Here is a 115343-nt window from a genome sequence, read left to right as displayed (position 1 = left end):
GATCAGGCGCTGCGTAGGATGCAGTGTGTGAATGGTCCTGTTCCACGTTGCGAAAACAGACGACGAATAACCGACGTAGACAAAAGAAGGTGGCACGTTATGGGAGTTGTGAGGAAGGCGTTGATCTTGAGTGTGCTTGCGGTCGTTACGGTTGGCTGGCTTGGCGCACAACAGGCTGTCTGGGAGCCATCGTCTGGACACACGCAACTGCCGATATGGCCGAAGACCCCGCCTGACGGGAGACTGATGACGGGACCGGAGGACGTGCAGAGCGCAGGACCAGATTCGTTGGTAGCGGGTAAGCCGTGGCTTGCGGTGGAGAGGGTTTCGCAACCCACGATGACCGTTTATTCGCCGACGGGAAAGAACACCGGCGCTGCTGTCATCGTGTTTCCTGGAGGGGGATACGAGATTCTCGCCATCGACCTCGAAGGGACAGAGGTTTGTGACTGGCTCGTCTCGAAGGGCATCACCTGCGTGCTGCTGAAGTATCGCGTTCCCGCGCCGAGATCGGCTCCAAGCTGGGGTGCTTACCCGCAGTCTTCGATGGCTCTGGAAGATGCACAGAGGACGATTGGGCTGGTTCGTCTCCATGCCGCCGAGTGGCACATCGACGCGCATAAGGTGGGCGTGCTGGGGTTCTCTGCAGGCGGTCACCTTGTGGCGGCGACCAGTGTTCACTTTGACAGACGCCTCTATCCCGAAGTCGACGCTGCCGATAAACAGAGTTGTCGTCCGGACTTCGCGGTGGCTCTCTATCCCGGTCACCTTTCGGTGAAAAAAGGCTCGCTGGAGTTGAACCCGGATATCGCGGCCCACATCACCGCTCAAACGCCTCCTACGTTTCTGCTTCAAAATGAAAACGATAAGGTCGACAGCGTATGGGACTCCCTGACGTATTACGTAGGACTCAAGAAGGCTGGTGTGCCAGTCGAGTTTCATTCGTATGCCGAAGGCGGCCATGCCTTCGGGCTGCGCAGAACGAAGTATCCTGCAACCGCATGGCCGCAACTTGTAGAGACGTGGCTGCGAACGATTGGAATGATTCCTGATTAGGACCGATCGCTCGGGTAGAGGTTAGGTGGTCAGGTCGTGGACTGGCGCTGCGGGGGCGTTAGTTTTGACCGACTCGATACCTGCCTCGCGCGCGGCGATGGAGGAGTAGGTTTCGCTGGTGCCGATGACCTGGTGGTTGGCGGCTTTGAGGTTGAACATAGGCTGGCCGTTCCTGGCGTCTTTGCGCTCGTAGTGATCGTCGATGGGGGCGTTCTTCTTGACCGACTCGATGCGTTTTTCGGCGGAGGACTTGCCGACGTACATCTCGCTGGAGAGGATGATCTGGCCGTTGGCGGCCTTGAGGTGGAAGTAGAACTCACCGTCTTTTGCCTTCTTGATCTCGAACGTGCCTGCCATGGATTCTCCTTGTGGGGGAAGCGGTTGGGGTGTTTTGCGAGGGGCCGGATTTTTGCTGATTCGGATTGTAGCTCGTGTTCGCGAGGCGGTTGAGAATTAATTGGAGAGGGCTGGCGGGTGAATGGGGGCGCTGATAGTCTTTCGTGCATGATGAATCAGCGAGTTGGAGTGACGGCGGTTTTTGGATTGGTTTTTGCAACCATGAGTGCGGCTTGGGCGCAAGATTTGCTGCCTGCGGCTACGGCGACGGGGATCGATGCGGCTGCGGCTGAGGTGCTGAAGTCTACTGGGGTTCCGAGCGCTTCGGTGGCGGTGGTGCAGGGTGGGAAGATCGCCTACGTGAAGGCTTATGGGAAGGCGCGGTTGGAGCCGCTGATGCTGGCGGAGCCGGGGATGCAGTACTCGATCGGGTCGGTGAGCAAGCAGTTTACGGCGACGATTATTTTGCTGCTGGTGCAGGATGGCAAGGTGAAGCTGGACGATCCGGTGGGGAAGTATCTGCCGGAGTTGACGCGGGCGAATGAAGTGACGGTGCGGCAGGTGTTGTCGATGACCTCGGGGTACCAGGACTTCTGGCCGGAGGACTATGTGATGACGTCGATGATGCAGTCGGCGACTCCACAACACATTCTGGATGTGTGGGCGAAGAAGCCGCTGGACTTCGAGCCGGGGACGAAGTGGCAGTACTCCAATACCAACTATGTGATTGCGGGGCGGATCGCAGAGGTGGTTGCTGGGAAGCCGTTGATTGATCAGTTGCAGGAGCGGATCTTTCGTCCGCTGAAGATGACTGGGGTCTTTAATTCTGATGCCAGCAGGCTGCCCGCGAATGATCCGACTGGTTATTACCAACATGCACTGGGGCCGCTGCGGCCGGCTCCGCAAGAGGGTGCGGGGTGGATGTTTGCGGCGGGAGAGTTGGCGATGCCGGCGAGCGATCTGGCGTTGTGGAATATCAGTTTGATGAATCGGACACTGCTTGCGCCGGCTTCTTATGACGAGATGTTTACTGAGGTGAAGCTGAAGGATGGCAGCGGCACGCACTATGGGCTGGGCGTGCAGGTGGGTGAGCGCGATGGGCATCGGGTGATCTCGCATAGCGGCGAGGTGTCGGGGTTTGTGTCGCAGAACACGGTGTTTCCTGACAATAAGGTTGCGGTGACGGTGCTGACGAATGAAGATGCTTCGAGCGCTGCGGCTGCGTTGGCGCGGAAGATCGCTCCGCTGGTGCTGGGAGCGGTTCCGAAGACTGCGGATGGGGCTGCAACGGCTGAGAGACGTGCGCTTGATATCTTCGCCGGGTTGCAGGAGGGGAAGCTGGATCGCTCGCAGCTGACGGCGTATTGCGATGCTTACTTTACCGAGGAGGCGGTGCAGGATTTTGCAAGTAGTCTGAAGCCGCTCGGCGCGCCGACCAGCTTCAAGCAGATGGACGAGGAGTTGCGCGGCGGGATGACGTTTCGGGTCTTTGATGTGAGCTTTCCGGACAAAAAGCTGCGGGTGACAGTCTATGAAGAGCCGGATGGGAAGCTGGAGCAGTACCTGGTGATTCCTTCGGGGAGCTAGAGTGTTTGGGGTGGGAGGCTGCCCTCCAAAACGAAAGGCGGACCTCAGCGGCTAAAGCCGCAATACAATTAAAGCCTTTGCGGCACGGCTGAAGCCATGCCCTTAAGCAAAACGGACTTTTACAGCAGCCACTGTATCGAGCGGTGGAGGCAGAACAGATGGTCGCCGCGTGAGAAGCAAAGGTTTGCTGCGTGACAAACAAAAAAGATGTGCCGTCGACGCCGATGGGCCGGTATCCGTTGAGTGACGCGGCGCAATAAAGGATAATGGTGCGTGGTGATGAGGCGTATGGTTTGACGCAGGGCTTTCGTCGTCCCTCTTTGTTTTATTTGCCCTTTGCGGCTTTCTCCCTTGAGTCAATATTCAGGACGGTGGATCAGACATGGAACTGTGGACAGAGTACGAAGGAAGAACGATCGATGGGGCGTTCCCTCTCACAAAACTGATACGGCCGGAGGGCAGAAGCGCCTTTTTTTCGACATCAAACGGCGTGGGCGGCCCGACGGTGATACGGCTGATCGAATCGCACTTTGATGATGAAGAGATTCTGGGGCGGTGGCGCGGGATTCAGGCGTTGAATCATCCCAATCTGGTAAAGCTGATTCAGTTTGGCCGGGTGACACTGGATGAGACGTCGCTGGTTTATGCGGTGATGGAGCCGGTGGACGCCAACATGGGCGAGATTGTGTCGGAACGGCGCATGACGGTGCAGGAGACAAAGCAGGTGGCGACGAGTCTTGCGTCGGCGCTGGACGCGCTGCATACGAACGGCTTTGTGCATGAGCATATTGAGCCGGCGAATGTGCTGGCGGTGGGCGAGTCGATCAAGCTGCGGAGCGATTGCATCCGTGAAACTCCTGAAGGGCGGGAGGGCAGCGAGCTGAGGCGCAAGGACGCGCACGATTTCGCGGTGGTGCTGCTGCAGGCGTTGACGCAGAAGAAGACGCTGGAAGAGGCGAAGCGGGAGCTGCCGCCAGATCCTCCGCTGGATCCGATTATTCGTAAGGGGATCAGCGGGGAGTGGGGGATTCCGGAGATGGTTGCGGCGTTGCGGCCGGACACGGAGATTCGGGTGGAGGCTCGTCCTGTTGCGGTGAGCCAGCCTCGAGCGGAGAAGGTAGTCGAGACGCCGCCAGTGGAGCTGCCGACTTATCCGACAAATCGCGTGCGGGTTGCGGAGGAGAAGACGGGCGGGATTGAAGGCCGGCGGCTGCTGATTGGCGGGGGAGCGATGGTGCTGTTGCTGCTGATCGCGTTGTTCCTGCATGGGCGGTGGTCGAAGTCCGCTGGAGCGGTGCAGGCGAATGCGGTGGTGCCTGCAGTGGGGACCGAGGCGAACGATGCGGCTCCTGTGCCGGCCTTGGAGGCTCCTGCTGCTGTTTCTGCTCCTGCTCCTGCCGCTGCTGCGCCGGAGGCTTCGGTGCCTGCGCCGGCTGCTGGTGGTACGGGTCAGTGGCGGGTGGTGGCGTTTACGTATAACCGCGAGGCTCAGGCTCAACAGAAGGTGGAGAGTCTTAGGGTGGTGCATCCAGATCTGCGGCCAGAGGTGTTTACGCCGAGCGGGCGGGCACCGTACCTTGTGGTGGTTGGTGGGACGATGAGCAAGGATGAGGCGTTTGCGTTCGTCAGGAAGGGACGCGCAGAGGGGCTGCCTCACGACAGCTACGCTCAGAACTATCGCCGGTAGCGGCGCCTTGTCCTGCCGGACGGGCCCACTACGCGTGGGGCGGTCACTTCGTGACTTGTATACCTTGTTTTGGCAGATCGGTGGAGTTGGTCCTCCCGCTGGTCGGAAGGGGCATTCCCCCAGCGCTAAAGCCGCGTTGCTGTGGTTAAACTTGCGGCGGGACTAAAGTCCCGCCCTTTCAAGATAGGATTTGATCAGGGTTCCCTAGTGTTTTTCTATTTGGGCGAGGAAGTCGATGAGGTATTGCTTCCAGACGGCGGCTTGTGTGTGGGTGCCGTGGCCACGAGTGGCATCGGAGATGGGGATGAGTATGAACTTTGCATTGGGCATCTTCTTGACCATCTCTTGGGCGATGCCTAGCTCGGGTGGGTTGATGAAGTCGTCGGCGGAGTTGATCCAGAGGACGGGCGCGGTGATGGCGGAGAGCTTCGGCTCGGGGTTGTAGTTGCGTGAGGCGTTGACGTAGTAGAGGAAGTTGTTGGCGTCGGTGCGGGCGATGCTGGCGGTAAGGACGCGGTCGATGTAGGCTTCGGCCTGCTGGCGGGTGGGGTAGTTTTTCTGCATCTGGAGCGGGGCGCTGCCGGCGATGAGGATGAGGTCGTTGGCTCCGCGAAGGCCTTCGACGGGCTCGGTGGTGTACTCACCATTGTTCCAGGCGGGGTCGTGCTTGATGGACTCCATGGCCATGTAGCGCCACATGCGATTGCGGCCGGCGAGTTCGGCGGGCAGGCAGGCGAAGGGGGCGAGGGCGTCAGCGAAGTTGGGGAAGGTCTCGCCCCAGACGAAGGACTGCATGCAGCCCATGGAGGTGCCGAGGATGAGGCGGAGATGGTCGACGTGGAGGCCTTCGAGGAGCATGGTGTGCTGGGAGGCGACCATGTCGTCATAGTCGTACTGGGGGAAGTGCATGTGGAGGCCGTCGGAGGGCTTGGAGGATTCGCCGTGGCCGATGTCGTCGGGGAGGATGAGGAAGTATTTTGTGATGTCGAAGGGCTGGCCGGGGCCGAAGAGAACATCGGAGAAGGCGGGGTTGAGGAGAGAGTGGGCGTCGCCGCCGGTGCCGTGGAGCAGGAGGATGGCGTTGTCGGTGTGGCCGTCGGCGCCACGGTGGGGCTCGCCGAGGGTGAGGTAGTGGAGCTTGAGTTCGAGGAGAGTTTCGTTGGTGCCGAAGCGGAAGTCTTTGATGGTGTAGGTGCCGTCCTGGGTGGGCCACTTGGTGGGGATAGTCTGGGCGGAGGCTACGACGGAGAAGAGCGCGAAGAAGGTGAGGCTGGGAACGCGGGTGAGGAACCTGATCATCGGGAGCTCCGGCGGCGATGGTTTGTGTGCTGGATTCAAGATATATCGGATATCACGATTGAGTGCTTCTAGTTGTTCATGTTCTGCTTGGCGCGCTGGAAGGCGAAGTTGCTGACGTGAACCCAGCCGCGGAAGGGTAGGTTGACGTCGGCGATGGCGAGCAGGACGAGGGTGATGAGGAGAGTGAAGCAGAAGACCTGGAGCGCGTGAAGGGCTCGATTGGCTGAGCCGAAGAGGGAGGCCGAGAGAATGGTGACGAGTCCACCGGCGAGGAGAACTCCCCAGAAGATGGTGGGAAGGCGATAGGCGCTTTGGATGAGGCGTGTGCGGCGGTGTTCGGTGAGGGCGCTTAGTTCGCTGAGGGCGTGATCCTCGGCGAGGAGTTCGGAGGGGGAGGCGGCTTTGACGGACATGAGGGTCTTCCACATATCGCGATTGATGAGGTTGCTCTCTTCGGGGAGGCGGCTGTTATGCATCTCGGGCCAGTCCTCGTTGATGACCGCGTCGACGTAGGCGCGGGCCTGTTGTTCGAGGAGTATGCGCTGCGGCGTCGGAAGACCTTCTGCGAGTTGATAGATGTTGCGCACGGCGTTGGCTTCGAGGTCGGTGTTGATATTTGCTTCGCCGAAGTTGGTCCAGACGGTGTAAAGCATGAAGCCAAGAATGACCGCGTAGGTGGTGCCGAGGATGCCGAGCTGCCAGCCGATGAGGTCGTTGTGTACCGTGCGGCGTTCGCGTGGCCAGACGCGGTTGAGAAGCGCCAGGAAGAGCATGGAACAGGTCATGGTGACGATGAGGATGACGATGTTTTGGGTGAGGGTCAGCATGAAGGGCAAGCATCTCCGCGTGATGGATTCCAAGCTTATCCCAGCCTGCTTGCTGGCTACAGCAAAAAAGCGCCGCTCTTGATGAAGGGCGGCGCTTTGAGTTGTTTCGTCTTGTGGGGATTATTCGGTGGAGTCTTTTTCTTTCTTTTCGGCTGGGATGGGTTCTGATTTGGCGAGTGGTTTGGTGATGTCGTCGAGGTAGGCGGGGGTGCCTTCGGCGCGAACTAGACGAGGGTAGCGCTCGCCGTCGTGGTAGTCGATGTCGGCGGTGGTGACGAAGGTGTCGCTTTGGAGGATGAAGTGGAGGGGCTCGGAGGTTCCCTTAGACTGCTTGATTGCGGTCTTGAGGGCATCGGAGGAGAAGACGTTGCCGTTGACGGCGATGATCTTTTGTCCGGGGAAGAGCTTTGCCTTGTCGGCGGGGCCGTTCCAGCGGACGTCGGAGATGAGACCTTCTTTATTGAGGCGGAGGCCGAGGGAGTACCAGGCGTTGGTGCCAATGCCGTAGCGAGCGTAGGTCTCGGCGACTGTGCGTTCTGATTTGGAGGGCTCGTCGGTGTAGACGAGCTTGTAGCCGCCGCGTTCGATGCCGGCGAGGTCGGCGCGGGGGTTGAGGTTGTCGATCCGCTCGTGGAGGAAGGTGGCCCAGTCGTACTTGTAGACCTGGTTGAGGTCGGCGATGAGCTCGTCGCGGTTGTAGGTGACGATGAGGGGGCCGGTGTTGCCGCCTTTGCCGAGGAAGATGTGGAGGAAGTCGGTGAGGGACTTTTTGTTATCGGTCTTCTGGCGGATGAGGGTGTCGGCGTCGAGCCAGAAGAGCTCTCCCTCTTGGTAGTAGTCCTGGCCGCGCTTCCAGTTGGACCAGGCGGGGTTGCCGCCGCGGAGGATGCTGGCGGCGATGGCGGTGTCTTCGGTAGAGCGCCACTCGCGGCCAGGCTTGTAGTCGAGGTCGGCTGCGGAGAGGGCGAGCAGGTCGCGGTACTGCTCCTGTGACTTGAGGCCGGAGCGGGCGGCGAGGACGTTGCCGAGATAGTGGGTCATGCCTTCGTAGACCCAGAGGAGCGAACCCTGCTGCATCTTTTCGAAGTCGTCCTGATAGAGGTTGAAGGGGCGGCGGTACTTACCGTTCCAGGAGTGGGTGAACTCGTGGGAGAGGAGGTCGGATTCGGCGAGTTGGTGCGAGGGGTCGGAGAAGCCTTTTTCGCCTACGCCGTTGTCGGAGGATTGACCGTGCTCGAGACCTTCGCCGCCGGCTACGTCAGAGAGGGTGAGGAGGAAGTGGTAGACGTTGTAGTGGCGGGAGTCGTAGGCGGCGCCGGTCTCGCGGACGAGGTTGTTGAGTTCGGCGAGGAGCGCGGGGCGGAGCTTGGAGTCTTCGGGGGAGTCGGAGACTACGTCGATGTAGTGCTTCGGCGTGACCTCGGGGGCGAGGGCGAACTCGTGGAAGTACTGGCCGGTGATAACGGGTGAGTCTTCGAGTTGCTCGACGGTGGTGGGGGCGTAGTGGGTGAGGCCGCCTTTGGGGTTTTGTGGATCATAACCGTCGGTGGGTGTGAGGGCGGTACCGATGCCCCAACCTGCCGGGACTTTGACGGACGGCTGAATGGCGATCTCTTTTACAGGAGTCTTCGCGGGGTAGAGCAGTAGCTTCTCCCATTCAAGGACGGCCAGCTTGTCGCTGACGCGGGCGGTGACGATGCAGTCGAGGTGAGCGTGCAGGGTGGTGACGCCAGCGGGGACGGTGACGTGGAACTCGTAGAGGTCTTCGTCGTCGCGGCGCCAAGGGAGGACCTTGCCGTCGGCGGTGAAGACGACTCCGGTGATTTGATCGACTGGGCCGGTGGGGCGGTGGTTGCCGGGGATCCACTTGGGAGTGGTGAGAGAGACGGGGCCGGGCTGGACGGGGATGTCGACTTTGGCGTGGTAGATCTTGCGGGGAGCTTCGGAGAGGTCGGCGGTGATCTGGATGGGCTGCTGGGCTTGCAGGAGGCCAGGGGTTGCGAGGGTGAGCAGAGCTAGAGGCAGGAGGGTGTGGCGGATGATCATGAGCGGGAAGTTCCTCTCGAAGTGAGGCGAAGATTTTAGATATTAGAAGAATAGACGATGTAGAGGTTGGAGAAGACGCGAAAAGCGGTGGGCTGCGGTTGGTATGTCTCTGATGCGGTCGCGGAGGCTGCGAACTGGGGTTGGAGCTGGTGGCGGAGAGGAGATTGGCGGGAGCGGTCGGGCTAGCGCCCGATGCCCACACATCAAGGTCGATGTGTGGGGCACCCGCGGGCTGTTTATTGGCCCTCAGAGACGCTTCTAATAAGTTAGCGCCCGAAGGCTGTGGATTGGCGAAAGATAGAAGCAAAGAGCGAAATGCGGGGGTTTCTCCACTCCGCCGCACGATGAGACTCCGCGGCTCCGGTCGAAATGACAATTTGGAGAGGAGTTTTGAGACATTCTCTCCGAGTGCTCTCCGGCTTAAGGTTTGTGGTTCGATGTTCAGGAGTTGAGTGCGGATTCGATGGCGGCGACAATGGCCGGATCGTCGGGCAGGACTTCGGGAGAGAAGCGGGCGGCGACGTTGCCGTTGCGGTCGACGAGGAACTTTTCGAAGTTCCAGAGGATGCCGGGTTCGGGGTTGGTGGTGGTTTTGTGCTGTTGGAGAAAGCCGTTTAGGTTTTCGCGGAAGGCTTCGCGGCCGGGGCTGGTGGCCTTTGGCTGGGCGGCGATGAGGGATTGGTACAGAGGGTGAGTGTCAGGGCCAGTGACGGTGATCTTGGAGAACATGGGGAAGTCGACGCCGAAGGTGGAACGGCAGAAGGTCTGGATGTCCTCGTTGGAACCTGGCTCCTGAGCACCGAAGTCGTTGGCCGGGAAGCCGCAGACGACGAGGCCGGAGCCTTTGAAGCGGGCGTAGATCTTTTCGAGGGCGTCGTACTGGGGGGTGAGACCGCACTTGGAGGCGACGTTGACGATGAGGAGGACTTTGCCGTGATAGTCGGCGAGGGAGGTGCCTTCGCCGGTGATTTTGTGGACGGGGATGTCGTAGAGGGCAGCGGGGGACATGGATTCTCCTGAGAGCTTTAGTGAGTTGATTATAGGTGCGCTGTGTCCTGCCGGACGGGCCCACTGCGCGTGGCGCGGTCACTTCGTGACTTGTATACCTTGTTTTGGCGGGATCAACTGCGCGTGGCCTTCCGCTGGTCGGCACGGACTTTGGCTGTGGGAGGCGGAATAGAAAGCGCGGTCTTTATGCGATCTTTACGACTTTTTCGAGGGAGTGAAGGTTAAATAAAGAGATTGAGTGAGTTGAGTTGACAGAGGCGGTACGATCTAAATCGTATGTCACTTACAGATTCGATTATTGGACGACCGCTTGCTACGAGTGAGGAGCGGGCAGAGCACATTGGTGTTGCTGCCGGAATTCCTATCTTTGGCCTGGATGGGCTGACGAGCGCGGCGTACGGGCCTGAGGCGGCGATGACGCTGCTGATTCCGCTGGGGATCGGCGGCGTGGAGTATGGCTGGCGGATTATCGGGGCGATCCTGATCCTGCTGGCGATTGTGTACTTCAGCTATCGGCAGACGATTGCGGCGTATCCGGGTGGCGGTGGGAGCTATACGGTGGCGTCGGAGAACCTGGGGGAGAAGCCCGGGCTGCTGGCAGCGGCGGCGCTGATGATCGACTACATTTTGACGGCGGCGGTGGGAATCTCGGCGGGTGTGACGGCGCTGACGTCGTCGGTGCAGGGTACGCGATTCGCCGGGCTGCAAAGCCACACGCTGCTGATCTGCCTGATAATCCTTGTGATTCTCGCGCTGGTGAACATGCGTGGCGTGAAGGATACGGGAACGGCATTTATGCTGCCTACGTTCCTTTTTGTCAGTACGCTGCTGGCACTGATTGTGGTCGGAATGTGGAAGACGATTCACGCGGGAGGGCATCCGATGCCGATGGCTCCGATTCCTGCTGCGCTGCCGGCCAGCGTTGGGACGCTGGGAATGTGGATGCTGTTGAAGTCGTTTGCAAGCGGATGCGCGGCGATGACCGGGGTAGAGGCGGTGTCGAACGGCGTGATGGCGTTTGGCGAGCCGAGAGTGCAGCGGGCGCAGCGGACGCTAACGGTGATCATTGGGATATTGATGGTTCTGTTGTTCGGGATTGCTTACCTGGCGAAGACGTATCGGGTGATGCCGATGGACCCGGATGCGGCGCATTTTCAAAGTTTGCTGAGCTTGCTGGTTACTGCGGTGTTTGGGCGGGGATGGTTTTATTTTCTGACGATGGGCAGCGTGTTGGTGGCTCTGGCGTTGAGTGCTAATACGGCGTTCGCGGATTTTCCGCGGCTGACCAGGGCGATTGCGATGCATGATTATCTGCCGCATGTGTTTATTCTGCGCGGGCGGCGACTGCTGTATTCGCATGGGATCTATGCGCTGACCGGGTTCACGGCGGTGATCCTGATTCTGTTTGGCGGTGTGACGGACCGGCTGATTCCGCTGTATGCGATTGGAGCGTTTCTTGCGTTCACGCTGTCGCAGGCGGGAATGGTGGTGCATTGGAAGAAGGGCGAGGCGCATCCGGGACGCGTTTGGCACATGTTTGTGAATGGCATTGGCGCGGTGGCGACGGGGATTACAACAGTCGTCGTGCTGGTGGCGAAGTTTCGGGCGGGCGCATGGGTGACGGCGCTGCTGGTGCCGGTGTTGATCGGGATCATGTGGGTGGTGAAGCGGCATTACTCGCGGGTGCGGCGGGAGATGTCGGATATGACGCCGTTGAACCTGGTGAATCTGCAGGAGCCGATTGTGGTGATACCGATGGCGCGTTGGGACCGGATTACGGAGAAGGCGATGCGGTTCGGGCTGTTGCTGTCGAAGGAGATCAAGGTGGTGCATGTGCACTCGGACGACGAGGAGGGCAGCCTGGATGAGATATGGGATGAGCATGTGATGGCGCCGATCAAGCGGGAGGGGCTGCAGGAGCCGGAGCTGGTGACGATTCCTTCGAACTACCGGTTCGTGATTACTCCGCTGATGGATTACATTCTGAAGCTCGAGGAGGAGAATCCCGGGCGGAAGGTGGCGGTGCTGCTGCCGGAGCTGGTGGTGCGGCACTGGTGGGAGAATGCGCTGCATAATCAGCGGGTGCAGTTGCTGAAGCTGCTGCTGCTGGTGAAGGGGAATCAGCGGATTGTGGTGGTTAATATTCCGTGGTACCTGTGAGGGTGTTTTACTGGGGTTTTTGGGAAAAACGGGGTTTTGGACGTGGTGTTTGATGGTGTAGTTGTGGTGAGATGCGTGGTTGAAGGTGGTGTTTCGCCGCGTGTTTTTCCGTGATGGAAGATACGCCAGCTTTTTGGGATTTATTTTGTATGAAGGCCGCCCCTTGCGAGGCGGCTTTTGTTTTCCGGGTTATGCGGGGATCAGGGCGGTGGGGGACTTGCGCCAGGTGGGGCTGAGGTCGCGGAGGCGGGCTACGGCGGCGGGGATCAGGGTAAGGGCCAGGTCGATCTCTTCGGCGGTGGTGAGGCGGGAGAGGGAGAAGCGGATGCTGGCCCGGGCGCGGGCGGGAGAGAGGCCCATGGCGGTGAGGACGTGGGAGGGTTCGGTGGCGCCGGACTGGCAGGCGGAGCCTCCGCTGACGGAGAGACCCTTGAGGTCGAGGGCGATGACGAGGGCTTCGGCTTCGATGTGGTCGAAGTAGAGGCTGGTGGTGTTGGAGACGCGAGGTGCTCCGGCTCCGTTGACGCCGCACTCTTCTACCTGAGAGAGGATGCGTTGCTCGAGGCGGTCGCGGAGGGCTGTGAGTTGGGTGGGGCTGTCGGCTCGGTCGAGGAGAGCGGTCGGGCTTGCGCCCGATGCCCACACATCAGAGTCGATGTATGGGGCACCCGGTTCTGGGGCGGGAGCGGAACCTGGGGAAGGCGGTAACCCACCCTTCGCAAAGGGCGCGAAGGATGGGGCACCCGGTTCTGTCGTGGGACCGGAACTTTGGGCAGGGACACCCGGATTTGTGATGATGCTCGGATGCTTGCTGGTACTCGGATTTATGATGGTGCTCGGATTTTCGGCCGGATTGGTGGCGGGGGTTTCTGCGAGCCATTGCTGGGCTAGTTCGGCGGCTTTGCCGAGGGCGACGATGCCGGCTACGTTTTCGGTTCCGGCGCGACGCTGGCGCTCGTGCGAGCCGCCGTGGAACATCGGGGCGAGGCGGACGTTGCGTCGCACGAAGAGGGCGCCGATGCCTTTGGGGGCGTAGATCTTGTGGCCGGAGAGGGTGAGGAGGTCGACGTCCTTGAGCGGGCCTTTGGGGCTGAGGTCGAGGGGGAGCCGGCCTACGACCTGGACGGCGTCGGTGTGGAAGAGAGCGCCGGCGGCGTGGGCGATGGCGGCCAGCGTGGCGATGGGCTGGATGACACCGGTCTCGTTGTTGGCGAACATGACGCTGACGAGCTTTGTGTTGGGGCGGATGGCGGCCAGGAGTGCAGCGGGTTCGATGAGGCCTTGCGGGGTGCTGGGCAAAAAAGTGACTTCTACATTCTTCGCGGTGAGGGATTGGGCGGCGCGGAGGATGGCATCGTGCTCGATGCTGGTGGTAATGAGGTGGGCGGGTTCGCCGGTGAGCTTGGGGCTTCCGAGGGTACCGAAGAGGGCGAGGTTGTCGCTCTCGGTGCCGCCAGAGGTGAAGACGATCTCGGAGGTGCGGCAGTGGAGGAGGCGGGCGATGCTGTCGCGGGCGTGATCGACGGCGGCGCGGGCGAACTGGCCCTGTTGATGGATGGAGCTGGCGTTGCCGTAGTGCTCGAGAAAGAAGGGGCGCATGGCCTCGAAGACCTCGGGGAGCAGAGGCGTGGTGGCATTGGCGTCTAGATAGATTCGGCGCATGATCTTATTTTACTGCGGGGTGGCCCGTGGACTGTTTTGCGGGGAAAGATGGAGCGCGAGGCGCGGCGGTGACGTGTGTTCCCCGGATGGAAATCGTTCGGGTGTAGAAGGGATCTGCTGTCAAAATGGGAGTTGCAAGCGAAGGAGGAGGGGCTATGGCACAGTTTGATTTGGTGGCGCTTTGGGAGGCACACTGCCGCTGCGAGTTCGAGTTGCGAGATGCGACTGCGACGATGGCGACGATGGTCTCCGAGCCTTACGTCAACCACATTCCGACCATGACGGGCGGGGTGGGTCACGATCAGCTCAAACGCTTTTACGCGTACCACTTCATTCCCGAGAATCCGCCTGACTTTCGTCTGACGCCGGTCAGCCGGACGGTTGGGAGGGACACGGTCGTAGATGAATTTATTGTTCACTTCACGCACACCACGACGATGGATTGGATGCTCCCAGGCGTTGCTCCTACCGGGCGCGTGGTGGAGGTTCCGACGGTGGCGATCGTCAAGTTCGAGGGCGATAAGTTGGTGCACGAGCATATTTATTGGGATCAGGCTTCGGTGCTGGTCCAGATTGGGCTGCTCGAGCCGCGTGGACTGCCTGTGGCTGGGGTGGAGACGGCGTACAAGGTCCTGGATAAGTTTTTGCCGAGCAACGGCCTGATGGAGCGCTGGCGGGAAAGCGAAGGGAAGCCACTCTGATGGCTAGTCTGCGGCGGGGTTCGGGAGTTGACGTGGTGAAGGAGTCGGTCTGGGATTATCCGCGGCCGCCGCGGCTGGAGAGGACAGAACGTCATCTGCGGGTGGTGCATGAGGGAGTTATGGTGGCGGAGACGAGGCGCGGGATGCGAATTCTTGAGACGAGCCATCCGTTCTCGTTCAACCCTTTTGCTCCGTGGCCGTTTGAAGATGACAACAACGTGGCCTCGGCGGGACCTGCCTTTGTGCAACTGGTGCAGTGGGCGCGTTCGAACTGGGACTAGGTGGGTCGGTACCTGGAAGGGACTAGTCCTGGGGCTGGTTTTCCGGGGAGATGAAGGAGCGCAGGAGCACGGGTGAGAAGGTGACGAGGAATGCTACGGCGAGAACCGTGGCTAGGGTTGCCGGTGTGTAGGAGATGGTGAATATCGACCAGGAGACAAGGATCCAGAAGGCCATGTTGGCGGAGGCGGCGAGGTAGACCCAGTCGGAGAAGCGATGTTGGTCCTGGAAGAAGCTCATGTTTCGCAGAGGTGGAGTGGGGCTTTTGTTGAAGGAGACGGCGCGGAGAAGGACGACTGGTGACAGGTTTACGAGAAGGACGAGTGCTGTCCATGCGACGGGAGCATAGGTCTGTGGATAGTGCGGGACCAGACGCCAGGTGATGAGAAGAGTGACGAGGATGTTTGCGGTGGCACCTGCGTTGACGAGTGCGGGAAAGTGAGCCATGTCGGCGAGGCGATCCATCCGGTCGATTGGTTTGTCGGTACTTTTGATGATGTGCACAGAACCTCCATCGCACGGGTGCATGGCACAAAGCTTCGACTGGCCGCGCGTGGATGCAGTTTACAGTTGAAGTTGAGAACGAGCGATGGACAGAAGAGAGATTTCAGAGGGAGGTACGGAGGCCGAGGTGACTCGGAAGGAGTCGGTCTGGGACTATCCGCGACCACCTCGGCTGGAAGCGACTGCGCGTCATCTGCGGGTGGTGCATGAGGGAGTTGTGGTGGCGGAGACCAGGCGCGGGATGCGGATTCTTGAGACGAGCCATCCGCCGGTGTACTACTTTCCGCCGGAAGACGTGGCGATGCAACTGCTGCGGGCGAGTGGGCGGCGGGGGAGTTTTTGCGAGTTCAAGGGCGTGGCTGGTTATTGGGATCTCGTGGTGAAGGAGGGGGCATCGCTCTTTGTCGGGGTGGCGTGGAGCTATGCGAATCCGTCAAAGAGCTACTCGGGGTTGAAGGACTATCTGGCGTTCTATGCGAACAGGGTGGACGAGTGCTGGGTGGATGAAGAGCGAGTGGTGGCGCAGCCTGGCGACTTCTATGGCGGGTGGATCAGTTCGCATGTGACGGGGCCGTTCAAGGGTGCGCCGGGAACCTTGGGTTGGTAGGTGCCGGGCGAGTTCGTTGATGACTTGTCTTCGTTGATGACTCGTTACTGACAGATCTTGAACTCGTCACTTCGTTTGCTGAGAGATTTTGACGGCTGTGCGGGTTGCTTTCTGGGGATGTTTGATTGGATAGTAATGAGCTATGGAAGAGCGCGAACGGCGAGTTGTTTTGGAGCAGTTGAGTTCGAGTGAAGTGAGGCTGTTGAAGTTGGTGAGTGGACTGACGGAGGCGCAGTGGAGCTTCAGGGAGTCGCCTGAGCGGTGGTCGATTGCGGATAATATCGAGCACCTGATTGTGTTTGAGGGATTTATACGGTCGGCGATTGCGAAGACTCTGGAAGCGGTGGCGGAGCCTGAGAAGAAGGCCGAGGTGGGCGCCAAGGAGCCGCTTGTTCTTGGACTGGCAGCTGGCAGAAGTAACAAGCTGATTGCCCGGGAGGTTGTTCGTCCGACGGGAAGGTGGACTGACAAAGCTGAACTGGTTCTTGAGTTACAAAAGACCAGGGCGATTACTGTTGCGTTTGCGGAGGAGACGGCGGCTGATCTGCGCGATCATTTCTTTCCGCATATTTCGTTTGGGGATCTGGATTGCTATCAGTGGCTGGTGGTGTTGAGCCAGCATAGCCTGCGGCATGCGTTTCAGATTGAGGAGATCAAGGCTGATGCGGCGTTTCCTGCTTCGGCGGATTGAGCGATTGCGGTGAGCTTCGTTGTGTTTGTTTGTTGGGGTGAGGGAGAGGAGAACAAATGCGGGGGTCTCTCCACTGCGGCGGCAAAAGCGCCGCCTCCGGTCGAGATGACAATTCATAGGTCCTAATAGGGTGTTATAGGAGCTTAGTAGGTGGGGCGCTTGAAGCTTTGCAGGTGGGCGATGGCTTCTTGTGCGCGGGTGCGGAGTTGGACTAGTTCTGCAGGGGATTTTTTGCGGAGGGTGGTGTAGGGCATCTGCAGGCGAAAGTTTTTGGAGAGGGTGGACTGGTTGCGCTCGAGGAAGGTCCAGTAGAGAGAAGTGAAGGGGCATGAGCCTTCGCCGGTGGATTTCTTTGGGTCGTACTGGCAGTGGCCGCAGAAGTTTGACATGCGATTGATGTAGGCGGCGCCGGAGACGTAGGGCTTGGTGGCGGTGAGGCCGCCGTCGGCGTAGGTGGCCATGCCAAGGACGTTGGGTTCGACGACCCAGTCGTAGGCGTCGATGTAGGCGAACCAGAACCAGTCGGTGAGTTCGCGGGGGGAGAAGCCGCAGAGGGTGGCGAGATTGGAGAGGACCATGAGGCGGGTGATGTGGTGGGACCAGCCTTCGGCGATGACCTGCGCGACGACGGTGTCCATGCAGTGGAGGCCGGATTTGACGCCCCAGTAGACGGCGGGCAGAGGGAGCGAGGCGTGAAGGGCGGAGGGTGTGGCTCCGGCGTAGGGGTCGGGTGGGGCGGCGGGTTTGTAGGCTTTGGCTGCGGCGGGGGTCTGGTTGGGTGAGGTCTCTTGTGGGCGTGGGCGTGATTCTTGCGGGATGTGATCAGCTATGAGGCGGTAGCCGTCGGTCTGTTCGTGGAGGTGGCGCATGAACTCTCGCCAGCCGAGGAGTTGGCGGATGAAGCCTTCGGCGGAGGCGAGGGGGACGGCTTCGGTGGCGGCACGGTCGGCTACGTCGCGGATGAGATCGAGGGCGAGGAGGCGGCCGAGGTTGAGCAGGACGGAGGTTTTGGAGTGGAAGAGCTGGAGGTGGTCGTCGCGCATGGCGTCTTCAAAGCGGCCGAAGTTGGGGAGGAGATGGTCGAGGAAGAAGCGCCAGAAGAGATCGCAGTCGGATTGGGTGCAGGGGAGATCGAAGTCTTCGGTGGTGCCGAAGTGATGGCTGTAGGTGGACTCGACGAGGGCGATGACCTCTTCGGTGATCGCGTCTGGGGCGAAGGTGGGAGGGGTTGGGATGGGGACTTCATTTTTGTAGGGGCTGCGGTTGGCGGAGTCGTACGAGAACTGGCCGCCGATTGGCTTGGCGTTTTGCATGAGGATGCCGGTTTGCTGGCGCATGCGGCGGTAGAAGCGGTCCATTACATAGGATTTGCCGTGCTGGTAAGGGCCGTAGGTGTTGAGGAAATCTTTGGTGGTGGAGGCCCAGGTGGTGTCTTCGACTAATTGGAGTTGGAGACCGCTTTTCGTTGCGGTGGCGAGGTCGAGGCGTAGTTCGCGTTCGGCGGGTGTCATGCAGGTGAAGGCGGGGAGATGGTGTTTGCGTTGGAGTTCGAGCAAGGCCTGGCCGTGGCTGTGGGGCGAGAAGTGGTAGAGGACGGAGACGCCCTTGGCTTGCTGCTCGAGCGCGAAGTGGCGCATGTTGGAGATGAGGACAACGAGTTTTTTCTTGTGGTAGGGGCGGCGGAGGGCCTTGGCGGTGGATTCGACGATGACGATACCGGTGTCGGCAGGGGGTTGGGCTGTGAGTGGGCCGGTGCGGTCGGTGTAGCGATCGTAGGGGATGTAGATCCAGCGGCGATTCTTGATGTCGGCGGGGGTGGGCTGCGTAGAGTCGATCTGCTGCTGGAAGGCGGGCATGACGTCTAGGGTAGTTTGCGGAGGCGGGTCAGGCGCTTGAGTTGTTTTTGGATTTTGATGGGCTGGAAGTTCGGCGGCTGTGGTTCTGCGTGGTGGAGCGGCCGTCGAGGGAGCGCGGGGTGACCAACGGGCTGACAAACGATCGTTGAAATCTGGTAGGCTTAGCGCGGTTCTGCGACTTTCGGTCGCGGCATAACGAAAGAGACTGGAGAAGGATGATGATGAAGCGGATGGTTGTGGCGTTGGCGCTGGCTGGTTGTTGTGTGACGGGATTGCAGGCGCAGATGGATGCGAAGGGGCCGAAGATTGCGGCGGGAACGATGGTTGAACCGGCGAAGAGCTTCGATGGGATGCTGAGTGATTTTGAGAAGGAGTTTGTGCCGTTGGCCGAGGCGATGCCGGCGGAGAAGTACGACTTTGCTCCGAGTGCTGCGATCTTTGTGGCGGGGCAGGGCAGCGAGTATGCGACGGTGAGCACGTTTCGGCAGATGGTGCTGCATGTGGCGTCGGCGAACTACTACTACGGCAGCATGGTGGGCGGGATGAAGGCGGATGTGGATGTGAAGGCGCTGGCCGATATCAAGAACAAGGATGCGGCGGTGACGGCGTTGAAGGCTTCGTTCGTGTTTGCGCATAAGGCGTTTGCGACGTTGACGGCGCAGAACGCGTTTGAGAGCGTGAAGGGGACCAATACGCGGGCGAGCCTGGCGGGGGGACTGGTGGCGCATGCGTCGGACCACTATGGACAGCTGGTGGAGTATCTGCGGATGAATGGGATTGTGCCGCCGGCCAGCAGGAAGTAGGGCCAACGCCACCGACGATGCGGTGGGATGTTGCGGGAGTAGTGAACAGGGCAGCCTTCGCGGGCTGCTCTTGTTTTTTTGCGCGGGGGCTGGGATTGGGGATGTCGTGGGTGATATCAAATTGCTGTAAAACGGGGCTTTTGCGGAGAAACTAAAGAAAAGCTGCATCTGAGCCGATGTTTTCTTCGTTAGCTCAAGTACAACCTTCCGGATTGTTAGGGGGAGAAGACCCCAAACATGACCCGTCCGCCAGGTGGAAGCATTGGAAATATTTGTATCTCCCAAACTGCTTATGGTGTGCAAAGTAAGGGGGACCGGCAATGCTTTTTTTGACGCAAAGTGGTTACGGATCGAAGCATCGGGGGCGAAGAACGTTTCCTGAGTTTCAGATTGTCTTACAGCCGATTGTGGACCTGGAGACCGAGACGGTCTATGCGTATGAGGCTCTCTGCCGCGGTTTGCATGGAGAGAATTATGCAGCGCTAATCAAAGATTTTGAACCCTCTCGGATTTCTGCGTTCGACAAGCTGGCTATGGCGAAGTCGATGCGTCTGGCTGCAGTGATGCGATTGGAGCAGAGCGGCACCAAGCTTGCCATCAATCTGGGGCCTTTGATGGAGCTGCGGGGTAAGGACGCTTACTATGTGATTCGGCTGGCGAAGCACTACGGGCTGCGAACGGAGTCTCTGGTGCTGGAGTTGTCGGAGGGCGTGCGGCTGGATGGCAACGAACTGGCACGGATCGTCGATCTGCATCGCAAGGCTGGGGTGGTGATTGCGATCGACGACTTTGGGGCAGGATATGCGGGGTTGAGTGTTTTGGCGCGATGCGCTTCGGATGTGGTGAAGATCGACCGAGAGCTGATTAAGGGGATTGCGACGAATCGCGCGAAGAAGACGATTGTTGAGGCGTTCAGCAAGGTGTGCCGCAAGCTGGGGGTGAAGCTGATCGTAGAGGGCGTCGAAACGGTAGAGGAGTATCTGACGCTGCGAGGGTTTGGGATTCGCTACATGCAGGGATTTTTGTTTGCGCGTCCTGTGGGATGCGAGATTCCGCAGGTGCGGTATCCGCGGAGCGAGCCGAAACTCTTTTCGCGGATTACACGGGATGAGGTGGAGTGGCTTCGCAATGCGATTCGACAGTGAGGGACCAGGGCTTAGGATTGCATGTTGTCTGATGGTGGAAAGATGGTGAAAGCAGGTTCCCTTCGGGAAGGACAAGAAGGACAGGCAACGGCAAACGCAGATTCCCTTCGGGAATGACAACAAGAAGGACAGGCAACGGCAAGAACAAGTGCAAGGGCAAGTGCAACGGCAAGAATAAGTGCAAGGGCAAGAACAAGTGCAACGCAAAGCAGATTCCCTTCGGGAATGACAACTAAAAGGACAGGCAACGGCAAGAACAAATGTGGTGTTGCTTTAGAGTTAGGGCCTGGACGATTGAGGTGGATTTACTCGCCGAGCATGATGCGTTGGATGTGGTGGGCGCGGCCGGTGGCTCCGTCGCATTGGATGAGGGCGGCGCACATCTTTGGGTTGCCCTTGGCGGGTTCGAATTTTCCGGGCATGCCGGTGAGGAAGCGGGCGAGGACGAGCTCTTTTTCTACGCCGATGACGGAGTCGTAGGGGCCGGACATGCCGACATCAGTCTGGTAGGCGGTGCCGTTGGGGAGGATGCGCTCGTCGGCGGTGGGGATGTGGGTGTGGGTGCCGAGGAGGGCGGTGATGCGGCCGTCTAAGTACCAGCCGAGGGCTACTTTTTCACTGGTGGCTTCGCCGTGGAGGTCGAGGAGGATGACTTTGGCGGTGATCTTGCTGAGGAGCTCGTCGGCTTTGCGGAAGGGGTCGTCGCAGGAGGACATGAAGACGCGGCACTGAAGGTTCATGACGGCGTAGGTCTGGCCGGTGGGGAGCTCGCCCTGGTAGACGCCGAAGCCTGGGGTGCCGACGGCGTAGTTGGCGGGGCGGAGGACGCGGCGGCCGCGGACGTGGGAGTCGGCGGGGACGGTCATGTACTCGAAGATCTCGCGCTTGTCCCAGATGTGGTTACCGGTGGTGATGACGTGGGCGCCGAGGTCGAAGAGCTCTTCTGCGATGGAGGGGGTGATGCCGAAGCCGCCGGCGGCGTTCTCTCCATTGATGACGAGGAGGTCGACGGCGTTGGTTTCGAGGACGTGGGGGAGGTGTTCGCGGACGATGTGGCGGCCGGCGGAGCCGAAGACGTCGCCGACAAAAAGGATGTTCACTGAAGAAGTTTACATGGTGGTGGGTGGAGAATCTTTCACGGATGGGGGATGAGTCGGCGAATCCTCGGCTGGGTGTGGTAGCTTTTTTGAATGGCACAGAGCGGGCGGTTTCAGTTGAGCGTGCGAATTTTGGCGGTGCTGGCGAGCGAGCCGGGAGCAATGCATACCTCGTCGGCGATTGCAGAGGAGCTGAAAGAGAGCGCCGTGATGGTGCGGAGATCTTTTCTGCTGCTGCATAAGGCGGGATTGATTGAACAGAAGAAGGGTCCGCATGGGGGTGCGAAGCTGAAGCTTCCGGCGAAGCAGATCGGGCTTGGGGACGTGTTTGAGGCGTCGGCGGGGGATTGGCTAAGCATCGAGGATAAGGCCGTGAGCGCGTGGATCAAGAAGGTGCGCGGGGATGCGGTGACGGCGATGAATGAACACTCGCTTGCTGGAGTGGTGAAGAGGATGAAGAAGAAGTAATTGGACGAATTGGTTTTTGTGGTTTGGCCTCGGTGAACAACCGGGGCTTTGCTGCGTTTGGGTGTTGCTTAGGTGCATTGGCGGGTTGGCGGGGTCAGTATTTTGGCGGGAGGCCGGTTCCTCTGATGATGGCGCGATAGCGTTCGTCGGAGTGGAGGAAGTCGTAGGCGGGGTCTTGCTGGATTGAGAGCAGAAGCGGAGAATGTTCGCGATAGCCTGCTTCGAGCAGCGAGAGAGCTTTTTCTTTTTGCCGGAGTTGCGCGTATTGCAGCGCCAGATCGACAGGCGACACGTATTGCTTCGTGGCTTTCTGTTTGAGGTCGTTGAGCCGCCAGAGGAGTAGGGCAGGGTATCCGCCCTGCTGGAATGTCCGGTGGATGATCGCGGCAGTATCCTTGTCGCCTGAGAGGAGCGTGGCCTTCTCCCATTCCTGTGCGGCTTGCTTCAGATCGCCTTTGCGGCGATAGATCTCACACAGCATCCAATGTAGACCATTGTCCCCGGGCTGGGACTCGAGGCGTTGAAGAACATCGTTGATCGCGGCGTCGTACAGTCGTGCCTCGCTGTAGGTGTACGCCAAGCCATAGGGGCGTTCAAACGGATCTAGTTCCATTGCCTTTTTCTCCAACTGAATCGCTTCTTCGTTGCGATTGAGAGTGACGTACATCTTGGAGCGGAAGTGGTAGGCCTCGGCGTAGCGGGGATTGAGATCAGCCGCGCGGACGAGCTCCGGATCGGCCTGCACCCAATCCCAAGGACTGATAAAGAGCATGGCTCCAAGTACGAGGTGGGCCTCGGGAAGTGAGTCGTCGAGAGCCACCGCTTTGCGTGCGGCTTCCAGCCCTGCAACTGTTTCTCTGGGATCGATCTCGCCGGCCAGGGTGCCTTGGCCGTAGTACATCGCAAGACCAGCCCAGCCGAGGGCGTAGTCGGGCTGGATCCCGGTGGCTTTCCTGAAGTATGGACCTGCCTGCTCGTTCATGCCCTTGAACCAGAGATATCGTCCGCGCAGGAACGCGTCATGGGCCTCGGGGCTGATGTAGCGTTGCGGCGATGGTTGAGGGACGGCACTATTGAGCTTCTTCGCGATGGTCTGTGCCGCTTCATTGGGGAGCGCGACGATGTCGTTTACGTTGCGGTCGTAGCTTTCGGCCCAGAGATGTGTGTCGCTGGGGGCCTGGATCAGCTGGATAGTCATGTGCACTTTGTCGCCGGTGCGGGCGATGGAGCCTTCAAGGATGCCGTCTACCCCGAGTTCGCGGGCAATCTCGGGGAGGGGGCGGTGGGCGCCTTTGTATTGCATGGCAGAGGTTCGGGAGACGACGCGGAGGGTTGAGTTCTTGGCGAGCATGGTGGTGATCTCGTCGGTCATGCCGTCGGCGAAGTAGTTCTGTGTGGGGTCGCCGGAGAGGTTGTCGAGCGGGAGGACGGCGAGGGAGGTGATTTTGGATGCGGCGTTCGTGAGGGGGCGGCTTCGCAGAGTGCGTGCGCCGAGAACGATTGCGAGGATGAGAAGAGCGAGGGCTGATGCGAAGAGCCAGAGGCGACGATGAGAGCTGCGGGGTGGGTAGGCTTCGGGCTGGTCTGGAGGTTCCGGGTTGCCGCGGTGTGGTTGTGCGAGGTGGGGTGGGGGATCCTGCAGGGCGACTGCGTTGGGCGCCGCAGGAGGCGGATTGGTGTCGCCAACTCTCCGGTTTCTATTTGCGAGAGATTGTTGGCTCTGATCCCCGGTTGAAGGCGGAGGAGGTTCTGCGGGCAGCACGGGGATCGGTCCGATGAAGCGATAGCCCTGTTTGGGCAGGGTATCGACGAACTTGGGATTCGAGGCAGAGTCGTTTAAGACCGAGCGAATCTGACGGATGCAGAAGTTGAGGCTCTGGTCGAGATCGACGTAGACGTCGTCTCCCCAGACGTAGTCGCTGAGCTCTTCGCGGGTGACGATGTTGGGAGCGCGCGCGATTAGGAGTTCGAAGACGCGGAAGGGTTGAGGCTGAAGTTTGAGCGGTACTCCGTTTTGCGACAGCACGCCGCGTTTAGGGTCGAGTTCATAGTCCCCAAAGCGGATCGCGGAGTTGAGCTTTCGCGGCAAAGCCTCAGACATTGGAAGACGATTATAGTTTGCTGCCTGAATGCTGCTGGTGAATGAGGTGCTCCTGCGATGCGGGGATGTTGCAACCTGCTGGATGCAGATGGTTTGCGCTTCCTCATTGGGGATGAGGAAGTCCTCAGAACAACTCATGATCGATTTGTCGCGGCAGGTGCTAGGTTCTGTGCGTCGGCAAGAGTCGGCGCCAAAGGAGAAGTGTTATGAGAGGGAGATTCAGCATATTGACTGTGGCTCTTGGAGTCGTCGCTTTGGGAGGTGTCTTTGCACCGGTTGCGAGGGCCGGATGCGGTGCTTATCCGGGAGTTCAGACGAGGGGTAGTGTAAAACCCATGGCCTTTGTGCTTGGTTCGGGCTTGACGGGCGCGGACTGGGACTTTGGCCATGAAGGGGCTTCGATTGTAGGACTGTGGCGGTTCAAGTTTCTCTCGGAGGGCAACCTGACGTCGGCTGGAATCCCTGACGGCGCGGTGCTAGACCAGGGATACTCGGCCTGGCACAGCGACGGGACCGAGATTATGAACTCGGGCCGTGATCCTCTGACGGGCAGTTTTTGCCTGGGCGCGTGGAAGCAGACGGGACGATCCAGCTTCAAACTTAGCCACTACGCTATGAACTGGAGCGGCCTGACTGTGGATGCGAAGGGGAATGTAATTTTGGATCCGAAGACCAAGCAGCCACTGAACGTTCTTATTGGGCCTTCAAACATCAGCGAAAATGTCACTGTCGATGGAGACAGGGACAGCTTCCAGGGGACATTCACCATTGAGAACTACGATCCACTGGGCAAGGTACTGATTCGTCTGACGGGGAAGGTCACAGCGGTGCGGCTCACGGCGGATAGCCCTGGGTTCGTGCAGTAGAAGCGTGCAGTAGATGAGACTGATGGCCTGGAAGATCGGGAGTCTTCCGGGCCATCGTTTCGACGCGTGGGTTTGCGACGATCAGGGTTTGGGGCGGAGTTGCTGGAGGAGAGCCTCGGCGGTGGGTTGGGTGTTGAGGATGTCGGCGGGGGTGAGCCAGGCGCGGCGAAGCTGGGTGATGCCGTAACGCATCTGGTCGAGCTCTTCGGTGGCGTGGGCGTCGGTGTTGATGACGATCTTGCAGTTGTGTTTTTTCGCGAGGCGGAGGTGGAGATCGTTGAGGTCGGCGCGGGCTGGGCTGGCGTTGTGCTCGACGGCTACGCCTTTTTGTGCGGCGGATTTTAAGATTGCGTCGATGTTGATGGCGTAGGCTTCGCGGCCGAGGACCTTGCGGCCGGTGGGATGGCCGAGGATGCGGACGTGCGGGTTCTCGAGGGCGCGGAGGACGCGCGCGGTCATCTCTTCGGATGGTTGGTTGAAGTGGGAGTGGACGCTGGCTACGACGATGTCCATCTGGGCGAGGGTCCCGTCGTCGAGGTCGAGGGCGCCGTCGGCGAGGATGTCGACTTCGATGCCGGGGAGAATGCGGAAGGTGAGGGGGAGACTTTTGCTGGGGTTGGAGAAATGCGGGGGTCTCTCCACTCCGCTGCGCTCCGGTCGAGATGACGGATCTTTTTGAGTGGTCAAAGAGTTCTCGGGTTTGGGTCGAGATGACGGATCTTTTTGAGTGGTCAAGGAGTTCTCGGGTTTGGGTCGAGATGACGGACCTTTGAGACGAGAGAAGAGATCCTTCAGGGTCGATTTTGAGGGCGGCGTATCACGTTGAAGGGCTTCGGAGAGTTCGAGGAGGTCTTGCTGGAGTTCGGCGTCGACTTCGCGGATGCGTTTGATGTGGGCGAGGGCCCTCGTGTCGTCGAGGCCGTTGGTCATAGCGAGGTTTTTGCTGTGGTCGGTGATGGCGATGTAGGCGAGGCCTCGGGCGAGGGCGGCTTCGGCCATCTGGCGGATGGTGTCGCGGCCGTCGGTGGCTTCGGTGTGCATGTGCAGGTCGCCGCGGATGTCGGCCAGCGTGATGAGCTGGGGGAGGGTGTGGGTTGCGGCGGCTTCGAGTTCGCCTCCGTTTTCGCGGAGTTCGGGTGGGATGTAGTCGAGGTCAAGGGCGTTGTAGATGTCGGCTTCGGATTCAGAGGCGATGATCTTGTTGTCTTCCAATCGGAGGAGGGCGTATTCGCTGAGGGTCAGGCCGCGTTTGATGGCGCGCTGGCGGAGGGCTACGTTGTGCATCTTGCTGCCGGTGAAGTATTGGAGGGCGGCTCCGTAGCTGGCGCGGGGGAGGAGGCGGACGTCGACCTGGAGGTTGTTGCGGAGGGTAAAGCTGACTTTGTTTTGACCTTTGGCGATGAGCTTGTCGATGAGGGGTAGATTGGCGACGTGCTCGACGGCTGCAGCCACGACGTCGGGTTCGCAGGCGGGGCCGGTGGCTAGGAGATCGAGGTCGCCTACGGTCTCGCGACCGCGGCGGAGGGATCCGGCGGGGATGATCTCGTCGATGCCCGGGAAGGCGCGGATGAGGTTGATGATGGTGTCGGCGTGTTGCTGGGCCTTATCGATGCGGAAGCGGCTGGAGTTCTTGCGATGGTCTTCGATGCCTTTGAGGAGCTTGGTGACGAACTTCTCGCCCATGCGGGGGAGCTTGGTGAGTTGGCCGGCTTTGGCGGCGGCTTCGAGGCCGTCGATGTCGCAGACCTGGCAGAAGGACCAGACGAGCGCTACTGTTTTGGGGCCCATGCCGGGTAGGCGAAGTAGGTCGAGCATGGTGGGTTTGTACTTTTGCAGAAGCTCTTCGCGGAGGGGCATGGTGCCGGTGGTGAGAAGGGCCTGGATGTTGGCGAGCATGCCTTTGCCGATGCCGGAGATGGCGAGGAGTTGCTTGGGATCGTCGGCGATGGTCGATAGCTGGGTGGTTTGCTGCTCTACGGCTTCGGCGGCGCGGCGGTAGGAGCGGATGCGGAAGGGGTCGGCGGAGTCGATCTCGAGGAGGGAGGCGGTTTCGTCGAGGAGGCGTGCGATCGAGATATTGTCCATGGGAAGGCGTCAGAGGCGGGTGCGGCCACTGATGTCAGTATGCAACAAATTGTGAGGGGCTTACAGGGATCGAGCAGGGCTGATCGTACGAGCCGCTGCACCGACCTGAGGGAAAGTTAACGCTACTGACTTTGACTCGCTTGATTTTGACTCGCTTCTTTGAGACGAGCTACTTGATCGGCCTGAGGTCCTTTGGTGCCCTGGATGATGTCGAACTCAACCTCATCCCCTTCTTTGAGGCTCTTGTAGCCCTCGCGCTGGATGGAGCTGTAGTGGACGAAGACGTCGGCTCCATCATCGCGACCCAGGAAGCCGTAGCCTTTTGCGTTATTAAACCATTTCACTGTGCCCTTATATTGTGCCACTGGAGCGACTCCCTTTCTTTGGTTCTGTCACTATGGTGAGCCGCGAGGAGAAAGCGTTTCAACGGCGGCGCCCCATCTGGAAGATGTGACGCAAAGAGGGAAGAAGGAGTTTTCTCAAGGGGTGATTGCGAGCAGGGTTTTTGCGGATGCAGGCGTGTTTGGCTATGAACTTGCACCCTATATGGAGGTGTGGCAAGTGATTGGGTGCATGTGGTTTTTGATGGGATGGGAAGGAGTTGAAAAAAACTTTAAGGAAGCGAGCGTCATTTTTGACAGAGGCTTGACAGGACACTTTACCTGCGAAGTGGATTAGAGCCGGCCAGCGCGACGAGCTGAGTCGTAGAGCATGAGACCGATGAGAGTTTTTCCGTCGTGGATCTTGTTGTCGGCGATGAGAGCGAGGGCTTCGGAGAGGGGGAGGCGAAAGACTTCGATGTTCTCGTCGAGTTCGGGGGCGGAGGCGCCTTCACGGAGGTCGCGTGCGAGGTAGATCTGCATCCACTCGCCGAGGAAGCCTGGGCTGGCGAAGTATTTGGTGAGGAGGGTCCAGCGTTTGGCGCGATAGCCGGTCTCTTCGATCATCTCGCGTTTGGCGGCGGCGAGGATGGCTTCTCCGGGTTCAACGCGACCGGCGGGAAGTTCGATGAGGAGCTGGCCGGCGGCGTGGCGATACTGGCGTTCGAGGATGATGTCAGGGTCGGCGGGATTTTTGGACTCGTCTACGGCGAGGATGACGACGGAGCCGTTGTGGCGGATGACGTCGCGGGTGTTGAGGTGTCCGCCTGGCTCCTGGACCTTGTCGGTGAAGACGGAGAAGACTTTGCCTTTGTAGGAGAGTTTGGAGGAGATGAGCTTTGATTTGGCAGATTTTGATGCGGGTTTGATGGTGGTTGCGGTTGGTGGTTTGGGAGTCTCGGACTGGAGGGCGCTTGGCTTGGTTATCTGCTTTCTTTTTGCGGCCATGAGGCTAAAGTATCATCCTGCATCTAGACTTGGGTGACGGGCATCCAACGGAATGCGCGGAAAAATTTGCTGTGGGATTGCGTGTTGCCCTAGGGAACGAGTCTGAGGACAGGTCTGCATGAGCGTTGAGTGTTTTCCGATCACGGTGCTGCCGCATGTGTCGCAGATCTACCGCGACTATCTTGCGATGGCGGAAAGCGCCGGGGACTCTGCGGTTCGGCGGTGGTATGGGGCGGAGCCATTTGCGGGGAGGTGGATCGGAAGAGGAGAGCCGGTGAAGGATGCCGGAGCGTTGGCGGACCTGTTGGAGAAGCAGGCGGTTGAGTTTGGTGCGGGGGACGCCGCGAAGGCCAACATTGCGAAGTTGCGCGCGGGGGCGCGGGCCGTGGTGACGGGGCAGCAGGTGGTGCTATTTGGGGGGCCGCTGCTGACGATTTTGAAGGCAGCTACGGCAGTGGCGCGGGCGAAAGAGGCCACTAAGGCAACGGGCGTTGAACATGTGCCGGTGTTCTGGATGGCGACGGAGGATCATGATCTGGAAGAGGTGGATCAGGTTTCGCTGCTGACGAAGACGTCGGTGCAGACGCTGCGCGCCGGGCTGAAGGTGACGAGGGCGGTGCCGGTGGGTGGTGTGGTTCCGGCGCCGGAGTTGGAGGCGATACTGGAGCGGGCGAGTGAACTGCTGGAGTTCGCTCAGGTGAGCGAGTGGCTGCGGGAGTGTTATGGGCCTGAGGGCGGGAGGTGGCCTTCGCTGGCGCTGGCCTTCGGGCGATTGATGGCGAAGATCTTTGCGGAGCAGGGGCTGGTGGTGATGGATGCGGCTTCGCGAGAGTTTCATGCGCTGGGGGCTGGCACGCTGCGATATGCGATTGAACATGCGGCGGAGTTGCAGGATGCTTTGATTGCTCGGGGTAAGGAGCTGGTGGCGCGCGGGTATCATGCGCAGGTGCTGGTGGCCGAGGGCGGGTCGATGTTGTTTCTGCTCGATGAGGCGACGGGAGAGCGGGTGGCTCTGCGGCGTAATGTGTCCGTTGATGGGGAGGCTCAGTGGAAGGCGGGTGGGCGGAGTTATTCGACAGCGGAGTTGATTGCGATTCTGGAGGCGGCGCCGGAGAGGTTGAGTCCGAATGCTTTGCTGCGGCCGGTGTTTCAGGATACGTTGCTGCCGACGGCGGCTTATGTGGGCGGGCCGGCTGAGATCGCTTACTTTGCTCAGAGCGCGGTTTTGTATGAGGCGATATTGGGACGGATTACGCCGGTGCTGCCGCGGTTGAGCGCGACGCTGCTGGAGCCGGCGATTGCGACGGTGATGGATAAGGATGAGGTGCAGTTGCCGGATGCGATGACGACGGCGGAGGTGTTGGCGCAGAGGTTGGGTGCGCGGGCGATGCCGATTGAGGGGAAGCGCAAGCTTGCGGCTGTGGGGAATGCGGTGGAGACGGAGTTGAGCGCGCTGACCACATATCTTGCGGGGATGGATGAGTCGCTGGGGCGGTCGGCGGACGTGTCGGGTTCGAAGATGCGGTATCAGATGAATCGGCTGCGAAGGATGGCGGCTACGTTTGAGCTGCAGAAGGAGGCGAGTCTGCGGAAGCATGCGGAGGCGATTGTGCTGAATGTGTTTCCTGGTGGGCATCCTCAGGAGCGCGTGGTGGCGGGAGTGTGGTTTATGGCTCGGTATGGGGATGGGTTGGTGGAGAAGCTGATTGGAGTGGCGGGGAATCAGTGTCCGGGGCATGTGGTGGTGCGGCTGTGAAGTTTGAAGGGCTGTTTGCTCAGGATGGGATCTGCAAAGCGGTTCGCGCGTGGCGCGAATACCCCACCCTATGCGATAAAACCGCAAAGGATGGGGCACCCACATCTTGAAGCTGGTTTGGTTGGGGGGGCGGTTTTAGAATGGGTGGGTGAGGTGTTGCGATGGGATTGAGTGATCAGCCGTTTGAGGTGATGTGTCCGGATTGTGGGGGAATGCTGAAGGTGGATCCGGTGACGCGGGCGGTGATTGCGCATACGTCTGCTCCGAAGAAGAAGATGTTTGAGGACTTTGGCGAGGCGGCGAAGGCGCTGCGTGAGGCGGATGCTCGGAGGGACTCGATCTTTCAGCAGAGTGTGGATGCGCAGAAGAACAAGGATGATGTGATGGCGAAGAAGTTTGCCGAGGCGGTGAAGAAGGCGAAGGAGACCCCGCTGACGGATCGGCCGCTGCGGGATTTTGATTTGGATTAATCGTTTGTGTTGGAGTAATCCTGAGGCTCGATATGAGATACCAGGCTGGACTCGCTCTCGCATTTTTATTTCTGGCAAGCTCTGGGTCCGTGATGCTTGCGCAGACTGCTCCTCAGGTCTCGCAAACTCCCTCGATCAGTACGCATTCGAGTCTGGTAGTGGTGCCGGCGCTGGTTCGGAGTAAGTCGGGGAGTCTGGTTTACACGCTCACGGCTGACGACTTTTCACTAATGGACGATGGTGTTCCGCAGAAACTGACCTTGGAGCAGGATACTGGTGGCGAACCACTAGCTCTTGTCGTGGTGATCGAAGTTGGCGGGGCGGGCGCTCGCGAGTTCAACAAGTACAGTTCTATTGCTCCTCCGCTGGCGCCGATGCTTGCGTCGATTGTTGGCAATGTGCCGCACAAAGTTGCTGTGGTTACGTTTGATAGCACGCCTGCGTTGCTTCAGGGTTTTACGTCCGATACGGCTGCTGCTGCGGATGCGATTCAGACGCTGATGCCGGGCTGTACTCGGCAGCATCATCTAATGAACTGCGCCTCGCCACTTGCTATTCACGACGTCGGTCTGGGGGATAACGGAGCTGCGATTCTCGACACACTCGGCTTCTCTGTCGATCTGCTTCGGGATCAGCCGCGCCAGTATCGGCGTGCAATTCTGCTGATTAGCGAGACGCTTGATCGTGGCAGCCACTTAAAGATGGAAGAGGCGTTGCGCGCTGTGAGTGATACGAACACTACGATTTACAGCATTGGCTATTCGACGGGAAAATCGGAGGCGGCTCACTATGCGGCGCGCGAGTTGCCGACGCAGCCTGGTGCTTTGTGGATGGAGAATCATCATCCGAATCCGCAGAACGGATGCATGGGAAAAGATCCTGATCCTGACCCTGATGCTACTCATAACAAGGCTATTCAAGCTTATGACTGCCTGACTCAGCTTGCGCCGCCGCTGGCGCTTGCGAAGATGGCTGCGATTGAAGCTACGGACGGTCTGAAGCGGAATGTTCCGGAGACGGTTGCACGTCTTACCGGTGGAGAGTACTTCAAGCTCACCGACATGAAGAGTCTGGAACGTAGTCTGGCTGCGATCTCGAATCACATCCCGAATCGGTATGTGCTTAGCTTTCAGCCGCAATCTCCTTCGCCTGGTCTCCACTTGATCAGCCTGCATTTGCAGAACTACTCGAAGCTGCAGGTTACGGCGAGGAGCAGCTATTGGGCAGATGTCGAAACTACTCCGGCCAATTAGGAAGTGCGCAGGAGAGACGGTAGACTGAAGAAATGCCACCAATCTTGAATGCGCAGGGTTTGACTAAGGCCTTTGGCGCTACGCCTTTGTTTCGTGAGATCAGTTTTACTGTTTCGGATGGAGATCGCATTGGGCTGATTGGGCCGAATGGTGCGGGGAAGTCTACGCTGCTGAAGGTGCTGGCGGGCGATGAAGACGCCGATGCCGGGGATGTCGCGGTGCGGAAGCGGGCTCGCGTTGGGTACGTGGCGCAGGAGTCGGTGTTTGCGCCGGGGGTGACGGTGCGTGAGGTGCTGGAGGCTGCGCTGGTGCGGGCGAAGGTGTCCGACGGGGAGCATGAGGGACGGCTGCGGGAGACCTCGGGGCGGACGGGATTTCCGGATCTGACGGCGGAGGCAGCGCGACTGAGCGGTGGGTGGCGGAAGCGGCTGGCGATCGCGGAGGCGGTGGTGACGCATCCGGATGTGTTGCTGCTGGATGAGCCGACGAACCATCTGGATTTAGCCGGGATTGCGTGGCTGGAGGAGCTGCTGAATGAGGGTAGTTTTGCTTGTGTGCTTATCAGCCATGATCGTTATTTTCTTGAGAATGTTGCGACAGAGATAGTCGAGCTGAACCGCGTGTATGCCGAGGGCCTACTGCGGGTGAAGGGGACTTACTCGAAGTTTATTGAGGGCAAGCAGGCGTATATGGAGGCGCAGAGCAAGCTGCAGGATGCGCTGAAGAATCGCGTGAAGATTGAGGTGGACTGGCTGCGGCGCGGGCCGAAGGCGAGGAGCACGAAGGCGAAGGCGCGGATAGATAACGCGCAGGATCTGATTGGGCAGTTGAAGGAGGTTAACTCGCGGGTGCAGACGTCGAGCGCGGGGATTGATTTTTCTGCGACGGATCGGCAGACGAAGCGGCTGGTGGAGTTGGAAGATGTGAGCGTGGTGCTGGGGGACCGGAAGATCGTTGAGGGGTTGAACTTTCTGGTGACCTCTGGGATGCGCGTGGGGTTGGTGGGGCCGAATGGGAGCGGAAAGACCACGCTGCTGCGGCTTTTGACTGGCGAGTTGGAGGCTTCGAAGGGGACGATCAAGAAGGCGGCTTCGTTGAAGATTGTCTACTTCAGCCAGATGCGCGAGCTGGAGGAGGGAGTGACGCTGCGCCGGGCGCTGGCTCCGGATTCGGACTCGGTGGTGTATCAGGGGCGCGTGGTGCATGTGGCCAGTTATGCTACGAAGTTTTTGTTCACCAGCGAACAACTCAATCAGCCTGTCGAAAGGCTGAGTGGAGGCGAACGAGCGCGGGTGCTGATTGCGAAGCTGATGCTGGAGCCTGCGGATCTGCTGCTGCTGGACGAGCCGACGAACGATCTGGATATTGCGACGCTGGAGATTCTGGAGGAGAGTCTGCTTGAGTACACGGGGGCGCTGGTATTAGTGACCCATGATCGTTACATGTTGGATCGAGTGTCGACGATTGTGTTGGGCCTGGATGGGAGGAGTGGTTCGGAGATGTTCGCGGACTACTCGCAGTGGGAGCAGTGGCGGGGTGTGAAGGTGGAGGAGGCGATTGCGCCGGGGGTTGCGGTTTCGCCTGCTGCTCCTGCTAGTGCTTCGAATGGAGCTTCGAATTCGGGTGGGAAGAAGAAGCTTTCTTATCTGGAGGCTCGGGAATATTCGGGGATCGAGGCTGCGGTGGAGGCGGCGGAAGATCGTCTGCAGAAGGCACGGGAGATGATTGAGGATCCGGCGGTGGCGGTGGACGCGGGGCGGCTAACGGCGGCGCTTGAGGAGATGGAGGCGGCGCAGGAGGAGGCGGACGGGCTGTATGCGCGGTGGGCCGAGTTGACGGAAAAGGTTGGGTAGGTTCTTCGTTGTTGCGGGTAGTGGACGAGAGCGGTTCGCGCGTGGCGCGAATAACCCACCCTATGCGATGAGACTGCAAAGGATGGGGCACCCAGCTCCAGAACGGATTTGCTGTTGGTGTGGAGGAAAGGCAACCGCAGATTCCTTCGGAATGACAAACAAAAAGTATGACAAAGAAAGGACCCGGCAGACTCTACGCCAACTGCCACTTGGCTCTAATGTTGCGTTAAGACGCGGCGGTTGGTTTCGGATTGGACTTTGTCGAGGTCCTGGTGGAGGAGTTGATTGTGCTCGACCATGAGTTCGCCGCCGACGTATACGCTGTCGATGTCGCGCTCTGAGGCGATGAGGACGAGGTTCGCGTAAGGGTCTTCGAGTGATACGCCGAGACGTTTTGGATTGATGAGGAGGAAGTCGGCGAATTTGCCGGGTTCGAGGGAGCCTAATTTTTCTTTGACGTTGAGGACGTCTGCGGAGCCCATGGTGTGCAGCCAGAGGACCTGGTAGGGACTCATGACGGTGGCGTCTTCGTACTTGTCGTGGATGGCGTAGAGGCCGGTGCGCATGTTTTCGAAGGGGTCGGCGAGGTCGGCGCTGGCTTCGCCGTCGACACCCATCCCAACGCGAATGCCCATCTTGAGGTACTTCGGTATGTCGGCGACGCCTGAGGCGAGGCGGCCGTTCGAGAGCGGGTTCCACGACATGGAGGCTCCGGCTTTGGTGGTCTCCTGGAGGATGAAGTCGTCGGAGTGGATGAAGTGGCCGAAGATGAGTTGGTTGGTGAGCAGGCCGCTGTCCATGATCCAGCGAAACTTGGATCGCTGTTCGCCCTGATCGTCGGGCGCTTCAATGTAGTGGGTCTGGTTGCCGAGGCGGAACTCCTTCATCATGGCTGCTTCCATCACGGCTTGCTGATAAGTGTTGTTGAAGGCGGTCATGCCGCTGATCATGACGCTGAGGAAGTGTGGGTTGGGTGGTTGGGCAGCGGTCCAGTCCAGGAAAGTCTTGAGGCGCGTGCGGGCCTGGTCGATGGTGATGGCGGGAGACATGCGGTCGGGACCGTAGCTGTGCACGAAGCGGATGCCGGACTCGGCTGCGCCGCGAAACTGGGCTTCTTCGAACTGATTGTTCAACTCGGCGGTCTTGGCTCGACCGCCGTAGGTGAAGTTGTAGGCGGTGGTGATGCCGTGCTCGAGGTGGTCGAGCGAGCCGAGGAGAGCGAACCAGTACATGTCTTCGGGTGAGGCTTTGGCGGCATGGATTCCGTAGAGATCGTCGATCCAGCCGGGGAGAGTTTTGTCGGCGGCGAGGCCGCGATAGGCTGCCTGCCAGAGATGGCTGTGTGCGGAGATGAAGCCGGGGATCATGAGGTCGCCGTGGGCGTCGATGACTTTGTCGGCGTGGAGGCTGGCGGGCGGCTCGCCAGCGGCGACGGCGAGGATGGTGCCGTCTGGTGCGATCGAGAGATAGCCGTTGATGGGCTCGCGCTGATTGGCGGCCATGGTCATGATGCGCGCGTTGCGGATGATGAGTTTGGGATTGGCGGCGAAGGCGGGGTAGGTTATGAGCGCGAGGAAGAGGAGGAATACTCGGCGGATGAGGCTTGAAAGATGGCTGGGCATGCGTTGTGTTTAGCGTGGATGTGTTTTCAAGTCAATTGGAAAGTGCGCGGTTCGCTTGAGTGTTGCTGGGTTGGCGGCGTTTCGCGATATGCTGCTGGGACTATGAAAAAACTTTTTTGCGGGTTGGTTGCGGGTTTTGCGGCTTCGCTAAGCGTGGCGCAGGATACAGGGGCGACGAAGCATGTGGTGGTGCTGCATGCGGCGCGAATGCTGGATGTTGCAGCGGGTAAGATCGCTTTGCCCAGGTCGTGTGTGAACGCTATCAGCGTCAAGACTCCTCCAACAATAGAGGCTGTAACGTAGGCCGCTAGGGTGGGAGTGAGTTTCCGCATGTCGATTTTGCGCTTAGAGGCCGGTGATGTTGAAGCCGCAGTCGACGAAGGTGATTTCGCCGGTGATGCCGCTGGCGAGGTCGCTCGATAGGAAGAGGGCTGTGTTGCCGACTTCTAAAGCGTCGACGTTGCGATGGAGTGGGGCGCGCTGCTCGACTGCGGTGAGGATGGTTGTGAAGTCGCTGATGCCGCGCGCGGCGAGGGTCTTGATGGGGCCGGCGGAGATGGCGTTGACTCGAATCTTCTTCGCGCCGAGATCTGAGGCGAGGTAGCGGACGGCGGATTCGAGTCCGGCTTTGGCGACGCCCATAATGTTGTAGTTGGGGAAGACTTTTTCGGCGCCGTAGTAGGTAAGGGTGAGGATGGAGCTTCCTTCGGCCATGAGAGGCTCGGCTGCGCGAGCGAGGGCGATGAGGGAGTACACGCTGATGTCGTGAGCGATGCGGAAGTCTTCGCGCGGAGTTCGCAGGACATTGTTTATTTTCATGTTGGGTGCGAATCCAATGGAGTGAATGAGAATGTCGAGCTTGCCATAGACGGTTTTGAACTGCTCGAAGACGGCGTCAATTTCTGCGTCGCTGGAGACGTCGCAGCGGAAGGTCTTGGCGCCGGGGAGATCGGCGGCTAACTCTTCCGCCTCGCGCTGGAGACGCTCGCTTTGATAACAGATGGCGAGGGTGGCGCCGGCTTCGGCGAGCTTCTGGGCGATGGCCCACGCGATGCTGCGTTTGTTGGCGAGGCCGAAGACGACGGCTACTTTGCCTTTGAGGTCAATCATGATGCGTGGTGATCCTTTCAAGACGGCTTGGGCGGGTGGGGCGTGGCCCAACAGAAAGGATAGCAGGGTGAGGGCGGTACGAGATGAGTGGGAGTTCTTCTATAGTGGAGGCGCTGGTTGAGGAGGATATTTGATGTCGGAGTTTTCGCGTAGAAGGTTTTTGCAGACGGGGAGTGGGTTGGCTATGGCGGCGGCTTTGCCCGGTACAGTGATGCTGGGGCAAGAGCAGGCGGCGCCGGTGGCGAGTGGGGACCGGGTGAGATTTGCGAGCATCGGGGTGGGGATCCAGGGATCTCAGTTGCTCAGGAACGCTGTGAGTCTGCCACAGGCGCAGTGTGTTGCGGCGTGCGATCTGTATGACGGGCGGCATACGCTGGCGAAGGAGATTGCGGGCGCGAATATCAAGACGACGCGGCGGTATCAGGAGATTCTGGAGGATAAGGATATCGAAGCGGTGATTGTTGCGGTGCCGGATCACTGGCATAAGCAGATCACGGTGGATGCGATTCGCGCGGGGAAGGATGTGCACTGCGAGAAGCCGATGTCGCACACCATCGCCGAGGGGGAGGAGATGGTGGCGGCGGTGAAGGGAAGCAAGAACTTTGTGCAGGTGGGGTCGCAGAGGGTGAGCTCGAAGGTGTTTGCGAAGGCGAAGGAGTTGTACGACTCGGGCGCGATTGGAGAGGTACACCAGGTGGAGCTGCAGCTGGGGAGGAACTCACCGGGTGGGGCTTGGGTGTATCCTCCGCCGCTGGATCTTTCGCCCGAGACGCTGGACTGGGCGACGTGGCAGGGGACTGCGCCGAAGAAGACGTTCGATCCGATTGCGTTTGCGCGGTGGCGTGCGTTCCATGAGTACGGCACGGGAATGGCTGGCGACTTGATGGTGCATCTGTTGAGTGGGATGCAATTTGTAACCGGGATCAATGCGACTCCGGATAGGGCTTACTCGATTGGGGGGATCTATCGCTGGAAGGATGGGCGGAATATGCCGGACCTGATGGTGACTGAGTTTGAGTATGGCAATGTAGCTGTGACGGTGCGGCTGACGCTGGGGACGGAGACGCCTGAGGTGACGCGGGTGATGGGGCCGAAGGGCGTGATTGAGATTTCGAATACCAATACTGTGACGTTGATTCCTCAGTTGGGGGTAGATCGATCGCCGGCTTATGGGATCAATGGGTTTCCGGCGGCGATGCATGCGCAGTATGAGAAGCAGTGGCATGCGGAGCACGATGCTTTTCTAGCGGAGCATCCGTTGGACGACACGATGATGTGGAAGGGGCCTTCATGGGATGAGCTGCGACCGCACCTGGCAACGTTCTTCGATGCGGTGAGATCGCGGAAGCCGGTGGCGGAGGATGTGGTGTTTGGGCACCATGCGGCAGCGGCTTGCCAAATGGCGAACGCTTCTTACTTTGAGAAGAAGGTGATTACGAAGAAGATTTAGGAAGAAGGCTTAGGCGGTGAGCCAGTCGTACTGAGCGTCTGTGAGGGGGACGACGGAGAGGCGGAACTGGCGGAAGAGGATGGAATCTTTGAAGACGGCGGCGGTGCGCATCTCGTCGAGCGGCTTCTCGGTTTTGAGGCGCTTAACGGGCTTGATGCGGACCTGCGGGTTTTTGGGGTCGGCGGCATCGACGGAGACTACCTTGGCTGTGCCGACGGCTGCTTTGCCGACGACGGAGTGATAGATGACGAGTTTTTCGCCGGGCTTCATGCCTCGAAGATTGAGGAGGGCCTGGTTGTTGGAGATGCCGTCCCAGGTGGTCTCGCCGTCGCGCTCGAGGTCTTCGAAGGAGTATTTGGTGGGTTCGGTTTTTAGCAGGTAGGGCATCGTTTTTCTCCGTTTGCAGGATAAAGCAAAGTTAGCTTAGCCGCCGAGGTCGACTAGATTGACTTTGGTGACGGGTTGGCCGAGGAAGTTGGAGCCGAGGCGCTGGAACTTTTCTATGGAGTCGGTGGCGTAGAAGGTGCAGCTTGGTTGGGTGGTGGGGGTGAGGTTGGGGAAGTGGTTGGCGACGAGGGCGGCGGTGGCCCGGGCGGTGGCGTCGGCGGAGTCGATGACGGTGAGGGGGTGGCCGATGGAGTCGAGGGTGCGGTGGATGGCGGGCTCGATGAGAGGGTAGTGGGTGCAGCCGAGGAGGAGGGTTTGGGTGGCTGGCGCGGCGGCGAGGGCTTCGGTGAGGTAGATTTTCAGGACTTCGTCGGTGACGGGGTGGTTGGTCCAGCCCTCTTCGACGAGCGGGACTAGGAGTGGGCAGGCTTTTTCGCTCGCCTCAAGGCCGAGGGCGTTGAGAGCGTGGGTGTAGGCGTGGGATTGGACTGTGGCTTGAGTGGCGAGGACGAGGACGTTGTTTGGACCGTCGGGAGTATTGGACCCCGGGGAGCTCGAGGTTGCGAGGGCGGCCTGGGCTCCGGGTTCGACTACGCCGATGACGGGGATGGGCAGGGCTTGCTGGATGTCCGGAAGGGCCAGGGCGGTGGCGGTGTTGCAGGCGATGACGAGGAGGTCGGCACCTTGATCGTGGAGGAACTTTGCGCTGGAGACGGCATAGCGGGCGACGGTTTCGCGGGACTTGGAGCCGTAGGGGAGACGTGCGGTGTCGCCGAGGAATAGGTAGTGGGCGTGGGGGATGAGCGGAAGGAGGGCGCGGAGGACGGTGAGGCCGCCGAAGCCTGAGTCGAAGACGCCGATGGTGAGGGATTTTGCGGGGTTTGGATTGGCTGCGGGGCTGTCGGTCATGAGTGTTTTGTTATTGCTGCTGAAGCTCTTGTTATTGTTGAACATTTTTTTGCGGAAAGGTTCTGAAGGTTGTAAATGCTTAGTGACCTTCGGGATCCTTCGCTACGCTTAGGATGACGGCAACACAAAGCAAGGACGTGGGGTGAGCTATCTATGCTGAAGGCTCTTTTGTATGTTAGGCTGTTTTTCTTTTAAGGCTGAGGGGTTTCGGTGGGTGGGGCCGGGTGGGAGGTGGTGTCGACCGCGGGGTAGGTGCGGAGGAGGTCGGCGTGGCCGGCGAGGGTGTCGTGGGGCTGGCCGTCGACCAGGAAGCGGACGCCGGTGATCTGGGGGAGCGCGGTGTGGAGGGTGCCGACGATCGATTGCACGGTGAGAGCCTCGACCTGGATGCCAGAGGGGTGATTGTCTACGAAGGAGCCGTGGAGGTTGACGATGGCTTGCTGGTTGGCTTGGGAGAGGTCGGCTAAAGGCCGATGCGGGGTCTTGGTCTGGTTTGTCTGGGTTATCTCGGGGGGAGTCAGGAGGAAGACATCGTCGACGGCGGGGCCGGCTTGGAGTGGATGTTTGGAGGTGGGGAGGGCGTAGGTTGCGAGGAGGTGCTCGAGGAGGGTGCGGGCGCGTAGGGTTGGTGCCTGGGGCAGGGCGAAGGATTCGGTGGTGGGGGTGATGGAGGCGTCGGTGTCGCTGGCGAGATAGAGGGTGATGTCTTCGGTGCTGGTGGCGGTGGGGGCGGCGATGGGGGTGGCGTCGTTGAGGGCGGCGAGGCGCTTGTGGGCCTGCTGGCAGCCGCGGAGGAGAAAGGCCGACATGAGGAGGATGCCGCCCAAGAGGCTCCAGAAGAGGATGCGCTGGTAGCGGGGGATCATCGGGCAGCTCCGGCGGCGGGGTTCTGGTTCCTGCGCCAGGTGGTGAGGCCGGTGGCGATGGCCTGGGCGATCTGCTGCTGGTAGTTGGCGTCGCTGACAGGGGTGGGGTCACCGTCGGTTGGGGTAAGAGGCGCGATCTCTATGGCGACGGCGGGGCAGGTTAGGTTATCAAGGGGGCGGAGGGAGGCGCGGGTGAGCAGGACGGGCAGGCGGGAGTGAAGGAGGGCGAGGCCGAGGGAGTTGGCGAGGGCGAGGCTCTGGGGGATGGAGGCGGATTGCGCGGTGTCCCAGGGGATGGCGTGGTGTGTTTCGGTGTCGGCGTCGTCGGGCGGCGGGACGTCGGAGGTGATGATGTGGACGCCGTTGCCGCTGGCGGTGGCGTGGAGGACGAGGCAGGCGGTGGGGTGCGAGTGGTTGGCGATCTCGGCGCGCTGGTCGGTGGTGAAGGGGACGGTGGGGTCGGTGTCGCGAGTGGCGATGACGGAGAAGCCGCTGGTGGAGAGGAGTGCGCGGAGGCGAGTTGCGAAGGCGAGGGTGAGGGATTTTTCAGGGAGGTTGTCGGTGAGCCGGGCGCCGGAGTCGGTGCCGCCGTGGGCGGGGTCGAGAAAGATGGTGGTGCGGGGGATGGGTTGCGGGGTTTGCGCGGTTAGGGGGGCGAGGCTCGCGAGGAGGACTAGGGCTAGGCGCGCGGCGAATTGCTTTAGGGGGTAAGTCAAAGGGTTTGAGTGGTCGCGGGTTTGATTGTAAATGGGTTTCGCGACCACTCGGGTTGGTGAAGTTTAGTCGAGGGCGTAGATGGCTAGGCCGCTTAGAAGTTTGGGGTAGAAGTCGGTTGATTTCTGGGGCATGACGTCGCCGGAGAGAGAGATGTCGCGGAGCTGGTCTAGGGTGATGGGTTTGATGAGGAAGGCTATGTCGGCTTCGCCGCTGGCGACCAGGGCGGTGGCTTCGGCGGGCTCTCGAATGTAGCGGACGTTGCCGAGGCGGGTGATGGTGTCCTGGTCGAGGCCGAGGAGCTTGTCGAGGATGATGCTGTGGAGTTGGACGACGTCGAGCTGGGCCTGGCGGGGAGAGATGCCTTTGAGGGCCGCTGCGATGACGTCGGGCTTTGGGGTGAGGAGGTAGTTGCCGTCGCCGGTGGCGGCCAGGAAGGCGGTGCCGGGGGTGGCGTTGAGTGCGGCGAGGTCGGGTGTGGTTAGCTCTTTGATGTTGAAGAAGGCGCTGGCTTTGGTGATGAAGTCGGGTGAGCTGAAGCTGGGCAGGCCGTGGACGACGCGGTGGGTGGGCAGGATGGTGATGCCGGGGGCGTCCATGTTGACGAAGGTCATCATCATGGCGGCTTCGGGGAAGGCCGGGGTGGGGAGGGTGGAGCGGGTGTCGCCGTCGGCGATGACGGAGGGGGAGCTGTCTTCGTCGCCGGGGATGGCCTGCTTGAAAGGGAGTTTGAGTTGGGCTGAGCGCTCCTTTGCGTAGGCGACGGAGGTCTCGTAGCGGTGGTGGCCGTCGGCGATGATGAGCTTCTTGTCGGCCATGGCGGTGAGGAGGAGATTGATGATGTGGGGATCGGTGATCTTCCAGAGGCGATGGACGACGTTGTACTCGTCGGTGATGGCGAGGTCAGCTGGTGCGGTGTCGGGGCCGATCTTGCCGCTGAAGTCTTTGCCGGGGCCGCTGGCGCCGAAGATGAGCTTTTCGGCGGTGAAGGCTGGGTCGGAGTAGAGCATGTAGATCTGCTCGCAGTAGGCGCGGGTGGCTTTGAAGAGGGCGAGGCGGTCGGACTTGTGCTTGGGGAAGGTCTGCTCGTGGCGGTAGACGACCTTGTCGGCGTAGTCGTAGAGGTGGCCGAGGGCGATGAAGCCGCGGCGTTCGCGGGTCTCCGTTTGTCCAGCCGCGGCGCCGGTACCAGGAACTTCATAAGTCTGGGAGTAGCCGTAGACGGCTGGCTCGGCCTCTTCGGCGAGGACACGATCGCGGCGCCACTCGCGGAGGGTCTCGGCGGCGCGGGTGTAGACGTTGTGGGCCTGTTCGCCGTAGGGGAGGAAGTCCTGCGGGTCGGTGTCGCCGGGCTCGTGTTTGCCGAGGATGATGCGGATGAGGTTGTAGGGGCTGGCTTCGTAGTAGAGCTGCTGCATGGCTGGGGTGATCTTGTCGTAGGGCTGGGTGACGACGTCTTCCATGTTGACGCGGGCGGGGTCGTAACGGAGGGCGCGGAAGGGGTAAAGACGGGCCATGCTTTGAAGGTTCTCCAGAGTTGGATTCTGTGGTGATTGTACGGGTTGGGACGTGAAGAGAGGGTAAGAAGGGGTGAGAGGAATCCGGAGGTGTATGGAGAACGTTGAGGAGACAGCAACTGCGCGCAGGCCAAGATGAATTGATGACAAATGGGGTTGACAGGGGGTCTATTATCTTCAGAACGCAGCATCTGATGGACTTGGCGGGCTGTGGGTTGAGTGATTGGTAGAGGCTCCACAGATGTGCGACTGGTGAGTGGTCGCGAGGACTACATAGGTGCCGAGATGGAGATCAATAGACGGGACGGGGTAGTTGTTGGAGACGGGCGAAGAGAGTGTGGGGCGGCTCGCCTGAGAGGGCGTTGGGCCGGGTGGAGGCTTGGGGTGTTGCTGGGTCTGTGTTTGGGGTTGTGGGGTGGGGCGGAAGGTGGAGTTTGCCTCGCGCAGGAGCAGGAGAATCCGCTGGATGTGGTCCATACGCCTGCACCGCCTGCGCCGCCGAAGACGCCTGAGGAGAAGAAGCCGGTGATCGAAGGGGCGGCAAATGCGGCTGCGCTGGGAACTTCGCGACGGGATGCGCGGATTCGAGTGGATGTGAACCTCGTGCTGATTCCGGCGACGGTGACCGATCCAATGAATCGGCTAGTGACAGGGTTGGAACGGGAGAACTTCGAGGTCTTCGACAACAATATCGGACAGGTGATCAAGAGCTTCTCGACACAGGATGCGCCGGTGACGATTGGGATCATCTTCGATTTGAGCGGGAGCATGTCGTCGAAGTTTGCGCGTGCGCGGAAGGCGTTGAGTGAGTTTTTGAGGACATCAAACCCGCAGGATGAGTTCTTTGTCGTCGGGTTCAACGATCGGCCCGCGGTGATTGTGGATTACACGTCCGATGTGGATGACGTGGAGGCGCGGATGGTGATGCTGAAGCCGGAGAATCGGACTGCGCTGATCGATGCGATCTATCTTGGCGTGGATAAGTTGAAGCAGGCGAAGTATGAACGGAAGGCGCTGCTAATAATCTCGGATGGAGGGGATAATCGCAGCCGTTATACGGAGGGCGAGCTGCGGCGCGTGGTGCGGGAGAGCGATGTGCAGATCTACTCGATCGGGATCTTCGATCAATATGCGCCGACGACCGAGGAGCAGTTGGGGCCGGTACTGCTGACCGATATCTGCGATATGACCGGGGGACGGATGTTCCGGGTCTCGGAGCTGGGGGACTTGGGCGATATTGCTTCGCGGATCAGCGCAGAGCTGAGAAATGAATATGTGATCGGGTATAGGCCTTCAGAGGTGAAGCAGGATGGGAACTGGCGTAAATTGAAGATACGACTCGTTCCGCCGCCAGGGCTTCCGAACCTGACGGTACATAATCGCCAGGGGTACTATGCACCTTCGCAGTAAGTGTTTTCAGCCGGGGATGGCCGCTGCAGGATGGTTGATGCTGATGGCCGGTGGGGCGGCCGGATTGGCCCAGCAACCTGCATCTCCGCAGGTAACCGCGAAACAACAACCCGCTTCGCAACAACCTTCGCTAACGGTGGATCGCGATCCTGTGGCTTCGCCTGATCCTGATCCGCCTGCACAGAGCCAGACCGGCGCTCCGCAAGGTGTAGGTAGTAATGCGATTGCGCGCGAGAACGGCAAGTACACGCTGCGGCAGGATGCTTACGAGGTGCGGCTGAATGCGACGGTGCTCGATGGAAGTGGCCGGTCGGTTCAGACGCTGGATAAAGATGCATTTCATGTCTATGAAGATGGAGTTCCACAGACGATCAACTCGTTTCGGCATGAGGACCTGCCAGTGTCGCTGGGGCTGCTAATCGACAGCTCGGGGTCGATGTATGACAAGCGTCAGGCGGTGGATAAGGCGTCGCTGGATTTTGTGAAGTTGTCGAATCCCGAGGATGAAGAGTTCCTAGTGGACTTCTCGTGGGAGGCGTTCATCGACCAGGACTTTACGAATAATATCGACAAGCTGCAGCAGGGGCTGGGATATATCAAGTCGAGTGGTGGAACGGCGATCTACGATGCTCTGGTGGCATCGGCGGATTATCTGGCGAAGAACGCGAAGCATCCGAAGCAGGTGCTGCTGGTGATTACCGATGGCGAAGACAATGCTTCGAGCGCGACGCTGGAGCAGACGATTCGCAGGATTCAGGATCTCGACGGGCCGGTGATCTATTGTGTGGGACTGCTGTTTGGCGAGGATACGGATAAGCGTGAGTCGCGACATGCGCGGAGGGTATTGGAGACACTGGCGGAGCAGACGGGGGGGGCGGCTTACTTTCCTAAGTCGGTGAATCAAGTAGACGAGATTGCTGCAGAGGTGGCGCAGGATATTCGCACGCAGTACACGATCTCGTATCACTCTACGAAGTCGCCGACGCTTGGCGGCTATCGCGAGGTGCATGTGGAGGCCAAGTCCAAGAGCTTTGGCCGGCTGTCGGTGCGGACGCGGACGGGGTATTATCCGAGGGTGGTGGCGGAGGCGGGCAAAGGTGGGAGCGCCGGCTTTAGTGATCCCGGAAAGAAGAACTGAGGCGTAGGATCGCTGATGGAGTTGCGGGCGATTGCCTCGGGACACCTCTGTCTGTCAGTAGGATGGAAGCTGACGATTGATTTTGTTTATGAAGGATTGGGTTGATGAAGGTTGTTGAGAGCATCTTGGAGTTAGTGGGGCAGACGCCTATGGTTCGTCTGCGCCGGCTTGAACAGGGAAGTGGTAGTGGAAATTGCGGAGAGATTTGGGCGAAGCTCGAGTACTTGAATCCGGGGGGAAGTATTAAGGACAGGGCGGCACTTGGGATTGTGCTGGACGCTGAGCGGCGGGGTGTGTTGCAGCCTGGCGGGACGATTGTGGAGGCGACTGCCGGGAATACAGGCGTCGGGTTGGCGTTGATCGGCGTCAATCGCGGATACAAGGTGATGCTTTATGTGCCGGAGCAGTTTGCTGAGGAGAAGTGCAAGCTGATGCGCGGGTTGGGTGCGACGGTGGAGCGAACGCCTGAGACCGAGGGAATGGCGGGGGCGATTCGACGGGCGTTGCAGTTCGAGAGAGAGACGCCGGGGGCATTTGCTGCGCTGCAGTTTGAGAATCCGGCGAACCCCGACTTTCATGAAGAGACGACGGCGGCGGAGATCTGGGAGCAGATGGAAGGGCGCGTGGATGCGTGGGTCTCGGGGGTGGGATCGGCGGGTACGTTTACTGGGGTGGCTCGGTTCTTCAAGAAGAAGCGTGCGGAGATTTTGACCGTAGCGGTGGAGCCGCAGGGGAGTGTGCTGGAGGGCGGCGAGCCGGGGCCGCATAAGGTTGAAGGGATTGGGGTTTCGTTTATTCCTGCGACGTTTGACCGCTCCGTGTGCGATCGCGTGATGATGGTGATGGACGAGCCGGCGTTGAAGATGGTGAGACGACTGGCTGCGGAAGAGGGTGTGTTCGCGGGGTCCAGCGCGGGGGCGATGCTGTGCGCAGCGGTGGATGTGGCGCGGGAGCTTGGAGCGGGGAAGAGAGTGGTTACTGTGATTCCGGATTCGGCGGAGAGGTATCTGTCGAAGGCGCTGCTGGATTAATTTTCAAACTGGAATAAATTGTGATGATTGGGGTTACAAATGACAGAAGCGAAGAAGAGAGCTGGGTTTGCAACGCGAGCGATTCACGACGGGCAGGCTCCTGATGAGGTGACGGGCGCGGTGAATGTGCCGATCTATTTGACCTCGACGTATCAGCAGGAGGAGATCGGTAAGAACAAGGGGCATGAGTATGCTCGGCTGACGAACCCGACGCGGGATGCGTTGGAGGAGAGCCTGTGCTCGCTCGAAGGCGGTACGAGCGCTCATGTGTTCGGCAGTGGGATGGCGGCGATTACTGCGCTGTGCACGATGATGAAGTCTGGCGACCACGTAGTCTGCTCGGACAATGTGTACGGTGGGACAGGGAGGTTGTTCGACAAGGTGCTGACGAACTATGGGCTGACGTTTACTTATGTCGACACGAGCGTGGCCGAAAATGTTGCCGCTGCGATTACTCCGGCGACGAAGCTGGTGCATATCGAGACGCCGACGAATCCGATGATGTCATTGACGGATATTGGTGCGGTGGCGAGGATCTGCCATGCGAAGGGCGTGGAGTTGAGTGTGGACAATACGTTTCTGTCGCCCTATCTGCAGCAGCCGATCGCATTGGGCGCCGACATTGTGATGCACTCGACGACGAAGTTTTTGAATGGCCACTCGGATGGGCTGGGGGGCGTGTTGATCTGCACCAAGCCGGAGCATGCGGAGACATTTCGGTTTGTGCAAAAGTGCACGGGCGGGATACTGTCGCCGTTTGAGAGCTATCTGCTGCTGCGCGGGGTAAAGACGCTGGCGGTGCGGATGAAGCAACATGATGCAAATGGCCGCGTGGTTGCTGATTTTTTGAAGGGGCATGCCAAGGTGCAGCAGGTGTTTTATCCCGGGTTGGTGGAGCATCCGCAGCATGAACTGGCGAAGCGGCAACAGCATGGGTTCGGGTCTATGATCTCGATGGAACTGGGGTCTCTGGAGAAGGCGAATAGGTTTGCGAAGGCGCTGCGGCTTGGTTTACTGGCAGAGTCGCTTGGAGGAGTGGAGACGCTGATCTGTCATCCGGCGACGATGACGCATGCTGCGGTGGGGGCTGAGGGGCGGGCGAGGCTGGGCATTACGGATGGATTGATGCGGGTGTCGGTGGGGATCGAGGATGTGGAGGATATTGTCGCGGATCTGGGGCAGGCGCTGGATAAGATCTGAAAGACTGTGTCCTGCCGGACGGGCCCACTGCGCGTGGGGCGGTCACTTCGTGACGCGTATACTGCTTCGCGTGGCGCTCCCGTTGGTCGCGAAAGAAGATGATTACGACCAACGGGAGGGCCCATGTCGCTTAGTCTGCCTGGACCGGTATACAAGTCACGAAGTGACCGCCCCACGCGCAGTGGGCCCGTCCGGCAGGACATTCATGCGCAAGCCAGAGTATGCATGAATGTGATAGATGTATTAGCGTAGGTTATAACGCGTTGGAGGGTTCATGTTTGGGTTGACCGATGAGCAGAAGCAGTTGCAGAGTGCAGTTCGAGCCTTTGCTGAGGGAGAAGTTGCGCCGCATGTCTCGGAGTGGGACGAGAAGAGCGAGTTTCCGCACGAGGTGGTGAAGAAGCTTGGAGAGATGGGTTTGTTAGGCGTGATCTTTCCTGAGTCGCTGGGTGGAGCAGGCATGGGCTACGTGGAGTATGTGCTGGCGATTGAGGAGCTCTCGCGGGTGGACGGGAGTGTCGGAATTATCGTCGCGGCGCATAATTCGTTGTGCACGAATCACATCATGCTGGGTGGAAACGAGGAGCAGAGGAAGCGGTGGATTCCGAAGCTGGCGAGCGGGCAGTGGCTTGGTGCATGGGGTTTGACGGAGCCGGGATCGGGTTCGGATGCGGGTGGGGCGCGCACTACGGCGGTGAAGCAGGGCGACAAGTGGGTGTTGAATGGGAGTAAGACGTTCATCACCAATGGAACCTATGCAAACTGCGCTGTGGTGCTGGCGGTAACGGATAAGGAGAAGGGAACGCGTGGCGGAATCTCGGCGTTTGTGGTGGAGCGGGGTACGAAGGGATTTCGGTCGGGGCGCAAGGAGAACAAGCTGGGGCTGCGTGCGAGCGATACGGCAGAGTTGATCTTTGAGGACTGCGAGGTTCCAGCGGAGAACCTGGTTGGGAAAGAGGGCGACGGTTTCAAAGATGCGATGCGCGTGCTGGATGGCGGCAGAATCTCGATTGCGGCGCTGAGCCTGGGAATGGCACGTGGTGCGCTCGATGCGGCAATGAAGTATGCGCAGGAGCGGCGACAGTTTGGGAAGGCGATCAGCGAGTTTCAGGCGATCCAGTTCAAGCTGGCCGATATGGCGACGGAGTTGGATGCGGCGTGGTTGTTGACGATGCGCGCGGCGCAGATGAAGGACGCAGGCAAAAAGGTGACGCTGGAGTCTGCGATGGCGAAGCTGTATGCGAGTGAGGCGGCTTGCAGGATCTGCGACGAGGGTGTGCAGATTCATGGAGGATATGGGTTCATCAAGGACTATCCGGCAGAGAAGTTTTATCGAGATGTGAGGCTGTGTCCCATTGGTGAGGGAACGAGCGAGATTCAGCGGATGGTGATTGCACGCGAGCTGCTTGGGAAGAGTCCCAGCCGTGGCTAGCGGTAGTTACTGCGGTTAGATCTGAAGTCTTAGCTTCCATCTTGTTAGAAGGTCAGCCAGTGCCAGGATCAATGCTGTAAAGATCAGACATCTCAGTACGCCTGCGAAGCCGTAGTTGGCGTGCTCGGTAAAGTATGTGAAGCCAGCCGCCGATGCGATGAAGAAATAAAGGTCAGGGAGCAGGTAGGTGAGAAGCGTGTTCTCGCCGGCAGGGCGCGTGAATGCAGCCCAGCGCACTGCGCGCCGGACATCGCAGACCCAGTAGAGCGGCGTGAATAGCAGGACGCTGCAACCGATGCTGTAGAGGCACCATGTTGGCGTGGCGCGGATCTTCGAGATGCCCAAGGGAGTCAAAAGCCATCCGCATAGGAGCGTGATGCTGCCGAAAGAGATGGCGGCGATCAATTTTTGTCGAAGTGTGGTCGGGTAGAGGCCGCGGCTATCCACAAAGATGCCCGAGGTGACGACGCCTGCCAATGCGATTGATGCCATGGCTCCGTTGCCGAATGGCCAGACGTAGAGGGGAATATGGCCCGGGAATGGAATCCACTTTGCGGTTGATGCAACGCAGAGAGCCGTCATAGCGATAAACCATACGAGAGATGCCCGGCGCCATCGACGCGTTGCGATGTACAGAATTGAGACGGCGAGGTAGGTGTATCCGAGCAATCCCAGGATCTCTGGATAAGAGGTGCTGATCCATGCGGCGTGTCCGTCGAGCGTCGTTCTGCGGAAGATAGCGAACATTACGATCATCAAAGCCAGACCGGAAAACCGCAGAGTGCGAAATAGCGTTTTGTGGTGGTCGGAGCGGCTGTATACGTTCCAATAAAGGATGGCACCGAGCAGCGCGAGGATGGTCCACAGCATTGGATCGATCCCCATCAGCGAACGGCTACCAAGCTCTGCGTTTGCAAGAATCAGGCCGAGGACGATCAAGGCGATGGTCCGCAGGATCACATGAAGCCAGAGAGCAGGCAGCGATGGGTTTTTACGGATGCGGTGTTCGAGGGCAATAGGGATTGTCGTCCCAAGGATGAATAGGAAAGCTGGGAACACCATATCGACGTAGGTCATGGCGTCGACCTTTGCGGGGGCGTGATAGTTCCACCAGGGAAGACCTTTGACTTCGGCCAACTCGTTGACAAAGATCATGAGAGTCATCGTGAGTCCGCGAAAGATGTCGATGGATGCGACGCGGCTGGCGCGGGCTGAACTAGTCACGCCCGTCACAGGCAGCTGTATTGTGGAGTTCATTTGGACTCCGTTGCCGTGGCGGGATGATGCTGAAGACCGGTATCGATCGAATCTAAGAGGGCGTTGGCAGAATCGCCGGAGTACTCCCAGAACATGATGCCGGCTAGTTTGTGGTCAACCACATACTCACATTTCTTCTTTAGCGATTCAGGGTCTTCATAGGATATGAAGGTCTGCGTGTCCGGATTGTATAGAGTGGGGGCAGAAGCTTGCGCATCCCAGTATCGAATGTAGCCGCTGCTCTGCAAGCTGGTTAGAGAACTGTACGGGCGATAGGTGTCGGGCGCTTCCTTGCCCGGCTGAAAGAGTCCGTGATTTTGATCGGGAACCTGAGTCCAGCTCTTTCCATAGAAGGGCACGCCAAGCACTAGTTTTTTCGCGGGTACGCCGGCACTCTCATACTCGTGAATTGTACGGTCGGCGGAGATTTTTTTTGGATCGACTGGATTGGTGAAGAGCGGTGCATGGTGTCCGGTGGTCTTATCCCAACTCGGAACGTAGTAGTCGTAGGACATCAGGTTGACGGTGTCCACGTACTTTTGCACCTTAGACATTTTGGTATATTCGAGGAACTCTGTGGACGCCCCGGTTGCGATAGATGTTACGAGGTGACGATGAAGTTTCTTCTCTTCGTGATTGAATCGTGCCCGTAGCTCTTTGAGCAGAAGGGTGTAGTTTTGCTTGTCCTCGGGGCGAAACCGATGATTGTCACCGGTCATTCCGGGATACTCCCAGTCGACATCGAGGCCATCCAGTTTGTATTTTTCTATGAATTGGACGGTGCTTTCAATGAAGATCTTTCTGCGTTGCCTCGTGAGAGCCATATCGGAGAAGTTGCCCGACCATGTCCATCCGCCAACAGAAACCAATACGGTAAGAGACGGGTTGGCGTGCTTGAGAGCATTGAGCGCAGCAAAGTTTTCCGCGTCGTGCGGGAAGCCTTCGACGATTTTTCCATTCTGGAGATCGGCGAAGGCGTAGTTGATCCGCGTCAATTTTTCTGCCGATACTTCTCCCGGCGCGATGGTTCTGTCTTTTGGAAAAATATATGCGATGATCTCCTGCTTTTGTGTGGGAGAAGCTGCAGCGTGAGAAGTGACAGAAGCGCACATAAACAGCGCGAGGATAAATAATCCGTGCGAGAGAGTATGACTCATTCGGAGTTTCGAAAAACTGTAGTGGCCCTTAATGAATTTATCCCAGACTACTGACCAGTTATGAGCTGAACTGACGACGATGTACATATTTTGCAATGAGTATTTGTCTGATTAGACAGCCAAATAAAAGGGGCGGCGAAGTTCTTTCGCTGCCCCTTTTATGAAATCGCCACCTCGAGACCTTAGAAGACGAACTTCAGAGCGAGTTGGATATTACGTGGTTCGTTGACTGTGTTGGAGATCTGTCCAATCGAGTTCCCCAGAACAGTGGCGGTGTTGCTCGGCGGAGAGAGGCTCACCATGTTGAAGGCATTCAGGAAGTCGCTGCGGAACTCGAGGTGGCTTCCTTCAGTGATTGCAAAGTCTTTCGAGAGAGACAGGTCAACCTGTTGGTAACTCGGTGCGCGTTCCGTTCCAACGGCTGCGTTGCCGAAGCTGAACGCGCTCTCTGCACTGTAGGCACAGATCCCGTTGTCTGTGTCGTTTGGACAGGTGATGGCCGAAGGATCCGTTCCAAACCAATTATGCGAAGTTCTTCCAACTACCTTTAGAGGGCGAAGGTGATTGGCACGAGAGGCCCGAGCATTGACCTGAGTGGAGTATTCGGAGTCCGAGTTGATGGTGATGGGGAAGCCGGTATGGAAGCTCATAATAGTGCTGAACTTCCAGCCTCCGATGGCTTCGTCTACAAAGCGGTTGATGCTACTTGCAAACTGGCGTCCACGACCGAAGGGCAACTCGTAGTAGCCGGAGACGGAGATGTTGTGACGGGAATCGAAGAACTCCGGACCATAGTCGGCGCGTCCGTTGTATGCATCCTGCCAGTAGGCACTCTGTGAATCGCCAGCGCCGCCGCTAGCACCGTAGTAACCGAGGTTATTGCTCAATCCCTTGCTATAGGTCCAGTTGGCGAGGAACTCGAGGCCGTGGCTAAGGCGACGTCGTCCGGTTACCTGTAATGAGTTGTAATTCATGACAGCTTCGGACTCTGTGTAGCTGATATTTGTAATCTGGCTGAGTGCCGGGTTGAGCAGTGACAACGTCGTGATTGGTAAAGCGCAGGAAAAGCAGGCGCGCTGGTTGCCTTCCCGCGGGTCTACCAGATGGTTACCATTTTGCCCGAGATAAGCAACAGTGAGCGAGGTGAAGTTATCCAGTTGATACTCCGAGGTGAGGTTGAACTGCTGGATGAGAGCTGGCTTCAGATTTGGTTGCCATGCGCGAACGTTGCCGGCATAAACAGATGGATTAGCTGGCCGATAGAATCCCTGGGTGATAGACAGTGGACCTCCGTTGGCGCAGGGAAGACCGACCGTGCATGACGCATCGACGAAGAAAGGCGGATTGAGAGTCAAGCGAAGATTTGCTCCTGTTCCTTCGAGGAAGTTCGTGATGCCGTATCCACCGCGAAGAACAAATTTCTCGTGGAGCGCCTCAGGCGACCAGGCGAAGCCGAGCCTTGGCATGAACCCTGCCCAATAAGCGTTGTAGAGAGCGCGAGGCGCACCATTGACGCCAGCATTTGTGATTGCGCCAGTCGTGAGGCTAATGTTTGCCTGCTTGTTGTTGACTTCGGTGTAGGGCTGATCGTACTCCCAGCGGAGACCAAGGTTGATGGTCAGGTTGGAGCTGAGTTTGTAGTCATCCTGCACAAAGGCGGCATCGCGATACTGACGCTGACCCCAGCGGCCGGTTAGAGCGCCTTGGCCCTCGTTCGTAACGCTGTCATGCAAAAAGTCGTCGACCGACTTGTTGAAGTTGAAGAAACCCAACGTGCCGTCGTTGCCGGAGTAGTATCGGTTCTCCTGATAGCGCAGGACCTGCACACCGAACTTTATCGTTTGCTTGCCATGCTGCCAGGTGAGGTTGTCGCCGTAGGTGTACGCATTCACGATGCTGTCACTGTCAATTCCGCCGTACGCTCCGTTTCCGTCCTGGGTTGATGGTGCACCGATGTCATCGACAAAGCCGGAGTTTGGCCCGTCTCCGATCACAAGAGTGCTGAACCCGGGGACGAGCTGGGTTCCCGGGATGCCGAGCTTTGCGTTGCCGGTGACGCCCCAATTTCCAGAGACATCGGTAGGCGTCTGGATATAACGTGTCCGGCCGTAACCCGCACGCGCTTCGTTGACGATGCTGGTAGAGAAGACATGCGTCCAGTTCACGATGAAGCCGGTATATGGATCGTTGCTATTGGTGGGGATATCCGTAGGTAGAGCGACTTTGGAGAAGCCGTCGTGTTCCCGTCCGATGGAGAAGCGGCCAGAGAGCGTGTCGCGATTGGTTGCGCGCCAGTCGATCTTCGCGTCGCCCTGATCGTTGACTGTGGCCTGGCCCGATGAGCCGACGTAGTTTACGGACGAGTTCGTTACGGCATTTGGCTCTGGATAAACCTCTGGGTGAGCGAAGAGATAGATTGCTGCTGGATTAGTAATGCCGGGCAACGTGCGGTCCGCGGCAGAGACGACGGTTCGGTTTTCGACGGTGGAGAAATGCTGGCGAGCTCCCTGGTAGTCCACAAAAAAGAAGAGCTTGTCTTTGAAGATGGGACCGCCGAGAGTGCCACCGAACATGGCACGGTTGAATGGAGCGCGTGGCGCACCGGTTAGTTTTGCAGCCCATGTATTTGCATTCAGATTCTGGTTCTCGCCGAAGAAGAAAGCGTTGCCGTGAAACTGATTCGTTCCGCTCTTGGTGACCATGACCACCTGGCCGCCGTTTGCGTTGCCGTACTCTGCAGTTGAATTTCCAGTGATGATTCGGACTTCGCCGAGCGCGTCGACGTTGGGGCTGTAGCCGATGTAGTTGTCGATTGCTTCGTTGATGTCGGCACCGTCGAGGGTGTAGTTGTTGCCTTGCTCACGATTACCATTGACGAAGAATCCGCCATTGTACTGGCCCCGTCCGACATTATCGAGAGCCTGCGGATTAGGAGAGATGGCTCCAGCTACCAGCAGAGTAAGCGAAGAGAAGTTGCGGCTCTGCAGAGGCAACTCTGTCGCTGCTGCCGCTGTGATCGTGTCGCCGGTAGTCGCGTTCTCGGTGTTCAGGATGGGGGCAGTGTCCGTGACGACGACGTTGCTGTTTGTTCCGCCGACCTTCAACGCTACGTTGACCCTGGCTTCCTGATCGACCTCAAGCGAAAAGACAGTCGTGCTTTGAGGAGAGAAGCTGGTGGACTCTACGGTGACCTTATATTGTCCGATCTGCAAAAAATGGAGCGAGTAGATGCCGCTCGGATTGGTCACGGTCGGAGTGGCCACGCCTGTCAGGACGTTAGTAGCGGTTACCTTAGCGCCCGCTACGACGGCTCCGGTTGGATCGGTCACGGTACCAGTAATGGAACCGGTAATGGTCTGTGCGAACGCTGGTAGACAGGTCATGATGACCAGCGCTAACGCTGAAAGACAACGGAAGCCGAGTTTGAGTCCTTTGTGCATTGCGTTCCTCCAAAGTAATTTCCGAGTGAGTTGCTTGTGCCTATGCGAGGTTTCGCGGTCGGCTTGTTCTGGCCCATCATGCTCGTCGCTAAATACCGTATGTATTGCATTGGGGCAGGACTTAAGGGGTACAGATTGCGTAACTGGTCGACGCTTTGGAATGAAATGGCTGCGTTCGTCAGTCTTTTGATCGCTTATGAAAGCTGCCACTTGCATTTGCTGAGAAAGCAGGAGTCTTGTTTTGATCTGTGAACCAAGAAAACGAAATTTGTTCAAAAATTGAAATGTCCGGATGACAGATCGTATAGACAACTGTACTGAACTGCAAGAGAAATTTTAAAGGAGGCCTGGGATCGTCGAAATGGAGCTTTGTCGTATGGCATGTTTGCCTTGTGTTTCAAAGATTTCCGCGAAGATTCCCAAATCCAAATGCCTAGAAACACCTCTTGCTGAATCTCGTATTTCGCACAACAGCTCGGTAAATGTCAGATTCTTCTAGCCTGGCACTGCGTTTTTGCTGGTTTAGAGATGAGTCGATGAGTATAGTCGTCCAGACAGGGGGAGCAAGAGAAATCTAAAGCCCTACATCGCAGTTCGCCGTCCGTTTGAAGTTTCGTCCGCAGCTTTCAAGGAGCAGGAAGATTAGACATTCATGGAGATTGCTTTTATCTGGTTGTTTCGCCGGAGTGTTCCCTCTGACGGCGATGGCACAGCTAAACGTTGTGGTTGACCAGGTTGGCTATGAGACTCGGGCGCCTAAGAGCGCAATCGTAGTCGGGACCGGCCGGGATCATCCGGAGAAATTTTCGCTGGTCGATACGGTCAGCGGCAAGATCGTGTCGACTGGGCGCCTGACTCCCAAGGGCCCGGTAGATTCGTGGGGGGACCGCGTCTTCTGGACTGCAGACTTTTCCTCGTGGCGGGTTGTTGGCCACTACGCGATTGAGATTCAGTCGGCCGCGGGTGAAGTACGATCCTGTCCGTTCGATATTGATGACGATCTTCTCGAACGCAATACGCTGTCTAATATCGTCTTCTACTTCAAAGGACAACGTGCGAGCGGCTTGATGGATCGGGCCGATCGTCATCTTCCTCTGCCTGCTGGCCAGCCAGGCTTTGTCGATGTTCATGGCGGCTGGTACGACGCGACCGGGGACTATGGAATCCACCTCTCTCATCAAAATCCTACCTCCTACTTCAATCCGCAGCAGGTGCCGCTGGTTGCCTGGAGTCTGTTGAAGAGCTATCGGGTTCTCGAAGAACGGCATGACGATAACTTCAGCGAGTACTTGCGGCGAATGCTTGATGAGGGACTCTTTGGGGCGGATTTTCTGGTGCGAATGAAGCGGCCGGACGGTTCTTTCTTCGAGAGCATCAACGCTCCGGGAAAAGATAAGTTGCCGCAGGATCGTGTCATCGGCAACCCGAACTGGCGAACGCAGATCAAGAAGAGTGCGTCAGACTCGACCGAGCGCATACAGACTGCTGAGGGACCACACGCTTACGAAGCGAGCTTTCGCGCGGGAGGAGGCATGGCCATTGCCGCTTTGGCGCTTGCCAGCACCATGCCCTTCGATGGGGATCTGCCTCGAGCCGAATACCTTCGTGCGGCAGAGGAGGCGTTTCAATTTCTCGATGCGCACAATCGCGAGTTGCTGAATGATGGAAAGGAGAACATCCTCGACGACTACTGTGCGTTGATGGCGGCTACTGAGTTGTATCGCGCAACTCGGAAGGACGTCTATCGACTGACAGCGGATCAGCGAGCATTGCACCTGATGGAGCGACTTGCGACAGCTGAGGGGCGTCGTGATTTCTGGCGAGCTGATGATGGCTCGCGACCATACTTTCATCCCTCCGATGCGGGTCTGCCGGTGATTAGCCTGCTCGAATACGCGCAGGTTGCAGCGCCGGCTACACAGCGGCGTGTGCGCGATGCAGTGGAACGATCGCTGCGTTTCGAGCTCGCTGTAACTGCCGAAGTATCCAATCCTTTTGGATACGCCAGACAGTTGGTGCGGATGAGAGACGGTCGAGTCCGCACTGCGTTCTTCTTTCCACATGACACGGAGGCAGCGCCGTGGTGGCAGGGCGAAGATGCACGGTTGGCCTCGCTGGCAGCCGCTGCGCGCATGGCAGCTCCGTTCTTTGCTGACGACCCAGCCTTCCAGTCACAACTTCAGGAGTATGCCTGGAACCAGTTGCACTGGATTCTCGGGCGAAATCCGTTTGACGCCAGCATGCTGATGGGAAGCGGTCATGGGAACGCACCGTATATGTTCTTCCATTCCTACAAGTACACAAGCGCTCCGGGTTCGATCCTCAACGGTATTACTGCGGCTGCCGACGATGAAGATGGCATCGCCTTCAACGAGGGATATGCGGTGACGGGCAAGGATGAAGACTGGCGTTGGACCGAGCAGTGGCTTCCCCATGCTGCGTGGTATTTATATGCCGTCAGCCTTCCACACTCCTGAGCTGGAGACAGAGTTCGCAGTCGGTGCCTGATCTCCCTTGTGAAAATTCAGGAGTTTCAACAACTCTTAGACTTCGTGACTTAGCATTCGGGCGAACGCCTGAAGCTCCTCGAAACGCGCAATCGTGTTACGGGAGTATTCTCCATAGCGCGGATCATTCAGCATCGCTGGAGGTATAAGAGCAGTCGCGGGGGCCGTCACGGGAAGCGTCTTTTTCACAACCCCTTCGGCCAGCTCATCAATAGACTCCGCCAGTCTTCGGCGCATTTCTATGAGGTCAGGTTCCGTCAGAAAATCTTTGTCTCGTTCGCTGTAGAGAACTGCTAATTGATTCCAAAAGAGTGTCCCTGCAGTGAGAGATGTTCTGAGAATCATCAGGCTTGAGCGGACATGGAGTTCCCGGTCTACGCCGAACTCGTAATCTACAGCATCGTTCATTGATCGAAGCGCTATGACTGTCTTCCCGACCTGATCCCGCAGGGCATCCGCTTGTTGAAGCAGATCTTTCTGAACATGATGAGGTTCGATGAGACGGAGGAAGCTCGCGACGCTTTTGAGAACGCCTGCGAGGCTCTGACGCATGACTGTGACAGTGCGCACTGGCCAGATCTGGTCGAAGACAAACCACATGACCAGAAGTGCGAGGAGTACGCCGATAAGGTGGTCCCGTGCGGGCGCGAGTTCGGTAGGAGCACTAAAATCTTCAAACGCCACAAGGTAAAACGAGAACGCGATCTGCAAGCCTACGTAATTGAATCTTGGAGCCGCGGCTGTCCAGGCTGAGATAAAGGCAACCGATCCGATGAGTATGACCAGCGACGTGATCGAATCCATATGTGGAAAGAGAAGAGAAATCGCTCCAAGGCCAAGGATAAGACCGCCAACAATCGAACCCAAGACACGGAAGAAAAGTTTTTGTTTTATCGCACCGCTGCTACTCAGGCCGGTGACGACAACGGTAATCACTGCAGTTGAAATTCCCGGCCAGTTCACGGCGTTATAGAGGACATAACAGAGGGTCGCGCAGAGGCTAATCTTCAGTCCAAATGCGAGTGTGTCGTTTCTGCCGACCGCATCTGGAATGAAAAAAGGCGCCTTTCTTACGGGCATCGCAACCAACTCTTTGTTGCCCATTTCGGCGGCGTCGGAAGGCATTGTCAGAAGGGCATGAAGGGCAGCTTCGACTCGATCCAGCAATGTCACAGAGTTCTCGGGCATGAATCGCAAACGCTTTTCGATCGTTGGAACGAAAACCGGGATCAATTCACGACACTGTTCCGCGATAATTCCACAACGCCGTCTTAGCTCCGGACTATCTTTCCCAGTATTCTGCAGGCCAAAAGCAGCGGAAACATTCATGATCTGGGCCAGCATCGTGACGCGCAAGCGCGTGCCCGGAGGCAGGGTTCCGGTATCGAGATCTCGTTCCGCAATTTTGTTGTATAGCTCAAGCATTCCGGTTGAGCCAGCTATCGCGAGGCGAGAGACGGGAATCGCTGCGGCGTATCGTTGCTCTGGGGTCCCCCCTTGAGCGTAAGCGGTGAACATCTTTTCCAGCGCCTGGTATCGGATCTTGCGCTGCGCTTCTAATTTCTTCGCGGGGTCGCGATCCCCGAAGAGGTACTCCACCAGAACGGAAACGCCGATCGCGACTGCAAGCGTCGCAATCAGCCAGAGCGAGCCTTTGACTAACCTGTCCGCAGGCGCATGCTTCTCCCAATTCCCAATCACAGTACAGAAGATCAGGCCCCACGTTGATCCGAGAACCGGGAAGTTGGTAGAGGCCACGAGCACGCCTGCAATGAAGGTAACGACTGCGACGCTCAGTACGCGGGCCATCGGATCGTTGTCACTGAGAATGACAACCGCAAGCTCAACTGCAATTGCGGCTACAACGGTGAGCAACGAGATCAGACCGGTTCGAAAAGAAATTGCAGGGCTGTCGCGCCCGATGAGGAAGATAAAATACATGCCGATGTAGATCGACGGCATCTGCCAGACAAGCATGAGGATCAGGGCGATTATGGTCGCAAGTACGATACGAAGAGAGCTGTTGAGCCGCCCAGGCGTGGGTTGTAGATCCTCCCAGAGCTTTCGCCCCAGAGACGAGATCGTCCCGAAGAAAGATGTCTCCACCATCTGCTATCTCACGACCGTTACTGCGGTAGCGCCTATGCGAAATAAATCGGGATCAGGATCTTGAACTCGAACGCGAACAGGAAACCGCGTGGAGAGATGGACCCAGTTCAAGGTGCGTTCGATGTTGGGTAGTCCGCCAGTGACGCTTCCATCTTCTGGAAAGACGCCAAATCCTATGCTCTCGACAACTCCATTGAACTTTCGGTCAGGGTGTCCCATCAGATATACATCCACATGCGCTCCGATGCCGATATTCTTCACCTTCGACTCACGATAGTTCGCGACAACCCACCAGGTGCGGGTGTCAATCAGCGTGAACAGGGGGGCGCCGGGACGCGCGTACTCTCCCACGGAGATATTCATGTTGGTGACATAGGCATTGAAGGGAGCGACTACGCGGCACCGCTCAAGATCGAGTCTCGCGCTGTCCACCTTCGCAGCCTTCCCGGGCCTCTCGGACATCAGCGTGTCCACTGTATCGATCGTATGGATCGCCTGTCCTAACTTCGCCTGCGACTCGATTGCCGCAGAATCCGCCTCTTGTTGACGCAGGACCGATTGGGCGAGTTGAGCCTGCGACTGATCGAGTGCGGCCTGTGCTTCGTCATAGTTTCCTTGCGCTACACGTACCGTGGTATTGGCCTGATCGATCTGCTCCACCGTCACGTATTGTTTTTTTAGCAGCGGTTCAATGCGATGCAGGTTATTTGTTGCCAGCTTGAGTTGCGCCTCCGCAGCGGCTACTGAAGCTTGAGCTCGAGAGACGGTGGCCTTCGCGACATCGATGCTGCTGCCTGCAGTTTTGACACCGGTTCTTGAGCTGTGTACACCCGCGAGAGCGGCGTCGGCGGCGCTACTTTGTGCCGCGATCTTTCGTTTCGCGTCGATAATCTGCTGCTCCAGCGCCTCCTGATCGGACAACGCCTGCTGCAAGGCATACTCATAGGGACGAGAATCGATAAAAAACAGCAGGTCGCCTTTCTTCACGAACGCATTGTCTTTTACCGGCAGTTCAACCAGCCTGCCGCTTACTTCCGGAGCAATCTGAATGTAGTTCGCCCTCACGCTCGCGTCATCCGTACGAGGGTGTCGATCCGTTTGCAGGACAACAATCAACAGGGCGACAATTGCAGAGGCAACAACGCCTATAGCGATCCTGCGGCCAATTCGTCTACGGTCAAGAGCTTCGGTTGCCTGATCCATTGGTTCTCCTTACCGAAAAAAAATCAGCCAGAGCAGGCTTGTGAACAGAACGACAACGCTGGGATAGAAGAGAGCTACGGGGCCAACCTCAGACTCCAGATGCCATCGCGCCAGGAGGTACCGCACGACGAAAGCGAGGAACACGGCAATCGCAAGGCAGAGCATCCATACGGGGAAAAAAGAGCCAATAATATCAATCGACGGCGCATGGTTGCACCCGGCGCAGAGTAGGCATAGAGCGAATAGGAAAGTTGGGCGCTTGCTTTTAACGGTCATCACTTCTGGCCATCCTGTGTATGTAATTTCGTTGCGGCTGGCTTGGTTCGCAGCAGGTTTCCGGTTACGAATTCGAGATCAACTGCTTCCAGCAACAATTGAGAGCGTGCCGAGACACCGGAGAGTCGAGCCTGGGCTAACTGTCTTTCCGCAGTGACCACATCGATCAAGTTCTTCACCCCATATTGATACGCTTCGAGCGAAGCGGAATAAGAGGTGTTTGCTGAGTCGAGCAGGGCGAGCGCTGCCTGCTCCTTTCTCAGCGCAGTACGAAAGGCAATAAAGGCTGTCCAAACCTGGCGTGTCGCCTGATCGTGTTTTGCGGTCATTACGTCCTGTGCCTCGCGTTTCTTTGATTCGGCAATGGCTACGCCGCTTTTGCGAGCACCGCCATCGAAGATCTTCCACTCCACTCCCAACTCGGCGGACCAGGTAGTTACGTTTGCATAGCCAAGCTGACCATTGTCCGCCGTCGGCCACACCGCGGTTTGCGCGGCCGATCCCGATAGAACGATCTTCGGACGATACTCCGCCTTGGCGACCCTCACCTGATCGTCAGCCGCGCGAATCTCAGCCGCTTGCGCCATCAGGTCCGGGCGATCCGACAAGGCTCGCTCGATGAGTTCATCGATGGAGAGCGTAAGCGATTCGGGGAGCGACGCATCTTTCTGCGCATCGATGGTGATGTCTGGTGAGGGTTCGACGCCTATCGCTTCGGTGAGCGTTACGCGCGAGATCTTTTCATCGCCATCGGCAGACTCAAGATCAAAGACGGCCTGCGAGGTCTCAGCGCGTGCGTTGAGCACGTCCGGCAAGGTGGAGCGCCCATTTGCCAACTGATCTTCGGCCGCATCCTGGGTGGTCTGCGCGGTCTTCAGCGTCTCCTGCGTAGCCTGCAGCCGTTCCTGAGCCGTGAGCAGCTTGTAGTATTCGCTGGCAACCTGAAAAGCAACCTCCTGATTTGCTTGAATGAAGTTGGCGCCGGCGGCTAGTTTTTCGGCTCTTGCGCCATCGACCTTGGCCCCTCGTTGGCCGAAGTCGAAGAGCAGATATTGCAACGTAATCTCGGGCTGCACCAGGGGGATCTCAACCGTCGAATATCCACGGGGTAGTAGCGACTCAGGAAATGGGGAGATCGTTCGCTGGTCTGCGAATACTGCGAGGCCGGCAAGCACAGGGTAGTAGGCGCTCTTCTCGAGGCCAAGCTGTTCGGCCTTCTGCTTAGCCTGCTCCCAGACGACTCGTGTCCGCGGGTTATTCCGTTCTGCAATATCGATCAACTCGGCAAGCGTGTAGACCTGTTTTGGATCGAGCGTTGCAACTTTTCCCGACGGAACGGCGTGAGCGGCACACTCCGAAGCAGCCTGAGGTGTTGACGCTGTTCCCGCGCACTGCGTTAGCCCTCTTTGTGGCGTCCAGGTGCACACAAAGGAAGACAAAAACGCCAGCTGGAGGCCAAATTTAGAAAGAAGGCGCGTCGTGTCTTTCATCTTGAGAATGGCCAGTTTACCAGCTCGTTTCCGACAGAGAGATTGTAATTTCGATCAGGACAAGAGGATGAGACGGTGCGAGGCGGCGGCCAAGCGCAGGCTCATTCCACTTGTCATCCCAGCGACCGTCGCAGCACAGTTCTGGCGCGCAACAAGCGCGATTTTGTGGCGGCTACAGAGATTCCCGCGATTTCGGCGATCTCTTTGATGGACGTGTCGTGCACCTGTTGAATCTCCACGATGGTGCGGAGCGCTGGTCTCAGCCGATGGATGGCGCGCTTGAGATGGTGCTCTCTCTCCGATCGCGCGTAGTGTTCTTCGGTATTGACTCGTCGATCCGCCACCTCCCAATGCTGCCACGTCTCGCCCTCTGCTCCTCCGTCCATCGAGAGTTCGGGATGCGCGCGCTTTCGACGCAGGATCATCAACGCAGAGTTGATGGCAATTCGCGTAAGCCATGTAGAAAAGGTCGACCTGCCGTCAAAGTTCTTCAAATGGACATAGGCCTTGAGGAATGCATCTTGAAGCGCATCTTCCGCATCCTGTCGATTTCTGGTGATTCGATACATCGTGCTGAAGGTCTTCTTTGAGTGGCGGCTCCAAAGCTCGGAGAAGGCCAGATGCTCTCCGGTCTTCGCTGCGGCGACCAACATCTCATCATTCGAGGTCTCGAGGATAGCGTGCACGCTGATGGTGCCTGTAGAGAAGTATGAATCCATTGGAAAGGCCTTTCTGAGAAATTGTGGGTTGGATTTCGTCAGGTTTGATCCTTAAGATCAAACTCCGTATCAATCAGAAGACTGGCTAGTGCACTGGATCAGATATTTTGGCTTCTTACCATTTCGATGAATGGCTGCTGAAGATCTTCCCTAAGCTAAAACGGAAACCAAAGGTTCGATAGCCTAAATCGTGCCTCTGTAGGGGCACTCTTTCGAGGGGGGAGGAACACCTCAATGGGGTGTCCACTCCTTCGTGTTACGTTGGAGAACGAGTTTAGTTGCCGCTCGGGGTCTTGTCGGAGGACGAAACCACCAGTCGTCTGCCAAACATGCGCGCGTCCAGGGAATACGCGCCCGGTCCTAATAGTCCTAGAGATGCGGCAACCAGGATGGATGAGGTGAGTGCCAGGAAGGCAGGGCTTTTCATATCGAGCAACGTCGCTGCCTCAATCAGGCAACATACGATGGAGGACACAGGAGTGAACAGCCCAAGACAGATGGCGACGCCGAGCAAACCCACGCCTGTGGACGTCCAAAGGTGAGCGGCTGGATTTCCCTGGGGCATGACTTGTGTGAAGAGCGTGATGGCTACAGAGACACGCAGAAGAATCAAAGCAACACCCGCCGCTCCCGTCGGGAACATCGAAAAGAGTCTCTGCACAGCCGTGAGATTAGCTGGACTGCGGAAGGCCGGCAAACCCGAAGAGAGGGTAGGAACAGTAATACTTTTGGGGGGTGCCCTGCCTTCGTTCGCCTGGTCTCCTCGCAGGGGTCGAGAATTAACGGCACGTATTCGGAAGTTTGATGTGATTCCAACTCATCAGCGGCGATAGAATGAGTGGCATTCCCCTCCACCGGATCAAGTCGGTCGATGCCGGGAGTTCTGCCCCTCCGCTTTCTTGCGGAAGATCCGATCGGAGCAGAAGGATCGCAATGAGTGAGATACGTACCATCAGAGTCCTCACGGTCGACGACCATCCCCTTCTCCGCACCGGGATCGCGGGCGCTATTAATGCGCAGGCCGATATGTCCGTCGTGGCCGAAGCGGCAGATGGTGAAGAGGCGGTTGCATCGTTTCGACTGCATCGCCCGGACGTAACCCTGATGGATATACGGATGCCCAAGACAAATGGCATCGACGCCATCTCAACCATTCGTAAGGATTTTCCCAACGCCCGCATCGTCGTTCTGACCACCTACGGAGGCGACATTCAGGCGCTTCGTGCGTTCAAGGCCGGAGCCGTCGGTTATCTGCTGAAGAGCATGCTGCGAACCGAACTGATTGACACGATACGGCTGGCTCATGCCGGAATGAGACGAATTCCACCGGAGATAGCCCAGGAACTGGCAGAGCACGCCGGCGACGAGATCCTCACGACGCGGGAGATCGAAGTGCTGCGTGATGTGGCCAAGGGAAGTTCCAACAAGATAATCGCAGTACGGCTCGCCATCTCCGAGCATACGGTCAAGGGGCACCTCAAAAACATTCTTGCCAAACTTGATGCCAGTGATCGGACGCACGCAGTAATGATCGCTCTCAAGCGCGGCTTTCTCGACATCTGATCTCGCTTCGGAAGCCGGCGCGATACAGTAGGAGAAGGTGTTTGATCGCTAAGTCCAGAGTTTTTCTAATTAATATGGCAGTGGGTACGCGATGGCTCGACAGCTCAGATGCTAGCCAGCGTTCCGCATCTTTCTCGTGAACCAAGTGTCTTTCTATCACATTCGATTCGCCTTATCCCGAAGGCCCGCTACCGGAACCGGGTCGGTTCCAGTCAAAAAATTGACACGGGAATAGCAACCAAACGGTAGACTTTAGGTTAGATATGACAAGTGTGTCATGTGGTTCCAGAGATGTGATGCAAGGCTGATTCAAGCGTCGCTCAGATCGCGTGTATCGGATGATCTCTAAAATCGAAGAATCAACGCTTGATCCTATGGGGGATAACGAGTTTACGCGATGAGTTCAATCAGTCTCAAGCACCCAGCCACCATGCTGTTCTGCTTCGGCGCCTGTCTCCTGGCAGGTTGCAGCGCAAAGCCTTCGGATCCAAAGAGCGAAGCTCCCCCGACTGCCGTCGTACAACCCGACGCCGACCCGAATCTGGTTCACGTCGATCATCCGGATCAGTTCCCTCTGGTTGCGGCGTCCGACTACGCTGCCACCTCCACCATCCAGGTGACCGGGTCGGTCAATCCCGACATCTCCCGCACGATTCCGGTTATCTCAATCGCCTCCGGCCGGGTCGTCGAGGTGCACGCCCGCATCGGCGACTACGTTAAAAAAGGCCAGCTCCTGATGGATGTGCAGAGCACCGACGTCTCAGGCGCTTTTGGCTCTTATCTGAAGGCCGTGAACGACGAACGCCTTGCGAAGGTTCAGCTCGACCGGGCGAAGATCCTCAACGACAAAGGAGCCATACCCAACAGCCAGGTTGAGATTGCCCAGAACGCTGACGACGACGCGAAGGCCGCCCTCTCCGCCTCGGAAGAACAGCTTCGTGTCCTCGGCGTTGACAAGAACCACCCCGCTGCAACGGTCAAGGTCTACGCTCCCGCCTCGGGCTTTATCATCGCCCAGAATGTCACCAACGCCGCCGCAGCCGGAGTCACCTACGCCGGCTCGTCCAATGCCTTCACCATCGCCGACCTTTCGCACGTATGGATCATCTGCGACGTCTACGAGAACGATCTCTCCACTGTGCATCTCGGCCAGAAAGCAGACATCCGCCTCACCGCCTATCCTGACCGCGTCCTCACCGGCGTAGTCAGCGACATCGGAGCCGTTCTCGATCCGCAGATCCGCACCGCGAAGATTCGCATCCAGGTTGAGAATCCCAACACGTTAATGCGCGTCGGCATGTTTGCCACCGCCACCATCCACGGCAAGACCGCGCAGACTCACGTGCAGGTCCCTGCGACAGCAGTGCTCCATCTGCATGATCGCGACTGGGTCTACACTCCCGCCGGGGACGGTAAATTCCGCCGGGTGCAGGTACGTGGCGGCGCATCGCTGCCAGGCAATATGCAGGAGATCGTCTCCGGCCTTAACGCGGGCCAGCAGATAGTCTCGAATGCGCTCACGCTGCAGAATACGGTGGACCAGTAGATGATTCGCGGCCTGATCGACTTTGCACTGAACAATCGCTGGCTTGTACTCGGGGCGTCCCTCATGTTGTTTGCCTGGGGCGCGATCTCTTTTCATAATCTTCCCGTCGAGGCTTATCCCGACGTCGCCAACAACTACGTTCAAGTCATTACGCAGTGGCCAGGGCGCGCAGCAGAAGAGGTCGAACAGCAGGTCACCACGCCTATTGAGATTCAGATGGCCGGCATTCCGCACATGGCCCATCTCCGCTCCACCTCGCTGGCTGGCCTCTCCAGCGTCACCATGGTCTTCGACGACGACTCCGTCAACAAGGACAATCGCGACCAGGTCTTCCAACGCCTGGGACAAGTCATTCTTCCCGCCGGCCTGCAGCCCCAGATGGGTTCTGACTGGAGTCCTGTCGGCCAGATCTACTGGTACACCCTGCGCTCCTCAAATCCGGCCTACGACAGCATGGAACTGAAATCCCTTCAGGATTGGAAGCTCGAGAAGGAGTTCAAGTCTGTCCCCGGCGTCGTCGACGTCTCTAGTTTCGGCGGCGCAACTCGGGAGTACCAGATACGCATCGACCCCGATAAACTCATCGCCTACGGCCTCTCCATCAGTCAGGTCGAGCAACAACTTGCCAATAACAATCAAAACGCAGGCGGCAGCTTCATCGAGCAGGGCCAGCAGCAGGTCAACGTCCGCGAGGTCGGACTCTTCACCAACGTTCACGATATTGAAGAGACTGTTATCAAAACTCAGGCTGGCGCTGCCATCCGCGTAAAAGATATAGCCACTGTCGCCCAGGGACCCAAGATCCGTCTCGGCCAGATTGGCAAGACCTGTCGCTTCGGCACCACGCCACCTGCCGAATCGGGAGCGTCCTTCAGCGCCACGGACCCCTGCGTCGACCATGTCGATAAACCCGGTACGAAACAATCCATCCATCACGAAGACGGAAAGCTCATCGATAATGACGATGTCGTAGAAGGTATCGTTCTGCTTCAGAAGGGGGTCGACTCAGACGGCGTCCTCGAAGGCATCCACAAAAAAGTAGACGAGCTCAACAATCGTGTCCTCCCACCCGGCGTTAAGATCGTTCCCTTTCTCGATCGCAGCGAACTCCTCCACTACACCACTCACACCGTCCTCCACAATCTGACGGAAGGCATCATCCTCGTCGTCGTCGTGCTGTTTCTCTTCCTCGGCAACGCACGCGGCGCCATCATTGTCGCACTCACCATTCCGTTCGCTCTGCTGTTTGCCGCAATCTGTCTTAATCTGCTTCACATTCCCGCGAATCTCCTCTCTCTCGGGGCGTTGGACTTTGGCATGGTGGTCGACGGTTCGGTGGTCATGGTAGAGAACATCGTTCGCCATCTCAGCCATCAGCGCAAAGACACTCTCACCCCATCGGAGCAGATTCGCGAGGCTTCGCACGAGGTGCAGCGGCCAGTCTTCTTCGCACGCGGAATGATCATCGCCGCTTACCTGCCGATCTTCACGCTGCAGGCAGTGGAAGGCCGTCTCTTCAAACCAATGGCGTGGATGGTCAGCTTCGCTCTGCTCGGCGCGCTCATCTTCTCTCTCCTGCTCGCCCCGGTCCTCTCCAGCCTGCTATTCCCGAAGGGAGCCAGTGAATGGGAGAACCCGGTGATGACCTGGCTTACGGTTCGCTATCGTCAGGCCGTCACATGGGCCATCGAGCGCCGCACAGTGACTCTTTCGCTCACTGGCCTCGCCATGGCAGTGGCCCTCTTCCTTGGATTCAGCGGAGCGATCGGCTCCGAGTTTCTTCCCCACCTTGACGAAGGATCCATATGGGTTCGCGGTACTCTGGCTCCTTCCGTTGGTCCAACCGAAAGTCTCCGCGTCATGAACGAGTCCCGGCTGCGACTCTCAGCATTTCCCGAAGTCTATAAAGTAGTTAGCCAGACAGGCCGGCCGGATGATGGAACAGATACCACTGGATTTTTCAACACGGAATACTTCGTCGATCTCAAGCCCAAAGCTAACTGGCGCCCGGTGTTCCAGGAAAATAAAGAAGAGCTTATCGCTGCGATGGAACGCGAATTGGATAAGACCCCCGGGGTCCAATGGAGCTTCTCCCAGCCCATCTCCGACAACGTAGAAGAAGCTGTCAGCGGCGTCAAAGGTGAGCTAGCCATCAAGATCTACGGCGACGATCTCAAGACTCTTGAACAAAAGGGGAATGAGATCGTCTCCGTCATGGGTAAAGTGCGGGGCGTTCAGGATCTCGGTCTCTTCCGCGTCATCGGTCAGCCAAACCTCAACTACACCGTCAATCGCAAAGCAGCCGCCCGTTACGGAATCAACGTCGTTGATGTCCAGGATGCCATTCAAACCGCAGTCGGAGGCAACGCCGTCAGCCAGGTTCTCGATAAGGAAGCCCGATACGATGTTGTCGTCCGCTATCTGCCGAGCTATCGCGACACCGAAGACGCAATTAACAACATTCGTCTTCTCTCTCCCAGCGGCGAACGCGTCTCTCTCGCCCAGCTCACTACGGTCACAACAGAAGACGGCGCTGAAGAGATCTATCGCGAATCAGGTCAGCGCTATGTTGCCATCAAGTACAGCGTCCGCAACAGAGATCTCGGTTCCACAGTCGAAGAGGCAATTCAGAAAGTCAATCAGCAGGTGAAACTCCCCCCCGGATATAAGACCGACTGGGCCGGAGAGTATGAGAGCCAGAAGCGCTCCTCACGCCGCCTTGCGCTCGTGCTGCCCATCACTATCATCGTCATCTATCTTTTGCTCTACACAATGTTCCACTCCGGGAAGTGGGCGACTCTGATCCTTATCAACGTCTCCCTGGCGCCCCTTGGTGGCCTGCTCGCGCTCTACCTCACCCACACCAACTTCTCTGTCTCCTCCGGGGTAGGCTTTCTCGCGCTCTTTGGCGTCTCGGTGCAGGTCGGCGTCATCATGCTGGAGTACATCAACCAAATGCGCGTCCGTGGCCACTCCATTGAAGAGTCTGCCGTTGAAGGAGCTGTGCTGCGCCTTCGCCCCATCATGATGACCATGCTTGTTGCTACTCTCGGACTGCTCCCTGCTGCGACCTCGCACGGCATTGGGTCCGACTCGCAGCGGCCCTTTGCCATTGTCATTGTCGGCGGACTCGTTGGAGCGCTTCTTATCAGCGTCTTCCTTCTGCCCACACTCTACGTCTGGATTGCAAGGCCCGACGATGTCCTCCCTACCCCCGAGACGGAGTTTGAGAACTAATGCAGTCTAACCGCGCAGGCCGATCTTCAACGACTCTCACCCAAGCCACGGAAGGAGGTTCCATGTTCGTAAAATCCATGATTGCGAAACAGATCGCAAAAACAGACACAAAATGCCGGAGCCTCCTCGCCGCCGCCTGCCTCCTGCTCCTGCCCTGCGCCGCCTTCGCTCAAACTCTACAACCCCCCTCCTCCCCCAGCGCCATAACCATGCAGCAGGCCGTCGATCTGGCACGCGCTAAAAATCCAACCCTGCTCGCCGCCCAGCAGAATCTTCTCTCGGTCAAAGCCCAGGAGATCCAGGCTGGTGTTAGAGCCAATCCCTACTTCACGCTCTATGGAACAAACGTTACCCTGCCCGCCGAGGGAGCCTCCAACCCCTACTCCTACAGCGGACAAGTCTCTCGCCTCTTCGAGCGCGGACAAAAACGCCGCTGGCGCCTCGATGTCGCCCGCTCCACCACCGTCCAGACCGACGCCCAGCTCCAGCTCACCATCCAGCAGACTGTTCTCGCAGTCCACCAGGCTTTCACCAACTTCGTCATCGCTAAGGCCGCCAAAAAACTCGCAGACGACAACCTCGCCGACTACAGGCATGAACTGCAGATCAGCCACGACCGTTACGCTGCCGGCGACATCGCTAAGCTTGACTTCGAGCGCCTCGACCTGCAGCTCGCCCAGTTTGAAACCGACGAATCGAATGCCATCACCGCCGCCCAGCAGGCCTCCGACCAGCTTCAGGTCCTCCTCGGCGCTGACAAGCCGCGTACCGACTTCGACGTGATCGGCGACGTCGTTCCCCCACCCCTTGCCTCCACCATGGAAGAGCTCGAACAGAAGGCCCTGGCTGCCCGCCCCGACCTCAAAGCCGCCGCCGCCGCCGTCGCCGTCGCCGATGCCAGCGTCAAGCTCGCCTACGCCAACGGCACCACCGACCCCACCCTCGAAGGGGAGTACGACCGCTCCGGCACCTACAACTCTGCGGGCTTTTCCATCAATATCCCAATCCGCCTCTTCGACCGCAACCAGGGCAACAAAGAGACTGCCAAGTTCACCGCCCAGGCCAGCCGATTCTCCGTCACCGCCGCCCACAACCAGGTCATCTCCGACGTCGACCAGGCCTACTCCGGATACTTCAATGCCAAGGTGCTCTCGGATCGCTACAACGGCCACTATCTCGACGAAGCGAAGGACGTTCTCGACATCGCCCAGTTCAGTTATCAGCACGGCGGCCTTGCCCTGATCGACTATCTGGACGCCCTGCGCGAATCGCGCTCCGTCACCGCGGACGCTCTCAACGCCTACTCCCAGACCTGGATGGCGATTCACCAGCTAAGCTTCGCCACCGCCACCGAAATGATCCCATAGCCGATCCCACGGCCTCTTAGCGGAAGGTAAAGTCACTTAGGGCCACGTATAGTCGCTTGGGGCGAGGTGTAGTCGCTGACTCGAGGGCAATTTCAGAGTCTCACGCCTAATTCCGTCGTCGAGTCCCGATTCGGGAACTGGGTAAAAATAAAGTGCAAAGCTCTGGCGTATTTTTAGACGGCCAAAAAGTGGCGGCAAGCCACCACGTTCAGCCACGCAAAACACCATACTCACACCACAATTTCACCACGATTTTTCACCGCGAATCTGCGAAAACCCCTGCAAAACAGGGGTAACACCACAGCAGTATTAATCTGCCGCGATGAATCTGCCGCGAGACTAAATTTCGCGCGTCTGGTCCTATTCGAAGAGTGTGATGGTGGAGGCGGTGGGAGTCGAACCCACGTCCGAAAAAACTTCCAACAGAGAGCTTTCATGCTTTTTCCGTATCATTTTTGTCTCGTCATCGGCGCTTAGAACGGACGAAGATGCGACGACGACCAGTCTGATTGATCTCGTCCGACCCGCTCAGACGGAGCAGGGAAGACCAGCCTACTGTGCGACGATCGGTACAGGCCCGTAGGCGAAGCTTGAGCGATCGGCTACTTATTTAATTAAGCAGCAAGAGCGAACTGAGGTTCGGCACTTATAGTTTTGTGAGCGATTACGGGTGTCCACACCCCGGCATGCCTCTCTGCCACAAGCAATCCCGTCGAAGCCGTGACGCCCCCATCCGGAGCTGGCACCAACATTGCATTGGGCGCTACAAAGAACTGCTTCGATTATAACTCGCTTCACGCGAAGGTCAGGATTCCCGCGCCAATCGTGATCAGAAACATCAGAAGAGCAACCGATCTTCAGCGGTGTCAGATGCTTGCCGAGGCTTGTGCCAAGAGCAAGGCGACTACATGGTTGCGTTGACGAGGTCGACATCCTGCCACTCGCCACGCTCGATGCCGGCGCGAATCTTTGCCGGGGTCTGGCCTTTTTTCGTCTGCTGATAGGCGTAGATAGCTTCTTTCATGCAGGTGGAACAGGCTGCCCCGTGGGTGCCTTCGAAGCAACTGTGGAGGCTGTTGTGACGCATCACTTTGTCGCAGTGGCAGTAGCAGGGTTGCTGATGCAGGACTGCGGGGATGGCGGCAGCCATCTTGTAGGCGGTGACCTGATAGGGATGTGTGAAGTAGGGTCCTGTCAGTTGATCTCCGCTAAGCACGGGCGGAAGGGGCTTTGCCGGTGCGGATGCGTTGTAAGCCGGGACTTCTTCCGATGGGTTTGACCATTGGGCTGAGGCGGCCATGGTGGCCAGACCTAATGCGATGCATCCGAGGATCCGCTTCATATCGACATTTTAGATCAACCGCTCGTGTTCCATGCACCGTTGCAAATGTCAGTTGTCGGAATCTTCTCTCTGCTCTCTCTCTTTTCGAAGCAGATTCGGTAAGAAGCAGATTTGTTGAATTAACTGAAGGTCTGCTACCCCCCTCCCCCCCAAGGGGGTATTTTGGGAGTAAATGGTTTATTTTCTTTGGTTTGCAGACGCTGTGTGCCTGTAAGCCATTCTATCTAAATGGGTTGCTCCTAAAATATTGCATTGAGATGGTTTAGGTCGCCTGATGCCCGTCCACCTTCACCCTGACGCATGTCCAGTACCCGAAGTGCTGCTTCAAAGTTAATTATAGAGATTCGACCATAACTCATACGCCAGAGCTATCTTATTGTTCTGGATAGGGTTAGGCCTTCCTGGGGCTTGACAGGCCAATTTGTCCTCTGTTTGCTTGCGTGGGACGTGTGGCTAATCTTTGGGGGCTGGCGGGAAGTATTGATCTTTTGATCGGTGGGAGAAGCCCTCAAACGCGACGGATAGAGGTGATGCTAGAGCGATGGGGGGGGGTGGAAGGTGCCTCAGGGCAAAAAAATGCGGCACGAACGGTGCTTTGCTCGTGCCGGGAGGCCAGTGACGCAACTTGTGTCAGCCTTTGCTTCGATGGTGCGGGCTGAGATATTTCACGGGGCGGAAGACTCACGCTCTCGTTGAATTGAAGATACCACAATATGGAGGAAAAGAAAGCAAAATATGTTCCATCATAGAAATTTGATGGTTTTATGGGCTACTTTTTGGCTATTTCGTGCCAAGATTTCATGTTAAAACGCTTATAATCATTTAGTTATAACAAATAGCACTTTTCCCACATATTTTCTTCGATGAAAATATAGGTGTCGATTCATTCTATGAAATACAGTTTTTTGCGGGCTAATGTTGGCTGCGCGACCTTAGGGGCAATGTGCGGTAGAAGGAGAGACAGAGGAAATACAGGATCTCTCCACTGCGTCACGCGATAAGACTGCGCGACTTCGGTCGAGATGACGAGCCGTAAAGGGAAGGTCCTCTATGACAGGCTCCTTCTATCAGAGAAACTGTCCTGCCGGACGGGCCTCCTGCGCGGAGCGCGGCCACTTCGTGGCGGGTATACCTTGTTGTGGTGAGGGAGCGATGCTGGTCCTCCCGTTGGTCGGAAAAAATGATCCCAACTAACGGGAGGCCCATGCTCCTTCTCTTGCCTAGACCGGGACACACGCCACGAAGTGGCCGCGCTCCGCGCAGGAGGCCCGTCCGACAGGACACCCTGGGGAGCTTTTTGCGGGCGTCTTCTATCCGGGTTAGCTGTTTTATGCGGGAGGAAACTCTTTGCTGAGCTGGGCGGCCATGGAGGCGTCGCGATGGGTGATGCCGGCGGCGTCGTGAGAGACCAACCCGAGGACAACCTGGTTGTAGCGGATGTCGATGTCGGGGTGGTGGCCGGCGGCCTCTGCCAGAACGGCGACCCGGTTGACGAAGGCCATCGCTTCGAGGAAGTCCTTGAAGGTCCACTCGCGCACCAGCTTGCCACCCTTGAGATGCCACTCGGGGTGGGCCTTGAGGACGTCCTCGATCTCGGCTGCATTCATGGCTTTCTTCATGGGGAAATCACCTCGTCCTGCGATCCTAGCTTCCGATCCTAGATGTGTTGCTTGTCCGGCGCAACCGGGAGCGCGCTGCTACTCAGTGAGGACGGCAAGGGGAAACGTGATTCGGTGGCGATGCGCAGATTAGACCAGGTTTCAGCGGGGAGAGCGAGGAAGACCTCGACGATCTGCGGGTCGAACTGGGTTCCGGCACAACGGGTGATCTCTTCTCTGGCTTCGGCGAAGGTTGTTCCCTTGCGATAGGGGCGGTCGGAGGTCATGGCGTCGAGGGTGTCGGCGATGGCGAAGATGCGGGCGCCGAGGGGGATCTGCTCGCCGCGGAGGCCGCGGGGATATCCGCTGCCGTCGAACTGCTCCTGGTGGGCGTAGACGATCTCGGCGGCCTCGCGGAGGAAGGAGATCTTGCGGACCATCTCGTAGCCGCGCTCGCAGTGCTGCTTCATGATAGCGGTCTCTTCGGGGGTGAGGCGGCCGGGCTTGAGGAGGATGGCGTCGGGCGTGGCGATCTTGCCGATGTCGTGGAGGAAGGCTCCGCGGGCGATGATGCGTAGGTCTTCGGACTCGAGACCCATGGCCTGTGCAAGGGCGCTGGTGTAGGTGGTGACTCGCCGGGAGTGGCCTTCCGTCTCCTGGTCGCGGAGGTCGAGCGCGTCGCCCATGGCTTCGAGGGTGATGTCGTAGCTGCGCTCGAGATCCTGCATGGTGGAGCGGAGGCGGCCGGTTCTGGCGGTGACGATGGCTTCGAGGTTGTGGCGGTAGAGGGTGTTCTGTTTGCGGAGGCGGCCGTGCTCGATGGCGCGAAGGACGACGCTTTCGAGGTCGGTGCGTTCGAAGGGTTTGAGGAGGTAGTCGACGGCGCCGCGGCGGAAGGCGCTGGTGACGACGTAGATGTCGTTGATAGCGGAGAACATGACGACAGGGATGTTGGGGTGGTCGGTGCAGAGGTGGTCGAGCAGGGTGAGGCCGTCGATGACTGGCATCATGACGTCAGACAGGACGAGGTCGTAGTCGGGGTCCTGCTGGAGACGAGTGAGGGCTGCTTCGGCGCCTTCGGCAGTGGTGACGGAGTAGCCGCTGCGTGCGAGAAGTGCTGCGGCGACCGATCGTACGGATTCTTCGTCGTCAACTACTAGAATTCGTTCCTGCGTCATGGATGGATACTTTCGCGTAGGGACGCTGCCGTCTTTTGATTTGGATGCGAGCGGCTTCTCTTATGCGTCTTTATCGGCGGTTGAAGCGGCTGGATGAGGTGTACGAGGATGAAGCTTTGCAAAAAAATCCTGATATGGGCCGGGGGGTGGTTTTCTCGTATTTTTGGCGTTTTTTTTGAAGGGGGTTGGCGGAAAAGGGCGTAGTTGGTGTGGTGTTTTGGTGGTGAGATCGTGGTGGTTAGTGTGGTGGATCGTGGTGTTTGGGGTGCGCCTTTTTGAGGTGCGAAAGATACGCCACGATCTTCGGATTTATTTTTGTCCTTCGAGTTTTTTTGCCTTGTGTGATTTTGAGTGGGTTTTGACAGATGGACGAGGGGGATGTAGCTTTGGCGCCATCAGGCGGGAGCCAATTCGGAGGGACTTATGAAGACGCTGTTACTTCTGGTGGTGATGTGCACTACCTCCCTGCACGCGCAGATGGAGGGGCTTTGGGAGGGGTACGACGGAGAGTGGGCTCATGTCTCCCGACAGCTGGTTGCGCTGGCGGAGGCTACGCCAGCAGACAAGTTTGCGTGGCGTCCTGCGCCTGGGGTGAGGTCGACGAGCGAGGTGTACATGCATATCGCTCTGGCCAACTTTTATCTGTTGAGCGTGACTGGTCCACCGATGCCGTCAGACATCAAGTCCGAGGAGATGGAGAAGACTGTGACCTCGAAGGCGGACGTGATTGCTTTTCTGAAGCGGTCGCTGGAGGCGGTGAAGACGGCGCGTGCTCAGTTGAAGCCGGGGGATCTTCAACGGAAGGTCACGATCATGAAGAAAGAGGCGACCGTGGATGGGATGTATCTGCGCATTCTGGTTCACGATAATGAACACATGGGACAGCTGATCGCTTATGCTCGCATGTCGGGCGTGGTGCCTCCCTGGTCGGAGCCTGTTCACAAATAGACGCTGGGCTTTGTGTGGTGCTAAAAAAGCCACGATCTTCGAATTTATTTTTTGAGGGTGCTGTTTGAAGACAGTGCCCTGCCGGATGGGCCTCCTGCGCTCAGTCACCCCACAAACGAAGACCTGTTTGTGGGGACCCCGATTCGGCGAGCGTTCGCACGCCTTTTTAAGGCTTCGCGTGGTCCTCCCGTTGGTCGGAACAACTCTTCCTTCGCGACCAACGGTAGCACCAACCGAAGGGGTATACGTGTCACGAAGTGACCGGCCCACGCGTAGTGGGCCTTTCCGGCAGGACAGTCTCTTAGTTGGTGTTTTGTTTGGCGGTGGCTTTGCGGGCAGCTACCCAGCCGGGTTTGTTGGTTTGGCGGGAGCGGCCCAGGGCCAGTGCGCCATCGGGGACGTCTTCGGTGATGCTGCTGCCGGCGGCTATGTACGAGCCGGCGCCGATGGTGACGGGGGCGACGAGGGTGGAGTCGGAGCCGATGAAGGCGCCGTCGCTGATAGTGGTGAGGTGCTTGTGGACGCCGTCGTAGTTGCAGGTGATGGCTCCTGCGCCGATGTTGACGCCTGCGCCTATGACGGTGTCGCCGAGGTAGTTGAGGTGGTTGGCCTTGGAACCTTTGCCCAGCGTCGCTTTTTTGGTTTCGACGAAGTTGCCTACGTGGGCCCCGTCGCCGATTTTGCTTTCGGGACGCAGGTGGGCGTAGGGGCCGAGAATGGCGTTGTTGGCGACCTCGGCGGTGTCGAGGATGCAGCCGTTGCGGACGAGGACGTTGTCGCCCAGCTGCGAGTTCTGGATGACGGAGTAGGAGCGGATGCGGGAGTCGCTGCCGATGCGGGTGGCGCCGAGGAGCTGTACGTAAGGCTCGATGACGGTGTCCGGACCGACGGTGACGGTGGAGTCGATTACGCAGGTCTCGGGGCGGAAGATGGTTATTCCTGCGGCCATGAGGCGATGGGCGGTGGCGAGACGCATGGCGGCGTCGAGGTGCATCATCTCGGCGATGGTGTTGGCTCCGAGGACTTCGTCTACGCTGTCGGCTTTGACGGCGACGACGCGCTTGCCTTCGGCTACGAGCATGGCGGCGATGTCGGTGAGGTAGAACTCGCCATGGGCGTTGTTGGTGGTGAGGGCGTCGAGGCGGGCGAAGAGGGCTGCGGTCTCGAAGCAGTAGATGCCTGAGTTTATTTCTGGTGCGGTGAGCTGGTCGGGGCGGAGGGATTTTTGCTCGACGATGGCGGTGACTTCGGGCTTGTCTGGTTTGTCTGGGGATGCGCGAATGACTCGGCCGTAGCCGGTGGGGTCAGCTGGTACGGCGGTGAGGATGGTCATGGCTGCGTGCTCGCGAAGGTGAGTGTCGCGGACGGCGGCGATGGTCTCGGGACGGATGAGGGGGACGTCGCCGGAGAGAACTAGAAGATGTTGCGGGATTGGTCTGCCGGAGAGCTCGAAGTCGGCCTTGAGCATCTGAAGGGCGTGGCCGGTGCCGCGCTGCTCGGGCTGGAGGACGAACTGGACGCCGGTAGAGGCTACGGCGGTGCGGACGCGGTCGGCTTCGTGGCCGATGATGCAGAAGATGTGGCCGGCGGGGACGGCGGTTTCGGCAGCGGCGATGACGTGTAGGAGGAGGGCTCGGCCGCCGATCTCGTGAAGGACTTTGGGGCGCTTGCTTTTGAGGCGGGTGCCTTTACCGGCGGCCATGATGGCGATGGCGAATTGGTTTGAGTCCATAGAGGCTATCGTCTCATGGGAGAGGTGGAGGGAGGAACTGAGATGGGTGCGGATAGAAGAGAGGAGTGCTTCGTGCGGTGGCGCTTGATTTCGGAGACGTTGTCTTCGACCCAGTTGGTGAGGGTTTTGATGTGATCGGCGACTTCGGTGCCGAGGCTGGTGAGGCTGTATTCGACCTTGGGCGGGATGGTTGGGTAAACGGTGCGCAGGACTAGGCCGTCGGCTTCGAGAGCTTTGAGAGATTGGGCGAGCATTTTCTCGCTGACGCCGCCGATGCCTCGGACCAGTTCGCTGAAGCGTTGGGTGCCGTCGAGAAGAGTGAGGAGAACGAGCGATCCCCAGCGGGAGGTGATGTGGTCGAGTACGACGCGGGAGGGGCAGTTCGCATCGTAGAGATTGCCTTTGCGTCTGCGTTGTCTGCTTGCGAGGACCTTTGCCTGAGTGGCCATGTTAGTAGCTTACCTTGAGGTACGTACTTACGTAAAGTTAGCTTCTCGGTTAGGCTGAATTCGAGGGCTCAGATTAGACGGCTGCCCGTGAGAGAGCAAAAGAGAACGACAAGGAGAAGGACATGATCGTAGTTACAGGAGCATCGGGGAAGTTGGGACATCACGTTATTAACGAATTGCTGAAGAAGGTGCCAGCGGGGCAGATCGTTGCGGCGGTGCGGAGTCCGGAGAAGACTGCCGACCTTGCGGCGTTGGGAGTGCAGGTGCGCCAGGCGGACTACACGAAGCCGGAGACGCTTGCCTCGGCCTTTTCCGGAGCGGAGAAGGTTTTGCTGATCTCTTCAAACGAGTTGGGACAACGGGAAAGCAACATCAGGCAGTGATTGATGCGGCGGTTGCGGCGAAGGTGAAGCTGTTTGTCTATACGAGTCTTCTGCGTGCGGATACTTCGAAGCTACTGCTCGCGCCGGAGCATGTGGCGACGGAGAAGGTGGTGAGAGCGTCGGGTCTGCCGTTTGTGATTCTGCGGAACGGCTGGTATCTGGAGAATCATACGGAGGCTCTTGGACCTGCACTGGAGCATGGAGCGATTTTGGGAGCAGCGGGCGAGGGACGTTTCGCAGCGGCTGCGCGAGAGGATTATGCGCTGGCGGCGGTTGCAGTGCTTACGGGTGCAGGCCATGAGAAGAAGGTGTATGAGTTGGCGGGGGACGAGTCGTACACGTTGACTGGTCTTGCCGAGGAGGTGTCTCGCGCGGCGAAGACTACTGTGGTGTATCGGAACCTGACGCAGAAGGAGTATGAGAGTGCTCTGCTGGGCTTTGGTTTGCCTGCGCCCGTGGCGGGGATACTTGCGGACTCAGATGCGGGAGCGGCGAACGGAGAACTGGATAGTAAGTCTCGGGATCTTCATACGTTGTTGGGGCATGCGACGACGCCACTTGCAGAGGCAGTGAGAGTTGCTGTGGCGAAGTAAGGGTATGTGCTCGAGCGGATTTGCTGCTGTCTGGAGGAAGACAACAGCAGATTCCCTTCGGAAATGACAAACAAAAAATCACGGTAGATTCGAAGGACAGGGCAGACTTTACATTTACTGCTTCTTGCATAGACCTCTACGCTTTCGGTGGATTGCGTGACCGGATCGTAGAGGTTATGGCTATACGGGTTTCCTCGGGGTTAGCGGTAGACGGGTAGTTGGGTTGTTTCGGTTGTGGTGGATTTGGCGCGCCACTTGGCGGTGAGTTGTTTGTCGGAGAGGGCTTTAATGAAGACGCCGCCTACTACGCTGCGAGCCTGGAAGCCGACTTGTTTGCCGGTTTTGGTGTCGTACCAGTCGGTAAGGGGGACGCGGGTTGGGGTTTCGTTGGTCCAGCGGTAGATGGGGTCGACGATGGCGTTGAACTGGTCGGGGTTGGAGGTGAGGGTTGCGGTCCAGATGGACCAGTCGAGCTTGGTGTAGTCGGCGCGGCTGTCGAGGGGGAGGCCGTAGAGGTTGAGCTTGGTGAGGTAGAAGGCGACTTCGCTATCGCGGACGCTGTTGGGGAAGAGGTTGTAGTCGAGGATCTTGTCCCAGACGAGGTTGTACTTCTGGCTCCAGGTGTTGGGGCTGTTGAAGGCGATCTTGTAGTGGTCGCCTTCCTTCGCCATGGTGATCCACTTGGCAGCCATCTCTTTTGCTGTGGTTTGATACTGCTTTGCGACGGTCTCTTGTTTGAGGAGATGCGCTAAGTCGGCGTAGGCTGCGAGAGCGTCGATGGCTTTGATGGAGAGGTTGGCGTTGTGGGCTACGTGTCCGGCGAAGTCGTCGGTGGTGAGTTGGGTTTCAGGGTCGAGGCCGTGGAGGTTCAGGTACTCGGCCCACTTGGTGAGCAGGGGCCAGTAGCGTTGGGCTAGTTGGGGTGTGCCTTCGGCGCGGGCTACGGCGTCGACAAGGATGATCATGTTGCCAGTCTCTTCGACGGGCATCTGGTCCTCTTCGGTCTTTTCGCCGCCGCCGTAGACCTGTCCGTTGGCGAGTGGGTACTGGCCGAGATCGTGGGGGGAGAAGGGGAACTTCCAGCGGGCGAGCGAGGAGTATTCGAGGACGGGGAGGAGCTGGGCTTCGAGGAGCTTCGGGTTGAAGAAGAGGAAGAAGGGGGCGGAGGGGTAGAGGACGTCGACGGTGGCGATGCAGCCGTTGGAGAAGTTCTCCTTGGCGAAGAGCATGGGGTCGCCGTTGGCGTCGGCTACGAGCTTGTGTGCGGCGATGGCCTGGCGGTACGAGAGGATGGCGATGTAGGCGTAGTGTTCGCCACCTACTTTGGTGAGGTCGGCGGTCAGTTCTTTGTCGAGGGCTTCTCCGCGGGCTTCGAGGGTTGCGTATTGCTGCTCGGCTTGATCGAGCATCTGGTCTACGGGTTGGTTGTTGCGTTGCCAGTAGGAGCGGAGATTTCGCTGGAGGTATTGGATGGCGTAGTTGTCGGTGTAGGAGAGGAGGATGTGGCGGGTGACGGGCTGGGTGGTGACGGAGCCGAAGTCTATGGTTGCTGCGAGGGCGGAGGCGGAGTGGTCGGCGCGCTCGGGCATGTCCATGGTGTCGGTGGTGGGGAGTTGGCCGGTGGAGGCGAAGATTGTGGCTGGGTGTGGCGCGAGGTAGGTGGCGTAGCTGGTGTCCTTCGGGACGGCTAGATGGAAGTAGCCCCAGTCGATGCGGAGGTCGTCGCCGGAGCGGTTGAGGATTTTTTGATCTTGCGAGCCGGTGGAGAGGACGTTGAGGGTGGAGGTTTGATTGCGGAAGGAGTTGATCTGTTGGCTGCGGTCGTTGACGGCGATGACTGGGTCTACGTCGAGGAGTAACGACACTTGATGTGGGGTGCTGTCATTCGACTCAGCAGTCCAGGTGAGGTAGGTTACGGGGCGGGAGAGGAGGTCGAGGTCGCTAAGGATTGCTGGGGTGAAGAAGGCGAGGCGGAGGGTGATGCCGTTCTGGCGGAACTCGTAGGTGGTGTGGGTTGGCGTGATGGCGTGCGCCGTCTGCTGCGCGGCTGGGACGGTGTCGGGGTTGTGGCCGAGGAAACGGAAGGGCTTGCCGTCGATGCGGACTATGCCGGTGATGGGCTGCGGGGCGCCGGTCCAGTGGGTGGTGTCGGCGTCGGTGAGGTTGTCGGTGGTGGACCAGACGCTGAAGTAGGGGTCGTGCGTGATGAGCGGCGTTGCGGGAGGGCGCTGGGCTTGGAGGGGGAGAAGGTTGAGCAGGAGAGATGCAGTAAGTAGCAGGAACGGGTGCGTGTTTTTTATGACGAACCTCCGGGGACGGTGACGCTTTTCAAGGATAGCGCCATCTGGTCCTTGCGGGGTTGTTGCTGGGAACTCGTTTAGGACTGCCTGCTGTGTCCTGCCGGACGGGCTCCCTGCGCGGGAGGCGGCCACTTCGTGGCGGGTATACCGCTTCGCCTGGTGCTCCCGTTGGTCGCGGGATGGATTTCTAGCGATATTCCCAGCTTGGTTATTCGGCTGGCTTGCCGCCTGGTGGGGGTGGGATGGTGATGTCTAGATTTTTTACCGTGCCTAGTCCCAGGGTGGCGAGTGACGGTGTGATTTGAGACTCGTTGCCTACTACGATGACGGCGAGTTTGCTGGTGTCGATGTACTTGTTGGCTACGCGGGAGACGTCGGCGGAGGTCACTTTTTCGATGCCGGATTTATATTTTTCGAGGGTGTCGGCGGGGTAGCCGTAGAAGGCTAGGGTGACTTGCTCGCCTAGCGTTTTGTCGGGGGAGTCGTAGTGGAAGATGAAGGAGTTGAGGACCTGGTCTTTGGCTTTGCTGAGCTCGGCGGGGGTGGGTGGTTCGGTTTTGAGGCGGTCGATCTCGGCTAGGAGGGCTTTGGTTGCGGCTACGGTGGTGGCGCTTTTTGTTGCGGCTTCGACGACGAAGATGCCAGGGTGATCGTAGGAGGCGCCGTAGTTGCCTTCGACGGAGTAGGCGAGGCCGAGTTTGGTGCGGACGTCCTGGACGACGCGGGAGCCGAAGCCGCCGGAGAAGACCTGGTTCATGACGGAGAGGGCGTAGTAGTCGGGGTTGCTGCGCTCGGTGCCGAGGCCAACGATGATGACGTTGGATTGATTGACGTCATCTTTGGAGACGAAGTTGACGTTGGGCTTGGGGTCGGTGAAGGTGGCTTTGAAGGACTGGAAGCGCTGGCCGCGAGGGATGGGAGCGAAGGCGGCGCGGAGTTTGGCCTCCATGGCGGCGGGGTCGAAGTCGCCTGAGACGGCGACGATGATGTTGCTGCCGACGACGGTGTGGGTGTGCCAGGCGTTGAGGTCGTCGAGGGTGACGGCGCCTACGGTGGCGTACTCGAGCTCGCGGGCGTAGGGGTTGTTGGGGCCGTAGGCGATCTTTGCAGCTTCGCGGGTGGCGATGCCGTTGGCGTCGTCGTTGCGGCGGGCGATGCCGGTTTCGAGTTGCTGTTTGGCGAGCTGGAGCTTGTCGTCTTTGAAGGTGGGATGGAGGAGTAGGTCGATGGTGGAGGCGAAGACGAGGTCGAAGTCGCCCTTGAGGCTGGACCAGGCCATGGAGGTGGAGGCGGTGCCGCCAGCAGTTTCGATGGAGGCGGCTTTGGCTTCGAGGACGTCGTCGAGCTTGTCGCCGTCGATGGTGGCGGTGCCGCTGGTGCGCCAGGTTTCGCCGTAGAGGGAGGTGAGGCCGACCTTTGCATTGGGCTCATCGCGGCTCCCGCCACGGATGAGGATGGTGCCGTTGATGAAGGGGAGCTCGTGGTCTTCCTGGAGGAAGAGGACTACTCCGTTTTCCAGTTCGATACGGTGGGGTTGTGCGGGTTTGAAGGCGGGGAGCGGGGGGATGGGGATTTGTTTCCACGGCTGGACCTGCGTGGGTGCGACTGCTGGTGCTGGGGTTTGTGCGGAGGCGCCGAGAGTGGCAACGAGGAGCGATGCGGTAATGATGAACGAGGAGAGATGCTTCACTTCGTACCTCCGGCGGTTTGGGTGGTCTGCGCTGGGGGTGCTGTGAGCATGGCTGTTCCTGGGGTCTCTGTTTTTGAAGGCGTTGAAGCTTGCGGGGCTTTGCGTTGGGGTGGGACGAATTCGATGCGTGCGCTGGTGCGGTTGCTGTCGGTGAAGATCTTGTTGGCGACGCGGCGGATGTCGGCTTTGTTGACGGCGTCGATCTTGTGGAGCTGGTTGAAGAGTTCACGCCAGTCGCCAAAACGGGTTTGGTATTCGGCTAGCTGATGAGCAAGGCCTTCGTTGTCGGCGAGGCCGCGGAGGAGGTCGGCGCGGGAGCGGGTTTTGAAGCGTTCGAGTTCTGCGTCGGTGACGTCCTCGTTCTTGAGGCGGTCGAGCTCTTTGTGAATGGAGGCTCGCATCTCTTCGGGCGTGTGGCCTGGGAGCGGGACGGCGTAGACGGCGAAGAGGCCGGGGTACTTGTCGCCGGGGAAGCCGCTGAAGCCTTGCGCTTCGGCGGCGATGGACTGGTCGCGGACGAGAGAGCGGTAGAGGCGGGCGGTGCGGCCGTTGGAGAAGATGTCGGAGATGGCGTCGTAGGCGGAGTCGTCGGGGTCGAGGTAGTCGGGGCGGTGGTAGCCCTCGATGTAGAAGGGCTGGGTGGCTTCGCGGATGGTGACGGATTTTTCGGCGACCTGTGGCGGCTCGACCGTGGTCATGGGTTCGGGACGCGGGGCGGCGGGAATGGGAGCGAAGTAGCGCTCGAGGACGGGCATGGTCTCGGAGGCTTTGAGGTCGCCTACGACGGCGATGACGATGTTGGCGGGGACATAGTATTTTTCGTGGAAGGTGGTGGCCTCGGTGGCGGAGACCTGGCTGATCTCGCTTTCCCAGCCTACGCCGGGGCGGCGGTAGGGGTGGGCGACGTAGGCGGTGGCGAGGAACTGCTCGACCATGCGGCCGACGGGGGAGGAGTCAGTGCGCATGCGGCGCTCTTCCTGGACGACGTTGCGCTCCTTGTAGAACTCGCGCTCGACGGGATGGGCGATGCGCTGGCTTTCGAGATAGGCCCAGAGCTCGAGGCGGTTGGAGGGCATGCTCCAGAAGTACTGGGTGGAGTCTTCGGTGGTGCTGGCGTTGATGCCGACGGCTCCGTTCTCTTCGGCGATCTGGGAGAACTGGTTGGGTATGACGTACTTTTGCGCTTCGGCTTGTGCGTCCTGGAAGGCTTTGAGGAGCTGGGCTAACTTTTCGGGATTTTGGCCTACGCGTTTGCGGTACTCGGCGTCGTAGGCTGCGTAGGCGATCTCGACTTTGGCGAGTGCGATCTTTTCGGCGGGGTAGTCGGTGGTGCCGATCTCGGTGGTGCCTTTGAAGGCCATGTGTTCGAACATGTGGGCGATGCCGCTGGCGCCGTCGGGATCGTCGGCGGAGCCTGCATCGACGAGGGTGTAGAAGCTGAAGACGGGGGCTTCGGGGCGCTCGCAGAGGATGAGGGTGAGGCCGTTGGGGAGAACTTTGACGGTGGTGCGCTTTTCAAAGCTTGCGAGGTCCTGTGCTTTCGCTGTGAGGGCTAGAGCGATGGCACATGTGGCGATCGCGGCGATGCTACGTTTTACCTTTACCAAAAGCCCTCCGCAGACTTTGCGAGTCAAGAGTCCACTATATCGAAGCCCGGGCCGGGCTTTATTGCCGGGGGCCGAATATGGCGTTCCAGGTTTGACGTATGAGACGCCGGATTCGCTTCAGGAGGGACTCGGCTTCGGCCTGGATGGTGGTGACGACGGCGGAGAGGAACTGCTCGCGGGTCCAGTTGTTGCGGGCGGCGCTGGGGCCTCGGCGCAGACAGCGGGCGGCGGCTTCGGCCCAGGAACCGGACTGGACGGCGGCGATGAGATGGGGGAAGTCTTTGAAGAGGCCGGCGGGGCCGAGGTTGTAGGTCATGTCGAGGAGGGCGAGCTTTACGGGATCGGGGAGGGTGTCGTAGTGGGGGAGGTGGGTGCGGAGGTCAGCTTCGAAGGCCTGGAGGATGGAGGTTAGTTTTGCGTCGATGGTTTGTTGGGGGAGTTCGAGTCTGTTGGGGGATTTGTAGAAGGCGGCGGCTCGGGCCTGGGGGAGGGAGTCGACGCGGGTGTATTCGGCGGCGATCTCTTGTGGTGTGGCTGGTCGGGTGCCGAGGAGGAAAGGGAGGGATGCGGCGGCTTTGGCGTCGGGGAGCATGAGGCCGACGCCGACGGTGACTTTGCCGACTGTGTCGCGGTACATCCACGGGACGCAGCCTTCGAATTCTTTTAATTTTGCTAGCGATTGCTCTATGTAGGTCGCCACAGTTTTCAGGCTAGCATGGAGATTCTTGCTGGGAGGGCAGAGAGTTGTCGGCGTATTTTTTTACGGTGGGAGATGGTTTGAACTTAATCCCGTGCGTCTCGATTCAGTTTTGTTCGAGCCAGTTTGTTGAAACTTTTGGATATTCGCTGTGTTTGTGTCAGATAAGAACGAAGAGGTTGCGATGCCCGGTATCCCAAGCAAGTTGAGACTCCTTCGAGTGTTGATCGCCTTTGCCATGGGCTTGATCGGTCTTATACCAGCCCCGACCGCAGCGCGAGCACAAGGCTCCCACCCGGGGCCCGTGACCGGCGTTATTGACGGCGTAGCGTTCGAGGGTGATCAGTACTACGTGCATGGCTGGGCTTGCCAGGAGGGCCAGCGAGGTTCGATCAGCGTCAATCTCTACGCGAGTCATCCGGCTGGCGCTACGCCGCCGGGAATATATGTGATGGCAGGCAGCGCCGATCTGGCCAGCGAGCCTGCCGTTGACCAGGAGTGCCACGACGCCAGTGGCGGCAAACACAGATTCAGGATCGCGCTGCCCAACCAACAGTTGAGAACCTTCCAAGGCAAAAAACTCTTTATTCACGGCATCGCACTTGCAGGCAACGTCGAGAACGCCTTACTGGCAGGATCCGGAAGAGACTCCTTTCCAGCACCCAAATGGCCGGCCGATCCGCCAACGCCCAACTTTCTGGATGGCCCGCGGGTGGCGGCGTTCGATACGGCAAAGGAGTCCTGCGAGCAGATCGACATTCCGGATGCCGCAGCCCGCGCCTTTCGGGACTATAAGGGGACCGTTCACCTCATTGCCTCGCATTACGTCACTCGTGCCGGGCTTGGACCCACCCTTGAGACCGCGAAGCACAACTGCCAGGTGGTCTACAGATCGCCGCACGACGGAAACATTGCGAACTTTGACGACGCTACGTGGCTGAACGCGTTCTACAGCGTCGACGGCAAACGGATCGTCGCGCTCGGCCACATGGAGTATCACGGGTGGGAGCATCCCGGCATGTGTGCGACAAAAAACGACTCAGCCAGCTGCTGGTACAACGTCGATACCTTCAATCTCTCCACCGATGGCGGCTATCACTTCGCGAGGCCCAATCCGACGGGAAACTACTTCATCAGCCTTCCCTATAAGTATCAGCCGAACCAGGGGCCGGAGGGGTACAGCGTGGACTCGAACATCGTGAAGGTGGGCCAGTGGTACTACGACGAGGTATACGCGTGGGGATGGCCGCCAAACTGCGGCGGCGGAAAGGGGCAGAAGCCGTGCCTGGTTCTCGATGGAGCATGCGCGATTCGCACGGCGAATATTCTGGATCCTTCGTCCTGGCGCGGCTGGGACGGCAAAGACTTTACCGTCCAGTTCGTTGATCCTTACCGGGGAACGGTGGCCAATCCAAAGGCTCATGTCTGCGCCCCGGTGCCTTACCTGGACTACGCGACGGGAATCAACTATCACCCGGCGTCTCATCTGTTTGTTGCAACCTTGTGGAACCAGGGCTCCGCTTCTTCCTGGGGGCCCGAAGGCGTCTACTTTACGACCTCGCCAGATTTCATTCACTGGAGCAAGCCGAAGTTGGCGATGACGCAGAACCAGATGCTCAGAAGCGAGCCGGAAGGAAACTGGTCGTATATGTATTTCTCGCTCATCGATCCAAAATCGACGGATTCGAACTATATGACGATCACGGACAATCCTTATCTGTACTACGTGAGGATGGATGGGAACCACCCTCCTTACCAGCGGGTCTTGTTTCGTCAAAGGATCAAGTTGAATTGGCTAGCAGAGGGGCAGAAGTGAGGTCCTCAAAACAATAATTCAAAGTATCTACAAAATGGTGGAGCTGCGGTGGTATAAAGACTCGTCGCCAAAGATGTCAAGCGACGGCTGCTCGAGAACGATTTCGAACGGCTGAGCTTGAGTTCGAGTTTTGCCCAGTTGGTATGTTTGATATGGTTTCGCCGATTGATTTTATGAGACACGAAAGCTAAACAATGCCCACCACACAATCGACTCGATTCACCTTTACCCGCAGGCAGAGCGCGTCGAATAAAACGCCACGCCAGATCAACCGGAATCTTGTCTTCAACCTGGTTCGCACCCGGCAGCCACTCTCGCGTGCTGATCTTGCCCGGGTCTCAGGCCTGCAGCGCAGCACGGTTTCGCTGATTGTGGAGGATCTGATTAAGGAGAGGTGGATTCTGGAGGGCTCGACGGGGCGGCCACCGCGGGGACGCAGGCCGACGTTTCTGGAGCTGAATCATCAGCGTGCTGTGATTGCGCTGGATATTCATCCGTCGCAGACGACGGTTGCGGTGACCGACCTTGGCGGCAAGATTGTGGCGCAGAATGTGGTGGAGCTGCCGGAGGATCCGAAGAAGGCGATTCAGCCGATTATTGCTGCGATTCGCAAGCTGATGGCGGCACATAGTGATAAGTCGTTTGACGGAATCGGGATTAGCCTGCCGGGGCGTGCCGATCCGCTGCGGGATGAGCCGATCTTTGCGCCGAATCTGAAGTGGCCGATCTCGAGTATCAAGTCGCGGATTCAGAAAGCCACGGGGCTGCGGGTTGAGATGGATAACGTTGCGAATGCGTGCGCGCTGTCGGAGGTTTGGTTTGGCGATAGCGATGGGTTGCATGACCTTGTGGTGGTGAATGTGTCGGAGGGGATTGGGACGGGGATCTTTGCGAATGGGCAGGTGCTGCGCGGGGCGAACGGCATGGCGGGAGAGTTTGGCCATGTGCAGATGGAGATGAACGGGCCGCGGTGCGGATGCGGGGGGCGAGGGTGCTGGGAGACGGTGAGCTCGAATCGCGCGGGGCTGCGCTACTACGAGGAGATAAGTGGAGCGAGTGCGCCGCCTACCTTTGCGGCGTTGGTGAAGATGGCGCAGTCGCATGACGCCAATGCGGTAAAGGCTCTGGAGAAGATGTCTTCGTTTCTTGGGCGTGGACTGAGAATGGTTGCGAATGCGCTCGCTCCGAGCGAGATCGTGGTGGTTGGGGATATTACGGCTGCGTGGTATCTGTTTGGGCCAATTGTTGAGGCGGAGCTAAAACAGAATGCTCTTTCGAAGGCGCCGCGGCTGCGGCCTGCGTTCGAAGGAAATACGGCGCGCCTGCGGAGTGCGGTGGCGCTGGTGATGAATGGGAGCCTGGTTTAGGGATGACGATGTTTCTTTCGGATTTTGGGATGCGGTTGCAGGGTGCTGGTGCTGGTTCGCGGGCTCGATTGGTGGCAAGAACTTCGCGTGGGTTTGTTTTTGGTGTGCTTGTTAGCGCTGCTTCGATGGGCGTCTTGGCGCAGAGTGCTCCGGTGGTGGCTCCTGCGGCGAACGTTGTGCCGGTGGACGGGAACGCGGCGGGCGATGCGCCGGATGATCCTGGGCCGCTGGCGACGGGACTCTCGAGTGAGTTGAAGCCGAAGGCGATCGATGCGGCGATAAAGAAGGTTGCGGACTGGCAGGTTGCTTATGCAGAGCCGCACTTCAATAAGCAGTGGACGTTTGCGGCGCTCTACGACGGGCTGCTGGCGGCTTCGAAGACGACCGGCGATCCGAAGTATCGCGATGCAGTGCTGCATCTGGCGGAGCGGTCGGATTGGACGCTGCTCGATGCTCGGTTTCCTCATGCCGATGATCAGGCATTGGGGCAGGCTTTTCTGGATCTCTATCGCGACGATCGGCAGCCGGTGCGGATGGCGGATACGAAGGCGATACTGGATCGTCTGATTGTGCGAGAGGATGATCCGAACAAGCTGCTGTGGTGGTGGTGCGATGCGCTGTTCATGTCGCCACCGGTGCTCTTGCGGATGTATGCGATTACGAATGACCGGAAGTATCTGGACTATATGGATCATGAGTGGTGGCTTACATCGGGGAGTCTCTACAGTCCGCAGGAGCATCTTTACTTTCGCGACAGCCGGTACTTTACGCAGAAGCAGGAGAACGGCAAGCCGATCTTCTGGTCGCGCGGGAATGGCTGGGTGATGGGTGCACTGGTGAATGTGCTGCGGATTATGCCGGCGGACTATCCTTCGCGGCCGAAGTATGTGGCGCAGTTTCGCGAGATGGCGGAGAGGCTGGCGGCGATTCAGAGCCCAGATGGACTGTGGCGGTCAGGGCTGCTGGATCCTGAGTCTTACGAACTGCCGGAGGTGTCGGGGTCGGCGTTCTTTACGTTTGCGATGGCGTACGGGATCAATGAAAAGATTCTCGATCGCAAGACTTATCTTCCGGTGGTGGAGAGGTCGTGGAAGGGAATGCTTGGACACATCTATGCGGATGGGCGGCTGGGTTCGATTCAGCCGATTGATGCGCAGCCGGGCAAGTTCAAGCTTTCGGCCAGCTATGTATATGGCGTGGGTGGGTTCCTGATGGCGGGATCTGAGATGCATCGACTCGCGGCGTCGAGGCATTAGGCGGTATTGGATGGTAGCGGCAGGTTGCTCGACTGCGGCACGGGTATGCCTTGCGTGAGGGCTGGAGTGGTCGCAGTGGCTGACCTCGGGTAAAGGGATTGGCTTGTGAGGCGCTGCTGCCAAGCGGCTGTTACCCATTTGCAATGAGTGATTTGCCAAATTGAAGGACTGTTTACTTGACGGACTGAATGGTCATTCAGTATGCTTCGCATCGTTCGGGTATTCCTGCCCGCCGGAGCCTTTGACCATGCCTTCCAGCACCATCGAAGCACCTACACCACAGAGTTCGGGAAAGCATAGCCCCTCCCGGGATCACAGACAGATCAACAAGGTTGCGGTGCTTGGCGCGGGAACCATGGGATCGCGTATCGCGGCGCATATTGCGAACGCTGGGTTGCCGGTGGTTCTGCTGGATATCGTTCCGCCTGGCATCGACGCTAGTGCGCCGAAGCAGGAGCGAAACAAGTTTGTGCTGGCGGCGATGGATGGGTTGAAGAAGTCGAAGCCTGCTGCTTTCTATGCGCCGGAGAGTGCGCGGCTGATCACGATTGGCAACTTCGAGGACGATCTGGCTTTGATTGCGGACTGCGACTGGATCATCGAGGTGGTGGCGGAGAATCTTGAGATCAAGCGGGCGCTGCTGGAGAAGGTGCTGCAACATCGCCGGAAGGACTCGATACTTACGAGCAACACGAGCGGGTTGCCGATTCACAAGATAGTGGAGGGGATGCCGATGGAGCTGCGGCGCCATTGGTTTGGAACGCACTTCTTCAATCCGCCGCGGTATATGCGGCTGCTGGAGGTGATTCGAACTCCGGATACGGACCCGGCGGATATTGCGGCGGTGGAGCACTTCTGCGATCTGCGGCTGGGGAAGGCGATTGTTCACTCGCACGATACGCCGAACTTTATTGCTAATCGTATCGGCACGTTCTCGATGGGTAATGCGATTCGGTTGATGCAGGAGCAGGGGCTGTCGATTGAAGAGGTCGATACGTTGACGGGCTCGGCATTGGGCTGGCCGAAGACGGGGACGTTCCGGCTGGGCGATATGGTTGGAGTAGACGTGCTGGCGCATGTGGCTACGAATTTCTCCGCGCAGGCGGAAAAGATTAAAGATGAGCGCGCTGAGGTGAAGCTGGCTCCTTTCATCGGCAAGATGCTCGAGAGGAAGTGGCTCGGGGATAAGACGAAGCAGGGTTTTTACAAGAAGGAAGGCAAGGACGCGGAGGGGCGCGACCTGCGGCACGTTTTGGACTGGCAGACGCTGGACTATAAGCCGAGCACGCGGCCGAAGTTTCCGGCGATCGAGATGGCGAAGAATGTGGAGTCGACGCCTGCTCGGATTGCGCAGTTGCTGCACGCGGATGTGACGAAGGATAAGGCGGCTGCGTTTTACTGGCCGCTGCTGACGGAGCTGTTTACGTATAGTGCGAATCGGGTGCCGGAGATTGCGGACAATATCGTTGAGATCGATCAGGCGATGAAGACCGGGTTCAACTGGGAGCTTGGGCCTTTTGAGATGTTCGATGCTGCGGGTGTGCGCGCCACGACGGAGAAGATGCGGGCTGCGGGTGCGCCGGTTTCGGCGAATGTGGAGAAGTTGCTGGCTTATGCGGAGAAGCATGGGGAGGCGAATCCTGCGTGGTACAAGGATGATGCTTCGGTGGTTTCGGGGCGGCTGTTCTTTGATCCAGTCAGCGGGGAGTACAAGCCGGTGGTGACGGCGGAGGGCGTGACTTCGCTGGGGGTGATCAAGAAGGCGAATGGGGTGGTGAAGAAGAACCCGGGCGCGTCGGTGATCGATCTGGGCGATGGGGTGGCGGGGATTGAGTTGCACTCGAAGATGAATGCGCTGGGCGATGACATCGTCAATCTGATTACGCAGACGCTGAAGCCAACGAGTGAGATGGTGGGCAACTTCGAGGCGTTTGTTATTACGGGGGACTCGACTAATTTTTCGGTGGGCGCGAATCTGATGCAGCTTCTTCTTGGGATTCAGGAGGAGGAGTGGGATGAGGTGGAGATGGCGGTGCGGGCGTTTCAGAATATGACGCAGGCCATTAAGTTTTGTCCGCGTCCTGTGGTGGTTGCGCCGTATGGGATGTGTCTCGGCGGGGGCGTGGAGATTGCGCTTCATGGCGCTGCGCGTCAGCCGCATTCGGAGTTGTATATGGGTTTGGTGGAGGCTGGTGTGGGGTTGATTCCTGGTGGCGGCGGCTGTAAAGAGATGACGATCCGGTCGGTGGAGGCGGGATCGAGCATTCGTCCGGATGCCCGTGGCGAGGGCGTGGAGATCTTTGAGGCGCTGAAGAAGAACTTCGAGACGATTGCGATGGCGAAGGTCTCGACCAGTGCGGCAGAGGCTCGTTCGTTTGGATTCTTCAAGCAGTCGGACAGCATTACGATGAATCGCGAACGGCTGTTGACGGATGCGAAGACGAAGGCTCGCGCGATCGCTGATGCTGGTTATAGTGCACCTGCACCTCGGACTGACATTGCGGCTCCGGGGGAGAATGCACTGGCTACGCTGAAGCTGGCGGTGTGGACGATGCGGGAGGGGCAGTACATCTCGGACCATGATGCGAAGATTGCGAACTGGGTGGCGTATGCGCTGTGTGGGGGCAAAGTTACGCCGGGTACTCCGGTGACGGAGCAGTATCTGCTGGATCTGGAGCGCGAGGCGTTTCTGTCGTTGTGTGGAGAGAAGAAGACGCAGGAGCGAATTGCGTTTACGTTGAAGACGGGCAAGCCTTTGCGGAATTAGGAGTGCATTGTTCGCGGTCAGGTTTACAAGTTCATCCTTAAAAGATGGGTTTATCTACGGTCTTCGGAGTAGATTCGGAGACAGAAGTCGGGAGTTAGTGGGTTATGAAAGACGTCATTATTGCATCGGCTGTACGTACCGCTGTTGGGAAGGCTCCTCGCGGAACTCTTCGGACTACCCGCCCGGATGATCTGGCTGCCGTTGCCATCTCCGGGGCTTTGGAGCGTATTCCGCAGCTTGATAAGGCGGAGATTGAAGATGTGATTCTGGGCTGCGCGATGCCTGAGGCAGAGCAGGGGATGAATGTGGCGAAGGTTGCCAGCTTCCGTGCGGGGTTGCCGGTTACGACTGCGGGGATGACGATCAATCGCTACTGTGCGTCGGGGTTGCAGTCGATTGCGCTGGCGGCGGATCGGATTCGTGGCGGATCCGCGGATTGCATTGTTGCGGGTGGGACGGAGAGCATGTCGTATGTTCCGTTTGGCGGTAATAAGATCTCGGTGAATCCGTGGCTGGTGGAGAACTATCCTGGGTCATATATGTCGATGGGGCTGACGGCGGAGAGGGTGGCGACTCACTACGGGATCACTCGGGAGCAGATGGATCAGTTTTCGTATGAGAGCCATCAGAAGGCTCTGGCTGCGATTGCAGCCGGGAAGTTCGACGATGAGATTGTTTCGGTGACGGTTACAAATACTGTGCCGAATGGGAAGAAGGCAAAGACGACCGAGTCTACGTTCAAGCAGGATGAGGGGCCGCGTGCCGATACGTCGCTGGAGGCGCTGGCGAAGTTGAAGCCGGTGTTTCATGCGAAGGGAACTGTGACGGCGGGGAACTCGAGCCAGACGTCCGATGGAGCGGCGGCGGCGGTGGTGATGTCAGCCGAGCGCGCGGCGCAGCTTGGGATCAAGCCGATGGGTAAGTTTCTTGCGTTCGCTTATGCGGGGTGTGATCCGGAGGAGATGGGGATTGGGCCAATCCATGCCATTCCCAAGGTGCTGAAGATGGCTGGGTTGTCGCTTGAGGATATTGATCTCTTCGAGTTGAACGAGGCGTTTGCGGCGCAGTCGCTGGCGGTGTTGAAGGTGCTGGGGATTGATCCGGCGAAGGTAAATGTGAACGGGGGCGCGATTGCGCTGGGGCACCCGCTTGGCTGTACGGGGGCGAAGTTGACGGCTACTTTGCTGCGGGAGATGCCTCGGCGCAAGGCGAAGTATGGGATTGTGACGATGTGTGTTGGGGGCGGGATGGGAGCGGCTGGGATCTATGAGGCTCTGAGTTAGAGAATGCGTACATACTCCAAGTCGGATCGAAGAGCCTGGAGCAGATTGCGTCCAGCGGGCCGGAGTGACTGGCATCAGATTCGAGTAGTGAGTGGATATGTCGCGGTGATTGCGGTGGTTGTCGCAGTAGTTTTCTTTATCAAGCACCGACACCATCAAGAGATTCAACAACACTGGAAGTGCGCCACAGCCATTGTCGAAGAGGTCCGCCCGGAGATGATACAGACGGTGAGCTATGCCAAGGGTGGCAAAACGGCGCTCTACGAAGTTTCAATTCTGGCGAAGTATGTCTCGGATGGTGTAGAGCATGAACGGTGGATTACTGTGGAACAACCGTCGGTATCACTCGCTGAAGCACAACTGCAGACGTTTCGCTGGAAGGGCCAACATTGTGTTGTTCGATGGAAGGCCACTAAGCCCGAAGAACTGATTGCTGAAGTGGATTAGTTTGCAACCTTGAGCGTAGAAGCTATAGAAGGAGTAACACCATGGCAACGATGACGACCCCCGAACCGACTACCGCTACCCGCATCGCTGGTGGCAGCTTTCTTATCAGCGATCCGACGCCTACGGATTGTTTCTTCCCTGAGGATTTTACCGACGAGCATAAACAGATTGCGGAGACGACGGCAAACTTTGCGGTGAACGAGATTATGCCTGCGTCGGACTCGATTGAGGCGAAGGATTTTTCGGTCACGAAGCGCCTGCTGAAGGAGGCTGCGGAGCTTGGGCTTACCGCGATCGATATTCCTGAGGAGTATGGCGGCCTGGAGATGGATAAGGCTACGTCGGCTATTGTTGCGGAGAATATCTCGAAGCAGGCCAGCTTTTCGGTGGCGTTCTCGGCGCATACCGGGATCGGTACGCTGCCGCTAGTCTGGTACGGCAATGCGGAACAGAAGAAGAAGTATCTGCCAAAGATTGCTTCGGGTGAGATTGTTTCGGCATATGCGTTGTCGGAGTCGACGAGCGGTTCGGACGCGGTGAATGCGAAGACGAAGGCGGTGCTGTCTCCGGATGGGAAGACGTACACTCTGAATGGCGAAAAGATGTGGATCTCGAATGCGGGGTTTGCGGATCTGTTTACGGTGTTTGCGAAGTGCGCGATTCCGGAGGGACCGGATGCGGGGAAGGAGAAGCTGACGGCGTTTTTGATCGAGCGGGGAACGCCTGGCTTTACGCAGGGGAAGGAAGAACACAAGCTGGGGATTCGCGGCAGCTCGACGTGTCCGCTGATTTTGACGGACTGCGTGATTCCTGTTGGCAGCCTGCTGGGGGAGGTGGGGAAGGGCCACCATATTGCGTTCAACATTCTGAATGTGGGGCGATACAAGTTGGGCAATGCCGCGATTGGCGGCGCTCGGATGGCGCTTAACAATGGGATTCGATACGCGATCGATCGGAAGGCGTTTGGCAAGTCGATCTCGGAGTTTGGGTTGATCCAGGAGAAGATTGCGAACTGCGCCACTGGGATTTTTGTGGGCGGGGCAGTTTGTTATCGCACGGTAGGGCTGATTGATAAGGCTCTGGCGGGTGTGGATAAGAACGATACGAAGGAGATTCAGAAGCGGATTGAGGACTATGCGGTGGAGTGCTCGATTGTGAAGGTGTGGGCGAGCGAGATGCTGGATATGGTTGTCGATGAGACGCTGCAGATCTTCGCGGGCTATGGCTATGTTGAGGAGTTTCCGGCGGAGCGGGCTTATCGGGATGCGCGAATTAATCGGATCTTCGAGGGGACCAATGAGATCAATCGGCTGATTATCACCGGCTGGCTGATGAAGTCGGCGATGAGCGGGAAGCTGGCGCTGATGCCGGCGATCAAGAAGCTGATGGATGAGGTGATGTCCGGCCCGAGCGAGAGGGTGGAGCGCGAGGGGCCGCTGGGTGAGGAGCGCAACCTGCTGGCGAACGCAAAGAAGCTGACGTTGTTTGTCGCTGGGGCCGCGACGCAGAAGTATATGACGCAGATCGCGGACGAGCAGGAGGTGATGGGGGCGATTTCGGACATGATTATCGAGGTGTTCGCGATGGAGAGTGCGATTCTGCGGGCGGAGAAGATTGCAGAAGGACAGTCGGCGGAGGCTTCGGCTGTGCAGGTTGCGATGGCACGGATCTATGCCGATAAGGCGATGGCTACGGTGGAGCTTTCGGCGCGGAAGGTGATTGCGGCGGTAGCTGAGGGGGACATGCTGCGGACGCAGCTTACGATTCTCCGCCGACTCTCCAAGCATGACTCGGCGGATACGATCAAGCTGAGGCGGCAGGTGGCTCAGCACGTCCTGAAGGCTGGAAGGTATGCCATTTAGAGACATGTGATACATAAAACGACCAGCCGATTGATTCTTCGGCTGGTCGTTTTATGTATTGGGTAGACCCAACATTGCTGTCACCAGGAGCAAGTCTGTCATCCGGTTATCTGCTCGCAGCCGAGAAGGAGCTGAGTTCCAGGAAGTTATATAAGGGTACTGTCTTTGTAGGGCTACACTCCGGAAGCCTTCTCGCAAGGAGCGCCGAATCCGGATCTTGTTCCCGGTGAAACGCGCGCTTCCGCTTCCTTACGACCGATCCTCAATCTCAATCCTCAAACCCTCACCATCCGGGAATACCGTCACGTCGTGAAAGTCACTAACCACCGGTCGATGCCTCAACTGCTGCGCCGAGAACGTCGTCGACAAACCCACAACCTGCATCCCCGCGCTCAGCCCGGCATCGATCCCGGGGCGTGTGTCCTCGAACACCACGCACTCTTCGGGCGCAACACCTAACAACTCCGCCGCGCGCAAAAAGCCCTCCGGATCCGGCTTCCCGTTGTGAATTTCGTCGATTGGCACGATGATGGCAGGCAATGGCAAGCCAGCACCAGCCACGCGAATCTCCGTAAGCTTGCGCCAAGCAGAGGTCACAATCGCCCACGTTAGGTGGTTCGCTTCAAGTGCCTGCAGCACCTTGAGCGCTCCTGGCACTGCCAGGATGCCTTCCGTTTCCGTCTCTTCGAAGTGAGAGAGCTCCGCGATCTCCTGTGCGTGCTCTTGCCCTGGCAGGAAATGCGCTACCGTAGCTTTACCTGGGCGACCGTGCGAGAAGGTCAACACCTCCTCAAGCGGTAGGCTGTGCCGCGCGGCCCACCATCCCCAGGCACGTTCAACCACCCGCGTCGAATCGACCAGCGTTCCGTCCATATCAAACAGAATTGCCTTGCCTCTCAGGAAAACTCGTTCGCTCATACTCTCTATGGTCGCATTTTGATCCATAAAGGGTGTACCTCGTGTTGGGGATGGGGAGTGATCGAAGGTTTGCGGCATACAGGCGCGGCTCTCGGTTTCAGCTTTTCTTGCTGAAATGGCACAACCGGAAGACGAAATAATGTCTTTCCTTCTGTAAACGCAACATTTTCTTTTATCGTCTGTCTAAGCAAGTACCTCAGCCCCACTCTGATTCGTCGGGCCAGTCGATCTTGGTGTGTGGAGCAGCAGTGCCACCCCGTAACCCGGTAGTAAGGTAGAAGAATATCCATGCGCAGCCGCCTTTTCTCTCAACTGTTTGCTCCTGTTATCCTCCTTGCCTCCGCGTTCAGCCCTGTTGGCCAGGCCGCCGTTCAAAACAGAATAGCCAGTGCTGTCAACAGCGGAGTGCGGACTCCTTTGCCCGGAACTGTTACTGGGCGAGCCCAACGTGCTGCGGATCTTGGCGCCGCTCCCGCGGACAAGAAGCTTGAGTCGATGTCACTGCGCTTCAGCATGACGCCGGCCCAGCAGGCCGATCTGAGCCAGCTACTGGCGAGTCAGTTAAACCCCGGTTCGGGGAGTTATCACCAGTGGCTCACGCCGGAGCAGTTTGGGGCGCGCTTTGGCCTTAGCGCTGCGGATATTGCCAAGGTTTCGACATGGCTTACTGGTCAGGGCTTCACGATCACCCGGGCGGCTCGGAGCAATACCTTTATCTCCTTTTCGGGCACAGTTGCGCAGGTGCAGCAGGCGTTTGGGACTTCGATTCATAGCCTGTCGGTCAATGGGGAAGCTCATTTTTCCAATGTCACCGATCCGGTGCTTCCATCTGCCATCGCGGGGGTCGTGACTTCCATTGTTGGACTCAATGACTTCAAGCCGAAGCCTCACTTGCGCGCGCGGAGTGCTGCTTCGATTGATCCCTCGCAGCCCCACTACACGCAGACTCTGAGCGGAGTGACGAGTCATTACATTTCGCCGGCTGATTTCTACACCATATATAACGAAAATCCTCTGCTTACGGCTTCCACGCCGATCAATGGCACGGGCGTGACAGTTGCTGTGATGGGAAATACGGATCTTAATGCGGGCAATGTCCTTCCGGACGCGAACATTGCCCAGTTCCGCACGGCGGCTGGTTTGCCCGCGATTAATCTAAAGCTGCAGTCTGCTATTCCTGCTGGCGGCTCTGACGCCGGCGTCTCGGCGAGCGATATCGATGAGGCGCATCTCGATATTGAGTGGTCGAGTGCGGCTGCTCCTGGAGCGACGATTCTGTATGTTTTCAGCAGCAATAACATCTTCGCGGACTCCCTGACTTACGCCATCGATAATAAGGTCGCTCCGATTATTACCATCAGCTATGGCTTGTGCGAGAGCGGTTGGGGCACGGCTATGTTGGCGAGTTACAACAATCTGCTGGCGCTGGCGAATGCGCAGGGGCAGACCGTAGTTAGTTCCTCTGGCGATGCCGGTGCTACCGACTGCGACGGGGTGGGGCTTGCGACAGAGGGACTCAACGTAGATTTTCCCTCCAGCTCCCCTTACGTTACCTCTGCCGGCGGGACGATGTTCAGCGGAGATGTGGCAACCCCTGCCACCTATTGGAGTAGCGCTAATGGAACCAACGGCGGCTCCGCTCTCTTGTACATTCCAGAGCAGCCGTGGAATGAAACTACGTCCAGCGCTGGCCTTGGCTATAACGATGGAACTGGGGGCGGAGCTGGGGGAGGCGGAGCAAGCGCTTTCTTCTCCAAGCCAGCGTGGCAGACTGGCACGGGCGTTCCCAACGATTCCTCACGGGATCTTCCTGATATAGCGCTGAACGCTGCGGCTATCCACGATGGATATCTGGTTTGCAGCTCGGGCGATGGCCAGGGTGAGACGCCATGCACCAACGGCTTCCTCTCCGCCAACGGTAATCCGAATGTGTTTGGCGGGACCTCATTTGTTGCTCCAACCTTTGCAGGTATTTTGGCTCTGGTCGAGCAGAAAGTTAATCCGACAGGCGCGACAGCGAGTTGGCTGGGCAATGTAGGACCAACGCTCTATGGCTTCCTGAATGGGCCGACCTACAGCAGCGTTTTTCACGACATCATCTCCGGTAACAACTCAGTTCCTTGCACCCAGGGGACACCGAACTGTTCGAATGGCCAACCGACAGGCTTTACCGCGGGGACTGGCTATGATCAGGCTACAGGCCTCGGCAGTTTTGACATCAATGCCCTGGTCACGGGCTGGAGTGGCGTAAAGCCAGTCGGTACGGGCACCGGTAGTGGTATTGGGACGAGCATCAGTACGACGGCGCTGACGACCAGCGCTTCTCTCTGCGCGGTTTCGGCAGGTACTCTGGCGCTCAACGTGACTGTGGCGGGGACTGCTTCGGGTCCGACACCGACAGGTTCGGTTCAGTTCTTTGTCGATAACGTAGCTGTGGTGGGTGGCACCGCCATTTTATCGGGTGGAACCGCGAGCTATAGTCTTGTCACCTCGTCGCTATCTTCCGGTGGTCACAATATCGGCGCGGTCTACTCCGGCGATGGCAACTATGCGGGGTCTAAAGGGACGCTGCTTGGACCAAACATCAACGCAAATACTTATCCGAATGGGCCGATCGCTGCGGTGGATATTGTCTCTTCTACATCTTCGGGTAAACCCGATTTCTCTTTCGCCCCCGCGACTTGCGGTGCGTCGACTTCAGTACAGCCTGGGGCTACAGCCACGGGGCTTACTTTTACGATCACGCCGGTCAACGGATTTACGGGTTCGGTCACTCTGACTGCGACCAATAACGATGGAATGGTTGCGACGCCTAGTTTCTCCGTGTCGCCAGTTTCGATCACTACTTCGGCCGGCGTATCCACTTCGTTTGTTGTTGTTGCTTCTGCGCCGACGACAGCCGCAAGGTCAATGCGGCCGGGATTGAAACCGTTCGGTCGAGGCCCGGCGGGTAGGATGCCATGGTATGCAGCTGGCTCTGGAGCTACGCTTGCTGGATTGTGTCTGCTGATGTTGCCACGTCGTCGCCGCTGGGGCGCTCTGCTTGCCGCTGTGATTACGATTTCGGCTCTGACAGCGGCTGGCTGCGGATCCAATACCTCGACCACTGGTGGAGGCGGCGGGACTACACCTCCTGCTGGGACGACAAATGCTTCTCCGGGCACCTATACATTTACGGTTACCGCCATAAGCGGCACCTTGGTGCATAGTGCACAGATTGCATACGTCGTACCATAATAGGAGCCGTTGTGATTTCTCTTTGGCCGCGCCCTCTGGAGGCGCGGCCCTTCTTTTATCAGATCTGTTTCAAAATATGCCGGACGTCGCGGTTGTTTTGGGGTAAGGCTGGACCGTTGGCAATAGCAGGCTTATCGTTCAGACTTGGCGTGACAGCGCATCCAGTGGCGTTGTCATGATTGCTTCCGCCACTCATCTCATCAGTTATCAGCTTAGATATTCAATAGCTCAACTGCGAGCACGTCAGGTCGTGGTGCATTAGTGGGCTGTGACCTTTTCGTGCTTCGCAGCTTCGGGAACCTTCTCCTCTGCGCCTTCGGCAATGCGCATCAGATAGTCTTGTGCGCTGAAGGGAGCTTCTGTCTTCGGTGCTCGTTCATACTCACCATCCGATCGCAGGAGCCGTGCCTTTGTGTTGTCCGCCAGATAGGAGGCAAGGATCTCTTCGCGCAGCCGATTGTGAATGTCTGGCTGGGTTATGGGAAAGACTACCTCGCATCGCTCAATCAGATTTCGGGGCATCCAGTCTGCGCTTCCGCAGTAGATCTCTTCCTTGCCGCCGTTTGCAAAACAGAAGATGCGGCTGTGTTCGAGAAAGCGTCCAACGATACTGCGGACTCGGATTCTCTCGCTTATGCCCTTGACGCCAGGCCGCAGGGAACACATGCCGCGGACGATCAGGTCGATCTCGACGCCAGCGGTTGAAGCGGCATATAGGGCCTCTACGGTTCGGCGATCGAGCAGACCGTTCATCTTGGCGATGATCGACGCAGGGCGGCCGGCCTTGGCATGGGCCGCCTCTCTTTCGATGAGGGCAACCAAGCCATCGGCAAGCGTCAAAGGTGCTACCAGCAGCGGTTTATAGGCTTCCGACTCGGTCTCGGCGGTGAGGTAGTTGAAGACCTTCTGTACCTCGCTCGTCACCTCCGGCTTCGAGGTCAGGAGGCTGATATCGGTGTAAAAACGCGCGGTGACCGGGTTGTAGTTTCCTGTCCCAAGGTGTGCGTAGCGGCGGACCACGCCGTCGGGATCGCGGCGCACCAGGAGAGACAGCTTGCAGTGGGTCTTCAATCCGAAGATGCCGTGAAAGACGCCGACACCTGCGTCCTCGAGCTCTCGCGCCCACCGAATGTTGGAGTCTTCGTCGAAGCGCGCCATCAGCTCAACGACGACGGTCACCTCTTTACTCTGTCCAGCCTCGGTAAGAGCCGTGAAGATGGGCGAATCTTTGCTGGTGCGATAGAGGGTCTGCTTCATCGATATCACACTGGGATCCTGAGCTCCGGCCTCGATGAACTCCTCCACGGTCTTGTACGAGTCGAAGGGATGGTGCAACATCACATCCCGCTTTCTCATCTCCTCGAAGATATCGGTGGACTTTGCACTGAGTTTGAACTCCTTCGCGACGAAAGCCGGATACTTCAGTTGAGGCTGCTTCACTTCGGAGTAAAGATTCATCAGACGCGACAGATTCACGGGGCCGTCGGTCTTGAATACCTGCTCCGGCTCGAGCTCGAAGTTGATCCGCAGTCGCTCGACCATCTCTTCGATCGCTGAGCTTTCAATTTCCATTCGGACGGCGTCGCCTTTGCGTCGATTATGTAACTCCGCTCGAACACTCTCCAGTACGGAGCGGGACTCCTCCTCCTGCATGTAGAGGTTGCTGTTGCGGGTGACGCGAAACGCCGATCGGGACAGGACCTCGTATCCGCGGTACATGCGCTCCACTTGAGACTCCACCAGCTCATGCAACAGGATGAAGTCGCAATTGCCGTCCGTGCTTTTAAGCGGGACGAGGCGGGGAAGGGCGCGAGGCACGGTTACGACACCCAGGGCTGTCGCCGTCTTTACTCCGCGCCGCTTGTGCTTCAGCAGGAGGCCGATGCAGAGCGCCTTGTTGAGCACCCTTGGAAAAGGATGGGAGGGATCGATGGTCACCGGGGTCAGAAGAGGGTCGACCTCGTCCTCGTAGAAGTCCAGCGCCTGCTTTCGTGCCGCGTCGCTCAACTGGCTCCAGCGCAGGACGCGAATCTTCGCTGCATGCATCGCGGGGAGCAGTTGTTCGTTCCAGCACTGGTACTGCGCCTCTACAAAGTGATGAATTCGCTCCATCAACCCATCGAGTCGTTCCTGTGGGGTGAGTCCGCCTTCGTCTGGCGGTTGGGCAAGATTGTAACCATCCTCGATCCGCTGAAGAAAGCCGGCGACCCTGATCTCCACGAACTCATCGAGGTTGCTGGCGGTAATTGCGAGGAACTTTACCCGTTCGAGCAGGGGATTGGTCTCGTCCTGTGCTTCTTCGAGCACGCGCTGGTTGAACCGCATCCAGGACTCGTCGCGGCTGAAAAAGAGATTTTCGACCGTTTTGGCGGTGGCTTTTTTGGCGCTGGCGGAGTTTCCGATAGTTCGTTTCGTAGCACTCATAGAGATCTAAAAGATTACCGCAATGGTGTGAATCTTCTGTGTGAACAAGCGTGAAATATCGTTTGCTACCTATATGAGGATGGCCGCCGGAGCCACCAAAGGCTGGAAACAAATCCGGGCCACCATAAAATATTTGTCGGCTCTATCCGTCTACACCTGTAGATGACTGACGTTCCTGGCAATTGGAGCATTATCGAGCAAGACCAGCTGATCTCTCAGGCGTTGGAGAGGGACCGGCCCAGGCTGCGCAGCTTCATCCGCAAGCATGTTGCCGACACGGGCGAGGCTGAGGACATTCTTCAGGATGTGTTTTACGAACTACTTGAGGCCTATCGGCTGATGAAGCCCGTAGAGCATGTGACGGCGTGGCTGTTTCGCGTCGCTCGAAATCGGATGGTCGATCTCTTCCGCAAGAAAAAGCCTGCCTCGCTGAGTAGCCCTGCGTCAGGTGAAGAAGAGGATGGCGGAACACTGGAAGACCTGCTTCCTTCGGCCGATGCCGGGCCAGAGGCGGTTTACGCAAGGAGTCTGCTGCTGGAAGCTTTGGAAGAAGCTCTTGAAGAGTTGCCACAGGCGCAGCGTGAGGTCTTCGTCGCACATGAGTTGCAGGGGCAGAGTTTCAAAGAGATATCCGCCGAGACCGGCCTCAGCGTCAACACGCTGCTCTCGCGAAAGCACTACGCCGTGACACATCTGCGGCAAAGGCTGCAGTTAATCTATGAAGATTTTGTCAGGAAATAAGGAGTTATATATGGGGCATCATCCAGCAGTTAAAGCAGTAAAGATCGCATTATTCGCCGTCGTTGCCAGCGCTGTGCTGGGTTTTGTGGTTAGGGGTCTGTGGAATGCGCTTCTGCCTCCGATCTTCGGCTGGCACACGATCACCTTCTGGCAGGGGCTTGGCATGTTTGTGCTCAGCAAGATTCTTTTTGGGGGCTTTCATCGTCACGGCGGAGGCCGCAACCGCTGGAGACAGGGAATGAAAGATCGCTGGGAGCGTATGACGCCCGAAGATCGCGAGAAATTTCGCAAGGGGATGCGTTGCGGTCGCGGGCCTTTCGCCTCGCACGCGGAGACCTCGCACGCGGAGACACAGATATGAACGAGATTGAAAGAGACCGCATCGACGCTCGAGAACCTGGCGGCGGGATGAACTCTTCTCCCTCGAGGTATAGCCGGCAATCTGCCACTGACTTCACGGATCGGGTTGGCGAGCTTGAGATCGAAAACGCTCGCCTTCATCGGCTGGTCGCGGAGCTGTTGATCAAGAATCAGCAGCTTCGCAGAGCGGACTAACCGGCGCGCAGGCGTTAGTTCGACGAAGACCCCGCGAGCCGTCGGTGAGCATGCTGGCTCAAGGTGCCGCTCGAGGGTGTTCACTTTCCGCTTCGAATGTCTGTATAGTTTCAAGAAGATCACATTATTTGCAGACGTTCCACACAGGGGCATCAGAGTCTTGAACAGGTCGCCTCGCGAACGCTGCAACTATACAGTGGCGACCTCGTAGCCAAGCATGACTCAATCAGCGTGCCTATTCGACACTGCCCTGGCTCTTATACGATTCGCCTCATGGGGCGGTCGGACAGCGAAATGCCGTGTCTTTATGAATTGCTTTTCCTGAGCCGATACTCTACCCAGTAAAAATTTGTTCGAACTCAAGGAGACATATGCATTTTAGAAAACTAGGACCTCTCGTTTTGGCGTCTGCGTTCGCGGTATCTGCTTCAGCCGGCTTTGCCCTCGCTCAGAGCGCTGGTCAAGATATGAAGGCTGCTGGGACCGATACAAAAGACGCAACCAAGGATACCGGTCACGCCATCGCGACCGGGTCCAAAAAGACTGCCACAGGAACGAAGAAGGTCTACCACAAGAGCGTCAGCGGGACGAAAAAGGCGGCGGATAAGACGGCCAATGGGACCAAGACCGTTGGCAAAGATATTGGTCATGGCACCAAGGTTGCGGCCAAGGATACGGCCCACGGAACCGAGAAGGTCGGCGATAAGATCGCGGGTAAGCCTACTCCGCAGTAAGATCCCGCGCGGGTGTAGAGCTACCTCTTTGAGTTTCTGCCTTATTGGTGGAACTCAAAGAGGTGCGTCTCAATCTGTTCGATAGATTCTGTCCGAGATCTGCTTCGGCCATACTACCGTTGTTGCCAGCACTACGAGAGCTACCCAGAAGAGGTCTGCTCCCAGGAGATGCAGAATCTGCATCCAGACGGGAGCCAGCAGCAGGACGTCCGCGAGTCCGAGCGCGAACTGGAAGCAGAGGAGAGATAGGACGATCCCGGCGGTTCGACGAGCGCCTGCTCGCTTGGCCTGCGCCACCAGCCACAGTACGAATGCTGCCGCAATGACAGCGCTGACCGGATGTACGCCTCGCAGCCGCAGGAGCCAGGGGGAGTTTGCTGCGAAGTCCTGAGCGAACGCCGCACGCAGCGAAGAAGCAGGGAACAAAGTATCTCCCAACGCTGCGAGCGATCCGCTAACGCCGACGATCAGCGTGGCCCCAAGGCCCAGGAGTGCCCACAGCTTTTTTGTTCCGCTTACGCTGAACTCAGCCCATCTTTGTCCTGTACCCAGCAGCCGTGCGGTAAGGGTCAGCGCAGCTAGAAGCAACAGCGTATTGCTGAGGTGAATGGAGAGCACGACCACTCGTCCTATAGACTGGTTGCCGGTTACGTAGCCCAGCTTCACCAGCAGTGCACCCAGGAACGCCTCGTTCAACAGCAAGACCATGGACACGACGGCGAGGGTTCGTGCTGCCTGCCCTTTGAGGGTTCCGCGAAACGTCCAGATCAGTAGCCCAATGACTAGGAATGTCGAACCGCCGGTCATGCATCGATGGGTGAACTCAATGATTGTGTCGATGCGCGGCGACAGCGGAATGACCTGTCCATTGCAGAGCGGCCAGTGATTTCCGCATCCTGCGCCGGAGCCGGTGGCTCGGACCAGCGCTCCCCAAAGGATCACCAGCACGTTATAGCCGACCACGGCCCAGGCAAACTGCACCAGCGCTCGAGAGGTTTCGAGCCTCGTCGTTGTCGAACCGTCCGGCGTCTTTACCGCTCCAGCCGTAGCCATATCATTATTCTACGCAGCTTTTACGACGTCGTTTCAGAGCATCGCGCTGTGAGTTCTGGCCCAGAGAGATACGGCTAGCCGTTCGCCAACTCCTTCGCACGTTGGGTCGCTCGCTTCACTGCTTTGATCAGAGTTACGCGGAGGCCACCCTCTTCGAGTTCCAGAATGCCGTCGACGGTGCACCCGGCGGGGGTGGTCACTGCGTCCTTTAGCAGCGCAGGATGATATCCAGTCTCGAGCACCATTCTGGCGGAGCCGAGGGTCGTCTGTGCGGCGAGCAGAGTTGCTACATCGCGCGGCAGGCCTACGTTTACGCCAGCTTCGGCGAGGGCCTCGATGATGATGTAGAGGAATGCCGGCCCCGAGCCTGAAAGGCCAGTGACCGCATCCATGTGCTTTTCATCGACGACGACTGTGCGGCCGACAGTCTGGAAGATCTTTTGCGCTACCGCCATCTGCTCCGCGGAGACGAAACGTCCGCCGCAGAGGGCCGTAATAGCCGCAGCCAGCATTGCCGGTGTGTTCGGCATCGCGCGGATCACAGCAAGTTCGCATCCCGCGCCCTCTTCGATGCTTCGGGTTTTTACGGAAGCCGCAAATGACAATAGTGTCTTCTTCGGGGTCAGCGCAGGCTTGATCTCTTCGATCAGCGCAGGGACCTGGGTGGGCTTTACTCCGAGCAGAATCACATCTGCCTGTCGCGCAGCGGCAAGGTTATCTGTCGTCACCTCGACGCCAAACTGCGCCGACAATGCTTGCGCGCGCTCCGCATGCTGGACCGTGGCAAAGATCTGCTCCGGTGCAAGCAGGTTATTCTTCAAGAAGGCCTGCAAAAGAATGCCGCCCATCTTTCCTGCGCCCAGTACTGCTACCCGCAACCCCGGCATTACCGGAGCCGGAACCGTCACTTCATAGCTGTCGCTCATCTCCAAAGGCTACCAGAGTAGGCTTTTACCACGCAGCTACTTCTTCTGCGCGGCGATCCAGGCGTCAATGCGCTGCTCGAGTACGTCCATCGGCAGTGCGCCCGAGTCGAGGACCTCATCGTGAAACGCCTTGATGTCGAACTTCGGGCCCAGCGCCGTCTTCGCGCGCTCCCGCAACTCGAGGAGCTTCAACTGACCCATCTTGTAGCCCAGGGCTTGCGCCGGCCACGCAATGTAGCGATCGACCTCAGCCTGGATGTTGGTCTCGTCGATGGCGGAGTGATCGTGGAAGTAGTCGACCATCTGCTGGCGCGTCCAGTGCTGGGAGTGCACGCCGGTGTCGACGACCAGCCGGATCGCGCGCCAGATGTCGGCCTCGAGCCTTCCGTAGTCGCTGTACGGGTCTTTGTAGAACCCGACGTCCTTGCCCAGCCGTTCGCTGTAGAGACCCCAGCCTTCGGTGTAGGCCGTGTAGTAGGTGTACTTTCGAAACTCCGGGATTCCGGTAAGCTCCTGAGCAATGGAGATCTGAAGATGGTGCCCTGGAATTCCTTCGTGATAGGAGACCGCTTCGACGGGGGCGAGCGAGCGCTCCGCGAAGTTGTACTCGTTCACATAAACCCGGCCGGCCCTACTGCCATCGGGAGTGCCATTGTCGTAGTAGGCAGCTGATTGATCTTTTTCCATGTACGCGGGTACGGGAACGATCTCCAGCGGAGCCTTCGGGAGACGACCGAACAGATCAGGCAGCTTCGGCTTCATTCCGGCGATATATCCTTTGTAGTCCTCGATCAGGGCTTCGGGAGAGGCTGGATGTTCCTTGGGATTTGTCTTCAGAGCTGCGCTGAAGCTCTTGATGTCAGAGAAGCCAAGGCTCTTCACGATGGCCAGCATCTCTGTCTCATCGCGCTTCACCTCGTCGAGTCCGATCTGATGGATCTCCGCGGCGGACTTGCTCAATGTAGTGCTCTGGCGAATGCGAAACGCATAGTATGCCTCACCATCGGGCAGCGCAGAGGCGCCAATCTCCTTGCGAGATTTCGGAATGTACTCGGCCTTCAGAAATCCGGCGAAGCGTTTGTAGGATGGCAGTACGTCGGTGGAGATCGCATCAAGCATCTCTGACGAAATCCGCTTCTGCTCTGCCGCGCCTACAGTCTTAGGGAATTTCTTGAGAGGCTGGGCAAACGGGCTCTCCTCCGGCTTCTGGTTGGCCAACGCGAGAGTCTGCACCAGCACCTTCTCCATCAAATACTGCACCTGAACGCGGCCTTCGTCGGCGCCGAGTTGCATATTGGTCATGATCTGCGAGAAGGCGTTCGGAACTTTCTTGAGCCGCGTGATGTAGTCGTCGTAGTCTTTGACGGAATCGAATTGCAGCCGGCTAGGAAGCTGGGGAAGATCGGTGTGGAAGCCGTAGAACTGATTGACGGGCATCTGCCACTGTTTGAACTTTGCCGCCTCCTGCTCCTCGATCGACTGACGCAGCATCAGATCCGCCGACAGTTTTTCCTGGTCGGTAAGGCTGGTGGTATCGATCTCCGAGAGCTTCTGAATGTAGTCGCGTCCACGGGCCAGGGCAGCGTTCAACGCCTGAGTGGAGTAGTCCGTCAGCTGGTCGTTGTAGCGTTTATCGCCGATCGAGGAAGCAAACTCGGGCGAGCGCTTGAGCCTGTCCTCCCAGATCTGGGTGAAGAGCGTGGATAAGGCTTTGCTCTGTGCTGCAACCGAAGTGGCGACTGGCGGCGTGGCTGTTAACTGGCCCTGCACCATCTTTGGCGCTACGCTGAAACAACAAATAAGTATCCACCTGCACGTGCGGCTTTGCCACAATCTCGTCATCTCTGTCCTCAACCTTGACCTTCAGTCTATCGTGGCGAGCAGAGCTTCTGCGTCGGCGGCTTAGAGTGAAGCGCATTTCATCGCAGGGTCTTTTCGCGGCGGGACAAGGTGAACTCTTATTGCAAGATTGTCGAAACAGAGGCGTCCAGCATCCTGTAGAGGGTCGAGCGGCTGATTCCCAGCGTCTCCGCCGCGCGCACCTTGTTGCCTCCGCAGCCCTTCAATACGCGCAGCACGTGCTGTTCGATTACATCCTGGAGCTTTGCGCTTTTTGCGGTCGCATCCGATGCGGATGTTGGTGGATTCTCTTGAGCGAGCATAGGCAGATGATGCGATTCGAGCCTATCGCCTTCAACCTGTGAGATGCTGCTCCGCACAACACCTTTCAGTTCGCTTACATTCCCAGGCCAGCTGTAGCTCAGCATTCGCTCCAGCGCTTCGTCAGAGACGGCTAGCACCTTTCTCTCGTAGAGCGGTGCAAGCTGAGAGATAAAAAACTTCGTTAGATCCGGAATATCTTCTCTGCGGTCCCGCAATGGTGGGAGGGTAATTTCAACCATGGCGAATCGCTGGTAAAGCTCCGGTTGGAATCTGCCTGCGGAAGATAATATTTTGAGATTTTCGCTGCTGGCGGCGATCATTCGCAGGTTGGGCCGCATGTCGTGTAAGTTGGGCCTGCTGGCTTCGATGTGATTCTGTGTCGAGTCGTGCCGCTGTAACAGGCGAAGCAGACGAAGCTGGGTCTGGAGTGGCATCTCGTGGATTCCATCGAGAAAGAGGGTTCCTCGCTGCGCCATCCTGGCCAGGCAACCGATTGCATCTGCGGGGTGCGAGCTCCAATCGTTCTCCTTCAGATGTCCGGCGATTGCTTCTTCAAGAGCGGCTCCATGACAGACCACAAACGGACCGTCGGCGGCGTGGCTCATTCCGTGGAGCGCTCGAGCCACCTGTTCCTTTCCGGTCCCGGCCTCACCATGCACCAGTACAGTTCGGAAGTGTGGGCCGATCCGCCGGACTTGCAGCCGCAGCCTGCGCATCTCCGCACTCGAGCCCACGATCTCGAGCCCACTCCCCTCGGGCCAAGGCTCTTCGATAGGCGCAGGAGAAGGATCAAGGATGGTGGTAGATCGTGTAATCGACATGACTGTTTCTTACATCGGCAGAATCAGTCTTCCGTTGAGCCCGAAGACACGAAAAACCGGAGACCGCTCGATGCAACAGCGAGTCTCCGGCATTAGATTTCAACAACTTCGCGATTAGGCAGTGGTTGGCGCGCAGTAGGTGTCAAAGGCGCGCTGAAGCTCCTGCGCAATGGCCGGGGCGGTCGAGGTCTCGATAGCCGAACGCTGCATGAGGTAGACGAGCTGGCCGTCGCGCAGGATCGCAATCGCGGGCGAGGTCGGCGGATGTCCCCCGAAGTAGCTGCGTGCTTTCTCGGTGGCTTCGCGGTCCTGACCTGCGAAGACGGTTACGGAGTGATCGGGCTTGGCGGAATGCTGCATCGCCAGGCGAACTCCCGGACGCATCTTGCCGGCGGCACAGCCGCAGATGGAGTTGACCACCACCATCGTTGTTCCCGGCTTTGCAACTGCGGCATCTACCTCGGCCGCACTGCGGGCCTCCGTCAAGCCAGCGCGCGTCAGTTCTTCGCGCATTGGAATCACCATAATCTCTGGATACATAACACTCTCCCTTTAACCCATTTTGCTCGCGGGTAAAAGCCGCGCTTGTTTCGATTCTACGTTCTACTTCTGCCCCTTGCACCCCTCCCCCCGTAAAAAGCGCGCAAAGTATTCTAAATAAAATGGATAGGTCTGGACTTCAAATAGACTTTTCTAGCTTAGGAAGAACTACCTCCGAGCGAACTAACCTTTTGAAGGCGTCGAGTGTGTCTAGTTTCAACGGCCGGGCGATGTTGTACTCTCTAACCCGTGCCCTCTCGCGACCTTTACCTTCAGGAGAACGTTTCGCTAGCACCCTATACGACCTTTCGCATCGGCGGTCCGGCTCGTTTTTTCTGCGAAGTGACATCGATGGAGGAGCTACTTGAGGCTGTCACTTTTGTGCGGGAACGGAGCCTACCTTTATTTGTGCTCGGCGGTGGCAGCAACCTTCTGGTGACAGATCGAGGTTTCGATGGTCTGGTCCTTCGAGTCAAGATCGAAGGGGCGATCAATATCAACGGCGGCTACCGAGACGATAGGCCCCGGCAGACGAGCATTACATATGACGTCCCCGGCGGAATGGACTGGGACGCGTTCGTTCTTAAGGTCGCCGAGGCGGGGATCACGGGGATCGAGTGTCTAGCAGGAATCCCCGGATTCGTCGGCGGTGCGCCCATTCAGAACATCGGCGCTTATGGACAGGAGGTCTCCACCAGCATTCTTTGGGTTAATGCACTCGATCTTGAAACCCTCAAATTTGTCACGCTGACTGCCGAACAGTGCGGCTTCGCCTATCGCCGCAGCATCTTCAACACCACCCACCGCAACCGGTACATCGTCATCTCAGTCACATTCAGGTTAGACCTTCATGCAACACCCAGTCTCCGCTATGCAGACCTGCAGAACTACTTTGCGGGTCGTGGCTCCGCGCTTAAACCTATCGATATCTATCATGCTGTTCGTGAGATTCGACATGGCAAGGGCATGTTGATCGTCGAAGGCGAATCTGACTGCCGCAGTGCGGGATCGTTCTTCAAAAATCCCATTGTTCCAGAGCGTCTTCTGCTTGATATCGCGACGACGCTGGATCTCTCCGTCGATAAGATTCCCCACTGGACTGCTGGAGAAGACCTTATCAAGTTGCCCGCCGCGTGGTTGCTCGAACGCGTCGGCTTCACTAAGGGCTTCCAACTCGGCGAGGCCGGCATCTCGTCCCGCCATACACTCGCACTGATCAATCGCGGCCACGCTACGTTTGCCGATATCTCGGCGTTGCGCGATACCATTCAGCGTGAAGTTTACCGCCGCTTCAAGATCCAACTTGAACAGGAGCCGGTCCAGTTGGGCGCCTAAGAGGGTCCGACCCGCAACTGGCTCATCAGCCGCCGCCGTTCTTCTCCAAGCACTTCAAAGACTGAGCCTTGCTGCACGATCTTTCCCTCTGTGATCCTGATGACCTCGGCTTCAAGCTGAAAGGCTTCTCCGACGTCGTGGGTTACGGAGAGTACCGGCGTCTTCCATCGCATCAGGTACGTTCGCAAGCCGTCGACAAGTTGATCTCGCATGGCGTAGTCGAGTCCTGAGAATGGTTCGTCGAGCAGCAATAGTGCGGCTCCCGACCCCTCGTAGGTGATCGCAGAGACGACCGCACGCGCCACCGACACTCGCTGCTTTTCTCCTCCACTGAGCTGATGAGGTCTTCGATCGGCAAGCTCCTGTATGCGAAACAGACTCGTGATCTCATCGACGATCCTGCTCGTATCGTCGGGCCTCGCACTCTGCCCGAGGCCATAGGTCACGTTCGAATGCACAGTCATGTTTGGAAATAGCCGGGCGGTCTGGGCTGCGGTTCTCACCGGGCGAAGGTGCGGAGGAACGAACACACCCGAAACTCGATCGACCAATACATTTCCTTTCTGCACGATTGAACCCGAGTCCGGGTGCACAAAGCCGGCGATGACTCTGAGCACGGTGGTTTTGCCACTGCCGGATGGTCCAAAGAGGACTGTCCAGGGTTTGGTTAACGCGAACCTGACATCGAGCGAGATGGCTCCCACTCGATGTTCGATACTCACAGTGAGCAACTGGTTCGATTCCCCCGGCAGACTATCGGACGACCTATCAGATGATGTCAGCCTATCGGACAATGTCAGCCTGCCTTCCGTCGGTCTTCCGCATTGAGGGGAGAAGATAGATTGTTAGCAGCGCCACCGTTGCAAAACCGATCAGCACGAGCGCCGTGCGATTGGCAGCCGCATAGTTTCCGTCCTGCACGAGGTCGTAGAGCGAGATGGACAGGGTCCGCGTGGCCCCGGGGATGTTGCCGCCAAGCATAAGCACCACGCCGAACTCGCCTACGGTGTGGGTGAAGGCCAGGACTGCACTGGTGAGCAGGGAAGCGCGCGCCATCGGAAGCACTACTGTCGTGAATCTCTTTGTGGGTTTTGCACCTAGACCCGCCGCGGCTTCTATGAAGCCTCGGTCCACCGCCTGAAAGCCGGCTACCAGAGGTTGTACGGCAAATGGCAGGCTGTAGAGGATCGACCCTATAAGGAGGCCGCCGAAGCTGAACGCCAATGGATGCCCGAAGACTTGCATTAGGAGCCTTCCCGGTGCGGTGAGCGGCCCCATGGCGATCAACAGGTAGAACCCAAGTACGGTTGGCGGCAGCACCAATGGCAGAGCTACTATCGACTGGACGAAGGCGCGGGCCGCCCCGTGTCCTGAAGCGATCCACCATGCCAGCGGCAGCGCTATTACAAGCAGAATTGCCGTCGTTCCCACTGCCAGCCGCAAAGTCAACAAGAGCGCTTCAAAATCCATACAGCGTCAGTCTATGACAAGCTGTCCTGCCGGACGGGCCCACTGCGCGTGGGACGGGCGTTCGCACGCCTCTTTAGAGCTTCGCGTGGTCCTCCCGATGGTCGGAATGAGTATAGTTCGCGATCATCGGGAGCGCCGAGCGAAGCGGTATACACGTCACGAAGCGACTGCCCTCCGGGAAGGACGCCCGGCCGGTATACAGCCTTCCTACTGCACTGGGCGCAGACCCACTTGCGGAAGGTCTCCCTGAATCGCCGGAGAGAGCAGCCAGTTCAAAAAGAGATGCGCCTCTGCCTTGTGCTCAGACTTTGCCATGATTACCGCGCATTGCCGTATCTCCGGGTACTGCGAGGTGGGCACCAGGATGTAGGTTCCAATCTCTTTGAAGCGCTGAGTGCTCGCCGCTGTGAGTGAGATCAATCCGAGCTGCGCGTTCCCAGACTCCACAAACTGCGCTGTCTGCGAGATATTCTCCCCCACGACCAAGTGCGGAGCGACCTGGTCGTAGAGCTTCATCCTACGGAGTGCCGCCGCCGCCGCCCAACCATAGGGTGCGTGCAACTCATTCGCGATGGCGACTGTCTTCACGCGCGGATCAGACAACGTGTCCAGGGTGAGTGGCAAGAGGCCGGAGTCTTTCCGGGTCCACAGCACCAGCGTGCCCTTGGCGTAAGCCGTTGGCTGGGCACCATCGGCCAGCCCAGCCGTCACAATCTTCTCCGGGAAGACGTAGTCTGCCGCCAGGAAGATATCAAAGGGAGCGCCGTTCAGGATCTGCGTGACGAGTGTCGAGGACGATCCGAAGCTGACGACCAGCTTGATTCCGGTTTCATGCTCATATCTTTGCGCCAGTGCTGGCATGACTGGTTGCAGATCTGCCGCGGCGGCCACGCGTAGCTCTTTCTGCCCCCAGGCACTTCGACTACCCAACATCACGCCTAGGCATATGACAAGACACACGAAGGCCGCAGACGCACTTCGACGTTTACGATAGGCTAGAAGCAACCATGAAAGTAGCAACACATCACCTTAGATGCACCGAATGCGCGACCGTCATCGGCAAGGATGAGGTTAGCAGCAACTTTCGCTGCCCGGTCTGCAACGGTCTCTATGAGGTGGTGTACCCCTGGACCAACGCCGCCGCCGGTCCCGATAGCCGGCTTCCCAATCCCAGCGCCCTTCGCTGGCTCTGGCAGGAACGGCGGTCCTCAACGATGGCCGTGGACCAGTCCGGCGTCTGGCGCTTCCGCGATCTGCTGCCTATCGTCGACGACCTGGAGAAGGTGATTACGCTGCGCGAGGGCAATACTCCTCTCTACGATCTCCCTCGCTGCGCGAAGGCTGCGGGGATCGACTGGCTACTGGCGAAGCATCAGGGCATGAATCCTACAGGGTCCTTCAAGGACACTGGTATGACTGCCGCACTGTCGGTCGCCGCGCAGAGCGGCTTCGAGTGGGTCGCTTGCGCCTCGACCGGCAATACCTCTGCCGCCATGGCCGCCTACGCGGCGCGGGCGGGTTTGCGCAGCATCGTCTTCATCCCCGAGGGCAAGATCGCCTGGGGCAAGCTCTCGCAGTCGATGGACTACGGCGCTCTTACGATCCAGCTCAAGACCGACTTCGACGGCTGCGTCAAGATTCTTGGCGAGCTGGTGAAGCAGTTCCCGATCTACCTGCTCAACTCCGTCAATCCTTACCGTCTGGAAGGTCAGAAGACGCCAGCCTTTGAGCTGGTCGAGCAGATGGAGTGGCAGGTTCCTGAGCACGTCATCGTCCCTGGTGGGAACCTTGCCAATTCCTCCGCGCTGGCCAAGGGCTTCGCCGAGATGCGTGAGCTTGGCCTGATACCGCGCACTGCGAAGATCAGCATCATTCAGGCCGAGGGGGCCAACCCCCTTTATCGCAGCTTGCAGGAGAACGGCGGAGAGCGCCTGACTCCCGTCGTGGCTAATACCCGCGCTACTGCGATTCGGATTGGTAACCCGGCCTCGTGGCGTAAAGCCGTCAATGCCCTTCAGACCACCGGCGGCTGGTGCGAACAGGTTACTGAGCAGGAGATCGCCCTAGCCAAGGCGGAGATCGGTGCCGAGGGGGTCGGCTGCGAGCCTGCCTCTGCTGTCACCCTTGCCGGGCTCAAAAAGCTAGTGGCCCAAGGCAAGATTTCCACAGAGGAGCGGGTTGTCCTCATCCTCACTGGGCACACCCTTAAAGACTCCGCTTATACCATCGACTATCACCGCAACGAATTGTTCTCGGATGCTGAAAATGCTGACCTTAGCGTTAAGGATAAAACTCGACACGCGGCCTTAAGAAAACCTCCTATGGTTCTTGAAGCGGACGCCAGTTTGGTTCTCCGGACCCTCGAATCCCACATGCACCAGCCGCAACCAGTATGAGTCAAAGCACCACAACGGACCGAGGCAAGCCGTACCATCTGCGTCTGCCTGCTACCTCGGCGAATCTGGGTCCCGGGTTTGACGCGCTCGGCCTGGCGATGGCGCTTTATCTCACTATCGACGCCTGGGTCGCCGACGGCTTTTACATCGAGGCTACTGGTCGCGACGCTGACTTATGTGCCAGGCTCGAAGACAATCTCATCCTGACGACCTACGTCGACGTTCTGGCGGTCGCCGGAGTTCTGGCTCCACGGCTCCACCTCCTGATCAATAATGAGATTCCTCTTGGGATGGGTTGCGGCTCGAGCGCCTCGGCACTCCTGGCCGGCGTCTTTCTGGCGAATCACTTCGGCAACCTGGGCTGGACGGGCCAACAGATACTCGAAGAGGCCTGTATTCGGGAAGGTCATCCCGATAATGTGGCGGCGTGCTATCTCGGCGGGATGACGGCTTCTTTGATGAGTAAAAACTCATTATCAACATCTACTTGCGGAGAAAATCTAATCTGGGGATTGAACTTAGCGATG

Annotated in this window: 96 protein-coding genes and 1 other RNA gene (1 of these 97 only partly in view); 47 read left to right on the top strand and 50 right to left on the bottom strand. The window is 58.4% G+C overall.

Going from position 1 to position 115343, the window contains the following annotated elements; translation table 11 throughout:
• Positions 1 to 99: 99 nt before the first annotated feature.
• A complete protein-coding gene (locus RBB75_RS01745; protein WP_353069327.1) occupies positions 100 to 1056 on the top strand; it encodes an alpha/beta hydrolase in 957 nt (318 codons plus the stop codon).
• A gap of 21 nt (positions 1057 to 1077) precedes the next feature.
• On the opposite strand, the gene RBB75_RS01740 is transcribed toward RBB75_RS01745, so the two are convergent.
• A complete protein-coding gene (locus tag RBB75_RS01740) occupies positions 1078 to 1413 on the bottom strand; it encodes a YegP family protein (RefSeq protein ID WP_353069326.1) in 336 nt (111 codons plus the stop codon).
• 201 nt (positions 1414 to 1614) lie between these two features.
• Here RBB75_RS01740 and RBB75_RS01735 point away from each other — a divergent pair, with 201 nt between their 5' ends.
• Together RBB75_RS01735 and RBB75_RS01730 are read left to right on the top strand one after the other, a co-directional pair.
• Positions 1615 to 2979, top strand: a complete 1365-nt coding sequence (locus RBB75_RS01735) for a serine hydrolase domain-containing protein (RefSeq protein WP_353069325.1) — start codon at positions 1615 to 1617, stop codon at positions 2977 to 2979.
• Between the two features lie 382 nt (positions 2980 to 3361).
• Positions 3362 to 4666 (top strand): protein kinase domain-containing protein, encoded by a 1305-nt coding sequence (locus RBB75_RS01730; RefSeq protein WP_353069324.1) that lies wholly within the window; start codon positions 3362 to 3364, stop codon positions 4664 to 4666.
• Positions 4667 to 4870: 204 nt separating this feature from the next.
• On the opposite strand, the gene RBB75_RS01725 is transcribed toward RBB75_RS01730, so the two are convergent.
• From RBB75_RS01725 to RBB75_RS01710, 4 genes are all read right to left on the bottom strand, one after another.
• Positions 4871 to 5965: an alpha/beta fold hydrolase gene (locus RBB75_RS01725; protein WP_179639072.1), complete on the bottom strand. Its 1095-nt coding sequence runs from the start codon at positions 5963 to 5965 to the stop codon at positions 4871 to 4873.
• A gap of 68 nt (positions 5966 to 6033) precedes the next feature.
• On the bottom strand, positions 6034 to 6792 hold the full coding sequence (locus RBB75_RS01720) for a DUF4239 domain-containing protein (RefSeq protein ID WP_179639071.1): 759 nt from the start codon (positions 6790 to 6792) through the stop codon (positions 6034 to 6036).
• A gap of 120 nt (positions 6793 to 6912) precedes the next feature.
• Positions 6913 to 8838, bottom strand: coding sequence for a PDZ domain-containing protein (locus tag RBB75_RS01715; protein ID WP_353069323.1), 1926 nt, complete (start codon positions 8836 to 8838; stop codon positions 6913 to 6915).
• A 441-nt stretch (positions 8839 to 9279) separates the two neighbouring features.
• The gene (locus RBB75_RS01710; RefSeq protein ID WP_353069322.1) at positions 9280 to 9846 is read right to left on the bottom strand and encodes a glutathione peroxidase; all 567 of its coding nucleotides are present in this window, start codon (positions 9844 to 9846) and stop codon (positions 9280 to 9282) included.
• A gap of 276 nt (positions 9847 to 10122) precedes the next feature.
• Between RBB75_RS01710 and RBB75_RS01705 the strand changes: the two genes are divergently transcribed.
• A complete protein-coding gene (locus RBB75_RS01705; protein ID WP_353069321.1) occupies positions 10123 to 12006 on the top strand; it encodes an APC family permease in 1884 nt (627 codons plus the stop codon).
• Between the two features lie 189 nt (positions 12007 to 12195).
• On the opposite strand, the gene RBB75_RS01700 is transcribed toward RBB75_RS01705, so the two are convergent.
• The gene (locus RBB75_RS01700) at positions 12196 to 13668 is read right to left on the bottom strand and encodes a cysteine desulfurase family protein (protein WP_353069320.1); all 1473 of its coding nucleotides are present in this window, start codon (positions 13666 to 13668) and stop codon (positions 12196 to 12198) included.
• Positions 13669 to 13823: 155 nt separating this feature from the next.
• On the opposite strand from RBB75_RS01700, the gene RBB75_RS01695 reads away from it, so the two are divergent.
• Together RBB75_RS01695 and RBB75_RS01690 are read left to right on the top strand one after the other, a co-directional pair.
• A complete protein-coding gene (locus tag RBB75_RS01695) occupies positions 13824 to 14369 on the top strand; it encodes an ester cyclase (protein ID WP_353069319.1) in 546 nt (181 codons plus the stop codon).
• On the top strand, positions 14369 to 14650 hold the full coding sequence (locus RBB75_RS01690) for a hypothetical protein (RefSeq protein ID WP_353069318.1): 282 nt from the start codon (positions 14369 to 14371) through the stop codon (positions 14648 to 14650). Before RBB75_RS01695 ends, RBB75_RS01690 begins: the two co-directional genes overlap by 1 nt.
• Positions 14651 to 14672: 22 nt before the next feature.
• Here RBB75_RS01690 and RBB75_RS01685 read toward each other — a convergent pair whose 3' ends face one another.
• Positions 14673 to 15152: a hypothetical protein gene (locus tag RBB75_RS01685; protein WP_353069317.1), complete on the bottom strand. Its 480-nt coding sequence runs from the start codon at positions 15150 to 15152 to the stop codon at positions 14673 to 14675.
• 85 nt (positions 15153 to 15237) lie between these two features.
• On the opposite strand from RBB75_RS01685, the gene RBB75_RS01680 reads away from it, so the two are divergent.
• Together RBB75_RS01680 and RBB75_RS01675 are read left to right on the top strand one after the other, a co-directional pair.
• Entirely contained in the window at positions 15238 to 15759 is a 522-nt protein-coding gene (locus tag RBB75_RS01680) for a DUF427 domain-containing protein (RefSeq protein ID WP_353069316.1), read from the top strand.
• A 142-nt stretch (positions 15760 to 15901) separates the two neighbouring features.
• Entirely contained in the window at positions 15902 to 16450 is a 549-nt protein-coding gene (locus RBB75_RS01675; protein ID WP_353069315.1) for a DinB family protein, read from the top strand.
• 143 nt (positions 16451 to 16593) lie between these two features.
• Here the strand turns inward: RBB75_RS01675 and RBB75_RS01670 are convergent, their stop codons facing one another.
• Positions 16594 to 18306 (bottom strand): cryptochrome/photolyase family protein, encoded by a 1713-nt coding sequence (locus tag RBB75_RS01670; protein WP_353069314.1) that lies wholly within the window; start codon positions 18304 to 18306, stop codon positions 16594 to 16596.
• Between the two features lie 215 nt (positions 18307 to 18521).
• On the opposite strand from RBB75_RS01670, the gene RBB75_RS01665 reads away from it, so the two are divergent.
• Together RBB75_RS01665 and RBB75_RS01660 are read left to right on the top strand one after the other, a co-directional pair.
• Positions 18522 to 19109 carry a DinB family protein gene (locus tag RBB75_RS01665; RefSeq protein ID WP_353069312.1) on the top strand — a complete coding sequence of 196 codons (588 nt, stop codon included), beginning with the start codon at positions 18522 to 18524 and terminating at the stop codon, positions 19107 to 19109.
• A 320-nt stretch (positions 19110 to 19429) separates the two neighbouring features.
• Complete coding sequence (locus RBB75_RS01660) at positions 19430 to 20254, top strand: EAL domain-containing protein (protein WP_353069311.1); 825 nt, start codon at positions 19430 to 19432, stop codon at positions 20252 to 20254.
• Between the two features lie 305 nt (positions 20255 to 20559).
• On the opposite strand, the gene RBB75_RS01655 is transcribed toward RBB75_RS01660, so the two are convergent.
• Complete coding sequence (locus tag RBB75_RS01655; protein ID WP_353069310.1) at positions 20560 to 21354, bottom strand: TIGR00282 family metallophosphoesterase; 795 nt, start codon at positions 21352 to 21354, stop codon at positions 20560 to 20562.
• 90 nt (positions 21355 to 21444) lie between these two features.
• Between RBB75_RS01655 and RBB75_RS01650 the strand changes: the two genes are divergently transcribed.
• Entirely contained in the window at positions 21445 to 21819 is a 375-nt protein-coding gene (locus RBB75_RS01650) for an RrF2 family transcriptional regulator (protein ID WP_179639062.1), read from the top strand.
• 94 nt (positions 21820 to 21913) lie between these two features.
• Here RBB75_RS01650 and RBB75_RS01645 read toward each other — a convergent pair whose 3' ends face one another.
• Positions 21914 to 24058 (bottom strand): winged helix-turn-helix domain-containing tetratricopeptide repeat protein, encoded by a 2145-nt coding sequence (locus tag RBB75_RS01645; RefSeq protein ID WP_179639061.1) that lies wholly within the window; start codon positions 24056 to 24058, stop codon positions 21914 to 21916.
• Positions 24059 to 24255: 197 nt separating this feature from the next.
• Between RBB75_RS01645 and RBB75_RS01640 the strand changes: the two genes are divergently transcribed.
• Positions 24256 to 24786, top strand: a complete 531-nt coding sequence (locus tag RBB75_RS01640; RefSeq protein WP_179639060.1) for a hypothetical protein — start codon at positions 24256 to 24258, stop codon at positions 24784 to 24786.
• An 81-nt stretch (positions 24787 to 24867) separates the two neighbouring features.
• Here the strand turns inward: RBB75_RS01640 and RBB75_RS01635 are convergent, their stop codons facing one another.
• Positions 24868 to 26871: a PHP domain-containing protein gene (locus RBB75_RS01635; RefSeq protein ID WP_353069309.1), complete on the bottom strand. Its 2004-nt coding sequence runs from the start codon at positions 26869 to 26871 to the stop codon at positions 24868 to 24870.
• A 122-nt stretch (positions 26872 to 26993) separates the two neighbouring features.
• Entirely contained in the window at positions 26994 to 27236 is a 243-nt protein-coding gene (locus RBB75_RS01630) for a cold shock domain-containing protein (RefSeq protein ID WP_179639058.1), read from the bottom strand.
• An 85-nt stretch (positions 27237 to 27321) separates the two neighbouring features.
• On the opposite strand from RBB75_RS01630, the gene RBB75_RS01625 reads away from it, so the two are divergent.
• Positions 27322 to 27549: a hypothetical protein gene (locus RBB75_RS01625; protein WP_353069308.1), complete on the top strand. Its 228-nt coding sequence runs from the start codon at positions 27322 to 27324 to the stop codon at positions 27547 to 27549.
• Here RBB75_RS01625 and RBB75_RS01620 read toward each other — a convergent pair.
• Entirely contained in the window at positions 27546 to 28199 is a 654-nt protein-coding gene (locus RBB75_RS01620; protein WP_353069307.1) for an NUDIX hydrolase, read from the bottom strand. The two genes, RBB75_RS01625 and RBB75_RS01620, sit on opposite strands and share 4 nt — an antisense overlap.
• A 118-nt stretch (positions 28200 to 28317) precedes the next feature.
• Between RBB75_RS01620 and bshC the strand changes: the two genes are divergently transcribed.
• The 4 genes from bshC (at position 28318) to RBB75_RS01600 (ending at position 33531) form a co-directional block, all read left to right on the top strand.
• Positions 28318 to 29955 (top strand): bacillithiol biosynthesis cysteine-adding enzyme BshC, encoded by a 1638-nt coding sequence (gene bshC, locus RBB75_RS01615; protein WP_353069306.1) that lies wholly within the window; start codon positions 28318 to 28320, stop codon positions 29953 to 29955.
• A 161-nt stretch (positions 29956 to 30116) separates the two neighbouring features.
• Positions 30117 to 30425: a hypothetical protein gene (locus RBB75_RS01610; RefSeq protein ID WP_353069305.1), complete on the top strand. Its 309-nt coding sequence runs from the start codon at positions 30117 to 30119 to the stop codon at positions 30423 to 30425.
• 32 nt (positions 30426 to 30457) lie between these two features.
• Complete coding sequence (locus RBB75_RS01605; RefSeq protein WP_353069304.1) at positions 30458 to 31678, top strand: VWA domain-containing protein; 1221 nt, start codon at positions 30458 to 30460, stop codon at positions 31676 to 31678.
• Between the two features lie 32 nt (positions 31679 to 31710).
• Positions 31711 to 33531: an ABC-F family ATP-binding cassette domain-containing protein gene (locus tag RBB75_RS01600; protein WP_353069303.1), complete on the top strand. Its 1821-nt coding sequence runs from the start codon at positions 31711 to 31713 to the stop codon at positions 33529 to 33531.
• 215 nt (positions 33532 to 33746) lie between these two features.
• On the opposite strand, the gene RBB75_RS01595 is transcribed toward RBB75_RS01600, so the two are convergent.
• Positions 33747 to 35153 carry an amidohydrolase family protein gene (locus RBB75_RS01595; protein ID WP_353069302.1) on the bottom strand — a complete coding sequence of 469 codons (1407 nt, stop codon included), beginning with the start codon at positions 35151 to 35153 and terminating at the stop codon, positions 33747 to 33749.
• A gap of 102 nt (positions 35154 to 35255) precedes the next feature.
• On the opposite strand from RBB75_RS01595, the gene RBB75_RS01590 reads away from it, so the two are divergent.
• Positions 35256 to 35456, top strand: coding sequence for a hypothetical protein (locus tag RBB75_RS01590; RefSeq protein ID WP_353069301.1), 201 nt, complete (start codon positions 35256 to 35258; stop codon positions 35454 to 35456).
• 42 nt (positions 35457 to 35498) lie between these two features.
• Here the strand turns inward: RBB75_RS01590 and RBB75_RS01585 are convergent, their stop codons facing one another.
• Positions 35499 to 36263, bottom strand: coding sequence for an enoyl-ACP reductase FabI (locus RBB75_RS01585; protein ID WP_179639050.1), 765 nt, complete (start codon positions 36261 to 36263; stop codon positions 35499 to 35501).
• 133 nt (positions 36264 to 36396) lie between these two features.
• Between RBB75_RS01585 and RBB75_RS01580 the strand changes: the two genes are divergently transcribed.
• The gene (locus RBB75_RS01580) at positions 36397 to 37713 is read left to right on the top strand and encodes a Gfo/Idh/MocA family protein (RefSeq protein ID WP_353069300.1); all 1317 of its coding nucleotides are present in this window, start codon (positions 36397 to 36399) and stop codon (positions 37711 to 37713) included.
• A gap of 9 nt (positions 37714 to 37722) precedes the next feature.
• Here the strand turns inward: RBB75_RS01580 and RBB75_RS01575 are convergent, their stop codons facing one another.
• The 6 genes from RBB75_RS01575 to RBB75_RS01550 form a co-directional block, all read right to left on the bottom strand.
• On the bottom strand, positions 37723 to 38100 hold the full coding sequence (locus tag RBB75_RS01575) for an EVE domain-containing protein (RefSeq protein ID WP_179639048.1): 378 nt from the start codon (positions 38098 to 38100) through the stop codon (positions 37723 to 37725).
• 36 nt (positions 38101 to 38136) lie between these two features.
• The gene (gene murI / locus RBB75_RS01570) at positions 38137 to 39009 is read right to left on the bottom strand and encodes a glutamate racemase (RefSeq protein ID WP_179639047.1); all 873 of its coding nucleotides are present in this window, start codon (positions 39007 to 39009) and stop codon (positions 38137 to 38139) included.
• A 191-nt stretch (positions 39010 to 39200) separates the two neighbouring features.
• Positions 39201 to 39875 (bottom strand): GerMN domain-containing protein, encoded by a 675-nt coding sequence (locus tag RBB75_RS01565; RefSeq protein WP_179639046.1) that lies wholly within the window; start codon positions 39873 to 39875, stop codon positions 39201 to 39203.
• Positions 39872 to 40591 carry an N-acetylmuramoyl-L-alanine amidase family protein gene (locus RBB75_RS01560; RefSeq protein ID WP_179639045.1) on the bottom strand — a complete coding sequence of 240 codons (720 nt, stop codon included), beginning with the start codon at positions 40589 to 40591 and terminating at the stop codon, positions 39872 to 39874. The genes RBB75_RS01565 and RBB75_RS01560 overlap by 4 nt, the downstream gene beginning before the upstream one ends.
• 63 nt (positions 40592 to 40654) lie before the next feature.
• Complete coding sequence (locus RBB75_RS01555; RefSeq protein ID WP_179639044.1) at positions 40655 to 42106, bottom strand: DUF1015 domain-containing protein; 1452 nt, start codon at positions 42104 to 42106, stop codon at positions 40655 to 40657.
• 177 nt (positions 42107 to 42283) lie between these two features.
• Complete coding sequence (locus RBB75_RS01550; protein WP_353069299.1) at positions 42284 to 42583, bottom strand: hypothetical protein; 300 nt, start codon at positions 42581 to 42583, stop codon at positions 42284 to 42286.
• Here RBB75_RS01550 and RBB75_RS01545 point away from each other — a divergent pair.
• The 5 genes from RBB75_RS01545 (at position 42575) to RBB75_RS01525 (ending at position 48317) form a co-directional block, all read left to right on the top strand.
• Positions 42575 to 43516 (top strand): VWA domain-containing protein, encoded by a 942-nt coding sequence (locus RBB75_RS01545; protein ID WP_353069298.1) that lies wholly within the window; start codon positions 42575 to 42577, stop codon positions 43514 to 43516. The two genes, RBB75_RS01550 and RBB75_RS01545, sit on opposite strands and share 9 nt — an antisense overlap.
• Complete coding sequence (locus RBB75_RS01540; protein ID WP_257031110.1) at positions 43500 to 44654, top strand: VWA domain-containing protein; 1155 nt, start codon at positions 43500 to 43502, stop codon at positions 44652 to 44654. Before RBB75_RS01545 ends, RBB75_RS01540 begins: the two co-directional genes overlap by 17 nt.
• Positions 44655 to 44758: 104 nt before the next feature.
• Positions 44759 to 45685, top strand: coding sequence for a cysteine synthase A (gene cysK / locus RBB75_RS01535; RefSeq protein WP_179639043.1), 927 nt, complete (start codon positions 44759 to 44761; stop codon positions 45683 to 45685).
• Positions 45686 to 45724: 39 nt separating this feature from the next.
• Positions 45725 to 46885, top strand: coding sequence for a trans-sulfuration enzyme family protein (locus tag RBB75_RS01530; RefSeq protein WP_179639042.1), 1161 nt, complete (start codon positions 45725 to 45727; stop codon positions 46883 to 46885).
• A gap of 274 nt (positions 46886 to 47159) precedes the next feature.
• A complete protein-coding gene (locus RBB75_RS01525) occupies positions 47160 to 48317 on the top strand; it encodes an acyl-CoA dehydrogenase (protein ID WP_179639041.1) in 1158 nt (385 codons plus the stop codon).
• Between the two features lie 15 nt (positions 48318 to 48332).
• Here the strand turns inward: RBB75_RS01525 and RBB75_RS01520 are convergent, their stop codons facing one another.
• The 3 genes from RBB75_RS01520 to RBB75_RS01510 all read right to left on the bottom strand — a co-directional run bounded on the left by RBB75_RS01520 (position 48333) and on the right by RBB75_RS01510 (position 54171).
• A complete protein-coding gene (locus RBB75_RS01520) occupies positions 48333 to 49574 on the bottom strand; it encodes a DUF5009 domain-containing protein (RefSeq protein WP_353069297.1) in 1242 nt (413 codons plus the stop codon).
• The gene (locus RBB75_RS01515) at positions 49571 to 50818 is read right to left on the bottom strand and encodes a glycoside hydrolase family 18 protein (RefSeq protein ID WP_353069296.1); all 1248 of its coding nucleotides are present in this window, start codon (positions 50816 to 50818) and stop codon (positions 49571 to 49573) included. Before RBB75_RS01515 ends, RBB75_RS01520 begins: the two co-directional genes overlap by 4 nt.
• Positions 50819 to 50913: 95 nt before the next feature.
• A complete protein-coding gene (locus tag RBB75_RS01510; RefSeq protein WP_353069295.1) occupies positions 50914 to 54171 on the bottom strand; it encodes a TonB-dependent receptor in 3258 nt (1085 codons plus the stop codon).
• 704 nt (positions 54172 to 54875) lie between these two features.
• On the opposite strand from RBB75_RS01510, the gene RBB75_RS01505 reads away from it, so the two are divergent.
• Entirely contained in the window at positions 54876 to 56648 is a 1773-nt protein-coding gene (locus RBB75_RS01505; protein WP_353069294.1) for a glycoside hydrolase family 9 protein, read from the top strand.
• Between the two features lie 66 nt (positions 56649 to 56714).
• On the opposite strand, the gene RBB75_RS01500 is transcribed toward RBB75_RS01505, so the two are convergent.
• From RBB75_RS01500 to RBB75_RS01475, 6 genes are all read right to left on the bottom strand, one after another.
• Positions 56715 to 58787: an FUSC family protein gene (locus tag RBB75_RS01500; protein WP_353069293.1), complete on the bottom strand. Its 2073-nt coding sequence runs from the start codon at positions 58785 to 58787 to the stop codon at positions 56715 to 56717.
• A gap of 3 nt (positions 58788 to 58790) precedes the next feature.
• A complete protein-coding gene (locus RBB75_RS01495; RefSeq protein WP_353070343.1) occupies positions 58791 to 59852 on the bottom strand; it encodes a biotin/lipoyl-binding protein in 1062 nt (353 codons plus the stop codon).
• Positions 59853 to 59999: 147 nt separating this feature from the next.
• Entirely contained in the window at positions 60000 to 60155 is a 156-nt protein-coding gene (locus RBB75_RS01490; protein WP_353070342.1) for a YtcA family lipoprotein, read from the bottom strand.
• Between the two features lie 110 nt (positions 60156 to 60265).
• Positions 60266 to 61756, bottom strand: coding sequence for a TolC family protein (locus RBB75_RS01485; protein ID WP_353069292.1), 1491 nt, complete (start codon positions 61754 to 61756; stop codon positions 60266 to 60268).
• Positions 61757 to 61869: 113 nt separating this feature from the next.
• The gene (locus RBB75_RS01480) at positions 61870 to 62475 is read right to left on the bottom strand and encodes an RNA polymerase sigma factor (RefSeq protein ID WP_179639033.1); all 606 of its coding nucleotides are present in this window, start codon (positions 62473 to 62475) and stop codon (positions 61870 to 61872) included.
• Between the two features lie 274 nt (positions 62476 to 62749).
• A complete protein-coding gene (locus tag RBB75_RS01475) occupies positions 62750 to 63118 on the bottom strand; it encodes a hypothetical protein (protein ID WP_179639032.1) in 369 nt (122 codons plus the stop codon).
• A 290-nt stretch (positions 63119 to 63408) separates the two neighbouring features.
• On the opposite strand from RBB75_RS01475, the gene RBB75_RS01470 reads away from it, so the two are divergent.
• The 4 genes from RBB75_RS01470 (at position 63409) to RBB75_RS01455 (ending at position 70188) form a co-directional block, all read left to right on the top strand.
• A complete protein-coding gene (locus RBB75_RS01470) occupies positions 63409 to 64038 on the top strand; it encodes a response regulator (protein ID WP_179639031.1) in 630 nt (209 codons plus the stop codon).
• Positions 64039 to 64435: 397 nt separating this feature from the next.
• Complete coding sequence (locus tag RBB75_RS01465) at positions 64436 to 65584, top strand: efflux RND transporter periplasmic adaptor subunit (RefSeq protein ID WP_353069291.1); 1149 nt, start codon at positions 64436 to 64438, stop codon at positions 65582 to 65584.
• A complete protein-coding gene (locus RBB75_RS01460; protein WP_353069290.1) occupies positions 65585 to 68821 on the top strand; it encodes an efflux RND transporter permease subunit in 3237 nt (1078 codons plus the stop codon).
• Between the two features lie 62 nt (positions 68822 to 68883).
• A complete protein-coding gene (locus tag RBB75_RS01455; RefSeq protein ID WP_353069287.1) occupies positions 68884 to 70188 on the top strand; it encodes a TolC family protein in 1305 nt (434 codons plus the stop codon).
• Positions 70189 to 70565: 377 nt separating this feature from the next.
• Here the strand turns inward: RBB75_RS01455 and ssrA are convergent.
• The 4 genes from ssrA to RBB75_RS01435 all read right to left on the bottom strand — a co-directional run bounded on the left by ssrA (position 70566) and on the right by RBB75_RS01435 (position 74306).
• Positions 70566 to 70919, bottom strand: a transfer-messenger RNA (tmRNA) gene (gene ssrA, locus RBB75_RS01450).
• Between the two features lie 173 nt (positions 70920 to 71092).
• A complete protein-coding gene (locus RBB75_RS01445) occupies positions 71093 to 71530 on the bottom strand; it encodes a CYCXC family (seleno)protein (RefSeq protein ID WP_257031109.1) in 438 nt (145 codons plus the stop codon).
• A gap of 1328 nt (positions 71531 to 72858) precedes the next feature.
• On the bottom strand, positions 72859 to 73149 hold the full coding sequence (locus tag RBB75_RS01440; RefSeq protein WP_179639028.1) for a 4a-hydroxytetrahydrobiopterin dehydratase: 291 nt from the start codon (positions 73147 to 73149) through the stop codon (positions 72859 to 72861).
• A gap of 38 nt (positions 73150 to 73187) precedes the next feature.
• Entirely contained in the window at positions 73188 to 74306 is a 1119-nt protein-coding gene (locus RBB75_RS01435; RefSeq protein ID WP_179639027.1) for an HD domain-containing phosphohydrolase, read from the bottom strand.
• A 423-nt stretch (positions 74307 to 74729) separates the two neighbouring features.
• Between RBB75_RS01435 and RBB75_RS01430 the strand changes: the two genes are divergently transcribed.
• Positions 74730 to 75254 carry a DinB family protein gene (locus tag RBB75_RS01430; protein ID WP_179639026.1) on the top strand — a complete coding sequence of 175 codons (525 nt, stop codon included), beginning with the start codon at positions 74730 to 74732 and terminating at the stop codon, positions 75252 to 75254.
• Positions 75255 to 75555: 301 nt separating this feature from the next.
• Here the strand turns inward: RBB75_RS01430 and glmU are convergent, their stop codons facing one another.
• Positions 75556 to 76986: a bifunctional UDP-N-acetylglucosamine diphosphorylase/glucosamine-1-phosphate N-acetyltransferase GlmU gene (glmU, locus tag RBB75_RS01425; protein WP_179639025.1), complete on the bottom strand. Its 1431-nt coding sequence runs from the start codon at positions 76984 to 76986 to the stop codon at positions 75556 to 75558.
• A 5-nt stretch (positions 76987 to 76991) separates the two neighbouring features.
• Positions 76992 to 77435, bottom strand: coding sequence for a winged helix-turn-helix transcriptional regulator (locus RBB75_RS01420; protein WP_353069286.1), 444 nt, complete (start codon positions 77433 to 77435; stop codon positions 76992 to 76994).
• Positions 77436 to 77557: 122 nt separating this feature from the next.
• Here RBB75_RS01420 and RBB75_RS01415 point away from each other — a divergent pair, with 122 nt between their 5' ends.
• The gene (locus RBB75_RS01415; protein WP_353069285.1) at positions 77558 to 77818 is read left to right on the top strand and encodes an NAD(P)H-binding protein; all 261 of its coding nucleotides are present in this window, start codon (positions 77558 to 77560) and stop codon (positions 77816 to 77818) included.
• Positions 77815 to 78411 (top strand): NmrA family NAD(P)-binding protein, encoded by a 597-nt coding sequence (locus tag RBB75_RS01410; protein ID WP_353069284.1) that lies wholly within the window; start codon positions 77815 to 77817, stop codon positions 78409 to 78411. The genes RBB75_RS01415 and RBB75_RS01410 overlap by 4 nt, the downstream gene beginning before the upstream one ends.
• 200 nt (positions 78412 to 78611) lie before the next feature.
• Here the strand turns inward: RBB75_RS01410 and RBB75_RS01405 are convergent, their stop codons facing one another.
• The 4 genes from RBB75_RS01405 to RBB75_RS01390 form a co-directional block, all read right to left on the bottom strand.
• Positions 78612 to 80711, bottom strand: a complete 2100-nt coding sequence (locus tag RBB75_RS01405) for a glutaminase domain-containing protein (protein ID WP_434557151.1) — start codon at positions 80709 to 80711, stop codon at positions 78612 to 78614.
• Between the two features lie 208 nt (positions 80712 to 80919).
• Positions 80920 to 82401 (bottom strand): M16 family metallopeptidase, encoded by a 1482-nt coding sequence (locus RBB75_RS01400; RefSeq protein ID WP_353069282.1) that lies wholly within the window; start codon positions 82399 to 82401, stop codon positions 80920 to 80922.
• Positions 82398 to 84008, bottom strand: coding sequence for a M16 family metallopeptidase (locus RBB75_RS01395; protein WP_218884685.1), 1611 nt, complete (start codon positions 84006 to 84008; stop codon positions 82398 to 82400). The genes RBB75_RS01400 and RBB75_RS01395 overlap by 4 nt, the downstream gene beginning before the upstream one ends.
• A 58-nt stretch (positions 84009 to 84066) precedes the next feature.
• Positions 84067 to 84708, bottom strand: a complete 642-nt coding sequence (locus tag RBB75_RS01390) for a glycoside hydrolase family protein (RefSeq protein WP_434557144.1) — start codon at positions 84706 to 84708, stop codon at positions 84067 to 84069.
• Between the two features lie 181 nt (positions 84709 to 84889).
• Between RBB75_RS01390 and RBB75_RS01385 the strand changes: the two genes are divergently transcribed.
• From RBB75_RS01385 to RBB75_RS01355, 7 genes are all read left to right on the top strand, one after another.
• Positions 84890 to 86521 carry a hypothetical protein gene (locus RBB75_RS01385; protein ID WP_353069280.1) on the top strand — a complete coding sequence of 544 codons (1632 nt, stop codon included), beginning with the start codon at positions 84890 to 84892 and terminating at the stop codon, positions 86519 to 86521.
• Between the two features lie 194 nt (positions 86522 to 86715).
• On the top strand, positions 86716 to 87888 hold the full coding sequence (locus RBB75_RS01380; RefSeq protein WP_179639019.1) for an ROK family transcriptional regulator: 1173 nt from the start codon (positions 86716 to 86718) through the stop codon (positions 87886 to 87888).
• A 2-nt stretch (positions 87889 to 87890) separates the two neighbouring features.
• On the top strand, positions 87891 to 89144 hold the full coding sequence (locus tag RBB75_RS01375; protein WP_353069279.1) for a glycoside hydrolase family 88/105 protein: 1254 nt from the start codon (positions 87891 to 87893) through the stop codon (positions 89142 to 89144).
• 247 nt (positions 89145 to 89391) lie between these two features.
• Complete coding sequence (locus RBB75_RS01370; RefSeq protein WP_179639018.1) at positions 89392 to 91911, top strand: 3-hydroxyacyl-CoA dehydrogenase/enoyl-CoA hydratase family protein; 2520 nt, start codon at positions 89392 to 89394, stop codon at positions 91909 to 91911.
• Between the two features lie 104 nt (positions 91912 to 92015).
• Complete coding sequence (locus RBB75_RS01365) at positions 92016 to 93194, top strand: thiolase family protein (protein WP_353069278.1); 1179 nt, start codon at positions 92016 to 92018, stop codon at positions 93192 to 93194.
• Between the two features lie 87 nt (positions 93195 to 93281).
• Entirely contained in the window at positions 93282 to 93641 is a 360-nt protein-coding gene (locus RBB75_RS01360; RefSeq protein ID WP_179639016.1) for a hypothetical protein, read from the top strand.
• A gap of 41 nt (positions 93642 to 93682) precedes the next feature.
• Positions 93683 to 95503 (top strand): acyl-CoA dehydrogenase family protein, encoded by a 1821-nt coding sequence (locus RBB75_RS01355; RefSeq protein ID WP_179639015.1) that lies wholly within the window; start codon positions 93683 to 93685, stop codon positions 95501 to 95503.
• A 249-nt stretch (positions 95504 to 95752) separates the two neighbouring features.
• Here RBB75_RS01355 and RBB75_RS01350 read toward each other — a convergent pair whose 3' ends face one another.
• Positions 95753 to 96421, bottom strand: coding sequence for an HAD-IA family hydrolase (locus tag RBB75_RS01350; protein WP_353069277.1), 669 nt, complete (start codon positions 96419 to 96421; stop codon positions 95753 to 95755).
• A 288-nt stretch (positions 96422 to 96709) separates the two neighbouring features.
• Between RBB75_RS01350 and RBB75_RS01345 the strand changes: the two genes are divergently transcribed.
• Positions 96710 to 99658 carry a protease pro-enzyme activation domain-containing protein gene (locus tag RBB75_RS01345; protein WP_353069276.1) on the top strand — a complete coding sequence of 983 codons (2949 nt, stop codon included), beginning with the start codon at positions 96710 to 96712 and terminating at the stop codon, positions 99656 to 99658.
• A gap of 258 nt (positions 99659 to 99916) precedes the next feature.
• Here RBB75_RS01345 and ppk1 read toward each other — a convergent pair whose 3' ends face one another.
• Entirely contained in the window at positions 99917 to 102082 is a 2166-nt protein-coding gene (gene ppk1 / locus RBB75_RS01340) for a polyphosphate kinase 1 (RefSeq protein ID WP_353069275.1), read from the bottom strand.
• Between the two features lie 162 nt (positions 102083 to 102244).
• Between ppk1 and RBB75_RS01335 the strand changes: the two genes are divergently transcribed.
• The 4 genes from RBB75_RS01335 to RBB75_RS01320 all read left to right on the top strand — a co-directional run bounded on the left by RBB75_RS01335 (position 102245) and on the right by RBB75_RS01320 (position 104112).
• The gene (locus RBB75_RS01335) at positions 102245 to 102823 is read left to right on the top strand and encodes an RNA polymerase sigma factor (RefSeq protein ID WP_179639011.1); all 579 of its coding nucleotides are present in this window, start codon (positions 102245 to 102247) and stop codon (positions 102821 to 102823) included.
• A gap of 10 nt (positions 102824 to 102833) precedes the next feature.
• Positions 102834 to 103184 carry a hypothetical protein gene (locus RBB75_RS01330; RefSeq protein WP_179639010.1) on the top strand — a complete coding sequence of 117 codons (351 nt, stop codon included), beginning with the start codon at positions 102834 to 102836 and terminating at the stop codon, positions 103182 to 103184.
• Complete coding sequence (locus RBB75_RS01325; RefSeq protein WP_179639009.1) at positions 103181 to 103378, top strand: hypothetical protein; 198 nt, start codon at positions 103181 to 103183, stop codon at positions 103376 to 103378. The genes RBB75_RS01330 and RBB75_RS01325 overlap by 4 nt, the downstream gene beginning before the upstream one ends.
• A gap of 467 nt (positions 103379 to 103845) precedes the next feature.
• Positions 103846 to 104112, top strand: a complete 267-nt coding sequence (locus tag RBB75_RS01320) for a hypothetical protein (protein WP_353069273.1) — start codon at positions 103846 to 103848, stop codon at positions 104110 to 104112.
• 69 nt (positions 104113 to 104181) lie between these two features.
• On the opposite strand, the gene RBB75_RS01315 is transcribed toward RBB75_RS01320, so the two are convergent.
• The 5 genes from RBB75_RS01315 to RBB75_RS01295 all read right to left on the bottom strand — a co-directional run bounded on the left by RBB75_RS01315 (position 104182) and on the right by RBB75_RS01295 (position 109615).
• The gene (locus RBB75_RS01315) at positions 104182 to 105165 is read right to left on the bottom strand and encodes a COX15/CtaA family protein (protein WP_179639007.1); all 984 of its coding nucleotides are present in this window, start codon (positions 105163 to 105165) and stop codon (positions 104182 to 104184) included.
• A gap of 74 nt (positions 105166 to 105239) precedes the next feature.
• Positions 105240 to 106091, bottom strand: coding sequence for a pyrroline-5-carboxylate reductase (gene proC / locus RBB75_RS01310; RefSeq protein WP_353069272.1), 852 nt, complete (start codon positions 106089 to 106091; stop codon positions 105240 to 105242).
• 36 nt (positions 106092 to 106127) lie between these two features.
• Positions 106128 to 107864, bottom strand: a complete 1737-nt coding sequence (locus tag RBB75_RS01305; protein ID WP_179639005.1) for a DUF885 domain-containing protein — start codon at positions 107862 to 107864, stop codon at positions 106128 to 106130.
• A gap of 185 nt (positions 107865 to 108049) precedes the next feature.
• Positions 108050 to 109075: a sigma-54-dependent transcriptional regulator gene (locus tag RBB75_RS01300; protein WP_179639908.1), complete on the bottom strand. Its 1026-nt coding sequence runs from the start codon at positions 109073 to 109075 to the stop codon at positions 108050 to 108052.
• A gap of 114 nt (positions 109076 to 109189) precedes the next feature.
• Positions 109190 to 109615 (bottom strand): BrxA/BrxB family bacilliredoxin, encoded by a 426-nt coding sequence (locus RBB75_RS01295; RefSeq protein WP_179582382.1) that lies wholly within the window; start codon positions 109613 to 109615, stop codon positions 109190 to 109192.
• A 249-nt stretch (positions 109616 to 109864) separates the two neighbouring features.
• Here RBB75_RS01295 and RBB75_RS01290 point away from each other — a divergent pair, with 249 nt between their 5' ends.
• Positions 109865 to 110950: a UDP-N-acetylmuramate dehydrogenase gene (locus RBB75_RS01290; RefSeq protein ID WP_179639004.1), complete on the top strand. Its 1086-nt coding sequence runs from the start codon at positions 109865 to 109867 to the stop codon at positions 110948 to 110950.
• On the opposite strand, the gene RBB75_RS01285 is transcribed toward RBB75_RS01290, so the two are convergent.
• From RBB75_RS01285 to modA, 3 genes are all read right to left on the bottom strand, one after another.
• A complete protein-coding gene (locus tag RBB75_RS01285; protein WP_353069270.1) occupies positions 110947 to 111672 on the bottom strand; it encodes an ATP-binding cassette domain-containing protein in 726 nt (241 codons plus the stop codon). The two genes, RBB75_RS01290 and RBB75_RS01285, sit on opposite strands and share 4 nt — an antisense overlap.
• Before the next feature lie 61 nt (positions 111673 to 111733).
• Positions 111734 to 112420 (bottom strand): molybdate ABC transporter permease subunit, encoded by a 687-nt coding sequence (gene modB, locus RBB75_RS01280; protein ID WP_179639003.1) that lies wholly within the window; start codon positions 112418 to 112420, stop codon positions 111734 to 111736.
• A gap of 207 nt (positions 112421 to 112627) precedes the next feature.
• Entirely contained in the window at positions 112628 to 113311 is a 684-nt protein-coding gene (gene modA / locus RBB75_RS01275; RefSeq protein ID WP_353069269.1) for a molybdate ABC transporter substrate-binding protein, read from the bottom strand.
• 116 nt (positions 113312 to 113427) lie between these two features.
• Here modA and thrC point away from each other — a divergent pair, with 116 nt between their 5' ends.
• Both thrC and thrB read left to right on the top strand, forming a co-directional pair.
• Positions 113428 to 114816, top strand: coding sequence for a threonine synthase (gene thrC, locus RBB75_RS01270; RefSeq protein WP_179639001.1), 1389 nt, complete (start codon positions 113428 to 113430; stop codon positions 114814 to 114816).
• Positions 114813 to 115343, top strand: partial view of a homoserine kinase gene (gene thrB / locus RBB75_RS01265; protein ID WP_179639000.1) — the 5' portion only. The gene runs 417 nt beyond the window's last position; the window shows 531 of its 948 coding nt (coding positions 1-531); the start codon lies at positions 114813 to 114815; the stop codon falls past the right edge of the window. Before thrC ends, thrB begins: the two co-directional genes overlap by 4 nt.

This window comes from Tunturibacter empetritectus (assembly GCF_040358985.1).
In the GTDB taxonomy this organism is placed as follows: Bacteria; Acidobacteriota; Terriglobia; order Terriglobales; family Acidobacteriaceae; genus Edaphobacter; species Edaphobacter empetritectus.
The sequence above is the reverse complement of the archived record's forward strand: the minus strand, read 5'-3'. Positions and strand labels throughout refer to the sequence as shown.

Coding starts and splice junctions, on each gene's coding strand:
- RBB75_RS01745 (WP_353069327.1), top strand. CDS start 100: ATGGGAGTTGTGAGGAAGGCGTTGATCTTGAGTGTGCTTGCGGTCGTT.
- RBB75_RS01740 (WP_353069326.1), bottom strand. CDS start 1,413: ATGGCAGGCACGTTCGAGATCAAGAAGGCAAAAGACGGTGAGTTCTAC.
- RBB75_RS01735 (WP_353069325.1), top strand. CDS start 1,615: ATGAGTGCGGCTTGGGCGCAAGATTTGCTGCCTGCGGCTACGGCGACG.
- RBB75_RS01730 (WP_353069324.1), top strand. CDS start 3,362: ATGGAACTGTGGACAGAGTACGAAGGAAGAACGATCGATGGGGCGTTC.
- RBB75_RS01725 (WP_179639072.1), bottom strand. CDS start 5,965: ATGATCAGGTTCCTCACCCGCGTTCCCAGCCTCACCTTCTTCGCGCTC.
- RBB75_RS01720 (WP_179639071.1), bottom strand. CDS start 6,792: ATGCTGACCCTCACCCAAAACATCGTCATCCTCATCGTCACCATGACC.
- RBB75_RS01715 (WP_353069323.1), bottom strand. CDS start 8,838: ATGATCATCCGCCACACCCTCCTGCCTCTAGCTCTGCTCACCCTCGCA.
- RBB75_RS01710 (WP_353069322.1), bottom strand. CDS start 9,846: ATGTCCCCCGCTGCCCTCTACGACATCCCCGTCCACAAAATCACCGGC.
- RBB75_RS01705 (WP_353069321.1), top strand. CDS start 10,123: ATGTCACTTACAGATTCGATTATTGGACGACCGCTTGCTACGAGTGAG.
- RBB75_RS01700 (WP_353069320.1), bottom strand. CDS start 13,668: ATGCGCCGAATCTATCTAGACGCCAATGCCACCACGCCTCTGCTCCCC.
- RBB75_RS01695 (WP_353069319.1), top strand. CDS start 13,824: ATGGCACAGTTTGATTTGGTGGCGCTTTGGGAGGCACACTGCCGCTGC.
- RBB75_RS01690 (WP_353069318.1), top strand. CDS start 14,369: ATGGCTAGTCTGCGGCGGGGTTCGGGAGTTGACGTGGTGAAGGAGTCG.
- RBB75_RS01680 (WP_353069316.1), top strand. CDS start 15,238: ATGGACAGAAGAGAGATTTCAGAGGGAGGTACGGAGGCCGAGGTGACT.
- RBB75_RS01675 (WP_353069315.1), top strand. CDS start 15,902: ATGGAAGAGCGCGAACGGCGAGTTGTTTTGGAGCAGTTGAGTTCGAGT.
- RBB75_RS01670 (WP_353069314.1), bottom strand. CDS start 18,306: ATGCCCGCCTTCCAGCAGCAGATCGACTCTACGCAGCCCACCCCCGCC.
- RBB75_RS01665 (WP_353069312.1), top strand. CDS start 18,522: ATGATGATGAAGCGGATGGTTGTGGCGTTGGCGCTGGCTGGTTGTTGT.
- RBB75_RS01660 (WP_353069311.1), top strand. CDS start 19,430: ATGCTTTTTTTGACGCAAAGTGGTTACGGATCGAAGCATCGGGGGCGA.
- RBB75_RS01650 (WP_179639062.1), top strand. CDS start 21,445: ATGGCACAGAGCGGGCGGTTTCAGTTGAGCGTGCGAATTTTGGCGGTG.
- RBB75_RS01645 (WP_179639061.1), bottom strand. CDS start 24,058: ATGAGTTGTTCTGAGGACTTCCTCATCCCCAATGAGGAAGCGCAAACC.
- RBB75_RS01640 (WP_179639060.1), top strand. CDS start 24,256: ATGGCCTTTGTGCTTGGTTCGGGCTTGACGGGCGCGGACTGGGACTTT.
- RBB75_RS01635 (WP_353069309.1), bottom strand. CDS start 26,871: ATGGACAATATCTCGATCGCACGCCTCCTCGACGAAACCGCCTCCCTC.
- RBB75_RS01620 (WP_353069307.1), bottom strand. CDS start 28,199: ATGGCCGCAAAAAGAAAGCAGATAACCAAGCCAAGCGCCCTCCAGTCC.
- bshC (WP_353069306.1), top strand. CDS start 28,318: ATGAGCGTTGAGTGTTTTCCGATCACGGTGCTGCCGCATGTGTCGCAG.
- RBB75_RS01610 (WP_353069305.1), top strand. CDS start 30,117: ATGGGATTGAGTGATCAGCCGTTTGAGGTGATGTGTCCGGATTGTGGG.
- RBB75_RS01605 (WP_353069304.1), top strand. CDS start 30,458: ATGAGATACCAGGCTGGACTCGCTCTCGCATTTTTATTTCTGGCAAGC.
- RBB75_RS01600 (WP_353069303.1), top strand. CDS start 31,711: ATGCCACCAATCTTGAATGCGCAGGGTTTGACTAAGGCCTTTGGCGCT.
- RBB75_RS01595 (WP_353069302.1), bottom strand. CDS start 35,153: ATGCCCAGCCATCTTTCAAGCCTCATCCGCCGAGTATTCCTCCTCTTC.
- RBB75_RS01590 (WP_353069301.1), top strand. CDS start 35,256: ATGAAAAAACTTTTTTGCGGGTTGGTTGCGGGTTTTGCGGCTTCGCTA.
- RBB75_RS01585 (WP_179639050.1), bottom strand. CDS start 36,263: ATGATTGACCTCAAAGGCAAAGTAGCCGTCGTCTTCGGCCTCGCCAAC.
- RBB75_RS01580 (WP_353069300.1), top strand. CDS start 36,397: ATGTCGGAGTTTTCGCGTAGAAGGTTTTTGCAGACGGGGAGTGGGTTG.
- RBB75_RS01575 (WP_179639048.1), bottom strand. CDS start 38,100: ATGCCCTACCTGCTAAAAACCGAACCCACCAAATACTCCTTCGAAGAC.
- murI (WP_179639047.1), bottom strand. CDS start 39,009: ATGACCGACAGCCCCGCAGCCAATCCAAACCCCGCAAAATCCCTCACC.
- RBB75_RS01565 (WP_179639046.1), bottom strand. CDS start 39,875: ATGATCCCCCGCTACCAGCGCATCCTCTTCTGGAGCCTCTTGGGCGGC.
- RBB75_RS01555 (WP_179639044.1), bottom strand. CDS start 42,106: ATGGCCCGTCTTTACCCCTTCCGCGCCCTCCGTTACGACCCCGCCCGC.
- RBB75_RS01550 (WP_353069299.1), bottom strand. CDS start 42,583: ATGGACCACATCCAGCGGATTCTCCTGCTCCTGCGCGAGGCAAACTCC.
- RBB75_RS01540 (WP_257031110.1), top strand. CDS start 43,500: ATGCACCTTCGCAGTAAGTGTTTTCAGCCGGGGATGGCCGCTGCAGGA.
- cysK (WP_179639043.1), top strand. CDS start 44,759: ATGAAGGTTGTTGAGAGCATCTTGGAGTTAGTGGGGCAGACGCCTATG.
- RBB75_RS01530 (WP_179639042.1), top strand. CDS start 45,725: ATGACAGAAGCGAAGAAGAGAGCTGGGTTTGCAACGCGAGCGATTCAC.
- RBB75_RS01525 (WP_179639041.1), top strand. CDS start 47,160: ATGTTTGGGTTGACCGATGAGCAGAAGCAGTTGCAGAGTGCAGTTCGA.
- RBB75_RS01520 (WP_353069297.1), bottom strand. CDS start 49,574: ATGAACTCCACAATACAGCTGCCTGTGACGGGCGTGACTAGTTCAGCC.
- RBB75_RS01515 (WP_353069296.1), bottom strand. CDS start 50,818: ATGTACATCGTCGTCAGTTCAGCTCATAACTGGTCAGTAGTCTGGGAT.
- RBB75_RS01510 (WP_353069295.1), bottom strand. CDS start 54,171: ATGCACAAAGGACTCAAACTCGGCTTCCGTTGTCTTTCAGCGTTAGCG.
- RBB75_RS01505 (WP_353069294.1), top strand. CDS start 54,876: ATGGCACAGCTAAACGTTGTGGTTGACCAGGTTGGCTATGAGACTCGG.
- RBB75_RS01500 (WP_353069293.1), bottom strand. CDS start 58,787: ATGGTGGAGACATCTTTCTTCGGGACGATCTCGTCTCTGGGGCGAAAG.
- RBB75_RS01490 (WP_353070342.1), bottom strand. CDS start 60,155: ATGCTCTGCCTTGCGATTGCCGTGTTCCTCGCTTTCGTCGTGCGGTAC.
- RBB75_RS01485 (WP_353069292.1), bottom strand. CDS start 61,756: ATGAAAGACACGACGCGCCTTCTTTCTAAATTTGGCCTCCAGCTGGCG.
- RBB75_RS01480 (WP_179639033.1), bottom strand. CDS start 62,475: ATGGATTCATACTTCTCTACAGGCACCATCAGCGTGCACGCTATCCTC.
- RBB75_RS01475 (WP_179639032.1), bottom strand. CDS start 63,118: ATGTTCCCGACGGGAGCGGCGGGTGTTGCTTTGATTCTTCTGCGTGTC.
- RBB75_RS01470 (WP_179639031.1), top strand. CDS start 63,409: ATGAGTGAGATACGTACCATCAGAGTCCTCACGGTCGACGACCATCCC.
- RBB75_RS01465 (WP_353069291.1), top strand. CDS start 64,436: ATGAGTTCAATCAGTCTCAAGCACCCAGCCACCATGCTGTTCTGCTTC.
- RBB75_RS01460 (WP_353069290.1), top strand. CDS start 65,585: ATGATTCGCGGCCTGATCGACTTTGCACTGAACAATCGCTGGCTTGTA.
- RBB75_RS01455 (WP_353069287.1), top strand. CDS start 68,884: ATGTTCGTAAAATCCATGATTGCGAAACAGATCGCAAAAACAGACACA.
- RBB75_RS01445 (WP_257031109.1), bottom strand. CDS start 71,530: ATGAAGCGGATCCTCGGATGCATCGCATTAGGTCTGGCCACCATGGCC.
- RBB75_RS01440 (WP_179639028.1), bottom strand. CDS start 73,149: ATGAAGAAAGCCATGAATGCAGCCGAGATCGAGGACGTCCTCAAGGCC.
- RBB75_RS01435 (WP_179639027.1), bottom strand. CDS start 74,306: ATGACGCAGGAACGAATTCTAGTAGTTGACGACGAAGAATCCGTACGA.
- RBB75_RS01430 (WP_179639026.1), top strand. CDS start 74,730: ATGAAGACGCTGTTACTTCTGGTGGTGATGTGCACTACCTCCCTGCAC.
- glmU (WP_179639025.1), bottom strand. CDS start 76,986: ATGGACTCAAACCAATTCGCCATCGCCATCATGGCCGCCGGTAAAGGC.
- RBB75_RS01420 (WP_353069286.1), bottom strand. CDS start 77,435: ATGGCCACTCAGGCAAAGGTCCTCGCAAGCAGACAACGCAGACGCAAA.
- RBB75_RS01415 (WP_353069285.1), top strand. CDS start 77,558: ATGATCGTAGTTACAGGAGCATCGGGGAAGTTGGGACATCACGTTATT.
- RBB75_RS01385 (WP_353069280.1), top strand. CDS start 84,890: ATGCCCGGTATCCCAAGCAAGTTGAGACTCCTTCGAGTGTTGATCGCC.
- RBB75_RS01380 (WP_179639019.1), top strand. CDS start 86,716: ATGCCCACCACACAATCGACTCGATTCACCTTTACCCGCAGGCAGAGC.
- RBB75_RS01375 (WP_353069279.1), top strand. CDS start 87,891: ATGACGATGTTTCTTTCGGATTTTGGGATGCGGTTGCAGGGTGCTGGT.
- RBB75_RS01370 (WP_179639018.1), top strand. CDS start 89,392: ATGCCTTCCAGCACCATCGAAGCACCTACACCACAGAGTTCGGGAAAG.
- RBB75_RS01365 (WP_353069278.1), top strand. CDS start 92,016: ATGAAAGACGTCATTATTGCATCGGCTGTACGTACCGCTGTTGGGAAG.
- RBB75_RS01355 (WP_179639015.1), top strand. CDS start 93,683: ATGGCAACGATGACGACCCCCGAACCGACTACCGCTACCCGCATCGCT.
- RBB75_RS01350 (WP_353069277.1), bottom strand. CDS start 96,421: ATGAGCGAACGAGTTTTCCTGAGAGGCAAGGCAATTCTGTTTGATATG.
- RBB75_RS01345 (WP_353069276.1), top strand. CDS start 96,710: ATGCGCAGCCGCCTTTTCTCTCAACTGTTTGCTCCTGTTATCCTCCTT.
- ppk1 (WP_353069275.1), bottom strand. CDS start 102,082: ATGAGTGCTACGAAACGAACTATCGGAAACTCCGCCAGCGCCAAAAAA.
- RBB75_RS01335 (WP_179639011.1), top strand. CDS start 102,245: ATGACTGACGTTCCTGGCAATTGGAGCATTATCGAGCAAGACCAGCTG.
- RBB75_RS01330 (WP_179639010.1), top strand. CDS start 102,834: ATGGGGCATCATCCAGCAGTTAAAGCAGTAAAGATCGCATTATTCGCC.
- RBB75_RS01325 (WP_179639009.1), top strand. CDS start 103,181: ATGAACGAGATTGAAAGAGACCGCATCGACGCTCGAGAACCTGGCGGC.
- RBB75_RS01320 (WP_353069273.1), top strand. CDS start 103,846: ATGAAGGCTGCTGGGACCGATACAAAAGACGCAACCAAGGATACCGGT.
- RBB75_RS01315 (WP_179639007.1), bottom strand. CDS start 105,165: ATGGCTACGGCTGGAGCGGTAAAGACGCCGGACGGTTCGACAACGACG.
- proC (WP_353069272.1), bottom strand. CDS start 106,091: ATGAGCGACAGCTATGAAGTGACGGTTCCGGCTCCGGTAATGCCGGGG.
- RBB75_RS01305 (WP_179639005.1), bottom strand. CDS start 107,864: ATGGTGCAGGGCCAGTTAACAGCCACGCCGCCAGTCGCCACTTCGGTT.
- RBB75_RS01300 (WP_179639908.1), bottom strand. CDS start 109,075: ATGTCGATTACACGATCTACCACCATCCTTGATCCTTCTCCTGCGCCT.
- RBB75_RS01295 (WP_179582382.1), bottom strand. CDS start 109,615: ATGTATCCAGAGATTATGGTGATTCCAATGCGCGAAGAACTGACGCGC.
- modB (WP_179639003.1), bottom strand. CDS start 112,420: ATGGATTTTGAAGCGCTCTTGTTGACTTTGCGGCTGGCAGTGGGAACG.
- thrC (WP_179639001.1), top strand. CDS start 113,428: ATGAAAGTAGCAACACATCACCTTAGATGCACCGAATGCGCGACCGTC.